This window comes from Rhizobium gallicum bv. gallicum R602sp (assembly GCF_000816845.1).
Classification (GTDB): domain Bacteria; phylum Pseudomonadota; class Alphaproteobacteria; order Rhizobiales; family Rhizobiaceae; genus Rhizobium; species Rhizobium gallicum.
In genome coordinates, this window is the sequence record NZ_CP006877.1 from 1253324 (window position 1) to 1364372 (window position 111049).

General features: G+C 60.8%; 117 protein-coding genes, 1 tRNA gene and 2 pseudogenes (1 of these 120 only partly in view). 49 read left to right on the forward strand and 71 right to left on the reverse strand.

The genetic code is table 11. The annotated features are described in order from the left end of the window. Positions 1-873, forward strand: the 3' portion of a protein-coding gene (locus RGR602_RS06100; RefSeq protein ID WP_039844378.1) for an electron transfer flavoprotein-ubiquinone oxidoreductase. Its footprint begins 792 nt before the window's first position; 873 of the gene's 1665 nt are visible here — the last part of the coding sequence; its start codon lies beyond the left edge, outside the window; it ends in the stop codon at positions 871-873. 52 nt (positions 874-925) lie between these two features. On the opposite strand, the gene RGR602_RS06105 is transcribed toward RGR602_RS06100, so the two are convergent. Further along, positions 926-1831 carry a DMT family transporter gene (locus tag RGR602_RS06105; RefSeq protein WP_039844379.1) on the reverse strand — a complete coding sequence of 302 codons (906 nt, stop codon included), beginning with the start codon at positions 1829-1831 and terminating at the stop codon, positions 926-928. Between the two features lie 145 nt (positions 1832-1976). On the opposite strand from RGR602_RS06105, the gene RGR602_RS06110 reads away from it, so the two are divergent. Beyond that, entirely contained in the window at positions 1977-2450 is a 474-nt protein-coding gene (locus tag RGR602_RS06110) for an Lrp/AsnC family transcriptional regulator (RefSeq protein WP_039844380.1), read from the forward strand. Between the two features lie 279 nt (positions 2451-2729). Here RGR602_RS06110 and mgtE read toward each other — a convergent pair whose 3' ends face one another. Further along, positions 2730-4106, reverse strand: coding sequence for a magnesium transporter (gene mgtE / locus RGR602_RS06115; RefSeq protein ID WP_039844381.1), 1377 nt, complete (start codon positions 4104-4106; stop codon positions 2730-2732). A gap of 267 nt (positions 4107-4373) precedes the next feature. Continuing rightward, complete coding sequence (locus tag RGR602_RS06120; protein ID WP_039844382.1) at positions 4374-5387, reverse strand: zinc-binding alcohol dehydrogenase family protein; 1014 nt, start codon at positions 5385-5387, stop codon at positions 4374-4376. Between the two features lie 104 nt (positions 5388-5491). On the opposite strand from RGR602_RS06120, the gene RGR602_RS06125 reads away from it, so the two are divergent. Continuing rightward, on the forward strand, positions 5492-5884 hold the full coding sequence (locus tag RGR602_RS06125) for a winged helix-turn-helix transcriptional regulator (RefSeq protein WP_039844383.1): 393 nt from the start codon (positions 5492-5494) through the stop codon (positions 5882-5884). On the opposite strand, the gene RGR602_RS06130 is transcribed toward RGR602_RS06125, so the two are convergent. Beyond that, positions 5855-7072 (reverse strand): MFS transporter, encoded by a 1218-nt coding sequence (locus RGR602_RS06130; protein ID WP_039846684.1) that lies wholly within the window; start codon positions 7070-7072, stop codon positions 5855-5857. The two genes, RGR602_RS06125 and RGR602_RS06130, sit on opposite strands and share 30 nt — an antisense overlap. A gap of 314 nt (positions 7073-7386) precedes the next feature. Here RGR602_RS06130 and RGR602_RS06135 point away from each other — a divergent pair, with 314 nt between their 5' ends. Continuing rightward, on the forward strand, positions 7387-8331 hold the full coding sequence (locus RGR602_RS06135) for a diacylglycerol/lipid kinase family protein (RefSeq protein WP_039844384.1): 945 nt from the start codon (positions 7387-7389) through the stop codon (positions 8329-8331). Here RGR602_RS06135 and RGR602_RS06140 read toward each other — a convergent pair. After that, on the reverse strand, positions 8297-9163 hold the full coding sequence (locus tag RGR602_RS06140) for a nickel-binding protein (RefSeq protein ID WP_052451494.1): 867 nt from the start codon (positions 9161-9163) through the stop codon (positions 8297-8299). The genes RGR602_RS06135 and RGR602_RS06140 overlap by 35 nt on opposite strands. Before the next feature lie 95 nt (positions 9164-9258). After that, positions 9259-10644 carry a glutamine synthetase family protein gene (locus tag RGR602_RS06145; RefSeq protein ID WP_407692040.1) on the reverse strand — a complete coding sequence of 462 codons (1386 nt, stop codon included), beginning with the start codon at positions 10642-10644 and terminating at the stop codon, positions 9259-9261. 53 nt (positions 10645-10697) lie between these two features. Here RGR602_RS06145 and RGR602_RS06150 point away from each other — a divergent pair, with 53 nt between their 5' ends. Then, positions 10698-12065, forward strand: coding sequence for an aspartate aminotransferase family protein (locus RGR602_RS06150; protein ID WP_039844385.1), 1368 nt, complete (start codon positions 10698-10700; stop codon positions 12063-12065). On the opposite strand, the gene RGR602_RS06155 is transcribed toward RGR602_RS06150, so the two are convergent. Then, the gene (locus RGR602_RS06155) at positions 12062-13558 is read right to left on the reverse strand and encodes a glycosyltransferase family 39 protein (RefSeq protein WP_407692049.1); all 1497 of its coding nucleotides are present in this window, start codon (positions 13556-13558) and stop codon (positions 12062-12064) included. The genes RGR602_RS06150 and RGR602_RS06155 overlap by 4 nt on opposite strands. Positions 13559-13696: 138 nt before the next feature. Beyond that, on the reverse strand, positions 13697-14710 hold the full coding sequence (locus RGR602_RS06160; RefSeq protein WP_039844386.1) for a glycosyltransferase family 2 protein: 1014 nt from the start codon (positions 14708-14710) through the stop codon (positions 13697-13699). Between the two features lie 74 nt (positions 14711-14784). Between RGR602_RS06160 and RGR602_RS06165 the strand changes: the two genes are divergently transcribed. Beyond that, positions 14785-15747, forward strand: coding sequence for a lysylphosphatidylglycerol synthase domain-containing protein (locus RGR602_RS06165; protein ID WP_039844387.1), 963 nt, complete (start codon positions 14785-14787; stop codon positions 15745-15747). Here RGR602_RS06165 and RGR602_RS06170 read toward each other — a convergent pair. From RGR602_RS06170 to RGR602_RS06185, 4 genes and pseudogenes are all read right to left on the reverse strand, one after another. Beyond that, entirely contained in the window at positions 15715-16959 is a 1245-nt protein-coding gene (locus RGR602_RS06170; RefSeq protein ID WP_039844388.1) for an RNA polymerase sigma factor, read from the reverse strand. The two genes, RGR602_RS06165 and RGR602_RS06170, sit on opposite strands and share 33 nt — an antisense overlap. Positions 16960-16962: 3 nt before the next feature. Next, positions 16963-17324, reverse strand: a pseudogene (locus tag RGR602_RS06175) (YciI family protein). A gap of 4 nt (positions 17325-17328) precedes the next feature. Next, positions 17329-17688 carry a YciI family protein gene (locus RGR602_RS06180; protein WP_039844389.1) on the reverse strand — a complete coding sequence of 120 codons (360 nt, stop codon included), beginning with the start codon at positions 17686-17688 and terminating at the stop codon, positions 17329-17331. Positions 17689-17699: 11 nt separating this feature from the next. Next, positions 17700-18050, reverse strand: a complete 351-nt coding sequence (locus RGR602_RS06185) for a YciI family protein (RefSeq protein ID WP_039846688.1) — start codon at positions 18048-18050, stop codon at positions 17700-17702. Positions 18051-18204: 154 nt separating this feature from the next. Here RGR602_RS06185 and RGR602_RS06190 point away from each other — a divergent pair, with 154 nt between their 5' ends. Further along, a complete protein-coding gene (locus tag RGR602_RS06190; protein ID WP_039844390.1) occupies positions 18205-18423 on the forward strand; it encodes a hypothetical protein in 219 nt (72 codons plus the stop codon). Positions 18424-18429: 6 nt separating this feature from the next. Here RGR602_RS06190 and RGR602_RS06195 read toward each other — a convergent pair whose 3' ends face one another. Both RGR602_RS06195 and RGR602_RS36905 read right to left on the reverse strand, forming a co-directional pair. After that, the gene (locus tag RGR602_RS06195; protein WP_039844391.1) at positions 18430-19935 is read right to left on the reverse strand and encodes an AMP nucleosidase; all 1506 of its coding nucleotides are present in this window, start codon (positions 19933-19935) and stop codon (positions 18430-18432) included. A gap of 65 nt (positions 19936-20000) precedes the next feature. Beyond that, complete coding sequence (locus RGR602_RS36905; protein WP_167363805.1) at positions 20001-20171, reverse strand: hypothetical protein; 171 nt, start codon at positions 20169-20171, stop codon at positions 20001-20003. Between the two features lie 163 nt (positions 20172-20334). Here RGR602_RS36905 and RGR602_RS06200 point away from each other — a divergent pair, with 163 nt between their 5' ends. Then, positions 20335-21036, forward strand: a complete 702-nt coding sequence (locus RGR602_RS06200; protein ID WP_039844392.1) for a glutathione S-transferase family protein — start codon at positions 20335-20337, stop codon at positions 21034-21036. A gap of 466 nt (positions 21037-21502) precedes the next feature. Here the strand turns inward: RGR602_RS06200 and RGR602_RS06205 are convergent, their stop codons facing one another. Beyond that, positions 21503-21841: a DUF2147 domain-containing protein gene (locus RGR602_RS06205; RefSeq protein WP_039846689.1), complete on the reverse strand. Its 339-nt coding sequence runs from the start codon at positions 21839-21841 to the stop codon at positions 21503-21505. A 442-nt stretch (positions 21842-22283) separates the two neighbouring features. Between RGR602_RS06205 and RGR602_RS06210 the strand changes: the two genes are divergently transcribed. Next, positions 22284-22550 carry a sel1 repeat family protein gene (locus tag RGR602_RS06210; RefSeq protein WP_022714612.1) on the forward strand — a complete coding sequence of 89 codons (267 nt, stop codon included), beginning with the start codon at positions 22284-22286 and terminating at the stop codon, positions 22548-22550. A gap of 133 nt (positions 22551-22683) precedes the next feature. On the opposite strand, the gene RGR602_RS06215 is transcribed toward RGR602_RS06210, so the two are convergent. Together RGR602_RS06215 and RGR602_RS06220 are read right to left on the reverse strand one after the other, a co-directional pair. After that, positions 22684-23796 (reverse strand): pyridoxal phosphate-dependent aminotransferase, encoded by a 1113-nt coding sequence (locus RGR602_RS06215; protein ID WP_039846690.1) that lies wholly within the window; start codon positions 23794-23796, stop codon positions 22684-22686. A 93-nt stretch (positions 23797-23889) separates the two neighbouring features. After that, a complete protein-coding gene (locus RGR602_RS06220) occupies positions 23890-24297 on the reverse strand; it encodes a PilZ domain-containing protein (RefSeq protein WP_022714614.1) in 408 nt (135 codons plus the stop codon). 269 nt (positions 24298-24566) lie between these two features. On the opposite strand from RGR602_RS06220, the gene RGR602_RS06225 reads away from it, so the two are divergent. Then, entirely contained in the window at positions 24567-25013 is a 447-nt protein-coding gene (locus RGR602_RS06225) for a baeRF12 domain-containing protein (RefSeq protein ID WP_039844393.1), read from the forward strand. 122 nt (positions 25014-25135) lie between these two features. Then, a complete protein-coding gene (locus tag RGR602_RS35355; protein ID WP_407692041.1) occupies positions 25136-25336 on the forward strand; it encodes a zinc ribbon domain-containing protein in 201 nt (66 codons plus the stop codon). Here RGR602_RS35355 and RGR602_RS06230 read toward each other — a convergent pair. Together RGR602_RS06230 and RGR602_RS06235 are read right to left on the reverse strand one after the other, a co-directional pair. Continuing rightward, on the reverse strand, positions 25333-26199 hold the full coding sequence (locus tag RGR602_RS06230; RefSeq protein ID WP_039844394.1) for a LysR family transcriptional regulator: 867 nt from the start codon (positions 26197-26199) through the stop codon (positions 25333-25335). The two genes, RGR602_RS35355 and RGR602_RS06230, sit on opposite strands and share 4 nt — an antisense overlap. A gap of 276 nt (positions 26200-26475) precedes the next feature. Further along, positions 26476-26826 (reverse strand): hypothetical protein, encoded by a 351-nt coding sequence (locus tag RGR602_RS06235; RefSeq protein WP_039844395.1) that lies wholly within the window; start codon positions 26824-26826, stop codon positions 26476-26478. A 338-nt stretch (positions 26827-27164) separates the two neighbouring features. Between RGR602_RS06235 and RGR602_RS06240 the strand changes: the two genes are divergently transcribed. Continuing rightward, positions 27165-27599, forward strand: a complete 435-nt coding sequence (locus tag RGR602_RS06240) for a glyoxalase superfamily protein (RefSeq protein ID WP_039846691.1) — start codon at positions 27165-27167, stop codon at positions 27597-27599. Between the two features lie 20 nt (positions 27600-27619). Here the strand turns inward: RGR602_RS06240 and RGR602_RS06245 are convergent, their stop codons facing one another. The 8 genes from RGR602_RS06245 to RGR602_RS06280 form a co-directional block, all read right to left on the reverse strand. Further along, positions 27620-27781, reverse strand: a complete 162-nt coding sequence (locus tag RGR602_RS06245; protein ID WP_166677406.1) for a hypothetical protein — start codon at positions 27779-27781, stop codon at positions 27620-27622. Between the two features lie 100 nt (positions 27782-27881). Then, complete coding sequence (locus RGR602_RS06250; protein ID WP_039844397.1) at positions 27882-28712, reverse strand: helix-turn-helix transcriptional regulator; 831 nt, start codon at positions 28710-28712, stop codon at positions 27882-27884. A 62-nt stretch (positions 28713-28774) separates the two neighbouring features. Continuing rightward, positions 28775-28987, reverse strand: coding sequence for a DUF1127 domain-containing protein (locus RGR602_RS06255; protein WP_039844398.1), 213 nt, complete (start codon positions 28985-28987; stop codon positions 28775-28777). Positions 28988-29078: 91 nt separating this feature from the next. Further along, positions 29079-29876, reverse strand: a complete 798-nt coding sequence (gene iolB / locus RGR602_RS06260; protein WP_039844399.1) for a 5-deoxy-glucuronate isomerase — start codon at positions 29874-29876, stop codon at positions 29079-29081. Between the two features lie 51 nt (positions 29877-29927). Further along, positions 29928-30827: a myo-inosose-2 dehydratase gene (gene iolE, locus RGR602_RS06265; protein WP_039844400.1), complete on the reverse strand. Its 900-nt coding sequence runs from the start codon at positions 30825-30827 to the stop codon at positions 29928-29930. A gap of 21 nt (positions 30828-30848) precedes the next feature. After that, a complete protein-coding gene (gene iolD / locus RGR602_RS06270) occupies positions 30849-32693 on the reverse strand; it encodes a 3D-(3,5/4)-trihydroxycyclohexane-1,2-dione acylhydrolase (decyclizing) (RefSeq protein WP_039844401.1) in 1845 nt (614 codons plus the stop codon). A 24-nt stretch (positions 32694-32717) separates the two neighbouring features. Then, positions 32718-34652 carry a bifunctional 5-dehydro-2-deoxygluconokinase/5-dehydro-2-deoxyphosphogluconate aldolase gene (locus tag RGR602_RS06275; protein WP_039844402.1) on the reverse strand — a complete coding sequence of 645 codons (1935 nt, stop codon included), beginning with the start codon at positions 34650-34652 and terminating at the stop codon, positions 32718-32720. A 92-nt stretch (positions 34653-34744) separates the two neighbouring features. Next, positions 34745-35617 carry a MurR/RpiR family transcriptional regulator gene (locus tag RGR602_RS06280; protein WP_039844403.1) on the reverse strand — a complete coding sequence of 291 codons (873 nt, stop codon included), beginning with the start codon at positions 35615-35617 and terminating at the stop codon, positions 34745-34747. 210 nt (positions 35618-35827) lie between these two features. Between RGR602_RS06280 and RGR602_RS06285 the strand changes: the two genes are divergently transcribed. The 4 genes from RGR602_RS06285 to RGR602_RS06300 all read left to right on the forward strand — a co-directional run bounded on the left by RGR602_RS06285 (position 35828) and on the right by RGR602_RS06300 (position 40531). Further along, the gene (locus RGR602_RS06285; RefSeq protein ID WP_039844404.1) at positions 35828-36943 is read left to right on the forward strand and encodes a Gfo/Idh/MocA family protein; all 1116 of its coding nucleotides are present in this window, start codon (positions 35828-35830) and stop codon (positions 36941-36943) included. An 85-nt stretch (positions 36944-37028) separates the two neighbouring features. Then, on the forward strand, positions 37029-38246 hold the full coding sequence (locus RGR602_RS06290) for an NAD(P)/FAD-dependent oxidoreductase (RefSeq protein WP_039844405.1): 1218 nt from the start codon (positions 37029-37031) through the stop codon (positions 38244-38246). Between the two features lie 83 nt (positions 38247-38329). Continuing rightward, positions 38330-38420, forward strand: a tRNA-Ser gene (locus RGR602_RS06295). A 1055-nt stretch (positions 38421-39475) separates the two neighbouring features. Next, positions 39476-40531 carry a porin gene (locus RGR602_RS06300; protein ID WP_039846692.1) on the forward strand — a complete coding sequence of 352 codons (1056 nt, stop codon included), beginning with the start codon at positions 39476-39478 and terminating at the stop codon, positions 40529-40531. A gap of 96 nt (positions 40532-40627) precedes the next feature. Here RGR602_RS06300 and RGR602_RS06305 read toward each other — a convergent pair whose 3' ends face one another. After that, on the reverse strand, positions 40628-41521 hold the full coding sequence (locus RGR602_RS06305; RefSeq protein ID WP_039844406.1) for an alpha/beta fold hydrolase: 894 nt from the start codon (positions 41519-41521) through the stop codon (positions 40628-40630). A gap of 58 nt (positions 41522-41579) precedes the next feature. Beyond that, positions 41580-43655, reverse strand: a complete 2076-nt coding sequence (locus RGR602_RS06310) for a lytic transglycosylase domain-containing protein (RefSeq protein WP_039844407.1) — start codon at positions 43653-43655, stop codon at positions 41580-41582. A 215-nt stretch (positions 43656-43870) separates the two neighbouring features. Here RGR602_RS06310 and dapA point away from each other — a divergent pair, with 215 nt between their 5' ends. From dapA to RGR602_RS06325, 3 genes are all read left to right on the forward strand, one after another. Next, positions 43871-44755, forward strand: a complete 885-nt coding sequence (gene dapA, locus RGR602_RS06315) for a 4-hydroxy-tetrahydrodipicolinate synthase (RefSeq protein WP_039844408.1) — start codon at positions 43871-43873, stop codon at positions 44753-44755. 113 nt (positions 44756-44868) lie between these two features. Continuing rightward, positions 44869-45348, forward strand: coding sequence for an SsrA-binding protein SmpB (gene smpB / locus RGR602_RS06320; protein WP_022714633.1), 480 nt, complete (start codon positions 44869-44871; stop codon positions 45346-45348). A gap of 3 nt (positions 45349-45351) precedes the next feature. Further along, the gene (locus RGR602_RS06325) at positions 45352-45768 is read left to right on the forward strand and encodes a DUF3830 family protein (RefSeq protein WP_039844409.1); all 417 of its coding nucleotides are present in this window, start codon (positions 45352-45354) and stop codon (positions 45766-45768) included. A gap of 3 nt (positions 45769-45771) precedes the next feature. Here RGR602_RS06325 and RGR602_RS06330 read toward each other — a convergent pair whose 3' ends face one another. Further along, positions 45772-46353: a LabA-like NYN domain-containing protein gene (locus RGR602_RS06330; RefSeq protein ID WP_039844410.1), complete on the reverse strand. Its 582-nt coding sequence runs from the start codon at positions 46351-46353 to the stop codon at positions 45772-45774. Positions 46354-46648: 295 nt separating this feature from the next. Here RGR602_RS06330 and rpoZ point away from each other — a divergent pair, with 295 nt between their 5' ends. From rpoZ to RGR602_RS06380, 11 genes are all read left to right on the forward strand, one after another. Beyond that, on the forward strand, positions 46649-47053 hold the full coding sequence (gene rpoZ, locus RGR602_RS06335) for a DNA-directed RNA polymerase subunit omega (RefSeq protein ID WP_039844411.1): 405 nt from the start codon (positions 46649-46651) through the stop codon (positions 47051-47053). A 120-nt stretch (positions 47054-47173) separates the two neighbouring features. After that, positions 47174-49387: a RelA/SpoT family protein gene (locus tag RGR602_RS06340; protein WP_039844412.1), complete on the forward strand. Its 2214-nt coding sequence runs from the start codon at positions 47174-47176 to the stop codon at positions 49385-49387. A 164-nt stretch (positions 49388-49551) separates the two neighbouring features. Continuing rightward, the gene (locus RGR602_RS35365) at positions 49552-49701 is read left to right on the forward strand and encodes a DUF3563 family protein (protein WP_074067150.1); all 150 of its coding nucleotides are present in this window, start codon (positions 49552-49554) and stop codon (positions 49699-49701) included. 145 nt (positions 49702-49846) lie between these two features. Then, positions 49847-50437, forward strand: a complete 591-nt coding sequence (locus RGR602_RS06345) for a DUF2062 domain-containing protein (RefSeq protein WP_039844413.1) — start codon at positions 49847-49849, stop codon at positions 50435-50437. A 25-nt stretch (positions 50438-50462) separates the two neighbouring features. Further along, a complete protein-coding gene (acpS, locus tag RGR602_RS06350) occupies positions 50463-50867 on the forward strand; it encodes a holo-ACP synthase (RefSeq protein ID WP_022714639.1) in 405 nt (134 codons plus the stop codon). 114 nt (positions 50868-50981) lie between these two features. Beyond that, a complete protein-coding gene (gene lepB / locus RGR602_RS06355) occupies positions 50982-51725 on the forward strand; it encodes a signal peptidase I (protein ID WP_039846693.1) in 744 nt (247 codons plus the stop codon). Next, positions 51722-52441, forward strand: a complete 720-nt coding sequence (gene rnc / locus RGR602_RS06360; protein WP_039844414.1) for a ribonuclease III — start codon at positions 51722-51724, stop codon at positions 52439-52441. The genes lepB and rnc overlap by 4 nt, the downstream gene beginning before the upstream one ends. Positions 52442-52448: 7 nt before the next feature. After that, a complete protein-coding gene (gene era / locus RGR602_RS06365) occupies positions 52449-53390 on the forward strand; it encodes a GTPase Era (RefSeq protein WP_039844415.1) in 942 nt (313 codons plus the stop codon). A gap of 288 nt (positions 53391-53678) precedes the next feature. Continuing rightward, on the forward strand, positions 53679-54056 hold the full coding sequence (locus RGR602_RS38120) for a response regulator (protein ID WP_039844416.1): 378 nt from the start codon (positions 53679-53681) through the stop codon (positions 54054-54056). 54 nt (positions 54057-54110) lie between these two features. Then, positions 54111-54884, forward strand: a complete 774-nt coding sequence (recO, locus tag RGR602_RS06375; RefSeq protein ID WP_039844417.1) for a DNA repair protein RecO — start codon at positions 54111-54113, stop codon at positions 54882-54884. 97 nt (positions 54885-54981) lie between these two features. Next, on the forward strand, positions 54982-55977 hold the full coding sequence (locus RGR602_RS06380) for an aldo/keto reductase (protein WP_039846694.1): 996 nt from the start codon (positions 54982-54984) through the stop codon (positions 55975-55977). On the opposite strand, the gene RGR602_RS06385 is transcribed toward RGR602_RS06380, so the two are convergent. From RGR602_RS06385 to RGR602_RS06395, 3 genes are all read right to left on the reverse strand, one after another. Next, positions 55974-56831 carry an MOSC domain-containing protein gene (locus RGR602_RS06385; protein ID WP_039844418.1) on the reverse strand — a complete coding sequence of 286 codons (858 nt, stop codon included), beginning with the start codon at positions 56829-56831 and terminating at the stop codon, positions 55974-55976. The genes RGR602_RS06380 and RGR602_RS06385 overlap by 4 nt on opposite strands. A gap of 9 nt (positions 56832-56840) precedes the next feature. Continuing rightward, complete coding sequence (locus tag RGR602_RS06390) at positions 56841-57485, reverse strand: HD domain-containing protein (RefSeq protein WP_039844419.1); 645 nt, start codon at positions 57483-57485, stop codon at positions 56841-56843. A 73-nt stretch (positions 57486-57558) separates the two neighbouring features. Continuing rightward, positions 57559-59352, reverse strand: coding sequence for an EAL domain-containing protein (locus tag RGR602_RS06395; RefSeq protein ID WP_039844420.1), 1794 nt, complete (start codon positions 59350-59352; stop codon positions 57559-57561). 421 nt (positions 59353-59773) lie between these two features. On the opposite strand from RGR602_RS06395, the gene RGR602_RS06400 reads away from it, so the two are divergent. Next, positions 59774-60103, forward strand: a complete 330-nt coding sequence (locus RGR602_RS06400) for a hypothetical protein (RefSeq protein WP_039844421.1) — start codon at positions 59774-59776, stop codon at positions 60101-60103. 127 nt (positions 60104-60230) lie between these two features. Next, complete coding sequence (locus RGR602_RS06405) at positions 60231-60746, forward strand: superoxide dismutase family protein (protein WP_039846695.1); 516 nt, start codon at positions 60231-60233, stop codon at positions 60744-60746. Between the two features lie 27 nt (positions 60747-60773). Here RGR602_RS06405 and RGR602_RS06410 read toward each other — a convergent pair whose 3' ends face one another. From RGR602_RS06410 to RGR602_RS06450, 9 genes are all read right to left on the reverse strand, one after another. Continuing rightward, positions 60774-61349: a hypothetical protein gene (locus RGR602_RS06410; protein ID WP_039844422.1), complete on the reverse strand. Its 576-nt coding sequence runs from the start codon at positions 61347-61349 to the stop codon at positions 60774-60776. Between the two features lie 66 nt (positions 61350-61415). Further along, the gene (locus tag RGR602_RS06415) at positions 61416-62318 is read right to left on the reverse strand and encodes a mechanosensitive ion channel family protein (RefSeq protein WP_039844423.1); all 903 of its coding nucleotides are present in this window, start codon (positions 62316-62318) and stop codon (positions 61416-61418) included. A 32-nt stretch (positions 62319-62350) separates the two neighbouring features. Beyond that, positions 62351-62881: a tyrosine phosphatase family protein gene (locus RGR602_RS06420; protein WP_039844424.1), complete on the reverse strand. Its 531-nt coding sequence runs from the start codon at positions 62879-62881 to the stop codon at positions 62351-62353. Continuing rightward, a complete protein-coding gene (locus RGR602_RS06425) occupies positions 62878-63453 on the reverse strand; it encodes a YfbR-like 5'-deoxynucleotidase (RefSeq protein ID WP_052451634.1) in 576 nt (191 codons plus the stop codon). Before RGR602_RS06425 ends, RGR602_RS06420 begins: the two co-directional genes overlap by 4 nt. 26 nt (positions 63454-63479) lie before the next feature. After that, positions 63480-64319, reverse strand: coding sequence for a CAF17-like 4Fe-4S cluster assembly/insertion protein YgfZ (ygfZ, locus tag RGR602_RS06430; RefSeq protein WP_039844426.1), 840 nt, complete (start codon positions 64317-64319; stop codon positions 63480-63482). Positions 64320-64399: 80 nt separating this feature from the next. Then, positions 64400-65149 carry a hypothetical protein gene (locus RGR602_RS06435; protein WP_039844427.1) on the reverse strand — a complete coding sequence of 250 codons (750 nt, stop codon included), beginning with the start codon at positions 65147-65149 and terminating at the stop codon, positions 64400-64402. Between the two features lie 11 nt (positions 65150-65160). Next, a complete protein-coding gene (locus tag RGR602_RS06440; protein WP_027507415.1) occupies positions 65161-65418 on the reverse strand; it encodes a hypothetical protein in 258 nt (85 codons plus the stop codon). A gap of 100 nt (positions 65419-65518) precedes the next feature. Further along, the gene (locus tag RGR602_RS06445; RefSeq protein ID WP_039844428.1) at positions 65519-65950 is read right to left on the reverse strand and encodes a TIGR02301 family protein; all 432 of its coding nucleotides are present in this window, start codon (positions 65948-65950) and stop codon (positions 65519-65521) included. Positions 65951-66010: 60 nt separating this feature from the next. After that, entirely contained in the window at positions 66011-66427 is a 417-nt protein-coding gene (locus RGR602_RS06450) for an NUDIX hydrolase (RefSeq protein ID WP_039844429.1), read from the reverse strand. An 82-nt stretch (positions 66428-66509) separates the two neighbouring features. Here RGR602_RS06450 and RGR602_RS06455 point away from each other — a divergent pair, with 82 nt between their 5' ends. From RGR602_RS06455 to RGR602_RS39180, 3 genes are all read left to right on the forward strand, one after another. Further along, on the forward strand, positions 66510-66830 hold the full coding sequence (locus RGR602_RS06455) for a YnfA family protein (protein WP_039846696.1): 321 nt from the start codon (positions 66510-66512) through the stop codon (positions 66828-66830). Between the two features lie 44 nt (positions 66831-66874). Continuing rightward, positions 66875-67636, forward strand: coding sequence for an SOS response-associated peptidase (locus RGR602_RS06460; protein ID WP_039844430.1), 762 nt, complete (start codon positions 66875-66877; stop codon positions 67634-67636). A 129-nt stretch (positions 67637-67765) separates the two neighbouring features. Next, entirely contained in the window at positions 67766-67891 is a 126-nt protein-coding gene (locus RGR602_RS39180) for a hypothetical protein (protein ID WP_267285092.1), read from the forward strand. Here the strand turns inward: RGR602_RS39180 and RGR602_RS36915 are convergent. The 5 genes from RGR602_RS36915 to RGR602_RS06485 all read right to left on the reverse strand — a co-directional run bounded on the left by RGR602_RS36915 (position 67888) and on the right by RGR602_RS06485 (position 73999). After that, positions 67888-68031 (reverse strand): hypothetical protein, encoded by a 144-nt coding sequence (locus tag RGR602_RS36915; RefSeq protein WP_022714660.1) that lies wholly within the window; start codon positions 68029-68031, stop codon positions 67888-67890. The two genes, RGR602_RS39180 and RGR602_RS36915, sit on opposite strands and share 4 nt — an antisense overlap. A gap of 168 nt (positions 68032-68199) precedes the next feature. Next, positions 68200-69045, reverse strand: coding sequence for a CDP-diacylglycerol--serine O-phosphatidyltransferase (gene pssA, locus RGR602_RS06470; RefSeq protein WP_039844432.1), 846 nt, complete (start codon positions 69043-69045; stop codon positions 68200-68202). 17 nt (positions 69046-69062) lie between these two features. Then, complete coding sequence (locus RGR602_RS06475; RefSeq protein WP_022714662.1) at positions 69063-69761, reverse strand: phosphatidylserine decarboxylase; 699 nt, start codon at positions 69759-69761, stop codon at positions 69063-69065. A 140-nt stretch (positions 69762-69901) separates the two neighbouring features. Continuing rightward, positions 69902-71779: an ABCB family ABC transporter ATP-binding protein/permease gene (locus RGR602_RS06480; protein ID WP_039844433.1), complete on the reverse strand. Its 1878-nt coding sequence runs from the start codon at positions 71777-71779 to the stop codon at positions 69902-69904. Between the two features lie 213 nt (positions 71780-71992). Next, positions 71993-73999 carry a LysM peptidoglycan-binding domain-containing protein gene (locus RGR602_RS06485; RefSeq protein ID WP_039844434.1) on the reverse strand — a complete coding sequence of 669 codons (2007 nt, stop codon included), beginning with the start codon at positions 73997-73999 and terminating at the stop codon, positions 71993-71995. Positions 74000-74154: 155 nt separating this feature from the next. Here RGR602_RS06485 and RGR602_RS06490 point away from each other — a divergent pair, with 155 nt between their 5' ends. Further along, positions 74155-74778 (forward strand): LOG family protein, encoded by a 624-nt coding sequence (locus tag RGR602_RS06490; RefSeq protein WP_063855986.1) that lies wholly within the window; start codon positions 74155-74157, stop codon positions 74776-74778. A 9-nt stretch (positions 74779-74787) separates the two neighbouring features. Here RGR602_RS06490 and rarD read toward each other — a convergent pair whose 3' ends face one another. Further along, on the reverse strand, positions 74788-75702 hold the full coding sequence (gene rarD, locus RGR602_RS06495; protein WP_039844436.1) for an EamA family transporter RarD: 915 nt from the start codon (positions 75700-75702) through the stop codon (positions 74788-74790). Positions 75703-75813: 111 nt separating this feature from the next. Between rarD and RGR602_RS06500 the strand changes: the two genes are divergently transcribed. Further along, entirely contained in the window at positions 75814-76686 is an 873-nt protein-coding gene (locus RGR602_RS06500) for a protein-L-isoaspartate O-methyltransferase family protein (RefSeq protein WP_039844437.1), read from the forward strand. A gap of 3 nt (positions 76687-76689) precedes the next feature. Here RGR602_RS06500 and cimA read toward each other — a convergent pair whose 3' ends face one another. From cimA to cysS, 6 genes are all read right to left on the reverse strand, one after another. Next, positions 76690-78306, reverse strand: coding sequence for a citramalate synthase (cimA, locus tag RGR602_RS06505; RefSeq protein WP_039844438.1), 1617 nt, complete (start codon positions 78304-78306; stop codon positions 76690-76692). 221 nt (positions 78307-78527) lie between these two features. Then, entirely contained in the window at positions 78528-79484 is a 957-nt protein-coding gene (gene pip, locus RGR602_RS06510) for a prolyl aminopeptidase (protein ID WP_039846697.1), read from the reverse strand. Further along, positions 79481-79957 carry a GFA family protein gene (locus RGR602_RS06515; protein ID WP_039844439.1) on the reverse strand — a complete coding sequence of 159 codons (477 nt, stop codon included), beginning with the start codon at positions 79955-79957 and terminating at the stop codon, positions 79481-79483. Before RGR602_RS06515 ends, pip begins: the two co-directional genes overlap by 4 nt. Next, positions 79954-80460, reverse strand: a complete 507-nt coding sequence (locus tag RGR602_RS06520; RefSeq protein ID WP_052451496.1) for a GFA family protein — start codon at positions 80458-80460, stop codon at positions 79954-79956. The genes RGR602_RS06515 and RGR602_RS06520 overlap by 4 nt, the downstream gene beginning before the upstream one ends. Beyond that, a complete protein-coding gene (locus RGR602_RS06525) occupies positions 80439-80912 on the reverse strand; it encodes a GFA family protein (protein WP_039844441.1) in 474 nt (157 codons plus the stop codon). The genes RGR602_RS06520 and RGR602_RS06525 overlap by 22 nt, the downstream gene beginning before the upstream one ends. A gap of 205 nt (positions 80913-81117) precedes the next feature. Continuing rightward, on the reverse strand, positions 81118-82509 hold the full coding sequence (gene cysS, locus RGR602_RS06530; protein WP_039844442.1) for a cysteine--tRNA ligase: 1392 nt from the start codon (positions 82507-82509) through the stop codon (positions 81118-81120). Here cysS and RGR602_RS36920 point away from each other — a divergent pair. Together RGR602_RS36920 and RGR602_RS06535 are read left to right on the forward strand one after the other, a co-directional pair. Beyond that, positions 82508-82735, forward strand: a complete 228-nt coding sequence (locus RGR602_RS36920; RefSeq protein ID WP_133939424.1) for a hypothetical protein — start codon at positions 82508-82510, stop codon at positions 82733-82735. The two genes, cysS and RGR602_RS36920, sit on opposite strands and share 2 nt — an antisense overlap. Before the next feature lie 65 nt (positions 82736-82800). Then, positions 82801-83550, forward strand: coding sequence for a glycoside hydrolase family 25 protein (locus tag RGR602_RS06535; protein ID WP_039844443.1), 750 nt, complete (start codon positions 82801-82803; stop codon positions 83548-83550). 3 nt (positions 83551-83553) lie between these two features. Here the strand turns inward: RGR602_RS06535 and RGR602_RS06540 are convergent, their stop codons facing one another. The 4 genes from RGR602_RS06540 to radA form a co-directional block, all read right to left on the reverse strand. Continuing rightward, positions 83554-84294 carry an SDR family NAD(P)-dependent oxidoreductase gene (locus RGR602_RS06540; RefSeq protein ID WP_039846698.1) on the reverse strand — a complete coding sequence of 247 codons (741 nt, stop codon included), beginning with the start codon at positions 84292-84294 and terminating at the stop codon, positions 83554-83556. 91 nt (positions 84295-84385) lie between these two features. Next, entirely contained in the window at positions 84386-85876 is a 1491-nt protein-coding gene (gene purF, locus RGR602_RS06545; protein WP_039844444.1) for an amidophosphoribosyltransferase, read from the reverse strand. A 173-nt stretch (positions 85877-86049) separates the two neighbouring features. Next, positions 86050-86688 carry a CvpA family protein gene (locus RGR602_RS06550; RefSeq protein ID WP_039844445.1) on the reverse strand — a complete coding sequence of 213 codons (639 nt, stop codon included), beginning with the start codon at positions 86686-86688 and terminating at the stop codon, positions 86050-86052. A gap of 97 nt (positions 86689-86785) precedes the next feature. Further along, complete coding sequence (gene radA, locus RGR602_RS06555; protein WP_039844446.1) at positions 86786-88189, reverse strand: DNA repair protein RadA; 1404 nt, start codon at positions 88187-88189, stop codon at positions 86786-86788. A 141-nt stretch (positions 88190-88330) separates the two neighbouring features. On the opposite strand from radA, the gene RGR602_RS06560 reads away from it, so the two are divergent. Then, positions 88331-88966 (forward strand): LysE family translocator, encoded by a 636-nt coding sequence (locus RGR602_RS06560; protein WP_039844447.1) that lies wholly within the window; start codon positions 88331-88333, stop codon positions 88964-88966. Positions 88967-88974: 8 nt separating this feature from the next. On the opposite strand, the gene alr is transcribed toward RGR602_RS06560, so the two are convergent. Together alr and RGR602_RS06570 are read right to left on the reverse strand one after the other, a co-directional pair. Then, complete coding sequence (gene alr, locus RGR602_RS06565) at positions 88975-90135, reverse strand: alanine racemase (RefSeq protein WP_039844448.1); 1161 nt, start codon at positions 90133-90135, stop codon at positions 88975-88977. Between the two features lie 105 nt (positions 90136-90240). After that, positions 90241-91737: a replicative DNA helicase gene (locus tag RGR602_RS06570; RefSeq protein WP_039846699.1), complete on the reverse strand. Its 1497-nt coding sequence runs from the start codon at positions 91735-91737 to the stop codon at positions 90241-90243. A 316-nt stretch (positions 91738-92053) separates the two neighbouring features. On the opposite strand from RGR602_RS06570, the gene RGR602_RS06575 reads away from it, so the two are divergent. Continuing rightward, positions 92054-92497 carry a MarR family winged helix-turn-helix transcriptional regulator gene (locus tag RGR602_RS06575; protein ID WP_039844449.1) on the forward strand — a complete coding sequence of 148 codons (444 nt, stop codon included), beginning with the start codon at positions 92054-92056 and terminating at the stop codon, positions 92495-92497. A 77-nt stretch (positions 92498-92574) separates the two neighbouring features. Here the strand turns inward: RGR602_RS06575 and rplI are convergent, their stop codons facing one another. From rplI to rpsF, 4 genes are all read right to left on the reverse strand, one after another. Further along, entirely contained in the window at positions 92575-93153 is a 579-nt protein-coding gene (gene rplI / locus RGR602_RS06580; protein ID WP_039844450.1) for a 50S ribosomal protein L9, read from the reverse strand. A 21-nt stretch (positions 93154-93174) separates the two neighbouring features. Continuing rightward, complete coding sequence (locus tag RGR602_RS06585; RefSeq protein WP_407692050.1) at positions 93175-94149, reverse strand: DUF2232 domain-containing protein; 975 nt, start codon at positions 94147-94149, stop codon at positions 93175-93177. Positions 94150-94311: 162 nt separating this feature from the next. Further along, positions 94312-94560, reverse strand: coding sequence for a 30S ribosomal protein S18 (gene rpsR, locus RGR602_RS06590; RefSeq protein WP_004680498.1), 249 nt, complete (start codon positions 94558-94560; stop codon positions 94312-94314). Positions 94561-94573: 13 nt separating this feature from the next. Beyond that, positions 94574-95035 (reverse strand): 30S ribosomal protein S6, encoded by a 462-nt coding sequence (gene rpsF / locus RGR602_RS06595; protein WP_039844451.1) that lies wholly within the window; start codon positions 95033-95035, stop codon positions 94574-94576. 332 nt (positions 95036-95367) lie between these two features. Here rpsF and RGR602_RS38125 point away from each other — a divergent pair. Next, positions 95368-95612, forward strand: a pseudogene (locus tag RGR602_RS38125) (plasmid stabilization protein); the annotation flags it as partial. Between the two features lie 62 nt (positions 95613-95674). Here the strand turns inward: RGR602_RS38125 and RGR602_RS06605 are convergent. Further along, positions 95675-96718, reverse strand: coding sequence for an aldo/keto reductase (locus tag RGR602_RS06605; RefSeq protein ID WP_039844453.1), 1044 nt, complete (start codon positions 96716-96718; stop codon positions 95675-95677). A 200-nt stretch (positions 96719-96918) separates the two neighbouring features. Here RGR602_RS06605 and fabD point away from each other — a divergent pair, with 200 nt between their 5' ends. The 7 genes from fabD (at position 96919) to gmk (ending at position 103410) form a co-directional block, all read left to right on the forward strand. Continuing rightward, positions 96919-97863: an ACP S-malonyltransferase gene (gene fabD, locus RGR602_RS06610; RefSeq protein ID WP_039844454.1), complete on the forward strand. Its 945-nt coding sequence runs from the start codon at positions 96919-96921 to the stop codon at positions 97861-97863. 30 nt (positions 97864-97893) lie between these two features. Next, positions 97894-98631 (forward strand): 3-oxoacyl-[acyl-carrier-protein] reductase, encoded by a 738-nt coding sequence (gene fabG / locus RGR602_RS06615; RefSeq protein WP_039844455.1) that lies wholly within the window; start codon positions 97894-97896, stop codon positions 98629-98631. A gap of 286 nt (positions 98632-98917) precedes the next feature. Next, positions 98918-99154, forward strand: coding sequence for an acyl carrier protein (locus tag RGR602_RS06620; protein WP_022714691.1), 237 nt, complete (start codon positions 98918-98920; stop codon positions 99152-99154). Between the two features lie 88 nt (positions 99155-99242). Next, complete coding sequence (gene fabF, locus RGR602_RS06625) at positions 99243-100505, forward strand: beta-ketoacyl-ACP synthase II (RefSeq protein WP_039844456.1); 1263 nt, start codon at positions 99243-99245, stop codon at positions 100503-100505. 116 nt (positions 100506-100621) lie between these two features. Further along, a complete protein-coding gene (mltG, locus tag RGR602_RS06630) occupies positions 100622-101842 on the forward strand; it encodes an endolytic transglycosylase MltG (RefSeq protein WP_039846701.1) in 1221 nt (406 codons plus the stop codon). A 14-nt stretch (positions 101843-101856) separates the two neighbouring features. Next, positions 101857-102744, forward strand: coding sequence for a YicC/YloC family endoribonuclease (locus RGR602_RS06635; RefSeq protein WP_039844457.1), 888 nt, complete (start codon positions 101857-101859; stop codon positions 102742-102744). A gap of 3 nt (positions 102745-102747) precedes the next feature. Next, a complete protein-coding gene (gene gmk, locus RGR602_RS06640) occupies positions 102748-103410 on the forward strand; it encodes a guanylate kinase (RefSeq protein ID WP_039844458.1) in 663 nt (220 codons plus the stop codon). On the opposite strand, the gene rsmA is transcribed toward gmk, so the two are convergent. From rsmA to RGR602_RS06670, 6 genes are all read right to left on the reverse strand, one after another. After that, on the reverse strand, positions 103407-104234 hold the full coding sequence (rsmA, locus tag RGR602_RS06645; RefSeq protein ID WP_039844459.1) for a 16S rRNA (adenine(1518)-N(6)/adenine(1519)-N(6))-dimethyltransferase RsmA: 828 nt from the start codon (positions 104232-104234) through the stop codon (positions 103407-103409). The two genes, gmk and rsmA, sit on opposite strands and share 4 nt — an antisense overlap. Further along, positions 104234-105256, reverse strand: coding sequence for a 4-hydroxythreonine-4-phosphate dehydrogenase PdxA (gene pdxA, locus RGR602_RS06650; protein WP_039844460.1), 1023 nt, complete (start codon positions 105254-105256; stop codon positions 104234-104236). The genes rsmA and pdxA overlap by 1 nt, the downstream gene beginning before the upstream one ends. Positions 105257-105261: 5 nt before the next feature. Further along, positions 105262-106212 carry a SurA N-terminal domain-containing protein gene (locus tag RGR602_RS06655; RefSeq protein WP_039844461.1) on the reverse strand — a complete coding sequence of 317 codons (951 nt, stop codon included), beginning with the start codon at positions 106210-106212 and terminating at the stop codon, positions 105262-105264. 176 nt (positions 106213-106388) lie between these two features. Next, a complete protein-coding gene (locus RGR602_RS06660; RefSeq protein WP_039844462.1) occupies positions 106389-108755 on the reverse strand; it encodes an LPS-assembly protein LptD in 2367 nt (788 codons plus the stop codon). After that, positions 108755-109843, reverse strand: a complete 1089-nt coding sequence (lptG, locus tag RGR602_RS06665) for an LPS export ABC transporter permease LptG (RefSeq protein WP_039844463.1) — start codon at positions 109841-109843, stop codon at positions 108755-108757. The genes RGR602_RS06660 and lptG overlap by 1 nt, the downstream gene beginning before the upstream one ends. After that, positions 109840-111018, reverse strand: coding sequence for an LptF/LptG family permease (locus RGR602_RS06670; protein WP_039844464.1), 1179 nt, complete (start codon positions 111016-111018; stop codon positions 109840-109842). The genes lptG and RGR602_RS06670 overlap by 4 nt, the downstream gene beginning before the upstream one ends. Positions 111019-111049 lie beyond the last annotated feature (31 nt).

Here is a 111049-nt window from a genome sequence, read left to right on the forward strand (position 1 = left end):
TTCGTCGTGCATCTCAACTACAAGAACCCCTATCTCCATCCGTTCGAGGAGTTCCAGCGCTTCAAGACGCATCCGGCGATCCGCGCCACCTTCGAGGGTGGCAAGCGGCTCTCTTACGGTGCCCGTGCCATCACCGAGGGCGGCTACCAGTCGGTGCCGAAGCTTTCCTTTCCCGGCGGCGCGCTGATCGGCTGTTCGGCGGGCTTCGTCAATGTGCCGCGCATCAAGGGCAGCCACAATGCCGTGCTGTCGGGCATGCTGGCGGCCGACAAGATCGCCGAAGCGATCGCTTCGGGCCGCGCCAACGACGAAGTCGTCGAAATCGAAAACGACTGGCGCAAGAGTGATATCGGCAAGGACTTGAAGAAGGTCCGCAACGTCAAGCCGCTCTGGTCGAAGTTCGGCACGGCCGTCGGCGTGGCGCTCGGCGGTCTCGACATGTGGACCAACACGCTGTTCGGCTTCTCCTTCTTCGGCACCCTCGGCCATGGCAAGACCGATGCCCAGTCGCTGGAGCCGGCCGCCCAGCACACAAAGATCGACTATCCGAAGCCGGATGGCGTCTTGACCTTCGATCGTCTGTCCTCGGTGTTCCTGTCGAACACCAATCACGAGGAAGACCAGCCGGTCCATCTACAAGTCAAGGACATGGCGTTGCAGAAATCGTCCGAGCACGACATCTATGCCGGACCGTCGGCGCGCTACTGTCCGGCCGGCGTCTATGAATGGGTGGAGAAGGACGGCAAGGACACCTTCGTCATCAACGCCCAGAACTGCGTCCACTGCAAGACCTGCGACATCAAGGACCCCAACCAGAACATCAACTGGGTCCCGCCCCAGGGCGGCGAGGGGCCGGTCTATCCGAATATGTGAGGTCAACACAAGGAGCCCGGCAAACGCTGGGCTCCTCTGTGTCGGGGCTCATTCAGCGGTGACGGACGGCAATGCCCGTCGACAATGCCACGCCGATCCCTGTGATGACAGCGGCTGCGATTTCCGCCAGGCCGATTTCCTCGCCCAGCAGGAATCCGCCGCCAAGCGTTGCCAACACCGGCGTGATCGCCGTAAAGGCAGCCGCCTGCGTGCCGCCCAGCGTTCTGACGGCGGTGCCGTAGGCAACCATGGCGACAAGGCCGGACAGGATGCCCTGGCTTACGAGCTGCAGTCCGAGATCTCCAGCGCTTGCCCGGGTCAGCGAGGTGCCGAAGCCGGCGGCAAGCGCTGCAATGATCAGGAACGACCAGATGGCGATCAGTGCGCTCGCCTGGACGGCGGTGAGCCCGCTGCGGCGGAAGGCGTGCGTATAGCTTGCCCAAAGGACGGCGCCGGCCGGCAAAAGCACGAAGCTCGTCCATGGCAGCGATGCATCCGAAAGGCTCTGCACAAGCAGGATCAGCACGCCGCAGACGATCGCGGCGAGGCCGAGCTTGCGGGTAATATCCGGCCGCTCCCCGAAGATGAATATGCCGATGAGTGCCGTCGCAAGCGGCATTGAGCCGCCGAGCAGGATGCCCGACGAACCTGCCGGGGTCGCATGGATGGCAAGTGTGGTGACGAGAAAGAAGACAGCGCCTGCGCCGGACACCATCAATGCCAGCAGATGCAGCGCAACGCCCTTCGGCAGCAGGCCGGTCTTGAGCCAAACGGGCGAAAGGGCAAGCGCAGGAATGCCGTAGCGGATCAGTCCGATATCGATCGAGCCGAGCGGCGTTGCTGCGCTGTGGCGGGTCGCAAGAAGCCACGTCGCCCAGATGAGCACCGTGACGGTTGCGCCCGCGTAACCGGCGATGAGGGATGGGGATTTCTGGTTGGCGATGCTGAAGCTGGTCATCGGTCTATCCTTTCTTGTCATTCGGTGTGCTGTCCGACCAAGAAAAAGATAGGCCCGATGGTCAGGGCATGTCCTTGCTATCTGTAGCGCCAAAAACATGCTAGTAGCAATAATCTGCCAACAGTAAGGGCTGAAATTGGAAAATATGCCAAATCTTGATAAATTCGATCTGGCCATCCTCGAATGCCTGCAGGAGGATGCACGCGCCACCAACGTCGAAATCGCCGAAAAGGTAAACCTCTCGCCGTCGCCCTGCCTGCGGCGGATCCGCAACCTGGAAAAAGCAGGTGTGATCCGCGGCTACCGCGCCGATATCGACCGAAAGGAAGTGGGGCTGGGGCTGACGGTCTTCGTCGAGTTCAAAGTGGCCCATCACAGCCGTGAGAATTCGCAATCCCAGCAGGCGGCCCTCCTTGCGATCCCGGAGATCGTTTCCTGTTTCCTGATTTCTGGAAGCGCGGATTTTCTGGCAGAGGTCGTGGTGGAGGATCTTGCTGCCTACGAGCGGCTTCTCACCGATACCTTGCTGACGCTGCCGAACGTCAGCGATATCCGCTCGAACTTTGCAATCCGCAGCATGAAGACCCACGGGCCTTTGAAGCTGCCCAGGGGGAGGTAGATCTGCACGCTCGCCAAGTCAGCCGGTGAGGCAGACGGAGGCAACATGTGAGCGAGCCTTGGTGGTGCCGAGAGCTCACCGTGGATTTTCTGTCCTTGTGACAGGAATCCAGCCATGGGGCTCCGCCCGTGACCCTTTGCATGGCGCTGCTGGATCCGACACGGCAACGTTGTGCATGCCGCTCGTCTCCTTGCTCGCTCCTTCGTCGCTCAACCCTTACCCGCTCTGAGGACGAGCCACCCAGTCCCCTTCTTTGCCAGAAGAAGGAAAATAGCCTGCCTAAAGCAACGTCCCGCTAAGGATGAGCAGGGCCACGGAGAAGTAGATCACCAGGCCGGTCACGTCGACCAGCGTCGCGACGAACGGTGCCGACGCGCTGGCGGGGTCCAGGCGAAGCCTTTGCAGCAGGAACGGCAGCATCGAGCCGCAGAGCGAGCCGAAGGTGACGATGCCGATCAGCGCGGCGAAGACGGTGAGGCCGACGAGCAGCCAATGCTCGCCGTAGTCGTAGAGGCCGATTTTCTGCCACAGCACGATGCGGCCGAAGCCGACGAGCCCGAGGATGGTGCCAAGCACGACACCGGTCGGCAACTCGTGCAAGAGCACGCGCCACCAATCCGAAAGCTTGAGCTCGCCGAGCGCCAGGGCACGAATGATGAGCGACGTCGCCTGCGATCCGGAATTGCCGCCCGAGCTCATGATGAGAGGGACGAAGAGCGTCAGCACGATCGCCTTCTCCAACTCCCCTTCGAAATACTGCATGGCGCTTGCCGTCAGCATCTCGCCGAGGAAAAGGGCCGAAAGCCAGCCGGCCCGTTTGCGGATCATGCCGAAAAAGCCGATCTTCATGTAAGGCTTGCCGAGGGCTTCCATACCGCCGAACTTCTGGGCGTCCTCGGTCGTATCCGCGATCATCGTGTCGATAACGTCATCGACGGTGACGATGCCGAGCATGTGGCCGTCGTCGCTGACGACCGGCAGCGCCAGCAGATTATGCTTGCGGATCAGCCGGGCGACGTCCTCCTGCGTCATCAGCGGATCGCAGCGAACGAGGCCGCCCTTGTGCGCGACGGAGAAAACCGAAGCCTGCGGTTCGCCGGTGATGAGGCGGCGCAGTGTCACGACATTGGTCAGCCGCTGCGTTGCCGCGTCGAGGACGTAGATCGCATAGACCGTCTCGCGCGAGCGCTCGACCTGGCGAACATGGTCGAGCGTCTCGGCAACGGTCCAGGCGTCCGGCACGCTGACGAACTCAGTCGTCATGATGCTGCCGGCCGTGCGCGGCGGATAGCCCATCAGGTGCTTGACGGCGAGCGCTGTCGTGCGGTCGAGCTTTGTAAAGAGGATCGCGCGGGAATCCTCGTCCAATTCATGGAAGAGATCGGCGACACGATCGTTTGCGGTGGCGTTGAGCAGCCGCGCGGCATGCTCGACCGGCATCTCGGCGAGGATTGCGGCAGCGTTGTGCAGCTCCGGCCTGGCGAGAATGCGGACGGCCTTCTGCTGCGGAAGCGTGGTGAGGACGGCCGCTGCCTCCGGGATGTCGAGTATGTTGAGACGCTCGACGCGCTCTGCGGTGGTGACCGCTCCGAGGCTGTCGTGGGTGAAGAAACGGGCAGCATGGCCTGCCCGCAGGGGGAAGCGATTGATGTTCACTGGCTCGCCTTTCCGTCGATCCGCCGCAGCGTCCGGCGGGCGAGCCCGACAGGAGTCGGTCAGCGCACGGCGGCCGCGTACGGCAAGGGCAATCGACTGCTACTGTCGCTTGGCATCGGGTTGGCTCCGTTGATTTTCCGCGGAAAAGGGCTGTCATCCGCGTGCCGTAAGACCTGCTCCTCCGATCGAGAAAAGTCAAGCGGCGTTGGTTTGTGAGTACAATGGCGCACACGGGGTGCGGCAATATGCGTGGATTATCGATGCTGGTCAGAAGCCGGCGAGTACTGCCTTGCCCTTCATCCTGCCGCTCTCGACCATCGAATGCGCCTTCTTCATATTGGCGGCATTGATCGCACCGACGATTTCGCTGAGTGTCGTGCGGATATTGCCGGCATCGACAAGCTCCGACACCTTGTTGAGGAGGTTATGCTGCTCGATCATATCGGGCGTCGAAAAGAGCGGCCGTGTGAACATCAGCTCCCAATGCACCGAAACGGCCTTGCGCTTGAAGGGCACGACGTCGAGGGACTTCGGATCGTCGATCAGCGCGAAACGGCCCTGCGGTGCGATCGCCTCGACGATGTCGGGGATGTGGCTGTCGGTGTTGGTTGTCGAGAAGATGAAGCCGGGAGCCCCGATGCCGAGAGCCGCAACCTGCGGGGCGATCGGCTTCGAGTGATCGACGACGTGGTGCGCGCCAAGTTCCTTCACCCAGACCTGTGTTTCGGGACGGGAGGCGGTTGCGATGACTGTCAGATCGGTCAGCGCCCGGGCGATCTGGATGGCAATCGAGCCGACGCCGCCGGCACCGCCGATGACGAGGAGAGCGCGAGCAGCGCCCGGCACCGCGTCGTGAATCTTCAATCGGTCGAACAGTGCTTCATAGGCGGTGATCGAAGTCAGCGGCAGTGCGGCGGCGGCCGCGAAATCGAGGCTCTTCGGCTTTCGCCCAACGATACGCTCGTCAACGAGATGGAATTCTGCGTTCGAGCCCGGGCGATCGATCGCACCGGCATAGTACACCTCGTCTCCGGGCTTGAAGAGCGTGACATCCGGACCCACGGCCTTGACGATGCCGGCTGCGTCCCAGCCGAGAACCTTCACTTCACCTGCCGGTGGTGCCGAATGTACACGCACTTTCACATCGACCGGATTGACGGAGACGGCCTTGATCTCGACGAGCAGGTCATGTCCGGTCGCCTTGGGAACGGGCAGGTCGACATCGATCAGCGATGTCTCGGCGGAAATGGGCTGCGGGACCTTGTAGGCGACGGCGCGCATGGAAACCTCCACTGTTCGTTGCATGGAGGCTAGATGCGTCTTATGTTCAAAGAGTGCAAGAATGCACAAATTCTGTACATAGTACCAAAAAGGATACTGTAAAAATGTCGTTGCCCCGCGCCAAGCTGACGAAGAATTTCCCCGGCTGTCCGGTCGAGGCGACGCTGAGCTATCTTGATGGAAAATGGAAAGGCGTCATTCTGTTCCACCTCATGGACGGAACGTTGCGCTTCAACGAATTGCGCCGGAAGCTGCCGGCGGTGACACAGCGCATGCTGACCAAGCAGCTGCGGGAACTGGAAGGCTCCGGCCTCGTCTCGCGCACGGTCTATCCAGTCGTGCCGCCGCGTGTGGAATATGCGCTGACGCCGCTTGGCGACACGCTGAAGCCGGTCATCCGCGCACTGGCGGCCTGGGGCGAAGAATATGTCTTCTGCCGCCCGGAAGGCCACGAACTGCGCGATCCTTCATGCGCGCCGGCTGCGCTCCAGGCGTAGCGACGCGGCGTAGACGAAGAGGCCGAACAAGGACAGCACGGCGCCGACATAACCCGTCGCCGCAAAGCCGTAGTTCCAGGCGATCACAAGGCCGCCGAGCCAGGCGCCGAGTGCATTGGCGATGTTGAAGGCAGAGTGGTTCGAGGCGGCGGCAAGCGTTTGCGCATCGGCGGCGACGTCCATCAGCCGGGTTTGCAGCGCAGGACCGGCCGCAAAGCCGCAGCCGACGAGGAACACGCAGATCGCCAGCATAATGGGGCTAGATGCCGTCAGTGAAAACAGCGTCAGCACGACGATGTTGAAGACCAGCGAGCCGCCGATCGTTCCCATGATCGATTTGTCGGCGAGCCATGAGCCGACGATGTTGCCGGCATTCATGCCGACGCCGAAAAGGACCATCATAACGGCAACCATGCTCTCCGGCAGCATCGCGACCTTCACGGTGGTACCGGCGATATAGCTGAACATAGCGAACATGCCGCCATAGCCGACGGCTGCGATGCCGAGCGTCAAGAGCACCTGCGGACGCTTGAAGGCGCCGAGCTCGCGCAGGAAGCTGGCACCGTCCGCGACCTGGTCGCGCGGCACGTAGTACCAGATGAGCGCCACGGTCACGAGGCCGATGACGCCGACGGAGGTGAAGGCTGCGCGCCAGTCGAGCGACTGACCGAAGAAGGTAGCGAGTGGCGTGCCGAGCAGGGTTGCAATCGTCAGACCGAGCATCACCCGGCCGACGGTTCGCGCTCGCTTGTGCACCGGCACCATCGAAGCAGCGACAATCGCCGCGACGCCGAAATAGGCGCCGTGCGGCAGGCCGGTGATGAAGCGCATCACGGTGAAGATCTCGAAGGTTGGGGCCAGTGCGCTCAAGATGTTGCCGACCGCGAAAATGCCCATCAACAGCAGAAGCAGTGAGCGGCGTGTCATCTTGGCGGCGAGGACCGCGATCACCGGTGCGCCGATGACGACCCCGAGCGCATAGGCGCTGATGACGTAACCCGCCTGCGGGGTCGTGACCGAAAACGTGTCCGCCACATTCGGCAGCAGGCCCATGATGGCGAATTCGCCGGTGCCGATCCCGAAGCCGCCGCAGGCGAGCGCCAGCTGCACCAGGGCGATCGCCATCGGCGAAAGGGCTTCGCAAGCCGGAGCGGAATCGATGGAATCGTCTACGGCGATCTGGCTCACGCGAGCTCCTGAGGCATGTCTGCAGGGCAAACCATCCGAATTGCGGGCGCTGAGGCGGAGGTCGGCCGTTTTATGGCGGGAGACGGAGATCAAGAGTCTCCATCATTGAAATCATGGGTGATTGCACCGTCAGCGTCGAGTGCATTTTTCGCAGTGCAGCGTCCTGCTATGCGCATACGCGCATTGCAATATTTGCTCTTGGACGCCTCGCAGTTACGTCGGTCACAGTGCATGCCGCGCTTGAAAACGAAGAGGGTCCAACCATCTTAAGGGGCACTGACTGAGACGCCACGACGCGAGGAACGGCACGCCTGATGAAGCTTGTAGGTTTTTTCAATAAAGACGGTGGTACCTTCCGCACCACCGATATGGAGGCCTACGAAAAGCGGGCAGAGGCGACCTTCCGAGAAGCCGGACATGACTTCGAGGCCATCGTCTTTTCCGGCAAGGAGATCGTTCCCGCGATGGAGCGGGCCGCCCGGCGCGACGATATCGACGGCATCGTCGCGGGCGGCGGTGACGGCACGATTTCGGCAGCGGCCTCGATTGCCTGGAAGAACGGCGTCGCCCTCGGTGTCGTCCCGGCCGGAACCATGAACCTCTTTGCCCGCTCGCTGAAAGTGCCGCTCGATATCTGGCAGGCGCTGGATGTGTTGGCCACCGGCGAGGTCGATCATGTCGACATTGCTAGCGCCAACGGCCGGCCCTTTATCCATCAGTTCTCGGCAGGGCTTCATGCGCGCATGGTGCGATACCGCAACTCCTTCACCTATCGCTCCCGTTTCGGCAAGATGCGCGCCAGCGTCCGCGCAGCCTTCGGCGTAGTGCTCAACCCGCCGGAATTCGAAGTCGAATTCCAGGCGCTCGGCGTGCGCGAGACGCGCCGCGTATCGGCCGTTTCGGTCTCCAACAATCCCTTCGGCGAGAACGCGCTTCTTTACGCCGATAACCTGCGCAGCGGCGAGCTTGGCTTTTACACCGCAAAACCGCTGAAGCCGATCGGCGTCGCCCGTCTTGCCGTCGATATGCTGCGGGGCAAGGTGCGCGAAAATGCCGACGTGATGGTGATGCATCCGGCCGAAGTACATCTGCATTTCCCGAAGCTGAGGGCAAAGGCCAATTGCGTCATGGACGGCGAGCTTTTGCCGCTCGAACGCGACATTGCCATCAAGCTGCATCCCGAAGAGCTGAAGGTGCTGGTCAAGCAGGGCCTTGCCGCGCAGGTCAATGAGGCCGAGCGGCGGGAGCCTGCGGCTTAGCTTGCCTCTTCACGCCAGCATCCGCCCAGTCGCATTGGAATGCCAGCACGGGCTTCGAAAATCCTTTCAATCGCCGCCGCGTCGCATGCGTGAAAAGATCAGCGGTGCCGTACTCCCGAAAAATATTCTCCGACACGAGGATATGATCGCCGGAGGCGGCCGCGCACAGGCGTGCTGCAAGCTGCACAGTGGAGCCGAACAGGTCGTTGCTGTCCTCGACGGGCTCGCCGCAATCCAGTCCGATGCGAACATGAATCGGCTCGGGGTTTCCGCGGTTGTAACGTTTGAATTCCTGCTGGATCGTCCTGGCGCAATCGACTGCTGCGGCCGTCGAGGCGAATGTCGCCATGATGCCGTCGCCGGTATGCTTCACCTCGCGGCCTGAGGAGTGGCTGAGGCATCTGTGCACGATCGAGTCATGCGCCCTGACCAGTTCGGTCGCCATGCGGTCGCCAAGGCGCGACGTCATCGCGGTCGAGCCGACGATGTCGGTGAACAGGATGGCGCGGTGGCCGGAATCCATCTCACCTGAGGCCTGTCCTGGCGCCGGCTCGGGGTCGTGAATTCGGCCAAGAAACGCCTCGACCGCCGACAACGCGACCTCGACAACCTCGCCGGCGACGAAGCCATGGGCTTCACGGTGCACGCATTGAGCGGTTTCCGCGTCTGGCGCGTCCACCAGGCAAAATGCGGTCCCGCGCCGCTGGTCGAACCAGTAGGTGAGGAACTTGACACCGTAGCGGTCCTGAATTTCGAGATCCCTGCGATGGGCCTCGGCAACGTCGGCGGCTGTGGTTCCCGTGAGTTCATGCCGGTCCATGAAGATAGCCATTTGCGCGCTCCTTTCGGAAACCTCCGCTTACAGGACGGTTCATTCTACGACTTGGACACCGCCCGGTCCACCTTTGAGATGGCTGCCGGCAGGCCCTAGACGCGCGGCAGATAGGTCTGGTAGTCGAAGTCCGAGACCGTGCGCAGATAGGTGATGGCTTCCTTGTATTTGGTGTCGCCGTAGAGTTTCTGATAGCGCTCGCCGAAGATATCGGCGATGAAGGGCGATGCGCGAAAGGCTTCCACCGCCGTTAGAAAATCGTGCGTCAGCCGCGCTGTGTTTTCCGGCACATGCGACGGCGTCGTCTCCACGCCGGGGTCGAGATCGTCGTCGAGGCCAAGCAGCATGCCGCCGAGGATGGCGGAAAGCAGCAGGTAAGGATTGGCATCAGCGCCGGCGACGCGATGTTCGATGCGCGCTGCCGGCCCGTACGTATCCGGGATGCGGATCGCCGTGCCGCGATGGCCGGTTCCCCAAGTGAGGTCGATGGGGGCAAAGGAACGCGGCTGGAAGCGGCGGTAGGAATTGGCGAAAGGCGCAAAGATCAGCTGCGCCTCGCGCATCGTGTTCAGCATTCCGGCGCAGGCGGATTTCAGCCGCTTCGGCTCGCCGCCCTTTGCATCGAGTATATTGCGGCCCTGCCTGTCGACGACGCTCGCATGCACATGCAGGCCGGAGCCGGCATGTTCGGAATAGGGCTTGGCCATGCAAGTCGATTTGAGGCCGTGCTTGCGTGCGGCCTGTTCGGCGATGCGCTTCAGGTAAATGCAGTCGTCGGCGGCGGCCAAGGCATCTGGCCGATGCAGCAGGTTGATTTCGAACTGCCCGGGTCCGAACTCGGCCGTCGTCGCCTCCGCAGGCAGGTTCTGCGCCTTGGCATAGGCACGCACCGTCTGCAGGTAATCGTCGAGCGCATCGACGGCGCTCATGTCGTAGAGCTGGAAACCGTTCGGCTCGCCGCGATAGGTGAGGCTTTTCGGCGGCGAGGGACGGCCGGTATCGCGCCAGTCCTGTTCCATCACATAGAATTCGAGTTCCGTCGCGACGACCGGCGTGAGGCCGCGCTCTTCGTAGCGCTTCAGCACCGCTGCGAGGATCGCTCGCGGATCCATGAAGCTCGGGCTGCCGTCGAATTCGTGCATCGTCGCCAGCACCTGCATGGAGCCTTCCGGCGCCGCCCAGGGCATCGGCGCAAGGCTGCGCTCGTCGGCGATGCAATTGCCGTCCGGATCGCCAATCGTCAGCGACAGGCCGGTGATGTCGTCATTATCGTCGCCCCAGATATCGAGCGACTGCGTCGAGCAGGGGAGACGCACCTCGCCTTCCCAGATTTTCTTCTGGGCATCCAGCGGGATCTGCTTGCCGCGCAAATCCCCGTTCATGCCGACCAGCAGGATTTCGATCCTCGGTTCGCCTGTCGCAGCTTTGCCATGGACGATGTCGGCCGTCATGATCTTGAAAATCCCCTCGGACAAGGCCAAGGTCGTAGCTCATTGAGACGGCCCTTTCAATCTCCGCAGGTGTTTTGCGAATCATGTCCGATACTTACCAGCGCTCAAATCTCGCCGCCATCGATGCCGCCCACCATCTGCATCCCTTTTCCGACATGAAGAAGCTGAATGCCGACGGCACGCGCATCATCCAGCGCGGCGAGGGCGTCTACATCTTTGACAACCACGGCAAGAAGTATCTGGATGGTTTTGCCGGGCTCTGGTGCGTCAATATCGGCTACGCCCGCAAGGAAATCACCGATGCCGTCGCGCGGCAGATGAACGAGCTGCCTTACTACAACACCTTCTTCGGCACCACGAGCACGCCGACGACGCTGCTTGCGGAAAAGGTAACAGCGCATGCCGGCCCGCGCTTCAACCATGTCTTCTTCACCGGCTCCGGCTCAGAGGCCAACGATACCTGGTTCCGCATGGCGCGCGTCTATTGGAGTGCGGTCGGCAAGCCTTCGAAGAGGATCGTGATCGCCCGCAAGAACGGCTACCACGGCTCGACGGTTGCCGGTGCCAGCCTCGGCGGCATGAAATATATGCACGAGCAGGGCGACCTGCCGATTCCCGGCATCATTCATATCGGCCAGCCATATTGGTACGGCGAGGGCGGCGACCTCTCGCTCGCCGAATTCGGCCTTAAGGTGGCCCGCGAACTGGAGGCTGCGATCGATGAGCTCGGCGAGGAGAATGTCGCCGCTTTCGTCGCAGAGCCGGTGCAGGGTGCGGCGGGCGTCATCATCCCGCCTAATACCTATTGGCCGGAGATCGACCGCATCTGCAAGGCGCGCAACATCCTGCTCGTTGCCGACGAAGTCATCTGCGGCTTCGGCCGTCTCGGCGAATGGTTCGGTCATCAGCATTTCGGCGTCGAGCCCGACATGGCGCCGATCGCCAAGGGTCTCTCATCGGGCTACCTGCCGATCGGCGGCGTTTTGGTCAGCGCTCGCATCGCTGATGTGCTGATCAACGAGGTCGGCGACTTCAACCACGGCTTCACCTATTCCGGCCATCCGGTCTGCGCTGCCGCGGCGCTGGAGAACCTGCGCATCATCGAGGACGAAAAGCTGGTCGAGCGTGTCCGCGGCGACATCGGTCCTTACTTTGCCAAAGCCTGGGGCGCTCTCGGCGACCATGACCTCGTTGGCGAAGCGGTGAGCATCGGCCTGATGGGCGGCCTGCAGCTCACTGCCGATAAGAAGACGCGCACCCGATTCGAAAAGGCGGACGCGGTCGGAGCGCTCGTCCGCAACCATGCACTCGCGAACGGCCTCGTGCTGCGGGCCACCGGCGACCGCATGCTGGCGTCTCCGCCACTTGTCATCACTCATGATGAGGTGGACGAGATGGCGCGGATCGCGAGGATCGCGCTGGATGCGGCGTGGAAGGAACTGAAAATCTAATCCGCGGGCGCGACCCACGCGTAGCCGAAACGATAGGAATCGCTGTTGCGGGCGTAGTAATACGGAACCTCGATCGTCGAAACCTCGGGCGCGATACTGCCGAGCTCCGGCACCGATCTTAGCCACTCGGCCGCTTTGGCGGGCAGGGCATTGCCTTGTGCAGTGCTCAGCTGCCAGACCACGAGTAGCGGGCGCTCCTTCGAGATCGAGACCGTAGGCTTGAACCCTGGATAGTCCGTCGAAATCACGGTCGCCGGAACAAAGTCCTTCCGCAAATTCCCCGCAAGCAGGCTGCCTTCCGCGAGAATAGCGGCAGGCTCGCCCTGTTGCCGGAGCGCTGCTGCGAGCTGGGCGTAGGGAACGTTCAAACGCTCGTAATCGCCGTTCAAAGTGGCAGCTGCAATGCGTCCGAAGAGAATAGTCGGAACGGCGATCATGATTATCGCAACGACCGGTACGAGGCGGCGCAATGGATTTGAAACCGCAACATTCGATGCCTCGATCTTCAGGCAAAGATAAAGCGGGAAGATGAAGAAGAGCGGCACCAGCCAGCGATCCTTGATATGGGCCGCTCCGCCGAAAATGACGAGAAGCAGGATGCCAAGGATGGAAAAAAGCATAATGCGCTCAAGGAGCTGTGTCCACTGCGACCTGCCGGAGACGGCCGAGAGAAACGGCTTGCCGAACGCGAACGCGAAGACAAGCAACGTGACCGCGCAAAAGCCAATCACTGCCAGAACGAGCAACCCTGAACCCATGGCGACCTGCACGACGTAGCTCGCATTGCCGCCGTCGGTCAGCTTTTTCAGTGTCCGGGCCGTTGCGAAACCGAGATTGTCCTTCAGCCAGAAGAGATGCGGTAGTGCGATGACGAGGGCGGTGATTGCGGTCAAGGCCATGCGCCAGTCGAAGACGCGCTTGCGCATCTGCGGATCGAGCAGTGCCGCCAAGAGCGCCGAAGCGGGCAGAAGGGCGAAATTGTATTTGGACAGCAGGCCGATGCCGATGCCGATGCCGGTCACGAGATATGAGAGCACATCCGGCTTCTTGAGCGATCGGATAAATCCGTAGAGGAAGACGCAGCCGGCGAAAAACACCGCGACCGTATGGGTCAGGTCGCGCTGCATTTCGAATGCGACCTGCGGAAGCGTCAGGAGTCCGAGCGTTGCGACCACCGCCAGCACGCTGTTCTTCAGGATCATCCGTGCCGTCAGGCCGTAAATAACGTAGGATGTGAAGAGCAGCGCATTCTTGACGACGGCAAGCGAAAGCAGCGAGACACCGCTAATCGAAAAGGCGGCATATTGCAGCCAGTTATAGAAAGGCGGCTGCGGGCCATAACCGGCGGCAAGCCATTGCGAGCGGAAGGCCTGCTCGGCTTCGTCGAGCCCGAGTGTCGGCGGCATCGCCACGCGAACGGCGACCTGTATGAGAAAATATGCGGCAAGCACAGCGAAAAACCACCGCATGTCGACGTTGCGGGCCTTGTCCACGTCCACGTTCATTTCATTTCCGTTCAAACCAGACATAGCCAAGCGCAAAGGTGTTGCCGCTCTTGCCGAGGGGGTACGGGAGCGCCAGTGAGCCGATCGCGTCCGGTTCGATGCCGCAGCGAGCTTTCCCGCCGCCTCTCAAACGTCGCTTCCATCGAAAATCTGCCGCACGATGTAATTAGGCGAAGCGTCGTCGCGATAGTAGGTGCGGGCAATCATCTCGGCCAGAATGCCAGTCGTGATCAACTGCACGGACGAGAGCAGCAGCACGACGCCGACCATGAGCATCGGACGGGTACCGATATCGTTGCCCAGAATGAACTTGTCGAAGAACAGGTAAAGCAGGATCAGCGTTGCGAGCGCTCCAAGGCCAAGGCCGAGCGAGCCGAAGAAATGGCCAGGCCGCGCCTTGTAGCGCATGAAGAACATCACCGACAGCAGGTCGAGGATAACGCGGAAGGTTCGCGAGATGCCGTATTTCGACTGGCCGTGCTGGCGAGCATGGTGCGTGACGGCCACTTCGCCGATGCGCGAACTCGGGACGACGCCGGCGACCCAGGCGGGGATGAAGCGGTGCATTTCGCCCATCAGCTTCACCTGCTTGATGATGGAGGCGCGGTAGATCTTCAGGCTGCAGCCATAGTCGTGCAGCTTCACGCCGGTGATGCGGCCGATCAGATAGTTGGCGCACCATGAGGGAATCTTGCGCAGCAGCAGGCCGTCCTTGCGGTTCTTGCGCCAGCCGACCAGGAGATCGAGTTCACGGCGCTCGAGTTCGGAAATCATCGAAGGAATGTCTTTCGGATCATTCTGCAGGTCGCCGTCCATCGTTGCAATCAGCCGGCCTTGCGCCGTGTCGATGCCGGCCTGCATCGCCGCGGTCTGGCCGAAGTTGCGCTGCAACTCCACGATCCTGAGCGCCAGCCCTTCACGCCCCAGATATTTGCGGGCATTGACGAGCGTGGCATCCGTACTGCCGTCATCGATCAGGATAAGCTCCCACCGATGAGGATAGGCGACCATCGCATCGCAGATGCGTTCGACGAGCGGGCCGACGCTTTCTTGCTCGTTGAAGACCGGCACCACAAGCGAAAGTTCGAGCGACTGCGTTAGATCATTTGCGCTTTGCAGCGACTCTGACGTTGTCTGCAACTGTTATTGCTCCTAAAAGGCCGTGACGGCCAGTCGAGCGGCGTTTTGACCGCTGAAGTCAGGAAGCCTAGTACATGAACTCTCCTGTTGGCGCCAGCCGACAATCCTGGTTCGGGCGCAATCGCATGACACTGCTGACGGTCGTAATCGTCGCAGCCTATGCATCTTTCATCGAGTGGTTCTGGGGATGGTCGGCCATCATCGCCCAATGGGCGGCCGTCGGCGTGATGCCGATCCTTGTCGCTCTTGCATTATTGACCAGTACCTATTTCCTGCGGACGTGGCGTATTCTCGATTACTTCCCGCGGGAGACGGCGGGCAGTTTCGGCACGCTTTTCCGGGTGACGCAGGTCCATAACCTGCTCAATATCATGATGCCGTTTCGCACCGGGGAGACGAGCTTTCCGGTTCTCATGCGCGCAGAATTCGGCATTGCGTTGACGCGGGCAACCTCTGCCCTGCTTGTCATGCGTCTCCTCGATCTGCACGCGCTGCTTGCCGCAGCCGGCATCGGATTTGCGGCAGCTTCCCCGAACGCCGTTCCGGCCTGGTTTTTATGGGCCGCATTCCTGTTCTTGCCGATCACCGCTTTCCTGATCCGCAAGCCATTGCTTCGCTTGGGCTTCCGGCTCTTTCCCGCCAAGGCGCAAGGCTTCCTGTCGGAGATCGAAAACGGCCTGCCCGCAAATGCCTCAGCCTTCGCACGGGCCTGGGCCATGACGGCGGTGAACTGGCTGGTGAAGGTCGTCGTGCTCGCCTGGGCGCTCAGCCTCATGGGCGTTTGGCCACTCACGGCGAGCTTCGGCGGCGCGCTCGGCGGCGAGCTTTCGTCGGTTCTGCCGGTCCATGCGCCGGGCGGCGTTGGCACCTATCCCGCCGGCATTACCGCAGGCGCCATTGCCTTGGGCGCACCGGGCGGAAAGGCGGCGCTTGCAGCCCTGGCGCAGGCAAGCATCAACGCACATCTGTTGATCATCGTCTCCGCCTTGACGGGAACAGCAATCTCACTGCCCCTCGGGCGCCGCCGTCAGCTCTGATATCCTCTTGCGCAGGAAAGCCAGCTCGGGCCCCTGCTGACAAAGGGACAGCGCGCGTTCATAGGCGGTGATCGCCTCCGCCGGTCGGCCGAGCTGGCGCAGGAAATCGGCGCGTGCGGCATGGGCAAGGTGATAGGTGCCGAGCTTTCCGGATGCCAGGATGCCGTCGATGATCTCAAGCCCTCTCTGCGGCCCTTCCGACATTGCGATCGCCACTGCGCGATTGAGTTCGACGATCGGCGAGGGCTGCGCCGTAATCAGCAGATCGTAATAGGCAGCGATGCGCGGCCAATCCGTTGCCTGCGGCGTTGCGGCCTTGGCATGTTCGGCGGCGATGGCGGCCTGGACAGTGTAGAGGCCGACCTCGCTAGGTTCCATCGCCCGCTGCAAAAGGTCCAGGCCTTCTTCTATCTTCCTGCGATCCCAGGTCGATCGGTCCTGCTCTGCAAGCAGGGTCAAGCTGCGGTCCTCAGCGCAGCGCGCCAGCCCGCGAGAGTCCTGCAGCAGCATCAGCGCCAGCAGGCCCTCGACATCGGGGTGCGGCAGTAAGTCCGCCACCAGCCGCGCCAGCCGGATCGCCTCGGCCGTCAGGTCCGCCCGTACCACTTCTGTGCCCCAAGAAGCCGAATACCCTTCGTTGAAGACGAGGTAGATGACGTGTAGCACGCGATCGAGGCGCTCCGGCAGTTCGTCGAGGTCCGGAACTTCGTACGGGATGCGGTCGGAACGTATCTTGATCTTTGCCCGCACGATCCGCTGTGCGACGGTCGGGGCCGGAACGAGGAATGCGTGGGCGATTTCCTCGGTCGTCAGGCCGCAGACTTCGCGCAGCGCCATTGCCATCTGCGCGTCGGATGGAATGGCCGGATGGCAGCAGGTGAAGATCAGCCGCAGCATGTCGTCGCCGATAAGCTCCATGTCGCCGATCTCGGTAGCGTCGGCCTCGCCGTATAGGCTGTCCTCGATGTCTTTTAGCGACGCATCGAAGCGCGAACGCCGCCGGATATGGTCGATTGCCTTGTGGCGGCCGGTGGAAACGAGCCATGAAAAAGGATTGCCGGGAACGCCATCGCGTGGCCATGCGCGCGCGGCCGCCGCAAAAGCGTCGTGCAGGGCCTCCTCCGCCCGGTCGAAATCGCCGAGCAGGCGGATGAGAGTTGCCAGCACCCGTCTCGATTGCGACCGGTAGATGTCCTCGATCAGTTTCTCCAAATGCTACTCCGGTAAAGTGAGTATCCGCACCGAACGCAGCTCCACGGCGCGCCGACACGTGCGGAGGGGATGCGTGCGGCAATCTCCTTCGCCGCTGCATCGTCCGGTGCTTGGATCACGTAGAAACCCGCAAGATGCTCCTTGGTTTCGACATAAGGCCCATCGCTCGCCTGCAGTGCATTGTTGCGGACCCGCAGCACGGTTGCTTTCTCCGGCATTTCAAGCGCATCGGAGTGGATCATGATGCCGTTGCGGCGCAGCCCTTCGTCGAAGCTGAAATGCGCTCTGACGCGTTCGCCAGTCTCCCTCGGCGTCAGCGTGCGGTCAACGTCTGCGGAATTGTAGATCAGGCAAAGATAACGCATCGACCTACTCTGCGCCTTTGATGGAATAGGCAGGGCGGATCTCGACAGAGGCATATTTCAGGATCGGGAAGGTCGAAACGATCGATTTCGCTTCATCCATGTCTCTGGCATCGAGCAATACGAAGCCGCCGAGGTGCTCCTTGATTTCTGCGAAAGGACCATCGGTGGCAACCGTCGTGCCCTTGCGGATGTGCAGGGTGACGGCTGACGCCGGCTCGCGCAGCGCAAGCGCAACCTGGAGGAAACCGCGCTCGCGCCAGAGATCGTCACTGACGATGCATTCCTGGGTCAGCGCCTCCCATTCTTCCTGCGGAACCAGCTTGCTTTTTTCGGTATCGAACCAGACCTGGCAAAGAAATTTCATGGCGTGCTTCCTCAGCCGAACGTGTAGACAGGACGGACTTCAATGCTGCCGAGCTTTGCCAGTGGAATGCCGGCTGCGACACGGATCGCATCATTCAGATCGCTGGCCTCGATCAGGATGAAGCCGCCGAGTTGTTCCTTCGTCTCGGCATAGGGGCCATCTGTCACCGACACCTCACCATTGCGGACACGGATGGTGACTGCACTTTTCGGCGATTGTAGAGCCTCGGCGTGGATCATGTGGCCGCTTTCGACGAGGTCCTCATCATAACCGAGCGAATCCCTGTCGAGCTTCTTCCTCTCCTCGTTCCTCATGCGCTCGAGCACGGATGGCTCGAACCACACCTGACACAGATATTTCATCGCTTGCTTCCTGCGGGCTGCCTCTGACTGCATGTTGACGAAGAGACTAGGCTGAATTCGACAGCAAAGAAAAAAATTTTGTTCGCCCGGACTGTCGAAATCAGCGGCGCGCATTCGACAAAGCTCCATCGATAACATTGAAGGAGTGAAGGACATGGGAGTTCTGGAAGTCGCCATTGCAAGCCTCATCTGGGCGCGCCGCACGGAGCAGCCTCGCGATGAGCTTTACGGCACAGATATTGGCCAGTTTCTTGGGCGGATGGTGGTTGCCTTTGCGGTGTTTGCAGCGGTCATCACAGGACTGCAGATTGCGGCCGCACGCCATGACGACCCGCAAATGGTTGCGGATAGCGCGGTGGCAGAAGCGAATTGAAACGGCCTACTGGAAGGCCGTCTCGAAGAAGCTGCGAAGCTTGCGGGAATGCAGTGCCTCCGGCGGCATTGCCGCAAGCTTCTGGATGGCGCGGATGCCGATCTGCAGGTGCTGGTTGACCTGTGTTCGATAGAATGCAGTCGCCATGCCCGGCAGTTTCAGCTCGCCATGCAGCGGCTTGTCGGAAACGCAAAGAAGCGTGCCGTAGGGCACACGGAAGCGGAAGCCGTTGGCCGCGATCGTTGCCGATTCCATGTCGAGCGCGATGGCACGCGCCTGGGAGAGCCGCTTCACAGGGCCGCGCTGGTCGCGTAGTTCCCAGTTGCGGTTGTCGATCGTACCGACGGTGCCGGTGCGCATGATGCGCTTCAGCTCGAAGCCTTCGTAGCCGGTGATTTCGGCGACGGCTGCTTCCAGCGCCACCTGCACTTCGGCAAGCGCGGGGATCGGCACCCAGACCGGTAGGTCGTCGTCGAGAACATGATCCTCGCGCATATAGGCGTGCGCCAGGACATAGTCGCCGAGTCGCTGGCTGTTGCGCAACCCGGCGCAGTGGCCAAGCATCAGCCAGGCATGTGGGCGCAGGACGGCCACGTGGTCGGTGATCGTCTTTGCGTTGGAGGGACCGACGCCGATATTGATCATGGTGATCCCTGCATGGCCCTTTTTCTTCAGGTGATAAGCAGGCATCTGCGGCAAGCGCGGGGCCGTGGCATCGGTTTCCGGCTGGCACGATCCGGCGTGAGTGATGATGTTGCCCGGCTCGACGAAGGCCGTATAACCGTCTTCGCCGCCGCCCTTGGCTATCGTCGCGCGCGCCCAGGCGCAGAACTCGTCCATATAGAACTGGTAATTCGTGAAAAGCACGAAATTCTGGAAGTGCTGCGCGCTCGTTGCTGTGTAGTGGGCAAGGCGGGCGAGCGAATAATCGGTGCGCTGCGCCGTGAAAGCGGCAAGCGGCGAGGGCTCGCCCGGCGGCGGGATATATTCTCCGTTGGCGATCTCGTCGTCGGTCGTATTGAGGTCCGGGGTGTCGAAGAGGTCGCGCATCGGGATGTCGATGAAGGTCGAGGCGGACGCTTCGACATGCGCGCCCTCGCCGAAGGCGAAATGCAAAGGGATCGGTGTCGAGGACTCGGACACGACGATCGGAACGTTATGGCTCCTCATCAAGAGCGCCAGCTGTTCCTTCAGGTAGTGACGGAAAAGCTTCGGCCGGGTGACGGTCGTCGTATAGACGCCCGGGGCCGTCACATGCCCGTAGGAGAGGCGGGAGTCGACATGCCCGAAGCTGGTAGTCTCGATGCTGACCTGAGGGTAGAAGGCGCGGTAGCGCGAGGTAATCGGTGCGCCCTTGGCAAGCTCCGAAAAACTGTCGATCAGGAAGGTGGTATTGCGTTCGTAAAGCGCAGTCAGCGCATCGACGGCCTGCGCTGGATCATCGAAGCTTTGCGGTTCAAAAGCAGGTGGCGAGGAAATATCAAGAGGTAATGGAGAGATTCGTTTGCTCATGGCGCATTATAGATTGCCCTTTTTAACAAGCAAGCGACGCGGCCTTCGGCCGGCGGGAGAATTGTTCAGCGGACGCCGGTGCAGAAGGGGCTGGTCACGTTGAGGCAGGTGTAGTTCGCACCGAAATGCGATTGTGCTCCGCCCCCGCCGCCGCGCACGACCGCTGCCGAAAATGTGATCGCGAAAACCGCCGCGAACAGCGTGATGACGGTGAAGCGTCTTGCAAGAATAAGCACGTCCATGTTCCTCGGGCCGATATGCGTCTTATCGTTGAGATAAGACTTGCCACACGCCGGCTGAACCGGTGCTGAGGTTCCGGTTCATTTGGCGTTCACAATGGTCGACGGCTTGAAGGCGGCGCTTCGCAACTTATGTGTTTAGTCCCGCAAAGGAGATTTCATGACCGCACCGATCGAACTTTATTACTGGCCGACCCCGAACGGCTTTAAGATCAGCATCATGCTCGAGGAACTCGGTGTTCCCTACGAGGTGAAGTACATCAACATCGGCAAGGGCGAGCAGTTCGCGCCCGACTTTCTGAAAATCGCGCCGAACAACCGCATGCCGGCGATCATCGATCCGGACGGTCCGGGCGGGACGCCGATCTCCGTCTTCGAATCCGGCGCCATTCTCCAATATCTCGGCCGCAAATACGGCAAGTTCTATCCACAGGACGAGCGCACGCGCGTGCAGGTGGAAGAATGGCTCTTCTGGCAGGTCGGCGGCCTCGGCCCGATGGCCGGTCAGGCGCACCACTTCCGCAGCTATGCGCCGGAAAAGATCGAATACGGCATCAACCGCTACACGAACGAAGTGAACCGCCTCTACGGCGTGATGAACAGGCGGCTGGAGGGTCGCGGCTACCTCGCCGGCGACTATTCGATCGCCGACATGGCCTGCATCGGCTGGGTGATCCCCTACGAGCGACAGGGACAGAACCTCAATGATTTTCCGAACCTCAAGGCCTGGTTCGAGCGCATGCATCAGCGCCCGGCGGTGGTGCGGGGTATCGAAGTCGGCAAGGAAGAGCGCGAACGCCAGGCGAATCTCGCCGAGGACAAGGAAGCGCAGAAGATTCTCTTTGGGCAGCGCGCCCGCTGAAGGCGGCACCTAAGGGTGTGGCTTGAATGTCGAATTGAAGGCGAGGTCGCTTAAACCACGTTGTTGGGGCGGCCTTCCTTGTTCGCTGAAGGGTCGCTTGGCAATGTTGCAAAAGTCAAAAGCTGCAACGGTTCCTCAACTTGTGAAGCGAATTGATGCCGCCTATCGACACGAAGTTAAAAACCGCTCTTCCCGAAATTGCCGATGATCGGTTTGTTTTTCAAGGAGAGGGCGGTCATCCATGTTGCGCGCGTTGTTCAGTCTGCCTTGGCTACTGAACAACGCTGTGACGGTCTCGCAACACTCCGCAGCCGCATCCTCTGGCATCTTGAGTCATCGATTCTTGCATGCGGGCACGCTAGTGTCCGTCCGGCATTTCTTCGCCCTGACGACCAGGCTCGCGAGACCTCACGAGCGTTGGCCCGATAGGACCGATCCCGTGCAGTAATTTCGGCCGCTATTGATTCTAAAGCCGCGTCCAGGTCTGCGACTTGCACAGTACCTTAAGCACGCAGCCCTTCATCTTCAGCGAATTACCGGACAGGCTTCCCTCGCCGCTGTAGGTCTTGTCGTTTTTAGGGTCGGTGATCTCGCCGTTATAGGTGCCGCCGGTGCCGGCAAGTGTCCCGATCTTCTTGCCCGCGAATTTGCCGGTTTTCAGCGTCACGCAGTAGCTGCCGCCGCAAGAAGCGATTTGGGCGGTTTCGCCCGAGGCGGTCTTCCAGTTGCCGACGATCGGCTCCTCCGCGCAAGCAAGGTTGGCTGAAAGCGCCATTGCGCCGGCGAGAATAAGTGTACGGATCATCCTTTCCTCCCTGATGTCCTGAGCGCGGCGAAAATAACTGACGCGAACGTAAAGGTAAACAGGCCGCAACCTTGCTTTTTCGCTGATTTCCAAGGTGCTTTCTTGCCGAATTGTTTCCGGCTTGCTTTTTGCGGACTGATTTCGTGGTGAACGAAAGGTTGATTTTCAAACGTGAATCTTTCGTAAAATTGTTCGGAAAGTCCTTAATGTGCAGGGACTCCGATGTTTAACGAAAACCCAATTTTACCAAGCGTTTGCACTTTGTTTGTCTCAAATTAATCATGCATTTTAGGCGTTTTTTGAAAGCGTCGCGGCATAGTGGATCCATCAAACGAGCGGGGCAAACCCGCCGGACCGAAGGGACCGAAAGCTGCGATAGACGGCAGGGCCCGGAAGGTAAAACAGGGCAAGTCGATAACAGACTAAAACAGGGATTAAACCGATGGCACGCTTTGAAATGCACAATGCTGAAATGGCCACCATGGGTGGCGACAACAACGCCGATATCTTCTGCGAAATGGGCCTCATGTATGCAACGGGCCGCGGCTGCGACGTTGATCTCGTCGCCGCGCACAAATGGTTGAACATCGCCGCGATCAAGGGCAACGACCGCGCTGCCGAACTTCGCGCCGATGTCGCAGCCACGATGGACAAGATGCAGCTCGCCGCGGCACTGCGCGCTGCCCGTGAGTGGATGACCGTCCACTGAGACCGTCTCCGGCGCGAAGGAACAGTTGAGAGAAATAACAACCTCAAAAGAGGGGACTGGCGGGGCGCCTTGGACGGGGCCGGGAGAACGGAAACCGCGACCGGCAGGAACAAGGCCGGCGCGGTTTTTCCATTTAGTCCAGCAAGCGAAGAACCTCGGGCAGGGCTTCCTCGAAGCGGGCCATATCCCGCTCCGGCCCGACGCTGACGCGGACGCAGCGGTTGAGCGGCGCGACACCCGGCATGCGGATGAAGACGCCGTGCTGCATCAGACCGTCGACGATTGAGCGGGCATGGGTACCGTCGCGTCCGGCGTCGATTGCGACGAAGTTCGTGGCCGACGGCAGCGGCGAAAGCTGGTTGGCGCGGGCGATCGAGGCTATGCGTTCGCGCGCGGCATGGATATTGCCGACGACCTCGGCGAGATAGGCCTGATCCTTGAGCGCGGCAAGTGCCGCCGCCGTCGCCAGCCGGTTCATGCCGAAGTGGTTCCTGATCTTGTCGAAGGCCAGCGCCGTGCCGGGCGTCGAGATGGCATAGCCGACGCGTGCCCCGGCGAGACCATAGGCCTTCGAGAAGGTACGGGTGCGCACGACGTTCGGCAGGCCGATCAGCGCCTCGATCGGGGGAAGTGAGCCGGCAGGGCCGGTTTCGCTGTAGGCCTCGTCGAGCACCAGCAGGCAGGTTTCCGGAAGGGCGCGGGCGAAGGCGACGATCCTGTCGGCATCCCACCAGCTTCCCATAGGATTGTCCGGATTGGCGAAGTAAACGAGCGGGGCGCTTTCGCGCTTCACCGCATCGAGCAGGCCGGAGAGATCCTCGCGGTCGTTGACGTAGGGCACCGTCACCAGCCGTCCGCCGAAGCCTGCGACGTGGAAATTGAAGGTCGGATAGCCGCCGAGTGACGTGACGACCGGCATTTTCGGTTCGATCACCATGCGGACGATCTGGCCGAGGAGTTCGTCGATGCCGCCGCCGATCGCGATATTGGCAGCCGTCACGCCGAGATGGGCAGCCAGCGCCTCGCGGAGATCGAAGTTCTCCGGATCGTTGTATTTCCAGATATCGCCGGCCTGCTCGCGCATCGCGGCAAGCACGGAGGGCGCGGGGCCGAAGCCGTTTTCATTGGCGCCGATGCGGGCCTCGACCTTGAGGCCACGCTGGCGCTCGATGGCCTCGGGGCCGACAAAGGGAACGGTGGAAGGAAGGACGCTGACCAGCGGCGTGAAACGCGAGAAGGCGGACATCGAAATGCAGGTTCCCGGGATGATGAAAAAACGCGCCAACAATAGGCACTGCCATCCTCAAGGCAAGGAAGATTATTCTATCGGGCGCGCAGCTTACGGTCTGCTTTCGATACGCGGTGCGCGATAGGCTTCGATCGCTTCGAGATTGCCGGCCATGAAGTCGGCGCGCACGACGCGCCGAAGCACTTCGGGGTCCAGCGTGTTGATGAAGCGGACACCGATGCGCTCGTTGTTGCGGTGGACCTCCGCGCAGCCGATGCGATAGGCAAGGCCGAGAATATTGAGATAGTAGTGTTTCGGCAGCCCGGCCGCCGACGAGACGACGAAGGTGGCGCCGCCGCGGGAAATATCCAGGATCTCCGCGCTTCGAAGCGAGATGCCGGTCAGGCACGGGCGCACGGCGACGATGCGGGCCGGGCGCCGCACGTTGAACTGTTCCCAGCGTACGTCGTAAACTTCCGATCTGACCGTAGCAAGATGGGTTGCTCGGAGCATGGACATGACGCGGCTCTCCTTGGGCCAAGCTCATCCTGGCCCTGTTGTCGCATAGCGTCACATGAATGTTTTTCGCATTCGTCAAACGGATCGAAATAATTTTAATGAAAGCTAATTTTGTTTTAAGTGCATATGCCTGATTTCATTCGTTCAGGCATCGGATCACCTCTGCGAATCGATTTATCCGTGGACCCTCCGAACTCTTTCAATTACTGTACGTTTTGCCTCTGTCGATGAAGCATTTCGCTTCGATTATCACTTAAGAGGAAACGAAAATGGCTGACATCAAAGTGCCGTGGGAATCATGGGTCGTGGTCTGTGATGGTGCGAAGGCTTTGATCATGCGCAATGCAGGCAATGCGCTTCTCATGAACCTGCAGGTGCATGAAACGCTGAGCCAACCCAGCGAGCCCACCCGCGAACTCGGCACCGATAAGCCAGGACGGGCCCATGCTCCGGACGGCACGAGCGGCAGCGCCATGGAGCAAACAGACTGGCAGGAGCAGGCGGAAGCCGAGTTTCTGAGGCGGATCGCCGCGAAGTTGGATAAGCTGGTCCGTGAAAGGAACGGTAGCCGCATCATCCTGGTTGCGCCGCCCAAGGCGCTCGGTACTTTGAGGCCGAACCTGAGCGCCGAAGCGCAGGCGGCCATCTCCGCGGAAGTCCCCAAGGATTATACTAACATGCCGGTTGATGAGATCGAGCGCCGCCTGGCCGCCTGATCGTATCTCCGCAAGAAGAGCGCGGGCAAAAGGCTCGCGCTTTTTCCGTCTTTGCCCGCCGTGGATACCTGCGCAAGGTCGATCCCCGCCACACCTCGCAGACCTGTTCGGCCTGCGGGCCCGTGGACGGGGAAAGCCGCGAAAGCCAAGCATCTTTCCGCTGTTGCCAATGCCGCTTGCGCGCCCATGCCGACCACAATGCTGCAATCAACATCCTGCGTCGGAACACGGCGTCTATGATCGTGCAGGAAGGGCAGCGGCTCTGCGTTGAAGCGATAACTATCGGCGGAGCTTCCGAAATCTTCAAGCGGGGAAGATGTTAACCACCGCTCTTTCGCCCTGCAAACATATCCCGGTTCTCGCCGAAAAGCGCCGCAAGTCTGTCGATGACCGTGCGTACCTCCGGACGCTGGCGCTCGTCGTCATGCGCCGTGATCCACATGTCATAAGTGAGTGGCTCGATGATCGGTCCGGCGCGCGTCAGGCCAGGCTCCCCATCGCCTATGAAGCATGGCAGCACGCCGCGGCCGGCGCCGCCGCGGATCAGGTGGAAGAGCATATGTGGCGTGTTCGTCCAGCCGGTGATCCAATAGTCCGGCTGCTCGAAGGTCCATTTGTCCGCCGGTGTGATCGCGATGTCGGTGCCCAGCGAAATCCAGTTGCGGTTGTCATCGTCGAAGCTTGCCGCCTGGTAGGCGGCGTGCGCTACCGTCACCGAACGCCGGATCGCGATATTGCCGTTTTCCGGACGGCTGTGCCGGATGGCGATATGCGCTTCGCGATAGGTGAAATCGACGCCCGCGTCGCAGGTCTTGTAGCACATGCGGAACCGGTCTTTCGGCGTCCAGATTCTTGCCAAGTGGTCGGCGATGAAACGCGACGTCCAGCTGTCGGCAGTCGTCGAAACGATCGGCAGGGTCAGCACTTCGCCGCGCCAGTCGGAGATCGACTGCGCGGCCTCCTGCATCAGGCGCACGCGCTCCAGAAGCGCCGTGCCGTCCTTTGCCAGCAGATAGCCGGTTGGCCCACGTGTGAAGAGCGCCCGGCCCGTAGCGCGCTCGAGCGCCAGCATGCGCCGGCCGATCGTCGGCGCGCTGAGGCCGGTCTTTGACGCAGCCGCCGACAGTCCTCCGGCGGTCGCAACGTGGAAGAAGAGTTGAAGATCGTCCCAGTTCGCGTCTTTCATTTTTGAAAACCCCCTTTCTTCCGCAGGCTCTACATTCGGCTGCAGCGAAGGCCTAGTTCAAGTGCTCCAACAGATAGATGGAGAACCTGACAATGCTTCTCAACTGGGCTGTTCTCTGGAACGAGCTGGAGACAAGAAACAGAAGCCGTCGCCGCGATCCCCTGGCAGACCCGCTCGACGGGCCAGAATGGGACGGCCTGCGGTGGCTCCTGCCGTTGATCGTGTGGTTTGCCGCGCGCGACAGTGCCCGCCCTCCCGGCCGGGCCGCAACGTGCGTCACACGTCCGCTTCGAAGCTCAGGCGCAGCACATGGTGCAGGAATTCGGCGTTGATCAGCATGTTGAAGCTGATCGTCACAAGCTCGCCTTCGCGTTTGACGACCGTCGAACCAATCTCGTCGCGGATGCCGAGGATTTCCAGGAAGAAATGGTTCGGAACCTCGAGTGTCGGGCTCACTTCGAGGACGGCGCCGGCGAGATTGATGGTGCGGATCAGGCAGCGGACCTGCGTGCCGGTGCTGAGGTGATGGCCGACGAAAATGATCTTGCCGGGCCGGTCGAGCGAGAAATCCCGATAGGATTTCTCCTGCTCGTTACTGTCGTCGTTGAGGTGCGTCTGAAAGGCCATTTCAGCCTCCACTCGTTGTACGATTGAAAGGTAACGCATGAATGCTGACAGGTACTGAACCGGATCAATAGAATTTGAGCCTTATGCGTAGCTGGACGAAAAAATCTTGATTTCGACAAGGGCGGAAGAACCGGGCGGTCCATTCTGGGGCAATTCTTGACAGAGCAGGCCGCTTCGCCCATATCAAGCACCGGTTCGAGGCGCCGGCCGCTCGCGGATGAAAGTCCATGGTGAAGTCCTTAAAGTTCACGTCGCAGCCAATTTGGTGCATGCTGACTGACGGCAATGCGAGCTCCCCTTTGCAGTCAAAATGGCATGCCATCCGAAAGGCTCAGCACATGACGACCTATCTTACCATCGATGAATTGAAGGCGCAGGCAAAGCGGCTCCGCCAGGCGATGGAACCGCGCGGTACTGCGATTTCGCACAGTGCCGCGCTCGAACTCGTTGCCCAGCAACACGGCGTGCGCGATTGGAATACGCTTTCGGCTCTCGCAACAAAGCCGAACGCCGATCCCATCGCCGCGCTCTCCGTGGGCTCGCACGTGCGCGGCCGCTACCTGAACCAGCCATTTACCGGCAAGGTTCTGGCTCTCGCAGAGACCGGCGGTGGGCTTCACAAGATCACCATCCATTTCGATGAACCGGTGGATGTCGTGACCTTCGAGAGTTTCTCGGCGTTCCGGCAGCGCATCAACGCGCAGATTGACACGAACGGCGTCTCGCCGCGGAAGACATCGAACGGCCAGCCGCATCTGGTACTCGATATCTAGCCGCGGGAGAGGTCCTGACCTTAGTTCTTGGCGGTCGTCGCTGCGGTTGCAGCGGCGTCGGCCTCCTTCAGCGCTGCGGCGCATTCTTCGCAGCAGACCTCGACGGTTTTGCCGCCAAGTTTGACGCTGATAGCCTCGCGACCGAGTTCGCAGTCGCAGGCAGCGCATGTAGTCTTCTTCATCTGATGATCCTCCGGTTGATCGTCCCGCGACCGGGACAGGATCATAAGATCATCAAGGGGCCATCGGCGCTGTCCAAATCTTTAGCGATCGGCCGGCGCATCACCTCAGTCGCGCCAGGCGCTGAAATTCGGCGGGCGTCTGGCCGAAGGCCTGCTTGAAGGAGGCACTGAAGTGGCTGTGGCTCGAGAAGCCCAGATCGAGGCCGAGCGCGGTCAGATCCTCGTATATTCCAAGAAGATCAAGGGCGCGGGCAAGGCGCAGCCGCAGTTGATAGCGATAGAGCGGCGTCGCTTCCACCTGCTGGAAAACCTGGGTGAGGTAGACGGGCGAGACGCCGACTTCGTTGGAGATCTCGGCCAGGGTCCAGCGGCGCGCGAGATCTGAAGAGAGCACAAGCTTTGCCCGGTCGACGAGCTTCTGCCGTCCGGCGCTGGCGCCCGCTGCATGCGAGGTGCGCTCGCCTAGCGAGCGGCGCACGAGTGTCAACGCCAGTGTCTCGGCCTCAAGCGGCTCGGCTGCTTTCCGGTGCAGGCCATGGCGCAACAGCGCAACCAGGGCCTGCGCGCGCGGATCGATCCGGCGGCGCTGGCGGCGGAAGGAGAGGAGTTCGCCTGCCTGCACCTGCTCCTTCGGCGCAAGCTCTGCAAGAACGGATTCGTCGATCGCCAGATCGATGCAGGCATCGCCGCCTTCGACCGGATGACTGATCCGGTAACCCTGGCCGGCATTGAAGAACAGCATCTGGTTGGCTTCGGCCACCGCATCGTTGCAGCCGACATGGCGCATGAAGACGCCGCGATAGGGATAGACGAGGCTTGTCCTGTGGGCGTATTCCTCGCCGCTCTTGTGACGGCACTCCCCACTGCAGACGATGTCACGGATCGTCACGATCTTCGTCTTCAAGAGCAGGGCGGTTGATATCTGCGGCATCGAACCTTCCAGGTCTGATAGGCGGCGATACGGGGTTCGTCCTGGTTGCACGGTATCACACCTCAATAGCGTGAATAGACATGGACGTCGCTTTCGGTCTGGCCGCGCGAAAGACCGATATCCTTGAGCTGGTCGTCTGAAAGCTCGAGCAGGGCGTTGCGGTTGCGCCGTTCGGCCATCCAGCGCTCTGCCGCGATGAGGATTGCAAGCAGCCATGGCCGCGTCTCAGGCGAGGAACGGAACTGCCTCGACGGGATAAAGCTTGGGCCGCGCATGGTGATCCTCCATCCTTTCTGATTGGATGAAGGCAGTGAACCACCTGCGCGGCTTTCGCGCTGTCAGATTATTTAGCGATCGAAGGCGGCGCTACGCCTTTAGCAGCCATTCGTGCTCGCGCGCATTGTGGAACTTCCAGATGCGCTTCGGACCGGCCATCACGTTGAGATAGTAAAGGTCGTAGCCGTGGCAGGCAGCACAGGGGTGGTAGCCCTTCGGTACCAGCGTCACATCGCCGTCTTCCAGCACCATCACCTCGTCCAGCGAGCGGTCGTCGGTGTAGACGCGCTGGAAGCCGAAGCCCTGGGGCGGGTTCAGGCGGTGGTAATAGGTCTCTTCGAGGAAGCTTTCGTTCGGCAGGTCGTCCTGGTCGTGCTTGTGCGGCGGATAGGAAGACGTATGGCCGCCCGGCGTGATGACTTCGACGACCAGCAACGAATGCGCCGAGCTGTCGTCCTCCGGCATGATGTTGTTGACGTAGCGGACATTCGTGCCCTTGCCGCGCGCGAGTGCCGGATGCGTGCCCGGCGGGATGGCCTTCGCCTCGTAGGTGCCGCCACCCGGTGCCGAGCAGACGGCGAGTTCCAGATCGGTCTCGGCCGTCACCGACCAGGTCGATTCCATCGGGATATAAAGCGCATGCGGGCTACCCTCAAAGGGGCTCATGCGCTCGCCGAGCGTACCGAAATCCTTGGTACCGGCCTTCGCCTTGCCCTTGCCGCTCACCCAGACGAGGCAGACCTCGCGGTCGCCGGTCTCGCCGGCTGCAGTTTCGCCCGGCTTCAGCCGGTGGAGGTCGAAGCCCACATAGGTCCAGCCGGCATTCTCCGGCGTGACATGGGTGACGCGGCCGTTCGTGCCGTTCGGCTTGACCTTGAGATTGGGCATGGTCGTTTCTCCTTTTAAGCTGTGGGGGGCGGCCTGGCTCCGGTAGTCAACTCAGCCCTTGTCCAATCCAGCTTCCTTCGCAAGACCCTTCAGCGCCTTCAGCCCCATCGACTGATACTCGAACGGATTGCGCTTGAGCGGGTCCTGCTCGGCTTCGATAACCAGCCAGCCCTCGTAACCGTGGTCGGCGGCGACCCTAAGGACCGGCAGGAAATCGACGCCGCCCTCCTTGTCGCCGGGGACCGTAAAGACGCCGCGACGCACACCTTCGAGGAAGGAGAGCTTGTCACCCTCGACCTGATTGCGGATGGTTGGGCGGACGTTCTTCGCGTGGATATGGCGGACGCGGTGCATGTACTTCTTCGCGACGTCCACGGGATCGCTGCCGCCGAACCAGGCATGTCCCGTGTCGAGCAGCAGCTTCGTTGCCGGGCCGGTATTCTCCATCAGCTTGTCGATCTCGGCGCCTGTCTGCACGACCGTGCCCATATGGTGATGATAGACGAGATCGATCCCCTGATCGGCGCAATATTGCGCGATCGCCTCGATATCGGCGCCGAACTTCTTCCACTGATCGTCGGCGAGAGCCGGCTTGTCGGCGAGAGCCTTGCTGTCGTTGCCGTGGATGGCGTTCGACGTTTCGCAGACGATGCACACCTTGCAATCATTGGCCTTGAGCATGTCGAGATGCGGCTGGATCGCTTGTTTCTCGTCCTCGACACTGTGGTCGAGCAGGTTCAGCGAGTGCCAACCGGATACGAAGACGAGCTTGTGCGCGGCGAGCACTTTCTTCAGTTCGTGGCCGTCGGACGGCATCTTGTGGCCCTTCTCGATGCCGTCGAAGCCGATCTTCTCGCAATCGCTGAGGCAGTCCTCGAGCGTCAAATGCGCGCCGATCGTGCGGTCGTCGTCATTGCTCCAGGCGATGGGGTTGGTCCCGTAGCGGATCATCATTGTCTCCGGATATGTGATTTAGCGTTGATGCTTGCGCGCTTCGACATAGCTCTTGCGCGCCTTGTTGACCTGTTCGCGCGGGCTGACCTCAGGAACGGCGACATCCCACCAGTGACCGCCGGCTTCTGTCGTGATCAGCGGGTCGGTATCGATGACGAAGACCGAGGTACGGTCGTTCTTCTTCGAATCGGCAATCGCCCTCTCCAGTTCGGCAATCGAAGAAACCTTGACCGCGATGGCGCCCATGCTCTCGGCATGCGCCCGGAAGTCGATTTCCGGCATCACCTGGTGGTAGGAGTCCTTCAGCAGGTTGTTGAAGTTCGCACCGCCCGTTTCCATCTGCAGGCGGTTGATGCAGCCGTAGCCGCGGTTGTCGAGCAGGACGACGTTCACCTTGATGCCCATCATCACCGAGGTTGCGAGCTCGGAGTTCAGCATCATATAGGAGCCGTCACCGACGAGAACGAAAACCTCCTTATCGGGGTTGGCCATCTTGGCGCCGAGGCCGCCGGCGACCTCGTAACCCATGCAGGAGAAGCCGTATTCCATGTGGTAGCTGCCGGGGGCTGTTGCTGGCCACAGCTTGTGCATCTCGCCCGGCAGGCCGCCTGCGGCGCAAAGGCCGATCGCCTTATCCAGTTCGATCGAGCGCGTCACCGCGCCGATCACCTGCGCATCAGATGGCAGGGCGGCATTGGTGGAAGCCATCGCCTTGTTGGCAGCATCCGTCCAGACATTCTTTTCCTTCGTCGCCCTTTCGGTGAGTGCCGCCGGTGCCTTCCAGCCACCAAGCCCTTTCGACAGCGCCTTCAGGCCTTCGCGGGCGTCGGCGATCAGCGGCTGACCGTCATGCTTGTAGGCATCGTAGGCGGCGATGTTGAGGCCGAGGATCTTCAGCTTGTCGTTCTTGAACAGCGCCCAGGAGCCGGTCGTGAAGTCCTGGCAGCGGGTGCCGACGGCGATGATGAGATCGGTTTCCTCGGCAATGGCGTTGGCAGCCGAAGTGCCGGTGACGCCGACGGAGCCGAGCGCCAGGGGGTGGCGCTCGTCGATCGAGGATTTGCCGGCCTGGCTGACGACGACGGGAATGCCGTGAGCCTCGACGAAGGCTTCAAGTTCCTGCGTCGCCTGTGAATAGAGCACGCCGCCGCCGGAGATGATCACCGGCTTTTGGGCGGATTTGATCAGCGTGATCGCCGAGGCCAGTTCATCGGCGTCCGGCTGCGGACGGCGTATCGTCCAGACCTTTTCTTCGAAGAGGTTCTCCGGATAGTCGAAGGCTTCCGCCTGGACGTCCTGGCAGAGGGAAAGCGTCACCGGGCCGCAGTCCAGCGGATCGGTCAAGACCTGCATGGCGCGCTTCAGCGCGGTGATGATCTGCTCGGGGCGGGTAATGCGGTCGAAGTAGCGCGAGACCGCGCGAAAGGCGTCGTTGGCCGAAACCGTGCCGTCGCCCCAGTCCTCGATCTGCTGCAGCACCGGATCGGGCGCGCGGTTGGCAAAGACATCGCCGGGCAGGAGGAGCACCGGGATGCGGTTGACATGTGCGACGCCGGCTGCCGTCACCATATTCAATGCGCCCGGGCCGATCGAGGTCGTGCAGGCCATGAACCGCTGGCGGAAGCTTGCCTTTGCATAGGCGATCGCCGCATGCGCCATGCCCTGTTCGTTATGTGCGCGATAGGTCGGCAGTTCGCCGCGCACCTGATAGAGCGCTTCGCCGATGCCGGCGACATTGCCGTGGCCGAAGATCGCCCAGACGCCGCCGAAGATCGGCACCTTCTTGCCGTCGACGACAGTCATCTGCTTCTTCAGGAAATGCGCAACCGCCTGCGCCATCGTCAATCGGATCGTCTTGCCCATCGGGCACCTCCCAAATGCTCTTAATTAATGCAGGCCGCGGGTTTTCAACCAGGCCTCGGTCAGTCGGCGGAAGCGTCCGGCCATGTCGGCGATTGCTTCCTCGTCATTCATGTTGCCGGAGAGCCAGGCGCGCGCCGCATCGGCAAAAATGGTGCGGCCAACGGCAAAGCCTTTTACCGAAGGGGCGGCAAGCGTTGCCTCGAAACCCTTCACGAGCTCTTCGGCCGGCGCCTCCAGCCCGAGCAGCACGATACCGCGGCACCAGGGATCGTTCCTTGCGATCACGGCGTCGATCTTCCTCCAGGCAGCCGTCGAGGCCTGCGGCTCCAGCTTCCACCAGTCCGGCTTGATACCGAGCGCGTAAAGCTCTTCCATCGCCGTCGAGATCGTGTCGTTTGTCAGCGGGCCGTTCTTGCTGGCGATGATTTCCACCAGCAGTTCGCGGCCGACCTTGCGCGCGGCCTCGAAGAGTGTGCGCAGCTTCTCCTGCTGCTTTTTCTTTAGATCGGTCGGATCATCTGGATGATAGAAGCACAGGCACTTGATGCAGTGGTTGAGCGGCCATTCGACAAGCTGCGAGCCGATATCCTGGCTGAACTCGAAGCGCAGTGGCTTCGAACCCGGCAGTTCGACCGGCCGTCCGATCCAAGAGAAATTCCTGCTCGCCGCATCGAAGAAGGCGTCACGGCCGAACCGCTCGTCAATCAGCATGCCGTAGCCGACACGGCCGCCGGCAACGCGCGCGGCCGCTTCGACGGCCAGCCGCTTGAAGGCGACGATCTTCTTGTAGTCGACGCCCAGTTCGTCGCAAACGCTGGTGAGTTGTGACCGATGGTCGATGGCGAGCGCCATCAAAAGCGGAATATCGCCCTTGCGCGTCGACGCCCAGTGAATGTGGTTGATCGCCTCGTCCTTGCGTAGCGCGCGGTGCTCGCTGCCGTTCTTCAGGAAGAAATCGAGCTCCGCCCAGGTCGGATATTCCGGCGAGCAGAGCAGGCGGGAGACGGCAAAGGCGCCGCATGCATTGGCCCAGGTGGCGCAGGTCTTCAGCGGCTCGTCCTTCAGCCAGCCGCGCAGGAAGCCGGACATGAAGGCGTCGCCGGCGCCGAGCACGTTGAAGACCTCGATCGGGAAGCCCTGGCCGATGATGCCTGCTTCCAGATCGTCGGCAATCGGTCCGTCGTAGACGATGCAGCCCATCGCGCCGCGCTTCAGCACGATCGTTGCCGGCGAGAGGCGGCGGATTTCCTTGAGTGCGCCGAGCACGTCATCCGCGCCGGAGGCGATCAGGATTTCCTCCTCGGTGCCGACGATGAGGTCGCAATCCGGCAGCGTCTCCTTCATCTTCGAAGAGACGCGGTCGGACTTCACATAGCGCTCGAAGCCTTCGGCATGGCCGGCAAGCCCCCAGAGATTTGGACGGTAGTCTATGTCGAAGATCACCTTGCGGCCATTCGCTTTGGCGATCCGGATCGCCTTTCGCTGCGCAGCCTCGGTGTTCGGTCGCGAGAAATGTGTGCCGGACACGAGAACGGCGCGTGACGACTGGATGAAGTCCTCGTCGATATCGCCTTCGTCGAGCGCCATGTCGGCGCAGTCCGAGCGATAGAAGATCATCGGCGAAACGCCTTCTGCCTCCACCGCAAGCAGCACGAGCGCCGTCAGCCGTTCGTTGTCTGTCCGGATACCCTTAGTTTCCACACCTTCGCGCGCCGACTGCTCGATGATGAAGCGGCCCATCTGTTCGTTGCCGACGCGGGTGATCAGGCCGGACTTGAGGCCGAGGCGCGCCGTGCCGATAGCGATATTGGCCGGGCAGCCGCCGACGGATTTGGCGAACGAGCCGATGTCCTCCAGCCGCGAACCGATCTGCTGGCCATAGAGATCGACGGAAGAGCGGCCGATGGTGATTACATCAAGAGATGGCTCGGGCTGCAGATCCGGATTCGATTGTGCCATGATGTCCTCCCGCTAGATTCCTGCAGGACATTGCCGCCTGCAGATTTTGAATAATGAAACATTGGTTCCGAGTTTTTGTCAATTCGGAATATTTATTCCATTTTCTCTTTTGCGGTCTTGGGATGGTGCAGTTTGCGCCGACGCTCGGCGATCGCCACCGGCAGCGCCATCACCAGCGCCATGGAGGCGGAAAGCGAGCGGAAGCCGGCAAAGTCGGCTTCGGCAACCTCGAACCAGCAGGCGGCACGGGCCGCAAGCGGTGAGAAAGCCGAATCGGTGATCGCGACGACCGGCACGCCGCGATCGGCCAACCCTTCGGCCTGGCTGAGGCTGTCGGCAGCGTAGGGCGAGAAGCTGGCGGCGATCGCCGCATCCTTTGGCGTTGCGAACTGCACCATCTCCAGATCGACCCCATTCGGCGAAGCGACGATCTGGTGGCGGATGCCAAGTTTCGAAAGGGCATATGTCATATGCGCCGTGAGCGGATAGGAGCGGCGTTTCGCTATAAGATATATGGTGTCCGCCGCCGCCAGGATATCGACGGCCCTGGTGAAGGTCTCCGTCTCGACGGTCGCCGCCATGCGGTTGATGGATTGGGTGGCCGCGGCGATGAACCCTGAAAGCAGATTGGCATCTTCGTCACCTTCGGATTGCTCCAGCGTGGCAAGGCGCTCCTCGTAGCTCAGTGTCCGGTCGCGCAGCCGCTCGCGGAAAATACTCTGGAGATCGGAGAAGCCCTCATAGCCGAGGTGACGGGCGAGCCGCACCAGCGTCGACGGCTGGACGTCCGAAGCTGCCGCAATGCTCGCCGTCGTGCCGAAGGCAATCTCGTCCGGATTGCCGAGCGCAAAGGCGGCGACCTGGGCCAACCGCTTCGGCATGCTTGCCTTGCGCTCGATGATCGTGCTGCGCAGGCTTTCGAAATCGCGGGGCACGCGTACAACTCTCTTGGTGTCGTTATCCATGCAGGCGGCCCACAGAATGAAACAAATATTCCATATTGAAAAGCATAAATGATTTCGCTTTTTGATTCTAACTGTTTTTATTTCCCTTGGAATCACGGATTTTGAACAATATTCGGCATCGCCTGACGCAAATGATGCATCCGTGTCGCCCTTGTCAAAACGGTCCAAATATTCCAAAAATCACCCCGGACATAGTGGAGTGTACGGAAAATGAAACCACTCGGCATCGGTTTGATCGGCACCGGTTATATGGGCAAGTGCCACGCGCTGGCCTGGAATGCGGTGAAGGCTGTGTTCGGTGATGTCGAGCGTCCAAGGCTCGTGCATCTCGCCGAAGCCAACGCAGACCTCGCCAAATCGCGCGCCGCCGAATTCGGCTTCGAAAAGGCGACGTCCGACTGGAAAGCGCTGATTGCCGATCCGCAAGTCGACGTCGTCTCCGTTACCACACCGAACCAGTTCCATGCCGAAATGGCAATCGCGGCGCTTCAGGCCGGAAAACATGTGTGGTGCGAAAAGCCGATGGCTCCAGCCTATGCCGATGCGGAGCACATGCTGAAAGCGGCGAGGGCTTCCGGCAAGGTAGCCGTTCTTGGATACAACTATATCCAGAACCCGGTCATGCGGCACATCAAGACGCTGATCGGTGAGGCTGCGATTGGCGCCGTCAACCACATCCGCGTCGAGATGGATGAGGATTTCATGGCGGATCCGGAGGGCTTTTTCTATTGGAAGAGTGAACTGTCTTCAGGTTACGGCGCGCTTGACGATTTCGCCGTGCATCCGCTTTCGCTGCTCTGGTATCTCTTCGGCCACGTCGAAGCGGTCATTACCGACATGGTGAAACCGTTTGCCGACCGTCCGCTCATGGAGGGCGGTCGCCGTGCGGTCGAGAATCACGATGGCGCAAACGTCCTGATGCGCCTTGGCGGCGGCATCTCCGCCGTACTGATGGCAAACCGTGCCGCCTGGGGCCGCAAGGGCCGTATCGCACTGCAGATTTTTGGATCGAAAGGATCGATCGCCTACGATCAGGAACGCATGAACGAATTCGAGCTCTATCAGGCAGACGACCGCGGCACCGAGCAGGGCTTCCGCAAGATCCTCGCAGCGCCCGCCCACCGGCCGTATGACCGCTTCATTCCCGCGCCTGGCCATGGCCTCGGCTTCAACGACCTGAAGATCATCGAATGCCGCGAGCTGATCCGCGCCATTTCCGGTCAGCCGTCGTCCTTGGTCACGTTCGAAGACGGTCTCAGGATAGAGAGGTCGGTGCATGCCATGGCACAGTCCTTCCACGAGCGCCGCTGGATCGAGATCGGCTGACGGGCAATATCGCTTCCTGTTGACGGCGCCAAGGGCGGGGGCTACGTCTCGCCTCTATAATAACGCTGCTTCTGGGAGTGGGATCGTGACGGACAGACTGGTAATCATCGGTGCGGGGCAGGCGGGCTTCGCGATGGCCGCAAAGCTGCGCGCGCTGCACGACACCCGCCCAATCACCATTATCGGCGCCGAGGACGTTCTGCCCTACCAGCGGCCGCCGCTTTCGAAGAAATACCTGCTCGGCGAGATGACCTTCGACCGCCTGCTGTTCCGCCCCGAGCACTGGTATCCGGACAATAATGTCGAAATCCGCCTCGCGACCTGGGTCGAGCAGATCGACCGCGACAAGAAACAGGTCGCGCTGCAGGACGGCTCGATCCTTGACTACGGCACGTTGGCGCTGACCACGGGTTCGGCGCCGCGCAGGCTGCCTGCAGCCGTCGGCGGCGACCTCGACGGCGTCTATGTCGCCCGCGACAAGCGCGATGCGGACCTTCTCGCCGACGAGATGCGGCCCGGCCGGCGCGTCCTTATTATAGGCGGCGGTTATATCGGTCTCGAAGCGGCAGCCGTTGCGCGCTATCGCGGCCTCGAAGTGACCGTCATCGAAATGGCCGACCGCATTCTCCAGCGCGTTGCCGCCAAGGAAACGGCCGATATCATCCGCGCGATCCACGAAAGCCATGATGTCGTGATCCGCGAAAAGACCGGGCTTAAGCGTCTCGTCGGCAGGGATGGGCATGTTTGCGGCGCTGAGCTCTCTGACGGCTCGGTAATCGAGATCGATTTCGCCATCGTCGGCATCGGCGTCGTGCCGAACGACCAACTGGCCAAGGAAGCCGGTCTTGACGTTGCGAACGGCATCCTCGTCAACGAATTCGCCCGAACCTCGGACACGTCGATCTTTGCCGCCGGCGATTGCGCCGTGCAGCCCTGGCAGGATGGGCGGATAAGACTCGAATCGGTGCAGAACGCCGTCGACCAGGCTGAAGCCGCCGCTGCGGTCATCGTCGGCGGTGACGCGCCCTATGACCCGAAGCCGTGGTTCTGGTCCGATCAGTATGACGTGAAGCTGCAGATCGCCGGCTTCAACCTCGGCTACGACGAAACCCTTTTGCGCCGCGGCGCCCGCGAAGGCGCGCATTCCGTCTGGTACTTCAGGAACGGCCAGTTCATCGCCGTCGACGCGATCAATGACGCAAAGGCCTATGTGACGGGCAAGAAGCTGCTGGAAACAGGAATCAATCCCGACAAGGCCGTGCTGGCAGACGCCGCCGCCGATCTCAAGCAGTTGCTGGCTTAAGATCACAGCATTGTTTTCTTCCCGGGTGGAAGCCGAAAAAGCGCTTGCTTCACCTGCCGAATGACTCTATCAGGGCTCCCACCGGAGAGGTGGCCGAGTGGTCGAAGGCGCTCCCCTGCTAAGGGAGTATACGTCAAAAGCGTATCGAGGGTTCGAATCCCTTCCTCTCCGCCACGAAACTTTTGTCCGACCCGGAGACATAGGTAACGATCTTACCTAAGTGTAGTGCATCCCGATTTTTGGCACAGAAATTGGTAGCAGCTCTCCGTTAGGAGGACTGATGAGCACGGAATTCGGCGCGAAGCCGATGCGTCTTGAACCTCAGCCCCTGCATTCGCCAGCCCCGTTCCACGGGTCCGGAGCACATGTGGCGTCACATTGTCCCCCAGCTTTGCTCGGCACGAACCGCGCGAAAAGCCTTGTATGGTTTGATCACCTTGGCGCCGTAGTCGTTGATGACATGCAGCGCGGGCATCGGCTTGTAAATCTTCTTGTCCGCCCCCGCGTCAGTAGCGCAGGAAGGTCACAAGTCGGGGAGGGATTGCTCCCGGTGGCTTGCAGACGCGCTCCCTAAGCCTTCCGGTAGAAAATACCCGCGTCAAGTTTGACCCTGCCGTGGGATGTTTGGCATCCATTGCCGCCTGACCATCGCCGACAATCGCGTTCCGCTCTAAACTCAGCCAGTCTCTTAGGTCGGAGGAAAATCACAAAACGGGTTTGATCTGCTCTCGGCCGATACGCATCCCGGTAAAATCGAATCCCCCGCGCCAGAATCGCCTGAAGAGAATCAATTCTCATCCGGAAGTGATTCCTGCGGTGAAGCATCGTCAATTCGGATGCCCCCTCATCCACGGTCGCATTGCGGGGCGGTCATAAAAGCCGCCGAATCTGGCTGGAAATTGGTATCAATGCGGCACAGGATGCGTCGTGCCATACATGTGAGGCGATGCTAAACCCCTGCAAAACCGGCAGTTTCTTAACAAAGCATAAAGAAATGCGGCGGCGCCTGCCCAACTTGTGGCCTTTCAGCAACAGGACGGCGGTAAGGCTGATGCAAATACCACAAACGAGTAAGTTGGTGATTGCGTGACAGGCGCGGTCTTGTATTTTCAACCTCGGAAGCGAGGGCGGTTGATCGTCCGACTTCTTGAAACATGGGGATGGGGCAGGGAACGCTGCTCAAGGCGAAAAATCCCAGACCCGATCGAAACTTTGAATTGGAGGTCACTATGAACATCAAGAGCCTTCTTCTCGGCTCCGCTGCTGCTCTCGCAGTAGTTTCCGGTGCTCAGGCCGCTGACGCTATCGTCGCTGCTGAGCCGGAACCGGTTGAATACGTTCGCGTCTGCGACGCCTACGGCACCGGCTACTTCTACATCCCGGGCACGGAAACCTGCCTTAAGATCGAAGGTTACATCCGCTTCCAGACCGACTTCACGTTCGGCGACCTCGCTGACAACGGCGGCGGCGAAGACTGGTCGGCTCGTACCCGCGGTCAGGTTGCCTTCACGGCGAAGAGCGACACTGAATACGGTCCGCTCACCGGCGTTATCGTTTATCAGGCAAACTTCCGCCCGAACGGTGTTGCCAACAGCCAGGATGATCAGAACGACACGGTTATCGATGAAGCCTACATCGATATCGCCGGCTTCCGCGTTGGTAAGTTCGTCAACTGGTGGGATGCTGACTTCTCCGGTGAAACCGAAGTTATCAACAACAACACCAACTTCAACGCGATCCGCTACCAGTACGACTCTGGCGACTTCTACGCCGGTATTGCTGTTGAAGAGCTGACCCGTACGGGTCTGGGTCAAGACAACGGTGGCAACAACGTCGGTATCGACGCTGCTGTCGGCGGCAAGTTCGGCGCCATCAGCTGGGAACTTCTCGGCGGCTACGACCTCGACCGCGCCGATGGTGCTGTCCGTGGCATCATCTACGCAGACATCGGTCCGGGCACCTTCGGTCTCGCCGGTGTATATGCGAGCGGCCCGAGCGACTACTATGACAACGGCGAATGGGCTATTGCTGCTCAGTACGCTGTCAAGGCAACTGACAAGTTCACCATCACCCCGGCTGTTCAGTACACCGACAACATCGACATCGACGCAGACGAAGATTTCGACGGTGGCAGCGAATGGCGCGCTGGCGTCACGCTCGACTACGAAATCGTCGAGAACCTGACGACGAAGGTGACGGTTAACTACATCAGCCAGGACCACGACAATGGCGATGAAGACGAAGACGGCGTAACGGGCTTCTTCCGCCTGCAGCGTTCGTTCTAATCTGATCTGACTTCGGTCAAATCGGGAAGCCCGGCTTTCGAGCCGGGCTTTTTGTTTTGCGGGTGTCTGCTTCCGATGGCCCTGAGACGGATGCCATTAGAGGTCGCGGAGAAAGCGACGGATTTCCTCCGCCACATCATCGAGATGCAGCAGCGGCGCATGTCCCTGACATCTTGCTGTGAACTGCCGTGCTGCCGGATGCCGCCGCAGCATCTCTTCGACCGTTGCCTTTGACAGCAGTTTTGAAGTCTCGCCGCGGATAACCAGCAGCGGTATCGCCGCCATTGCGTCGAACGGCGTCCAAAGATCCGGCAGCGGCTTGCTGAAATCGGCAGCGATCACGGCTTCGGCGATGGCCGGATCGATATCCGTGACCAATCCATCATCGGTTTCGCGATAGATTGCGTAGGCCATTCCGCGCCAATCGCCGGCGGAAAGAGCGGAAAATTCCGCCTCGTGCAGTTCGCGAAGCAATCCGGCCGCATCGTCCCAGTCACGAGGCTTTCGCGGATTTGCGAGATAAGCTTGAATATGCCGAAGCCCTTCCAGTTCGAGCACCGGGCCGACATCGTTGAGCACCACGGATGCCAGCAGTTCGGGCTTCATCTCGGCGATGAGATGCAGAATCAGTCCGCCACGTGACGTTCCGATGAAGACGGCTTGGGTGATGCCGAAGGCGGCGCAGGCGCTCAGAACGTCGTTTGCTTCCACGCCGAGATTGTAATTCTGCTTGTTATCGTCCCACGCCGAGCGGCCGCGTCCGCGATAGTCGAGCGCGATCACGCGTCTGGGACGCTCCGGGTCCTTCGAGAGGATCAGCGCAAGCTGATGAAAGTCGCGGGAATTGCGTGTCAGGCCGGGAAGGCAGATGACCGGTGGGCAGACGGATGCCGACCGATTCCCGGCTCCATAGTCGCGGGCATAGAGCTTGAGCCCGTCGGCTGACAGGTATGTCTTTTCCTCGAAGCCTTCTGCGGTGCTTGAAAACATTGCGATTTCCCAGTTGCGCTCAGGAAATCTAACCTGCTTCAGCCTCAAAGCAAATCGATCAGGATGAAGACCGCCCGCCGATCAGGTCGCGCTCGATATCCGGCGACTGCCCGAGCCGCGCCTTATAGACCTCGTAATTCTCCATCACGCGCTGGACATAGTTGCGCGTTTCTGGAAAGGGGATGCGCTCAATCCAGTCGACGATTTCATTGATGGATTTGCCGCGCGGGTCGCCGTAGCGGCTGATCCATTCGGGCACGCGCTTCGGCCCGGCATTATAAGCGATAAAGGTCAAGATGTAGGAGCCGCCGAAGGCGTCGATCTGTTCGCCGAGATAATGCGCGCCGAGCGTGGCGTTGTAGCCGGCGTCCGCTGTCAGCTTGTCGGCTGAATAGGTGATGTTGTGGCGCTTGGCGACTGCCTTGGCGGTCCCGGGCAAAAGTTGCAGAAGGCCACGGGCGTTTGCGGACGAGACGGCGGCGGGGTTGAAAGCGCTTTCCTGCCTTGCAATGGCATAGGCGAGCGCCTTGCCCGAGCCGGAGATATTCGCGTTCGCGGGAATGACGCCGACAGGGAAGGCGAGCGCTGCGACATCGATCCCGCGCGCATACGCGATCTTGCCGACCTGCAGCGACAGGTGATGGTTGCCGGAGCCTTCCGCCTGCGCCGCCAGGATGGCAAGTTCGCCGGCACTTTGAAGCTGCTCGGCGAGCGCCAGGTAAAGGCTTGCCGCACGCCAGCCATGACCTGCGGCCTCAAGGCGCGAAATCGCCTGAACGGCTTCGCGGGACTGGAGGCGCTGCCGGTCTTCTTTTGTGGGCGACGGATAGGACACGTTGAGCGTCTTGCGACCCAGCCGCTCAGCTGCGAGCTGACCGTAGAAAGTGCTCGGGAAGTTTGCTGCTTTTGCGTAGAAATCGCTGGATTTGCCCGCCCCGCCGGCTTCTGCGGCACGGCCCAGCCAATACCAGGCCCGCGAAACGGAAATCGGACCGTTCGAAACCTGAAGAATCTTGCGGAAATGCGTCTCGGCCGTCGCCGGATCCTGCAGTCCGCGCAACGCGTACCAACCGGCGTGGAATTCGGCTTCGACAATATCTGCCGCGTTCGTCGCGACGTGGTTGGCGACGACGCGGTAGGCGGCCCTGAACTGGCCCTGGTCGACGAGGCCGCGGCTGACGATGCGCTGCTCGTTCCACCATTCGCCGGAATTCAACAGTTCATCGCGCGCCGAAGGCATTTGCGCCAGAAGCTTGGCGGCTTCGGCATATTTGTCCTGCTTGCGCAGGTACTCGATGCGGGCAAACAGATAGCCCGGGTCATTCGACCATTTGCCATCGACAGCATAAAGGAGCGTGCCGGCATTGGCCGCCTTGCTCGCGACCGCCGACCATGCCTCGTAGAGGGACTGCGCCTGGCCCATGTCGCCGAAGCGCTTGGCCTGCGCGGTCCGGCCGCGATACATCAGATATTCCATGCGTGCCTTGTGGTCGGCGGGGCCGAGCAGTGCTGAGAACTCCGCCAGGATCTTGTCTTCGGTCTCCTTGTCGAGTGCTTCGCTGCGCCAGACCTTGCGGATATGTTTCGCGGCCTGTGTTTGTCTGCCGGCAGAGACCAGCGCTCGCGAGAGGATCATCGCGCCTGGGGTCGTTTCCGGTGCGGTGTCGCCGAAAGCCGCAAGGATTGCAGCCGGGTCCGGATTTTCGTCGTAGAGTGCGCGCTCGGAATAAGCGCGCAGCTTGGTAAGTCCCGGCCACCCTTTGAGTTCCTGTGCCGCGCCTGCGATCTCGTAGGAGGGCACGCCCTTGATGCCGGAAACGGCAATCGCCCATGTCAGAATATGCCGGTCGAGGGTGCCCTTGGCCATACCGTTGCGGATCGAGATGGCCTGCTGCGCATTCTTGCCGGAAAGCGCGTCTAATCCGGCCTTCAGGTTTCCGCTGACGGGCGCGACGGTCGTGTTGCGCGGGATGGCGCCGGTCATGATCGATTCAGGCAGCGAGGTTTGCGGCACGAAGCCGATCGGCCCTACCTCGGGTACCGGAGCGCCCGTGTCAGGCAGCGGCGAGGCGGCGCTGCTCCACGCGGCGGCCGCAAGGCCGAGGGTGGAGAGGATCAACACAGCTTTTTTCATCCGGGATACTCGTCAGGAAAATATGCCTCGAGTTTCGCAACAGGCCTCTTAATGAAACCTTACCGAAACCGGTAAAATTCGTTCACATTTGATGTCGGAATTTGCCCTAAACCGATCCATGCGCGCTTGTCGCGGCGATTTCGCCGCTTTATGGTGCGCAACCTATATTCAAGGAATGCGGCTGAAGCGTGGATATCGGCCGTGAGGAGTTGCGCATGTTTAAGGGATCCATTCCCGCTCTCGTCACCCCCTTCACTGATGCCGGACTGGTGGATGAAGCCTCCTTCGCTTCCCATGTCGATTGGCAGATCAGGGAAGGCAGCAGTGGTCTCGTTCCGGTCGGCACGACCGGCGAGTCTCCGACGCTGTCGCATGGCGAGCACAAACGGGTCGTGGAAATCTGCATCGAAGCGGCGGCCAGGCGCGTGCCGGTCATGGCGGGTGCCGGCTCGAACAATACGCGCGAGGCGATCGAGCTTGCCCAGCATGCCGAAAAGGCGGGCGCCGAAGCCGTGCTCGTCGTCACGCCTTATTACAACAAGCCGACCCAGAAGGGCCTGATCGCGCACTTCTCGGCCATCGCCGAGGCTGTCAGGCTGCCGATCTATATCTACAATATCCCCGGCCGCTCGGTGGTCGACATGACGCCGGAAACGATGGGCGCGCTTGCCAAGGCGCATTCGAACATCGTCGGCGTCAAGGATGCCACCGGCAAGATCGAGCGCGTTTCCGAACAGCGCATTACCTGCGGCAAGGATTTCCGCCAGCTCTCGGGCGAGGATGCAACGGCACTTGGCTTCAACGCCCATGGCGGTGTTGGCTGCATTTCGGTAACTGCGAATGTCGCGCCGCGTCTTTGCGCAGAATTCCAGGCGGCAACGCTTGCCGGCGATTACAATAAGGCGCTCGAATATCAGGACCGCCTGATGCCGCTGCACAAGGCGATCTTCCTGGAGCCGGGCCTCTGCGGCGCGAAATACGGCCTCTCTAGGCTCGAACGCATGAGCCGCAACGTGCGCTCGCCGCTGATCTCCATGCTGGAGCCGACGACAGAAGCGGCAATCGATGCCGCGATGCGTCACGCCGGTCTGCTGAACTGAGCGAAGCTGGAAGACGGGTTGCGTCCGTCTTCACAAGTTTCGGCTGTTCCCCTACATAAGGGCAGGAAATGAGGGCGCGCGGTTTTGCGCGTCCGCAAGGATTGGAATGAGTCATGGCCCCCAAAGGCAGCCAGCGTATCGTGAAGAAGGTCGTGGCCGAAAACCGCAAGGCCCGCTTCAACTACGAAATCATCGATACATATGAAGCCGGGCTCGTTCTGATGGGCACCGAAGTCAAGTCCTTGCGCGAAGGCAAGGCCAATATCGCTGAATCCTACGCTTCGGATGAAGGCGGCGAGATCTGGCTGATTAATTCCTACCTGCCGGAATATCTGCAGGCCAACCGCTTCAACCACGAGCCGCGCCGCCGCCGCAAGCTGCTGCTTTCGAGCCGCGAGATCAACAGATTGCGTGCGGGCATCAACCGCGAAGGCATGACGTTGATCCCGTTGAAAATCTATTTCAATGATCGCGGCCGGGCGAAGATGGAACTGGCGCTCGCCAAGGGCAAGAAGCTGCACGACAAGCGCGAGTCCGAGAAGGAGCGCGATTGGAACAGGCAGAAGAGCCGCCTGCTGAAGGACAATGGCTAAGCGATGCGAAGACTGAAGATTTCGGTGGCGTCGCAAGTCTTCGTGGCGAAGCTGGAGGTAGAAAAGGCGCCGAAAACCTGCACGGCGTTCACGTCGCTGCTGCCCTTTCGAAATCAGACTATCCATTCGCGATGGAGCGGGGAGGCGATCTGGGTGCCGCTCGGCGATTATCAGTTCGGCGTCGATTTCGAAAATCACACCTGCCATCCGTCGCGTGGCGACATCCTGCTTTATCCGGGCGGGCACAGCGAGACAGAGCTGCTCTTTGCCTATGGCAGCTCGTCATTTGCGAGCAAGATGGGCGCTCTTGCCGGCAATCATTTCCTCACGATCGTCGAGGGCTGCGAACAACTAGATGACATGGGAAAACTGGTGCTCTGGAAAGGCGCCCAGCCGATCTTGTTTGAGGCTTTGGATTGAGAACTACTCCTCGAAGTCGCTCGCCGGGGCGATCTCGACGGGCTTCTGCGGGCGTTCGGACGGGTCGCGGCCGATCTCGCTTTTCAGCGACAGCAGATCGATGAAGTGATCCGCTTGGCGGCGCAGGTCGTCGGCGATCATGGGCGGCTGCGTCGCCATCGTGGAGATGATCGACACCTTGCGGCCCCTGCGCTGAAGGGCTTCCACCAGGGTGGTAAAATCGCCGTCGCCGGAAAAGATGACAAGGTGGTCGACGGTTTCGGATTGCTCCATGGCGTCGATCGCCAGTTCGATATCCATGTTGCCCTTGATCTTCCGGCGGCCCATGGAGTCGGTGAATTCCTTGGCAGGCTTGGTGACGACCTTGTATCCGTTGTAATCGAGCCAGTCGATCAGCGGGCGGATGGAGGAATATTCCTGATCCTCGATCAGCGCGGTGTAATAGTAGGCGCGCAGCAGGTAACCGCGTTTCTGGAACGCTTTCAACAGCTTGCGATAATCGATATCAAAGCCGAGGCTCTTGGATGCAGCGTAGAGGTTGGCGCCGTCTATGAAGAGTGCAATTTTTTCGCGTGGGTCGAACATCGCATGCCAATCCAATTAGAGTAATCCAAATCTTCTTCGGTCAAAATTCCATAAAAACAATGGCTTAGTTAACGAAGAAAGAATAATTCTTAATTTATGAATTATTCATATAAAGGAGATTTAGGGCACGATTCGGCATATTCCAAGCAACTAACGGTGGAATTGTCACATTCACTCGAAAATTTTAGCAAGGCGACCCATAAACGGCGGGGCGGTGCATGAAAAACTTGAATTCGTCGGCTTTTAATTGTATCGGGCGTTCTAATCCCGAAATCACGACCGTAAAGGACAGGCAATGGCCCGTGTCACAGTTGAAGATTGCATCGACAAAGTTGAGAACCGCTTCGAGCTGGTTCTGCTTGCCAGCCACCGCGCGCGGCTGATTTCCCAGGGTGCCTTGATCACCATCGATCGCGACAACGACAAGAACCCCGTCGTGGCGCTGCGCGAAATCGCCGATGAAACGCTGTCTCCCGACGATCTGAAGGAAGACCTCATCCACTCGCTGCAGAAGCACGTCGAAGTCGACGAGCCAGAGCCCGACCCGGCAAGCCTCATTGCCGCTGGTGGCGTGGCGGCTGCGGAAGGCGAAGAGCAGGACGATCAGCCCGAGACGATCACTTTCGACCAGATGTCGGAAGAAGAGCTTCTGGCCGGCATCGAAGGTCTCGTGCCTCCGGAAAAGAGCGACGACTACTGATACGTCGCGAGACGATTACCAATCGTCAATCTTGCGCCTTTATTGCTAAGGCATATTATTGCCAGTGCGTGCGCCAATCGGTGATTGGCGCGCTTTTGTTTTTATTGGAGTAGTTCCGGGATGATGCGGCAGTACGAGCTCGTGGAGCGGGTGCAGAAATACAAGCCCGACGCCAATGAAGCTCTGCTGAACAAGGCCTATGTCTATGCCATGCAGAAGCATGGACAGCAGAAGCGTGCCAGTGGTGATCCCTATATCTCCCATCCGCTCGAAGTCGCCGCGATTTTGACGGACATGCATCTCGACGAGTCGACCATTGCCGTCGCTCTGCTGCATGATACGATCGAGGATACGACGGCGACACGCGCCGAAATCGACGAGCTCTTCGGCGAAGATATCGGCCGGCTGGTCGAAGGCTTGACGAAGATCAAGAAACTCGATCTCGTCACCAAAAAGGCCAAGCAGGCGGAAAACCTGCGCAAGCTGCTGCTTGCGATCTCCGACGATGTCCGCGTGCTGCTCGTCAAGCTGGCCGACCGCCTGCACAATATGCGCACGCTCGACCATATGTCGGCTGACAAGCGTGCCCGTATCTCCGAGGAGACGATGGAGATCTATGCGCCGCTTGCGGGTCGCATGGGTATGCAGGACATGCGCGATGAACTGGAGGAGCTTTCCTTCCGCCATATCAACCCGGAGGCTTACGAAACCGTCACGAAGCGTCTGCAGGAACTCTCGCAGCGTAACGAAGGCCTGGTCAAGAAGATCGAAACGGAACTGCGCGATCTGCTGGTGGCCAACGGCTTGACGACGGCTAAGGTCAAGGGGCGCCAGAAGAAGCCCTACTCGGTTTTCCGCAAGATGCAATCGAAGTCGCTTTCCTTCGAGCAGCTTTCGGATGTCTATGGCTTCCGTATCCTCGTCGAGGACGTTCCAGCCTGCTATCGCGCGCTCGGCATCGTTCATATGCGCTGGCGCGTCGTGCCTGGCCGCTTCAAGGACTACATCTCAACGCCAAAGCAGAACGACTACCGTTCGCTGCACACGACGATCGTCGGCCCCTCCAGCCAGCGCATCGAACTGCAGATACGCACCAAGCGCATGCATGAGATCGCCGAATACGGCATCGCCGCGCACGCCCTTTACAAGGACGGCGCGACCAATGCCGAGGGCGACATTCTCTCGCGCGAGTCCAATGCCTATTCATGGCTCCGCCACACGATCGAGGCGCTGGCCGAAGGCGATAGCCCCGAGGAGTTCCTCGAACACACCAAGCTTGAGCTGTTCCAGGACCAGGTCTTCTGCTTCACGCCGAAGGGCAAACTGATCGCCTTGCCGCGCGGCGCAACGCCGATCGACTTTGCTTATGCCGTTCACACCAATATCGGCGACACGACGGTTGGCGCCAAGATCAACGGCCGCATCATGCCGCTGGTGACAAGACTTGCAAACGGCGACGAGGTCGAGATCATCCGCTCCGGCGTGCAGGTGCCGCCAGCTGCGTGGGAGGAGATCGTCGTGACCGGCAAGGCGCGTGCTGCAATCCGCCGTGCCACGCGCCTGGCGATTCGCAAGCAATATGCCGGCCTCGGGCACCGCATCCTGGAGCGCACCTTCGAGCGGGCGGGGAAGATATTTTCCCGGGACGCGATGAAGCCGGCGCTGCACCGCCTCGGCCAGAAGGATGTCGAGGACGCGATCGCCGCCGTCGGCCGGGGCGAGATGTCGTCGCTCGATGTCCTGCGCGCTGTCTATCCTGACCATCAGGACGAGCGTGTCACCGTCAAGCCAAGTGGCGATGACGGCTGGTTCAATGTCCGCAGCGCCTCTGGCATGATCTTCAAGGTTCCAGACAAGGCCAAGACGGAGGCGGAGACGGATGCCGATATGGGCCCGATCCGCGGCATTTCCGGCAATATCGCCGTTCAGTTCGCACCTGCAGGCGCCGTGCCCGGCGATCGCATCGTAGGCATCATGGAGAAGGGGAAGGGCATCACCATCTACCCGATCCAGTCGTCCGCGCTGCAACGTTTCGATGATCAGCCCGATCGCTGGATCGATGTGCGCTGGGACCTGGACGAGGCCAACAAATCGCGCTTCATGGCGCGCGTGCTCATCAACGCATTGAACGAGCCGGGCACGCTGGCCAAGGTGGCGCAATCCGTTGCAGGCCTTGACGTGAATATCCGTTCCTTAAACACGGTGCGCGTCGCGGCCGACTTCACCGAAATGGCGGTCGATGTCGAAGTATGGGATCTTCGCCAGCTCAACCAGCTGCTCGCGCAACTGAAGGATCTGGATTGCATTGCGACGGTGCGACGCCTCTACGACTGAGACGTCTGCACATATTATGATCGTTTTGTTGCAGAATTCGCGTACCGAAAAGGCAAGGCATGCACGCTTTGCATGGCTGTGCCTATATTAGAGCGTTGGTAATTGTGCACTGCAGCACCTATCTTCCGTTCATCAGAGAATGAACCAAAGAAAGAACCAACGCTATGTTTACTCCCATCAAGAAAATCGCCCGCGCTCTTCGCGTTCCAAGCGTACAGGAACGTGAAATGGCATACCTCAACGGTTCGTATGACCGTATTGATCTTGAATACCGTCAGCGTCAGGTTGACCGGGGCCTGTTCCGTAGCCGTTGATTGCGGGTCTACACTTCCAGCTATGCAAAAGGGCGCCATGCATGACGCGCGCCCTTCGGTGAAGAGCTTCGGCGGCGGGTGAGGCGAGCCGCGAGACTTTTGACCGCTCTTGTCATGGCGACCTGCGCTGCTCTAAATAGCCGCCATGCTGTTTCGCCGCAGAAAACCTGCAGGACTTCGTGAAAGGACGCGAGAGTTGTTCTGGCCCCGCAAGGGCTTTTTGCGTCCGCTGCGCTATGTGAAGATGCGCATCCTACGCCTGACGGCTTCGCCGCACGCCGTGGCAATGGGCGTTGCAGCCGGCGTCTTCGTATCCTGGACCCCGTTCATCGGCGTGCATTTCATCATGGCCTTCGTGCTTGCCTATTTCCTCTCCGGAAACATGGTTGCGGCAGCGCTCGGCACGGCGGCCTTCGGCAATCCCCTCACATATCCCTTCATCTGGGCGGCGACCTGGGAAATCGGTCATCTGCTGCTCATGCGCGAAGATGCGATGAGCGGGCAGTCCGTCGATCTGATGGAGCTTTTTCACAAGCTCCGTTTCACCGAGCTCTGGAAGCCGGTGCTCGAGCCCATGCTGATCGGCGCCATTCCTCCGGCCGCCATCAGCTCCGTTGTGCTTTATATCCTGACGTTCTACACCGTGAAGGGTTTTCAGGTCCGCCGCCGCGCGAAACTGATGGAGCGGGCGCGCCTTCACCTTGCCCGTCCCACGCAGGATATTCCGACTGTATGATTTCGTTTCGACAGAGAGGCATCGCATGATCATCGGCATTGGCAGCGATCTCATCGACATCCGCCGTGTCGAAAAGTCGCTTGAGCGCTTCGGCGAGCGCTTCACCCACCGTTGCTTCACCGAGATCGAGCGGGCGCGCTCCGACCGCCGCGCCAACCGCGCCGAATCCTATGCGAAGCGTTTTGCCGCCAAGGAAGCCTGTTCGAAGGCGCTCGGCACGGGCATGGCGCAGGGCGTTTTCTGGAAGGATCTGGGTGTCGTCAATCTGCCGAGCGGCAAGCCGACGATGCAACTGACCGGCGGCGCCGCTGTCGTGCTTCAGTCCATGCTGCCTGCCGGGCACAGGGCGATGGTGCATTTGACGATAACCGATGATTATCCGCTTGCTCAGGCATTCGTGATCATCGAAGCCCTGCCGGAAAGCGCGTGAGGAGCGGCGTGTGGTCGCTTTTAATGTTCGCGGCATTGCCGCCACCTGCCGAAGCCGCTAGAGAGAAGCAAACAGAGAATGCGCCGCTGCGGCGCCTTTAAGGAACAAGACTGCGTGTCCGAAAAAGCCGATACTAAGCCGAACGCCCTTTGGGAAAATATTAAAGTCATTATTCAGGCATTGTTGCTGGCGATGGTGATCCGGACGGTCTTCTTCCAGCCGTTCACGATACCATCCGGCTCGATGATGCCGACCCTGCTCGTCGGCGACTACATCTTCGTCAACAAATTCGCTTACGGCTATTCGAAATACTCGCTGCCTTTTTCGCCGAACCTTTTCAGCGGCCGCATCTTCGGCTCCGAGCCGAATCGCGGCGATATCGTCGTCTTCCGCTTTCCGCCGAACCCGGACATCGACTACATCAAGCGCGTCGTCGGTCTGCCTGGCGACCATATCCAGGTGACGGATGGCGTGCTCCATATCAATGGCAAGCCGGTTCCGAAGGTGGCCGACGGCGCCTTTACCTCGGATTACAAGCTCGATCCGGGCGAAGACGTGCCGGTGTTCCGCGAAACGCTTGACGATGGCAAGACCTACGACACGCTGGACCAGTCGCCCGTTTCGCGCGGCGACAACACCCAGGATTTCGTCGTGCCGGAAGGCCATTACTTCATGATGGGCGACAACCGCGACAATTCTCTCGACAGCCGTTTTGACGTCGGCTTCGTTCCGGCGGAAAACCTCGTCGGCCGCGCCAGCGTCATCTTCTTCTCGCTCGGCAACGACACGTCGTTCCGCGAAATCTGGAAATGGCCGGCCAACATGCGGTGGGACCGCCTCTTCAAGGTTGTTGAATGAGCAAAGTGCAGACGCTTTCGGCGGCGGACCGGACGAGGCTTGAAGCCTTGATCGGCCACGAATTCGCCGGGAAGGAGCGCCTGGACCGGGCTTTGACCCATGCGAGCGCCCGCACGCAGAAGGGCGCCAATTACGAACGTCTGGAGTTCCTGGGCGACCGTGTGCTGGGCCTCTGCATCGCCGAACTGCTTTTTCGCACTTTCGGGACGGCCGGGGAGGGCGAGCTGTCGGTGCGCCTGAACCAGCTGGTCAGCGCCGAGACTTGCGCGGAAGTGGCCGACGAACTGGGTCTGCACCTTTTTGTCCGCACAGGCGCCGACGTCAAGAAGCTCACCGGCAAGCGCATGATGAACGTTCGCGCCGATGTAGTCGAAAGCCTGATCGCGGCACTCTATCTCGACGGCGGTCTTGAGGTCGCCCGCCGCTTCATCCTTAAATATTGGGAACAGCGGGCGACCCGCGCCGACGGCGCAAAGCGGGACGCCAAGACCGAACTGCAGGAGTGGGCGCACGCGAAATTCGGCGTCACACCGCAATATCGGGTTGAAGAACGCACCGGGCCGGATCATGATCCGCGCTTCACGGTGACGGTGGAAGTGGTCGGCGTGGAGCCGGAAACGGGAGTCGAGCGCTCGAAGCGTGCGGCCGAACAGGTCGCCGCAGCAAAGATGCTGGAACGCGAAGGCATTTGGCAGAAAGCCTCTGCCGGAAATTGACGGGACAATGACGGAAGAAAACGATATGGCGCATGAAGTCGCCGCTGAAACCAATGGCGAAACGCATTCCGGCTTCGTCGCCCTGATCGGCCCGACCAATGCCGGAAAATCGACCCTGGTAAACCGCCTTGTCGGTGCCAAGGTGTCGATCGTCAGCCACAAGGTGCAGACGACGCGCGCCATTGTCCGCGGCATCGCGATCCATGGCAATGCGCAGATTGTCTTCATGGATACGCCCGGCATCTTCAAGCCGCGCCGCAGACTGGACCGCGCCATGGTCACGTCGGCCTGGGGCGGGGCCAAGGATGCCGATCTCATCATGCTGCTGATCGACAGCGAGCGCGGCCTGCGCGGCGACGCGGAGGCGATCCTGGAAGGGCTCAAGGAGGTGCGACAGCCCAAGATACTCCTGCTCAACAAGATCGACCGCGTCAAGCGCGAAGACTTGCTGGCGCTGGCCGCTGCCGCGAACGAGAAGATCGCCTTCGAGCAGACCTTCATGATCTCGGCGGAGAACGGCTCCGGTTGCGACGACGTCATGGATTATCTGGCCAAGACCCTGCCCGAAGGCCCGTGGTACTATCCGGAAGATCAGATTTCCGATCTGCCGATGCGCCAGCTCGCCGCCGAGATCACCCGCGAAAAGCTCTTCCTGCGTCTGCACCAGGAGCTTCCCTATTCCTCTCACGTCGAAACGGAAAAATGGGAAGAGCGCAAGGACGGCTCGGTGCGTATCGAGCAGGTGATCTACGTCGAGCGCGACAGCCAGAAGAAGATCACGCTTGGCAAGGGTGGCGAGACGATCAAGGCGATCTCCTCGGCATCCCGAAAGGAAATCGCCGAAATCCTCGAGCAGCCGGTGCACCTGTTCCTCTTCGTCAAGGTTCGGGAGAACTGGGGCGATGACCCGGAGCGGTTCCGGGAAATGGGGCTCGACTTTCCGCGTTGACCGATTGAGAAAGACCGGCTCGAATGGCTTGGCGATATCAGGCGGCCGCTCATAAAATTTCTGCGGCCATGTCTTTTTTGAATGCAAATCGGTCAAACAGAAAATAAGGTCGGTGATGCCACTTTTCCTCCGATTTTGCTTCTTATCGACAGAATCAGAAAAGCGGCTCACTCAGGTCGCATGGCCTATGGCCCGCTAACCGGGCATAAGGGGGGTACCAGAGGTAGAGATGCGGGTTAAGCAGACGGTGTGCGCCGTAAACGGCGTTCAGCGAAGGGCGCGGAGATCATGAACGCAAGCCGTGTTCTGGTCCTTGAAGACAGTCTCATCATTGCGATGGAAGCGGAAGATATGCTCCGCGCCGTCGGCGTGGAGGCCATCGATATCGCAAGCGGCCTCGATCAGGCGATGGATGCCGTGAAGTCGAAAAGCTATGATTTCGCGCTGCTCGACGTCAATCTCGGCGAGGCGATGAGCTTCGGCTTTGCCCGGCATTTGAATGAGACGGGCATCCCTTTCGGCTTTGTCAGCGGCTATTCCGATACGCGAGACTTCCCGCCGGACCTCCAGGATGTGCCGCTTCTCGTAAAGCCCTTCGACGAAGGTGCGATGCGCGAATTCCTCGAGAAGCTCTTTCCGACTGCCGAACTGGATCCGGCTTCATGACATAGGGCTGTGCTTGCTTTAGGATCATTTCCGCAAGCTTGAGGTTCGTTCGCCATGCAGTGGCAGGATCATGCAATCATTCTTGGCGTCAAACGCCACGGCGAGACCAGCGTCATTGCCGAGGTGATGACGCGTGCTCGGGGCCGTCATCTCGGGCTGGTGCGTTCCGGCCGTTCGCGCGCGATGCAGCCGGTGCTGCAGCCCGGCAACGAGGTGGATGTGATCTGGCGCGCGCGCCTCGACGAGCATCTCGGCGAATTCCGCGTGGAGCCGCTGCGGCTGCGTGCAGCGCAGCTCATGGAAACAGCCACCGCCGTCTATGGGGTGCAGGCGATGGGCGCTCTTTTGCGGCTTTTGCCGGAACGCGACCCACATCCGCATCTTTACGATGCGCTCGAAGTCATTCTCGACAATCTCCACAATCCGGCGGATGCCGGTGAACTTTTCGTCCGCTTCGAACTCGCCGTCCTCAACGACCTCGGCTTCGGCCTTGACCTTGCCGAATGCGCCGCAACGGGCGCGCGGACCGATCTTGCCTATGTCTCGCCGAAATCCGGCCGGGCGGTCAGCCGGTCAGCCGGCGCCCCCTGGGCGGACAAGATGTTCGTACTTCCGGGCTTTCTCCGCGCCGACGGCAATGATGCCGCAGACTTCGACAGTCTGAGCGCGGCCTTTCGCCTGACGGGCTTTTTCTTGCATCGCCACGTCTACGAGCCGCGCGGGATCGAAGCGACTGCAGCCCGCGACGGCTTCATTCAGGCAGCCCTGAAGGCACTCAATTCGTCTCTCAGGGCTGTTCCTCCAGCGCCGGACGAGCTCTCGGCCTGAGGGTGGTTTTTCACTGCTGAAAAACATGCTGCGGAATTGGAGGTTTATCCGTTCCGGCGTCCTGCCTATGTCTGCTCATATTGCTCTGGAGGATTTCATGCTGACGAAGACAGATAATGCGACAACGATCACGCTCTGGAATGGCCGCGAAATCCCGAGGCTCGGCATGGGCTGCTGGGCGATCGGCGGGCCGTTCTTCGCAGGCGAGGTGCCACTCGGCTGGGGGGAGGTCGACGACGACGAGTCGATCGAGGCCATTCATCGCGCCGTCGACCTCGGCATCCGCTTTTTCGACACGGCTTCGAACTATGGCGCCGGGCATTCGGAAGAGGTCGTTGGTCGCGCGATCGGCAATCGCGACGATATCGTTATTGCCACGAAATTCGGTTTTGCCACCGACGAGAAAACGAAGCAGGCAACGGGCGCCTTTGCCGATCCGGCCTTCATCCGCCAATCGGCGGAAACGTCGCTGCGCCGGCTGAAGCGCGAGCGGCTCGATCTCCTGCAGTTCCACCTGAACGATTTCCCGCTGGAAGCGTCGGACGAAGTTTTCGATGTACTCGAAGCACTCAAGGCAGAGGGTAAGATCGACGCCTTCGGTTGGAGCACGGACTTCCCGGATCGCGCCGCCCGCCACGCAGGTTGCAAGGGCTTCGTATCCATACAGCACACGATGAATGTCTTTGAGCCGGTGCCGGCCATGATCGATGTGGTCGAGAAGAACGGCCTGCTGTCGATCAACCGCGGACCGCTGGCGATGGGGCTACTGAGCGGCAAGTTCACGCCGCAGAAGACAGTCGGGGCCAAGGATGTCCGGGCCACGAGCCTCGACTGGATGGTTTATTTCAAGGATGGGCGCATCGCGCCGGAATTCGCAGCCCGCCTGGAAGCCGTTCGCGACCTGCTGACCACCGGCGGCCGCACGCTGACACAAGGCGCTCTTGCGTGGTTATGGGCACGCTCGCCGCGTACGCTGCCTATTCCCGGTTTTCGCACGGTCGCCCAGGTTGAGGAAAACGCCGGCGCTTTGGAAAAGGGACCGCTGGCCCGGGATATGATGGCACGGATCGATGCGGCGCTAGCTGGCCGTTAACCCGCCGCGCGCATCTTGAAAGGCCAGCCTTCAGGCCGTTCCTCGATGATGGTGACGGCATCGCCGATGGCGATCCGGCCGGTGCCGCGCGGTACGGCATTCCAGCCGAAAATCACGCCGCGCACGCGGCGGTCTGCCGACATGCGGATGCGGCCCATGGCGGGCATCGGGTTTGGCACCTCGCGCGAGCCCGTCATTTGGTCCTGTGTTGTCATGATGCAGCGTGCGCAGGGTTTCACGAGATCGAAACGGATGCCGCCGATCTCGATTGCCGCCCAGCGGTCCTCCAGCCAGGCTTCGTCCGTATCGATAACAATGTTTGGCCGGAAGCGCTCCATGCCGACGCTGCCCTCTGCATGCAAGGCGAGGTTGGCGTTGAGCGCTTTCAGCGAGCCGGTCGTCGTCACCAGGATCTGATAGCCGTCCGCGAACGTCATGGGGGTCTCAGCGCCTGCCCATTCGGGGTTGGCGATGCGCTGCGCCTGGTTATCGAAGAAGACCAGCTTCACGTCCCGTCCGAGCCATTCGGAAAGCCGAGCATTGCTTTCGTCGTCGGCGACTGCGGCATTCACCAGGGATTTCCAGACGACGACATCCGTGCGGCGGTCCGGCTGCGGCGGCGGGACGGCGATATCCGGCTTCCCCGTCATCACCAGCCGGAAAGCCTCCGTCTCGGGCTGGATTTCGATCCGCGCGAGTGCCGGCAATTCGCGTTGCGTGATGAAATGACCGTCAGGATCCGTCACCATCGCGCGCCGATCGCCGGGAAGGCCGAAGGAGTCTACCGCCGAAAAAGGCAAGGCGATGGCGCGGGCGCTCTTGAGCGGATAGATAAAAAGATCGCTTACGCGCATTTCGTTCTCCTAAATCTCGTCCATGAATGCCGTGAGGAAGTCGCGCAGACGCTTGTCGCGTTCGGCGGCAAGGGCGCGACCCGCCACCGTCTGAAATCCGTCGGCAAGTTTGAACAGCTTTGTCTGAAAATGGTCAATGGCAAAGCGCCGATCGTCGAGGGGGCGACGTTCGGCAGCCGGATCGAAGGGATCATAAAGGCCCGACGCCATGCGGCCGCCGATATAAAAACAGCGCGCCGCGCCCACCATGCCGATTGCGTCGAGGCGGTCGGCGTCTTGCAATATTCGCGCTTCCAGGGTTTCTGGCGTGATATTGGCAGAAAAACTGTGGGTGGTGATCGCATGCGCAACGGCCGCGATCTCATCTGTCGCCCAGCCCAGTTTCTTCAGGATGCCGGATGCCTTCTCTGCGGCGAGTGCCGAAGCTTTGGAGCGCAAAGGTGAGCTCTTTTCGACCGCGACGCAGTCATGGAGCAGAACGGCGGCGGCTAGGATCCGACCGTTTCCGCCCTCTGTTGCGTGTATCCGCATCGCATTGCGGAACACGCGCAGGATATGGGCAAGGTCATGCGACCCGTCATCGCCCTCCGTGGCGTAGGGAGTGAGTTTGGCCGCGAGACTTTCAAAAGGAGAAAAGGCCTTGGCTTCGAACATGCCTGTCACCGGATTTTTTAGGAGTGCTCGGACTTTCGCATAAAGCTTCCGGACACGAGTCGCAATGAAGCTCTCAGCTCGCCTTCGCCATGGATCCAGAGCGTGATGCTAAAAGCAGCCTCGCGACGTCAGCGGCAGGTGCTGGCGGGCTGATGTAGTAGCCTTGAATCTCGTCGCATTCCTCGCTTTCGAGCAGGCTCTTTTGTTCGGCCGTCTCGACGCCCTCGACGGTGACGCGCATGCCGAGCGCGTCGCCGAGCAGGATGATTGCGTGCATGATGGCATAGGCTTCCTTGTTTTCGGCGATTCCGCAGACGAACGATTTGTCGATCTTGATCTTGTCGAAGGGAAAGCTGCTCAGGTAGCTCAGCGACGAATAACCGGTTCCGAAATCATCCATGGAAATGCGGATGCCGCGCTCCTTTAAGGCATGAAGAATCGGCAGCGTATCGTCGAGATTTTCCATCAGCACGCTTTCGGTGATCTCCAGTTCCAGCCGCGCCGGGGATATCGCAGCCTCCGCAATCGCCTCATCGACATCGGCCAGCAGATTGCTGCTGGTGAACTGGATCGCCGAGACGTTGACGGCGATCTTGATGCCTTCCGGCCAGCATGCGGCCTCGCGGCACGCCTTCCTCAGGACCCAGCGCCCGATATCGACGACGAGGCCGACCTCCTCGGCAAGTGGGATGAACTCCATCGGCGGCACGCGGCCGCGCGTTGGATGGTTCCAGCGTACAAGGGCTTCGAAACCGCAAATGCGCTGCTGACGCAGGTCGTAGAGCGGCTGGTAATGCAGTTCGAATTCGTCGCTGTGCAATGCCAGCCGAAGGTCGGCTTCGAGCGCGTGGCGGGCCTGGATGCGGGATGCCATCTCGCTTGTGAAGAAGCGTTCGTGCTTGCGTCCATCCGCCTTGGCCCGCGAGAGCGCGACACCAGCGTTGCGGAGCAATATGTCGGTCTCGGCACCATCTTCGGGCGCGAGTGCAATTCCCATCGAGACGCTGAGCTCGATCTGCTTGTCGCCGCGAAAGAAGGGCTTGGAAAGCTCGCTGCGGATCTGGGCGGCAAGCGCCGTGACATTCCGCGGCTGCTGCCTTCCACGTTGAAGAACCGCGAATTCATCGGAGCCGAGGCGGGCCAGCATATTCTCGCTGCTAGCCGATGCACGGATGCGTTCGGCAACCTGGCGAAGGATGGTGTCGCCGGTCGAAACGCCCATCGTATCGTTGATGGATTTGAAGCGGTCGAGGTTCAGGTGCACGAGCGCGATCTGCTCGTTTGGCGCGCGCTCGGAAAGTGCGGCATCGACCTGCTCGCGAAAACGGATGCGGTTCGGCAGGCCGGTCAGCGGATCGTGATGCGCGAGGTGGGCGATCCGCTCGGCGGCCTTCCGCTCTTCGGTGATGTCTGAATGGATCGCGATATTGCTGCCATCCGGTAAGACGGTCACAACACTGAAGATAACGCGGCCGTCGTCCATCAGCCATTCGCGCCGGCGGATTTTACCTAGGCCGGGCGGCATTGCAGACGCCTCCTTGGAGCGGCAAGCGGATCGAACCGTCTTCCTCTCTTTGCCGGGGATCCTGATGCTGAGAGCCCGCACAGAAATTCCAGGGACTGCCTGATCGGCGGAGAAACCGAAGAGCTGGCGGAACCGGTCGTTGCAGAGGATCAGGCGCTGTGCCGAATCGAAGACGCTGAGACCGAGCGGCAGGTTATCGAGCACGAGGGCGAAAAGGGCATGGTTGCGGCCATGGCTTCGATAGGTCTCGATGACCAGCGCCATCAGGCGCTTCGCATCGACTGAACCGTCGTTGTTTACGGCTTGGGTGCATTGCTGCCAAAAGAGCGTTTCAGCATCCATGAGGGCAATTATCCTGCATGTAGGCCGCTGCGAATTACTGCTGATCCCCATAGCTCAAATCCGAGCAGGAAACGCCGCGCTTCGCACCGGGCATGCAAAGGCCTTTCTGAAAATCTTTAAAATATTCGACTTAAACAATACCGGAAACGACCGGCTCTGCTGCGGCAACCCGTTGCAATCATTATCTGTGGACCGAATTAACAATCGGTTGCCTGCGAAGTATGTGAGACTATGCCACGTGCACGCCTAGGATGCAAGGCGGCAAGCTTCGTGTAAAAGCTTTGTCAACCTTGATTAATGAGAAGTTAACAACTTATTGACCCGACTCGCAAATCAGTTTATCCACCGAGTCAGTTTTGATTTCCCCCATCGTATTGCGTACAGACATCACCGGAAAAAAAGGCGGTGAACGGAGGTTTGTATGACTCATGTTTCATCTGTTTCAGAAACGTCTTATGCCTATTTGGCGACCCTATCGCGGCTGGACGCGAATGGTGACGGGGTATTGAGCCGCGGGGAGCGTGCAGCTGATGAAAAGCCCGGCATTTTCAAGCGGTTCAGTGAAGACGATACAGGACGCCAGCCGCGCTCCACAGCTGGCGACAATGTTCTCTCGCTGATGATCGAACTCGGCGATAGCGGCGCCGGGAGCGTTGAATCGAATTCTCAGGATGCAGCAGGCGAGAGCGATCACGCCGCCGAACTCTACCGCAATACATACGGCCAGTACGACCTCGACATCGCGTCATGAGGTTGCCTTCAGCAATCGATGAAGCCGGCCTCGAATGGCCGGCTTTTTGTTTGCCTGATCTCAACAGGAACACCTTCCTCCATGAGGCGTTGGGAACAATAAGCTCTCAAAAATGGAAGGAATCCGGATGGCAAGGATAGTCACACTCGCGGCATTCGCCGTTGCCGCTACGGCTTCGATGGCATTCGCGCAGGATAAGCAGACAGCGGTTGCAAATTTTGTCGGCGAGAACGGCAAGGAGAACGGCCGTGCGACGCTGACGGCTGCGGCCAGCGGCGGCGTACTGATCGAACTCGAGGTCTCCGGTCTTCCGTCAAACCGATGGGTAGGGTTCCATGTCCACGACGTCGGCAAATGCGACCCGGCCACCCATCATGAATCGGCAGGCAAGCATTTCAATCCGACGGAGGCCGAGCACGGCATCCTGACAGCCAAGGGTCCGCATGCCGGTGATATGCCGAATCAATTTGTCGATCAACACGGCGTGCTGCGCGCCCAGGTCTTCAACAGCATGGTGACGCTTGACGGCAAGGAGGACGGCGTTCGCGGCCGTGCGCTGATGATCCACGCAAATTCGGATGACTATCGCAGTCAGCCCGCGGGCGATGCAGGTGCAAGGCTCGCTTGCGGCGTTATCGAATGAAGGATGTCGAGGCGAGCCGTCGTCTTCTCAACTGTAGTAGAAGCGCTCGGCGTACCAGTCCGTCGAAGCCATCGGCTTTTCCTGCGCGACCCAGCGGGCGATATCGCTTTCTTCCAGCAAATCCGCCGTCACCTGATCTTCTACGCCGACAAAGATAAGATTGGTATTTTCCCTAAGGCGCGGGTCGAGCGTAAAGCCCATCCGGCTGTCATTGGCGCTGTGAAGCAGGTCCATCCGGACATAGAAGAATTCCGGATGGTAGCTCATCTCGCCTGCCTCGTTGAAGGCGTGCGCGACATCGATGACCGACTTCGCGGGACCATTATAGGCCGTAATTGCCTCGTTAAGCCCGAAGGTCGCCCCGTAAAGCGCGGCGGAGCGGGCGGGAATGATGGTGATTTCGCCGTTCGTCAGATCGATCTGCTGACCAGAAAAACCGCTGACCTGACCGTCGAGCGCGCCTCGGAAGAAATAGGAGAAGCGCCCGCGCGTCAGATAGATCGCCTGCCAGCGAAACCGGACATATTCCTCCGAAGGCCCCATAAGGTCCTTCAGGGTTTGCAGGCACTGCAAAAACGTATCGCGGTAGTTCGGCAGCGGCATCGGTCAATCTCCTTGGGAGGTTAACCGATGGAGAGTCAAAACGTTCCGTGCCGGAGTGCTGGTTGCCTACCGGCGGCTTTTTCGTTCCGGCATCGCAGGCTCTCCGGCTGTCATTTCGGCATCGGCGACCGCCGTCGGCCCGGACTTCGCTTCGGCACCGTATAGGGGAATGAGATGCCCGGCCTGATCGATGGCGAGCTTGGCACGCTTGATCATGTCGCGGCTCACGCCCCACCAGTCCCCGGTCTTGGCCCAATAGCGCAGCGTGAGACCGATCGTTGGCCCGCTCATGCTGTCGATGAAGACTGCAGGGGCTGGCGTTTTCAGGATGCGCGGGTCGGCCTTGGCAAAGCCCAGCAATCGCTCCATGGCGGCATCGGCATCGTCTTCATAGGCGAGGCTTATCTTCAACTCGTTCTGACGCGTCGGTTCCCGACTGTAGTTGGTGATCGGCGTGTTCCAGAGGATCGAATTCGGAGCGAGCCGATAGAGCCCGTCAAAGGTTTTGAACTCGGTGGCGAAGAGACCGATCTCGCGAACGGTGCCCGAGACGCTGCTCGTCTCGATATATTCCCCCACCCGGAAGGGGCGCAAGATGAGCAGCATGATACCCGCCGCGATATTCTGCAGCGTTCCCTGCAGCGCCAGGCCGATCGCCAGGCCCGCAGCGCCAAGAGCAGCGATGATCGACGCAGTCTGAACGCCGAATTGGGCGAGAACCGTGACAAAAACGAGGATTAGCAGAGCATAGCGCAAGACATTCGTGAAGAAACGCGCCAGCGTTTCGTCAATGCCACGCACCCGCGACATGCCTTCATAGGCCCAACGGCTCAGGAAGCTCGCCATGACCCAGCCGGCGATCAGAAGGATAATCGCTCCGAGGATCGAGAACGAGTATTGCACGGCAAGCGCGCTTGCCTCGTTGAGCGCGGTGCGGGTTGCCGCGATGACGTCCGTTGCCTGCTCCATGCCAAGGCTAGATGGGGCAGGCGGCAGAAGCGTCAACCGTCAAATTCTGTCGTCACCGGGAACACGAAAGGCGCATTGCCATCGGCATCAGCACCGCGTCCGATGGCGCGGACGGCATCCACCAGACGGCCTTTTCGTTGGAGCAGCACATCGCCGATTTCGACTATGCGGGCATTGGGCGTCGCACAGGGCGAGGCGCTGCGCAGGCGCTTTGCCAGCGCCATCTCGTCCTGGTCCGGCGCGAGCGAAAGCGCGGCGATCAGGGCGGCGGCGGGGGAGCGGGAAACTCCCATCCAGCAATGGATTAGCAGAGGCGAGCGCTGATCCCAGGCGGCTGCAAAATCGATCAGCTGGCGCACATGTGCCTCCTCAGGTGCGACGAGATTTCCTGTTCCCTTGAAGGCGATGTCGTTCATGTACAGGAGCAGGTGGCGGTCGGCGGCAATCACGCCGGGCCGGTGGAACGCCTGTTCCTTTGCCATCAGGCTGATCATTTCCCGCGCGCCGTGGCGCACGGCCATTTCGGCGATCAAGAAAAGCGGCGAGACGACGATCCTCGTCATGGTTTCGCCCTGCTCCGCATCGTCTCGATCGCCTCGAAGCGCTCGCAGAAGAGCCGCTGGGCCTCCAGCGCCGGAAGCGGCTCGATCAACAGCATGTCCTTGCTGATGCCGCGCGGCTGGCCGAAGAATTTCCGGGCTTCGACAGGCGTGAAACCGGCCAGGCAGGTCGCCTCGAAATAGGCCGCAATCGTGTCGGCCTTCTTGATTTTATCCTTGAGTTCCCGTGACGGGTGCGGCGGCAGGCCGAAGCGCAGGTGAACCGCCGCCTCGAGACGCTTCTCCACGGCCTTATAGCCGCCGCCGACGACTGACTTGAACGGCGAGATCATGTCGCCGATCACATATTCCGGGGCATCGTGCAGCAGCGCCATCATGCAATCGTCGGGCGTCGCATGATTGAACCGCCGGAAAATGTCCTCGACGACGAGGCAGTGCTGGGCGACGGAGAAGGCATGGTTTCCGCAGGTCTGGCCGTTCCAACGCGCGACACGCGCCAGCCCATGGGCGATATCGCTGAGTTCGACATCGAGCGGCGAGGGGTCGAGCAAATCCAGGCGTCGGCCAGACAGCATGCGCTGCCATGCGCGCGGCTCCTTGCTCACGCGCTCGCCTCGTCGGCGTTGGCAGGGAAGGTAAGGCCGGACCAGGGCGGCAGCCTTAGCGATACGGTCGTCTCTCCCGCCAGCAGTGGAATGCCGCTTGCGATGGCTTCGCCGACGCGATCGATGCGCACGATCGCAAGCCCATTTTTGCCGACGACGGTGCCCAGAGCGCCGACCGGCTTTCCCGCAGCGGTGATCTCGGTCCCCGTGGCGGGCAGATAGGCATCGGCGCTGACTGATACGACACGCCGGCGCGCGGTGCCGCGATGCTGCATGCGCGAAACCACCTCCTGACCGACATAGCATCCCTTTTTGAAGGAAAGACCACCGTTCAGATCCAGCAGAACGTCATGCGGAAACGCGTCCTGGAGGGCGAAATCCGCACCGGAAATCGCAACGCCGTTTGCAGCGCGCAGAGCATCATAAAACTTGGCATCCGCCGTGCCGTGATTGCCGCGGCAGCGCAGAAGCACCTCCCCGGCCTTCGCAAAGCGGCTGTCGGCCACGCCTTCCGCGGCCTCTTCGTCCCAGGATACGGTAACGCCTTGCTCTTCGACCGGTTCAAGTGTCACAGCGGCGCGCAGCTTGTACATGGCCAGCCGCTTCAAGAGTGCATCCCGCTGGCCGACGTCCGTCTCGATGATGAAATCGGCGCCGTCGCGCCAGATCATGAAGTCGAACAGGATCTTGCCCTGCGGCGTCAGCAGCGCGCCCGGCCGGGCTTCGCCTGCGGCAAGTGAGACGATGTTGGTCGTAATGAGATTGTGCAGAAAGGCTTCGGCGTCGGCCCCGCTGACGCGGAGAAGCGCGCGATCCTTCAGAAAGACGGCTGGCATGGCGGAACCTGTCGCGTTCGTTATCGCTCAGAAGTAAGTCTTCCGTGCGCTGGCTGCAAGCGGGATTGAAAGGGGCAAGCTCAGTCGCCGGCCGTGAAGAACTTCCATTTGCCGGCGGGCGTAATGCCGAGACGGTAGAAATTGTAGCCGCCAAATTCCTGCATGTCGGAAAGGTCGCCCGCAGTGACGATGCGCAACAGTTCCACGCGTTCGGGCGGAGTCAGAGCCTTCAAATCCTTCTCGGCGAAATAAGGCCAGACATACATCTCGTCCGGCGTGCCTGCGCCGACATGCACAAAACCGGTCGAGATCACGTCGAGCATGATTGCAAGGATCTCGTCGCCGTCGGGGTCGCCCGATAGGTCTTTCAGCGTGCCGATAGGGTCGTCCGTGGGTTCGCCCACTGATACTTGCGTCTGTTCGGCACCGCTGCCGAAGAGTGGCCGCAGGCGCTCCAGGTCGCCGGATGCTGCGGCTTCTACGATCTGCTCGCGCATGCGGCGCACCGGCTCCGGCACCTTGCTGATGTCGTAGATTACTTCGACAGGCTTCGAATCGTCACTCGCGCCGGGCGTCTTGTCACTACCTTGGCTGCTGTCCTTGCTGACGAGGGGATCCGGCATCGGCACGCCCGGAGACGTTGAAGACGGTGTCTGGGACTGTCCGGAATTTTGCTGATCGGCCGCCTGCGGATCGGCTTGGCCCGGAATCTTCTGGAGTTCAGAAAGAGCATTTGCCGAAGGAGCCGCCAGAATGCCGGCGCTGAGACAAATAGCGAGCAGGAGCGGCGCGATCGAAAGCCGCGGTTCGGTGTCCTTACCGGTACGCATGGGACTCTCTATTATTGCAGGGTGCGGTTCGGTGAAAATTCGCCACCCAGCATACGTTCGCGCAACGAATCAAGCAGCGCCTCTGCACCCTTTTCGCCATGGCGGCGGATCGTTTCGCGCAGCGCTTGAACGATTGCCGTGTCGGCAATAATCTCTGGCTCGATACCGTCAGCCATACCGTCGGCCCAGGCTTCGTTGTGGTACTCCAGAGCCGCCTGCATCTTTTCGTGGACGATCATGTCGTCGATGTCATTGAGGCTTGGTTCCATCATCTCTTCCTCAAATTGCATGCCTTACTGCCTGGTTAACAACTCTATCAGCCTTTTCCCAAAACGACACGTGCGCGAGTGAAAACAGGTTAATTTATCCCTAATTTCCAAAGCGCGAGGTAATTTCTGTGGCGAGTGTTGCACCTTCGTTACGGTAGCGCTCTTCTGCCACGATGGCTGATGGAGTGCAATCGTTGTAGACCGAAGCAAAAGCGCGGTAGCCGCGGTTGAACGCCGCCGTCAGCCTTTCCTTCCGCTGCGGTTCGTCTTTCGTCTCCGAATCCAGCAGCTTTTGCATGTCGCTTCGCCATTCGCTGCCGCCCGGCGCCTTGCAGAGCGTGCGCAGATAGTGGACCGAGCCGATCACCTCCGCCAGCCGCGAGAGCTTGTCGTCATAAGGCACGACAACGGGCGCTGCCGGCACGGCTTCGGGAACCGCCGGCGGCGCCTTGTCCTGGGCCCATGCCGCAGCCGCTATTGCCGAACCGGCGCAGACAACGACAGGCAGAAAAACGCGTCGAACGGGAATCATATTGTTAGATGATACCTGCGCCGTGACCGGAACAAGGCAGGCTGATGACTATCCACGCCGTTATTGCTGTACGGAGAGCCGTTCGGCACATTCAAGCACCGACTGCGGCACCGGCAAGCGGCGGATTTGCTCGACGGTGTACCAGCCGAGAGCGGCTGCGTCGTCCGCCGCCACCGCCACCGCGTCCGCGTCAGCCTCCACGGTGAAGACCGAAAGGAGAAAGTGGCTGCTGACGCTGCCGTCGGCGGCATGGGCCGTCAGGTCGTAGATCGCAAAGAGCTGCGGACTATAGGCGCGGATGCCGGTCTCTTCCTCAAATTCGCGCAGCGCCGTTTGATCAGGCGCCTCGCCGTCCTCCGCCCGGCCGCCGGGAAAGGCATACATATCCGCAGACGGCGGCTTGCTGCGGAGCACGAGGAGAAAGCGGCCGTCGCGCTCGAGGATCGCTGACGACGCTGCTCTTGGTTTTGAAGTCATGACCTGCCGTCTCTACACTCAGCCGGGGATTTGCGTATTCTCGTGTTGGATATTCAATCGCCGATTCGAAGGGAAGGGGCACCTGATCTATATCATCTACGCGTTTGCCGCACTCTTTGAAATCGCGGGCTGCTTTGCCTTCTGGGCCTGGTTGAGGCTGGGCAAACCGATTGGCTGGCTCGCGCCGGGCATGGTCTCGCTTGCCCTCTTCGCCTGGCTTCTAACGCTGGTGCCGAGCGAGGCGGCCGGGCGCACCTTCGCGGCCTATGGTGGCATTTATGTCGTCGCATCGCTTGTCTGGCTGTGGCTTGCGGAAAACCGTGTTCCGGACCGTTGGGATATCGGCGGGGCGGCCGTCTGCCTTGCCGGGACGGCGATCATTCTCTTCGGGCCGCGCAGCTAGGGCTGTGCCTTGACGGTTGCCAAACAGGGTGCAAAGACAAATTCATGTGCGGACGCTATGCCTTGACGCTGACCCCGGAGGAGTTGAAGGAGATACTTGGGCTGCTGGAGCTCGGGGCCTTTCCCGCGCGCTACAATATTGCGCCGACGCAGCCGATCCTCGTCGTCGTTTCCGGCCAAGCGCAGGAGCGCGGCAGCAATCTTCCGGATCGCCGCGCCGTGCTGGTGCGCTGGGGGTTGACGCCGTCCTGGGTAAAGGATCCGAAGGAATTTCCGCTGCTCATCAATGCGCGGGCCGAAACCGCAATCGGCAAGGCATCCTTCCGCGCCGCGATGCGCCATCGCCGTGTGCTCGTCCCGGCTTCCGGCTTTTACGAGTGGCATCGCCCCTCGAAAGAAAGAAACGAGAAACCCCAGGCTTATTGGATCAGGCCCCGCCGCGGCGGCGTGGTTGCCTTCGCCGGCCTGATGGAGACCTGGTCGTCGGCCGACGGCTCGGAAGTCGATACGGGCGCGATCCTGACCACGGCCGCCAACGCCTCCATCGCAACGATCCATGACCGCATGCCGGTCGTCATCAAGCCGGAGGATTTCGCCCGCTGGCTCGACTGCAAGAGCCAGGAACCGCGCGACGTCGCCGATCTGATGCAGCCGACGGACGAGGATTTCTTCGAAGCGATCCCCGTCGCAGACAAGGTCAACAAGGTCGCCAACATGGGAGCCGACCTGCAGACGCCCTTGGTGGTCGAGACGCCGCAGAAACCGCCCGGCAAGAAAGCTGGCGACGGCCAGCTCAGCTTATTTTAAAATCCCATGTCATTCAGGATTTTCCTAAAACCCAACGCTTCGATCGAGGCGGCCTTTCGGGTTTGGGGCTGGACAGGATCGCAGACGGCCCCGCCGTCGCGTCGTTCCTCTGATTTTTTGGCCTGGAATATGGCGCGCCTGCTGCAGCCGGTATTCGTAAAACTCGCCGCGCGGCGGGTTTTCGATGTCGTCATTGGTATCGTCATGAGCTTGCTGGCGATCAGCCTGCTCGTTCGCTTCTTGCGTCCGGCTTAGGCGATCTTCTTGACGAGAGCCGGCTTGCTCTTCAGCATCAGCGCGGCGGCCAGAACGGCCTTGAGGCCGAGCGGGCGGTAATGTGTGCTCAGATCCGGCTTTGCCGCTTGTTCCGCCTGGTCTGTTTTTTTCGAGGTCACGATACTCTCCTTACACGCTTCCCTAGACTTTTTATTTGTTCTGCTCTTTTGTCGCCAAAAACGACAAAATAGAGGCATGGCTTATCAGGAATTGTGTACGCAATGCACATTGCGCGAGGCTTGGTGCGAAGCCTCGCGTTCGTCGGGACCTACCGGGCGTGTGCGAAATCAGATGTGGCGGCCGATATCGTCGTCGCCGTCACCCGGTTCTTCGATCGTGAGCGTGCCGTACTTCAATCGCCACCTACGTGCTCCGAAGGGCAGCGACAGCAGATAGACGATGACGGTGAACACCATGACTTCCCAGGTAAAGCTCATCAGGAGAGCGACATAGAGCACGACGCCGAGCATCAGCGGCAGCACCAGATCGCGCCGCAAGCGGCTGCCTTCGGACTTGCCGGACCAGACGGGCAGGCGGCTGATGAGCAGGAAAGCGATCAGAACCGTATAGGCCGACGAGATATAGGCGAAGGTGCGGTCTTCGGTGAGGCCGAGGAAGCCGAGATAGACGGGCAGCAGCACCAGCATGGCACCGGCGGGCGCAGGCACGCCGACGAAATATTCGGATTGCCAGGGCGCGCGGTTTTCCCGTTCCGCCATGACGTTGAAGCGGGCGAGGCGGAGGCCTGCGGCGATCGCATAGATCAGTGCGGCGATCCAGCCGATGGAGCGCGCGCTGTCCAGCGCGAAGACATAGACGACGAGAGCGGGCGCGACACCGAAATTGACGATGTCGGCGAGCGAATCCATCTGCGCGCCGAACTTGGAGGTTGCCTTCATCAGGCGGGCGATGCGCCCGTCGATGCCGTCGAGAAAGGCGGCCAGCAGCACCATTATCACCGCCAGCTCGTAGCGGCTCTCGAAAGCCAGGCGGATGCCGGTGAGGCCCGCGCAGATCGCCAGAATCGTGATCAGATTGGGAACGACGAGGCGCAGCGGAATTTCGCGGAGCCGCGGACCGCGCGCCGCATCGTTCGGGCCGTTCGGTTCGAAGGGCGGAAAAGGCGTCTCCATAGCACGCTCCATTCGTTCTAGCTGCGGCGGCTGATGACGGGTCCCTTGGGGGAGCCGAATTCAGCGAGTACCGTTTCGCCGGCAATCGCCGTCTGGCCGAGCGAAACACGTGCTGCCGCGCCGGCCGGCAGGAAGACGTCGAGCCTGGAGCCGAAACGGATAAGGCCGAAACGCTCGCCGGCATCCAGCGGCTCGTTGTTATTGGCCCAGCACAGAATACGGCGGGCGACGAGGCCGGCGATCTGCACGACGCCGATCTGGCCGTGGACGGTCTCGATCACCAGCCCGTTGCGCTCATTGTCTTCGCTGGCCTTGTCGAGCTCGGCATTCACGAAGCTGCCAGACCGGTAGTTGATGCTCACGACGCGGCCGCGCATCGGCGCGCGGTTTACATGGCAGTTGAAGACGTTCATGAAGACCGAGATGCGCAGCATCGGCTCGTTGCCTAGGTTCAGCTCGGCGGGCGGCGTCACCATCTGGATCGAAGAGACCTTGCCGTCGGCCGGCGAGATCACCAGGTCATCATCCTGCGGCGTCATGCGCTCGGGATCGCGGAAGAAGTAGGCGCACCAGAGGGTCAGTACGAGGCCGACCCAAAAGAGCGGCTCGAATATCCAGCCAAGGATCAGCGAAGCTACGAAGAACGCGGCGACGAATACATAGCCTTCCTTGTGCACCGGAACGATGGTGTTTCGAACGGTATTGAGCAAGCTCATCGACGCTGGTCTCCTCGCGCTTTTTCGTTTTCGCTGGTTATAGAAAAAGTCCTGCGGGAGCAATGCCGTGCCGCTCGCGCCCGATCTTATGGCATGGTTCTAAACAGCAAAACGACAGAGCGGCCCTTTGGTTCGAATGCTCAGCTTGCCGGCGCGAGACGGGCAACAATGCCCAGGTCGTCGCTTTCGCGCACTTGCTTCAGATGTTCCTCCGCCTGCGTTGCTTCGCGCTGGCGGTTCCACATCGAGGCATAGAGGCCGTTTTTCTCGAGCAGCGCCGCATGCGTTCCGCGCTCGGCGATCTCGCCGCTTTTCAAGACGATAATCTCATCCGCGCCGATGACCGTCGACAGGCGGTGGGCGATGACGAGTGTCGTGCGGTTCTTCGAAACCACGTCGAGGGCCGCCTGGATTTCCCGCTCCGTCGTCGTGTCTAGCGCCGAGGTCGCCTCGTCAAGGATCAGGATCGGCGGCGCCTTGAGGATCGTGCGGGCGATGGCGACGCGCTGTTTCTCGCCGCCTGAAAGCTTCAATCCGCGCTCGCCGACCTTGGTTTCGAAGCCCTCCGGCAGCAATTCGATGAAATGCGCGATCTGTGCAATTTCCGCCGCCGTCTTCACCTCGGCATCACCGGCCGACGGGCGGCCATAGCGGATATTGTAGGCGACTGTGTCATTGAAGAGCACGGTATCTTGCGGAACCATGCCGATCGCCGAGCGAAGGCTCTTTTGCGTGACATGGCGGACATCCTGGCCGTCGACTGTGATCGCGCCGCTCTGGATGTCGTAGAAACGGTAGAGCAGGCGCGAAAGCGTCGATTTGCCGGCGCCGGACGGGCCGACGACCGCGACGGTCTTGCCGGCCGGGACTTCGAAGGAAATTCCCCTAAGGATCGGCCGCACGGGATCATAGGAGAAATGCACGTCCTTGAAGCTGATCGCGCCCTGACCGATCTTGAGCGGGGCGGCGTCCGGCGCATCGGTTACCTCGGGGGTCACGTCGAGCAGGTCGAACATCTGCTCTATATCCGTAAGCCCCTGGCGGATTTCGCGATAGACGAAGCCGATGAAGTTCAGCGGCACTGAAAGCTGCAGCAGCATGGAATTGACAAAGACAAAGTCGCCGATGGTCTGCTCGCCGCGCTGGACGGCAAAGGCTGAAAGCAAAAGCATGACTGTCGTGCCGAGGCCGAAGATGACGCCCTGGCCGAAATTCAGCCAGCCGAGCGAGGTCCAGACATCGGTCGCTGCCTTCTCGTAGCGTTCCATCGACCTGTCGAAGCGTCTGGCCTCCATCTCCTCGTTGCCGAAGTATTTGACGGTCTCGAAGTTGAGGAGGGAATCGATCGCCTTGGTGTTGGCGTCGGTATCGCTGTCGTTCATCGTCCGGCGGATGGCGATGCGCCAGTCCGACGCGCGGATCGTGAACCAGATATAGGCCCAGACGGTGAAGGCGGTCACTGCGAGATAGGAAAAACCGTAGCCCCACCAGAAGATCACGGCGGTCAGCAGGAATTCGATGACGGTCGGAACCGAGTTCAGGATCGTGAAGCGCACGATCGTCTCGATGCCCTTCGTGCCGCGCTCGATGATCCGCGACAAGCCGCCGGTCTTGCGCTCCAGATGGAAGCGCAGCGAGAGTTCGTGGATGTGCACGAAAGTCCGGTAGGCGAGCTGGCGCACCGCATATTGGCCGACGCTTGCAAAGAGTGCGTCGCGCAGTTGATTGAGGCCAAGCTGGATCAGGCGGGTGACGTTGTAGGCAATGACCAGTACGGTCGCGCCGACGAGGAGCGGCGGCAGGGTTCCGGCGAGATCCACGCGGCCGTTCAGGGCATCGGTCGACCATTTGAAGAAATAGGGAACGAGCAGCAGCACAAACTTGGACACGAGCAGGAAGACCGTTGCCCAAACGACGCGCATCTTAAGGTCCGTCCGGCCGGAAGGCCACATGTAGGGCCAAAGATTGAAGAGCGTCCGCAGGAGGTTGGATTCCGAAACCGTCTTGCCGTTTGCCATGCCTATCTCCAGCCCGGTCGGGCTCGGCCGCGGATGCGGCGTTTCGATACGGCAAAAGTGCAAAAAGCGGAGATGCCCGATTGAGCCCCCGCAGACAGGATCGCCGTCTCCGCCACATAGGGTGCGCGACACTCGAATGCAACATGTGAAGAAGCCGGGGAAGACAAAGGCCGGGCGCTATATCGGCCCGGCCTTTCCATCACCTGATTCGGCTTAGAGGTGGTCGCCGGAAAGGCGCTTGCGATGAAGCTCTTCAGCGTTCGGCAGGGCTTCCTTCGGCAGGCCGAAAATCTGTCCGGGCAGGATGCGGTCCGGATTGTTGATCTGGGTTTCGTTCGCCATGTAGATCGTCGTGTAGCGGACGCCGAGGCCATAGACGCGGCGCGAAATCTGCCACAGCGTGTCGCCGCGGCGGATGATGACGGCGGTGTTGTTCGCCGTTAGCGGCGCCTGCTCGATCGTCTTCGGCTGGCTCGGGTCGGCCGCGGCTTCGTTTGAAGCCGGCACGCCGGCTACCTTTGGCGCGGGCGTGGCAGTTAGACCATCAATCGCCGTCCCAAGCTTGCCGAGCGCGTCGCCGACGGACTTTGTATCCTTCGGCAGTGCCAGGAGTATGGCGAGTGCGCTTGAGGCCGACTGCGAGGCTGCGCCTGCCGTCTGCTTGAAGGCAGGCGCAGCCTCTGCTGCCGGACGGAATTCGGCGATCGAGCGAAGCGCGAATTCGGTTGCCGAACGCGCTGCCGCGAGCTGCTCGCCGCCGGGAAGCTTGCCGTCGGCAAAAAGGCCCTTCAGCAACCCAAACGCCTTACCCGCATCGGCTCTCAGCTTGCTGAGTTCACCTTCATCGAGGGGAACCATCGCGGCAGCAGCGTCGTTTGCGGGCGGGTTGCCGGGCTGGGCCGCTACGGTGACCTGGTCGCCTGCCGGGCGGGTGAAGTTGACGGAGGCGCGAATGAGCACCTTGCCGCTGCCGTCGACGACATCGACGCGGATCTTGTGGTCGCCGACCGAAAGGTCCATCACGCCGTCGATGACGAAATGGCCGTCGGCGCCTGCTGTTGCCTTGCCGATCAAGGCGTCGTCCGCATAGGCGATCACGTTGGCGTTCGGCTTTGCGGTGCCAGCAACGAAGATCTTCTTGCCCTCGATTTCAACTGCATTGACCATCACCTCGGCCGGTGCCGAGACTGCATCGCTTGCGCCTGCCGGTGCACCCGGAACTGCCGGTGCGGTATTGGCGATCTCGGGCGAGCCGGCTGGCAGGCCCGGCTGAGCGGAAGCCTGTTCGTCTGCTGCGGGCTGAGCAGCCGGCGTGGCGGCCGTCGGCGCCGTGATGATGCGGCTCGCTGCGCCTGGCTTGGAAACCATGGCGAGCAGTTCGGTGCCGCTGCCGTCCTTCGGCACGGAAACGGTTGCGACCTCTTCGGAAGTCAGGCTCTTGCCGTCCTTGCCGGTCGTCTTGAGCACGAGCTGGTGGTCGCCGGGCGGCAGCGGGTTGTCGAGGACGGCGGCAAAATCGCCGGTCGGGCCGACATTCGTCGTAGTGACGACCTTGTCTCCGTCCATGATTTCGAGCTTGCTGTTGGGCGTGGCCGAACCGGCGATGACGGTGGACCCGTCCGGCTCTACACGCAGAACGTCGAAAGCCGGGAGCTTCGATCCGAAGTTCGCATCGGTCGCCGGTGGGGCCGACGCAGGCTGGCTTCCCTTTGCGCCGGACAGCTCGGCCTCGGCCTTGGCTATGGCGGCAAGTGCGTCGGCGATGTTTTCCGGCAGGGCCTGGACGATTGCCAGCGCCTTTGCCGCGCCGTCCTTGGCTTTCGTGGCGGCGGCCGCCGTCGCCGGATCGGTGCCTTCGGGGATTGCGAAGTCGGCGAGCGCCTTCAGCGAGCCCGCCGCCTTCGTCTTGGCGGCATCGAATGCTTCGCTCGTCGGACCCTTGCCGTCTGCAAAGAGCGCCTTAAGTTGCGTGAGAGACTGACCTGCATCGGCCGAAAGATGGCCGAGCTTCTCGGTCGTAGCCGCCGCGTCGGCAGCCGCGTTCCGCGCGCTCTTGCCGGCTTCTTCAACCGTGTTCTTGACCTCGGAGCCTGCTTGATTGATGGCATCGCCGATTTTCGACGTGTCTTCGCCGATCCGGGGCATGACCACGAAGACCATCAGAAGGATCGCAACTGCAAGCACTGCGAAAGCCAGCAAGCCGGCACGATTTCTCATCATTCACTCTCCCCAGACGGCAAATGTGCCGTAGTACTAAAAATTGCTAGCGATTCCCGTTGCTTTTCACAAGCATTCAAAGCAATGAGGCAGGCTCAACGCGCAGCTTTTCTGTCATTTTTCTTGACTGTGCAGGCATGGAATAGTTGTTTTCCCATATGAGCGATCAATCCCATTCAATTCAGTCCATCTGTGTCTACTGCGGGTCGAGGCCCGGACGGGATACAGCATACATGGCTGCCGGACGCGCGCTCGGCAAAGAAATCGCCGAATACGGCCTGCGGCTCGTCTATGGCGGCGGCACCAAAGGCATCATGGGTGCTGTTGCGAGCGGCGTGCTTTCCAATGGGGGGCAGGTGACCGGCATCATCCCCGAATTCCTGATCGACATGGAGGCGACGCGCCATTCCCTCGGCCAGCTCAACGAGCTCATTGTAACGCCGGACATGCATGCGCGCAAACACCTGATGTTCGAGCGTTCCGACGCCTTCGTGGCGCTGCCGGGCGGGATCGGTACGCTGGAGGAAATCGTCGAGATCATGACCTGGGCGCAGCTTGCCCGTCACGAAAAACCGATGGTCTTCGCCAACATCAAGGGCTTCTGGGATCCGATGATGGAACTGATGAAGCACATGACGGATGAGGGTTTCGTGCACACCGCCCATCGGGTGCAGCCGCTCGTCATCGACGACGTCTCCGGCATCATTCCAGCCATCATGGCGCAGGCAGCGGAACTCGCTGCCGACCGTGAGGGCGAGGATGCCGTGATTTCGAAGATGTGAGGTGGGCGCTCAGCGCCCGCGCGTTGCGTTCAGCATCGACCACGTGTACAGCACGAGGCCTGCCCAGATGAGCGGGAAGGCGATCATGCGCGCTGTATCCAGCGGTTCGTGGAAGACGAAGATCGCGATCAGGAAGATCATCGTCGGCGCGATGTACTGCATGATGCCGATCGTCGAGAGCTTCAGAAGCTTTGCGCCGTTGGCGTAGATCATCAGCGGTGCGGCAGTGACGATACCGCAGCCGAAGAGCAGTGCTGTATCGCTGAAGCCGGTCTGAACGAAGTGTCCTTCGCCACTGAAGAACTCCAGATAGACGATGTAGAGGACGGCCGGAACGCTGAGAATCAGGACCTCGAGCAGGAAGCCCTGGTTGGGGCCGAGCGGCAAAGTCTTGCGGAAGTAGGCATAGAAGGCCCAGCTGAAGGCGAGGGTCAGCGCCACCCACGGAAGCCCGCCGCCGTCGACGGCGAGAACGACAACGGCAATGGCCGCCAGGCCGATTGCGATGATCTGAGCCGGGCGCAGCTTCTCCTTGAGCAGCACCGAGCCCATGAAGATGCTGATCAGCGGGTTGATGAAATAGCCCATGGCGGCATCGAGCGAATGTCCAGCGCCGATCGCCCAGACATAGGTACCCCAGTTGACGGTGATGAGTGCCGCCGTCAGCGAAGCCATTGCGAGCATGCGCGGCGAGCGCAGCGCGTCGCGGATTTCCTGCGTACGTCCGAGCGCGAGCAGCACGAGGCCGGCAATCGGAAGAGACCAGACAACGCGATGCGCAATCACCTCGGCCGGCGAAATATGCGCCAGCGCCTTCATGTAAATCGGCAGGAATCCCCACAGAAGATAAGCAGTCAGCGCAAAGGCGAAGCCGCGCGCACTATCTTCGTTTTTGATGGCAGGAGGGCTTGCGTCGGCAGACATCAGGTGTTTCCAGCTTTGTTCTTCTTCTGATCTCGATTAGCTTAAGCGCCGTGAATAGACCAATTCATTTCGGTGAATGGATTATCAGCGGATTTGAGGCGGAGGACTTGCATGGCTTTCGAGGATGAGCCGCCATACCGGCAGGTTTATGCCCGCCAGATACTGGCGAAGGCAGGTGTTGCGAAGAACGACAGGCTACTTGCAGCCCTTGCCAAAGTGCCGCGTGAAAAATTCGTCGGTCCGCCGCCCTGGGTCTACAACGACTTCCGCCATTATCGGGAGATGGCTTCCACTGATCCGGTCGTACTTTATCAGGACTTGTTGATCGGTCTTAATACCAGGCGTGGGGTCAACAACGGCATGCCCTCCCTTCACGCGTCCGCCCTGAATACGCTTGGAATTCGGGAGGGCGAGACGGTTGCCCATCTGGGTGCCGGGACCGGCTACTACACTGCGATCATTGCCGGACTCGTCGGCTCCTCTGGCAAGGTCGTCGCCGTCGAATACGACGAAGCGCTGGCCGAAAAGGCGCGGGAAAACCTTTCCGGTTATCCCAATGTCGAGGTAGTGCAGGGCGATGCGGCCGATTGGCCGAAGGAAGACGCCGACGTCGTATACGCCAATTTCGCTCTCGACCATCCGCCTGCCGCCTGGATCGAAAACCTGGGCGTCAGTGGGCGGCTGTTGTTTCCGCTCGGGATCCCGGCGGTCGAAAATGGCAGGGCGAGCGGCTTCACCCGTTCGGCAGGCTTCCTGCTGATAGACCGGCGCGCCAGAGGTTTTGGCGCCCGCTTCATTCAGCCGGTCTCCTTCGTCTGGGCGGAGGGTCAAGAACCGCCGCCCGCCGGTCGCCACGAGGGTCTGGCGGAAGCCTTCCGCAGCCGCCGGCTGTTCCAGGTTCGCAGTTTCCGCTGGCGGACTGCGGCCCAAGGCGTAGAGTGCTACGGCGAGGAGGACTGGGGGCTTTGTTTCGAGGAGCCGTGATCTTCACTCCGCCGCGATCTTGCCCGCCAGCTGACGGTTCTTCATCAGTTTGTAGATCACCGAATCCATCAGCGCCTGGAACGAGGCGTCGATGATGTTTTCCGACACGCCCACCGTCCACCAGCGAAGGCCGTCGCTGTCGGTGGATTCGATCAGCACGCGCGTGATGGCTTCGGTGCCGCCATTGAGGATACGCACCTTGAAGTCGGCGAGAACCAGGTCGTCTATTTCGTGCTGATAATTGCCGAAATCCTTGCGCAGCGCCAGGTCGAGCGCGTTGACCGGGCCGTCGCCTTCCGCCACCGACATGATTGTGTGGCCGTCGATCACCATCTTCACGACGGCTTCCGAGACGATCTTCACCCGCCCGTGCGAGTCGAAGCGGCGCTCGACCATCACGCGGAAGCCTTCGATCGAAAAGAATTCCGGGATGGTGCCAAGCGTGCGGCGGGCCAAGAGCTCGAAGCTCGCATCCGCTCCCTCATAGGCGTAGCCGGAAGCTTCGCGCTCCTTGACGATGGAAATCAGCCGGTCGAGCTTCGGATCGTCCTTGGCGACTTCGATGCCCCGGCGTTTCAGAGCATTGATGAAGTTCGCCTTGCCGCCCTGGTCGGAAACCATGACCTTGCGGTAATTGCCGACGCTTTCCGGCGGCACATGCTCGTAGGTGCGCGGATCCTTGAGCAGAGCGGAGGCATGGATGCCCGCCTTGGTGGCGAAGGCCGAAGCGCCGACATAGGGCAGTTGATGATCTGGCGAGCGGTTCAGAAGCTCGTCGAAGGCATGGGAAAGGCCGGTAAGGTTCACCAGCCGCTCCGCATCGATGGTGGTTTCGAAGCGGGTGCTGTAGGTGTCCTTCAGGGCCAGCGTCGGGATCAGCGTCACCAGGTTGGCATTGCCGCAACGCTCGCCGATGCCGTTGAGCGTCCCTTGGATCTGGCGCACGCCTGCCTCGACGGCGGCAAGCGAATTGGCGACTGCCTGGCCCGTATCATTATGCGCATGGATGCCGAGACAGCGACCGGGAACGCCTGCGGCAATCACCGCCTCGACGATGGCGTGGATCTCGGGCGGTTGCGCGCCGCCATTGGTGTCGCAGAGCACGACCCAGCGAGCACCCGCTTCATGCGCGGTCTTCGCGCAGGCGAGCGCATAGGCGGGATTGGCCTTGTATCCATCGAAGAAATGCTCGCAATCGACGATCACCTCCTTGCCGGCGGCGACGGCCGACTTCACGCTCTCGCCGATGCATGCGAGGTTTTCCTCGTTGGTGCATGCGAGCGCGACCTCGACGTGATAGTCCCAGCTCTTTGCGACGAAACAGATCGCGTCGCTCTTTGCCTGCAACAGCGCTGCGAGGCCCGGATCGTTGGAGGCTGAAACGCCCGGCCGCTTCGTCATGCCGAAGGCGACGAATGCTGCCTGGCTGGTGCGCCTCTCTGCGAAGAAGGCGGTGTCCGTCGGATTCGCGCCTGGATATCCGCCCTCGATATAATCGAGGCCGAACTCGTCCAGCATGGTCGCAATCGCAATCTTGTCCTCGACCGAGAAGTCTATCCCGGGCGTCTGCTGCCCGTCGCGGAGCGTCGTGTCGAAGAGGTAGATTTTCTCTCTGGTCACCGAGGTGCCTCCGAAGCATTTGATGTTATCCCGTGCGCCTCACCCCCCTCTGCCGGCAGAGCCGACATCTCCCCCACAAGGGGGGAGATTGGGAAAATGCGGCAGCTCTCGCCCACTGCATCGATGGTTGCACGAGTGGGTGCGGACAGCCGATCTCCTCTCTTGTGAGGGAGATGCCCGCCACGGCAGAGGGGGATATCCACGACGCGCATCACGTGCCCTTATTTCCCCGCAAACTTGTCGGTTGCCCGGATCAGCTGATCCAGGATGCCGGGTTCGGAAAATGCATGGCCCGCACCTTCGATCAGGTGGAATTCGGCCTTCGGCCAGGCCTTGTGCAGCGCCCAGGCGAAGCGGGCGGGGCAGGGCATGTCGTAGCGACCATGCACGATGACGCCCGCAATATCCTTGAGCTTGTGCGCCTCGCGGATCAGTTGGCCTTCTTCCAGCCAGCCGGCATTGACGAAGAAATGGTTCTCGATGCGGGCGAAGGCATAGGCGAACGCGGCCTCCTCGAACTTGCCGCTGGTCGACGGCTCGGGCAGCAGCGTGATCGTCTCGCCTTCCCAGATGCTCCAAGCATGCGCGGCTTTAAGCGCGATTGCCTTGTCGTCGCTCGTCAGGCGGCGGTGATAGGCCTGCATCATCTCGTGCCGCTCTTCGGGCGGAATGGGAGCAATGAAGCGTTCCCACTTGTCGGGGAACATTTCCGAAGCGCCGAACTGATAGTACCAGTCGAGTTCCGCTTTCGTGAGCGTATAAATGCCGCGCACGATGAGTTCGGAGACCCGCTCGGGATGCTTTTCGGCATAGGCAAGCGCCAGCGTCGATCCCCAGGAGCCGCCGAAGATCTGCCATTTCTCGGCCCCAGCCATATCGCGCAGGCGCTCGATGTCGGCAACGAGATGCCACGTCGTGTTGGCGTTCAGGTCCGCATGCGGCGTGGATTTACCGCAGCCGCGCTGGTCGAACAGCGTCACGTCGTAGAGCGCCGGGTCGAAGAGGCGGCGATGCACGGGCGAAATGCCGCCGCCTGGGCCGCCGTGCAGGAAAACGGCGGGTTTGGTGCCCGGCGTTCCGCAGCGTTCCCAGTAGATCACATGGCCGTCGCCGACATCGAGATGGCCCGAAGCATAGGGTTCGATTTCTGGATAGAGGGTACGCAGCACTTCGGTCATATCTTCAAGCCTTTCGCCGGCCATACCTCGGTATCGTGGTCGGGATGCTGGAAGGAGATGATCTGCTCCTGCCGGGCATAGTAATCGGGGTCCCGGTGAACCGGTGTGTCGAAGATCGTTTCGACCCAGGGCAGACGCGAGTCGTAATTCACTTGGATCTGCGGCGCGAGATCGCTGCGGTCGTCGAAGGTGCCGATCGCAAGCTCCAGCCCGCCGGGATGCCGGTAGGTCATCGGCGTGCCGCAACTGCTGCAGAAACCACGGTCGATATTGACCGAGGACCGGAAATAGCTCGGCTCGCCGCGCGTCCACTCCACGCCCTCTTCCGGCGCAGTAATGAGCGCCGAAAAGAAGCCGCCGAACTGCTTCTGGCACATGCGGCAATGGCAGATAGACGGACGCCCCAGCTTGCCGCTGATACGAAAGCGTATCGCGCCGCATTGGCACCCGCCTGTTCTGATGGGTTCGCTCATGTCTGTACTCCGGATGGCCAGTGGTTCGTATCGTGATCGGGATGCTGATGATTGCTGGCTGCGATCGCGTCTTCGCGCTCGGTGCTCCCGGCGGCGGGCTCTACCGGCAGGGTGTCCAGCGCGTGAAAAAAGCTCATCTTGCGACCGGTATTCGATTGCATCACCGGCCTGACCGCATCGGGATCGTCCAGCGAGCCGAGCGTAATGTTGACGGACTCGGCACGAGGTATGTCGTAAAAGAGTGGCGTGCCGCAATCGCCGCAGAAGCCGCGGTGCACGAGATCGGAAGAGCGAAACCACTTCGGTTTTCCGCGCGTCAACGCAAAATCCGTTCGCATCACCGCTCCGAGCGGCAGGAAATAGTTGCCCGCCGCCTTCTGGCACATGCGGCAATGGCAGATATGCGGATAGCCGAGTTCGCCCGCCGCGCGATAGCGCACTGCGCCGCATTGGCATCCGCCGCTATGGCTTTTCCCCGCCGTCACTTGCGCTCCTCCGGCCATTCTGTCGTGTCGTGATCTGGATGCTGATTGGAGACGATCTCACTGATGAATGCGGCCGTCTCGACGTCGTCCTCCGTCCGTATGCCGGGAAGCTCATGCAGTTTGTCCGTGAACGGCAGCTTGCCTTCGATGCCATACTGGATCGTCGGCGGCAGAAGAGCCGGATCATCGAACGCGCCCGCTGCAATCGCCATCCCATCCGGCGCCTCATAGGTCAGCGGTGTGCCGCAATCGCCGCAGAAGCCGCGCTCGGCAAAATTGGAGGAACGGAATGTCTTCCGCTCGCCGCGCGTCCACTCGAAATCAGCCCCGCGCACGGAAACCAGCGGCGCATAATAGCCGCCGAACGCTTTCTGGCACATGCGGCAATGGCAGATCGACGAATGCGAAAGCTCGCCTTCCACCCGGAATCGGATCGCACCGCACTGGCAGCCGCCGGTGTAGACAGTCATCGACACTTCCTCCCGTTTGGCATGGGTGAAAAAATCCCTCCCCACACGGCGAAGGTCTGGTTCGCGCCGCCGCGGGCATTCTCAGCGACAATCTCGTCGGCTGCTGCATGCTCGACAGGGGTGTTGTTGCGAAGCGGCATGGCGCAGTAGCCCCTCCCGTTTCTGGGGAGCGGTTGGGGAGAGGCATTTTTCGATAGGGCTGAACTCACCGCTTCACCTCCCAGGTCGTCACGCGCTCGCCAGTGACGGCATCTTTGCCGTCTTTGAGCTGGATGCCCTCGGCAAGCAGCGTCTCGCGGATCTTGTCGGCCTCAGTGAAGTTTTTTGCCTTCAAGAGTTCAAGGCGGGCGCGCACCCGCCTGTCGATCTCGCCGGCGACCGCCTCATCCACTTCCGTTTCCTTCGGTTCCACGCCGAGAAGGGCAGCGCTCGCCGCGAAGGCGGCGGCGTTGCCGGACTGCGCCAGAGCATGAAGCGCCTGAACGGCGGCGACGGTGTTCAGGTCGTCGGCAAGCGCGTTCAGTACTGCCTCGTCCGGCGACGCGTCGCCGGCATCCGCCGCTGGCCACTTCGCCAGCAGGCGTTCGGCCTCTTCTAGCCGCTTGATCGAAAAATCGATCGGCTCGCGGTAATGCGTCATCAGCATCGCAAGCCGCAAAACTTCGCCCGGCCACTTCCGACCGCCGAATTTTTCGGTGTGCAGCAGCTCGTAGATGGTGACGAAGTTGCCCTCGGATTTCGACATCTTGCGGCCCTCGACCTGCAGGAAGCCGTTGTGCATCCAGACATTCGACATCGCATCCGTGCCGTGGGCGCAACGGGATTGGGCGATCTCGTTTTCGTGGTGCGGGAAGATCAGGTCCAACCCGCCGCCGTGAATATCGAAGACCTCGCCGAGATAGCGCTGGCTCATCGCCGAGCATTCGATATGCCAGCCCGGACGGCCGCGGCCCCAGGGGCTTTCCCAGCCGGGCTCGTTATGGCTCGAAAGCTTCCAGAGAACGAAGTCGCCGGGGTTCTTCTTGTGCGCATCGACGGCGACGCGCGCGCCGGCCTGTTGCTCATCGAGATTGCGCTTCGAAAGCGCGCCGTAATCCGCCATGGATTTCGTGTCGAACAGCACTTCGCCCTCCGCCTGATAGGCGTGGCCCTTGGCAATCAGCTTTTCGATGATCTCGATCATCTGCGCGATGTTTTCGGTCGCGCGCGGCTGGATGGTCGGATCAAGGCAGCCGAGAGCCGTGGCATCTTCGAGATACTGCGTCTCGGTTTTTTCGGTGACCAGGCGGATCGCCTCGTTCAGCGGCAAGCCGGGGTGGTCGCGCAGAGCCCGCAGGTTGATCTTGTCGTCGACGTCGGTGATATTGCGCGCATAGGTGACGTGCTCGGCGCCATAGACGTGCCTGAGCAGCCGGAACAGCACGTCGAAAATGATGGCGGGCCGCGCATTGCCGATATGGGCGTAGTCATAAACCGTCGGGCCGCAGACGTACATGCGGACGTTGAGCGGATCGATGGGCTTGAAGACCGTCTCTTCGCGCGTCAGCGTATTGTATAGCTTGATTTCCGGCTTCTTCTGTTCCGGCTGGCCGGCCATGTCTATTCTCCCAAAATGCAATGATCCGAAAAATGCCGCGGCCGGCGGGCCGGGGCGTTTCTCATCTTTGGGTATTTGGGAGACGAAAACGGCCAGGCCAGCGAGCGCGCTAGCGAATAATCTTCCGGCAGATAATGCAGGTAACCGTTTTCATGGCGGGTTTTATGGCGCGGGAACGATGTTTGGTCAAGTGGTGCGGCAAGTGCAGGGCTGGGATGGCGAATAATTCGCCATCTTTCCGGCGCAAGCCTTTGCTGCCAAAGGCGGAAGCGGTGGAGCGAGAGAGCATCAGTGAAGAAAGCTGTTCAACGAGCCGTCGTCGGTGCGGCGATTCTAGCGGTCGCATCCGCTTCTTATTTGGCTTACGATTTCGGCATGGTCCGCTTCAATCATCCGTCCATCAAGGACTATCCGATCCAGGGCATCGACGTTAGCCACCATCAAGGCGACATCGACTGGAAGAAGCTCGCCGCTCAACTGAATGTCCGCTTCGCCATCATGAAGGCGACAGAGGGCGGGGATCATAAGGACAGACGATTTGCCCGGAACTGGCAGGCCGCAAAAGAGGCCGGCATCGTGCGCGGGGCATATCACTTCTTCACCTTTTGCCGTCCGGGCCGTGAGCAGGCGCAAAACGTAATGGCGACTGTTCCCAAAGAGCAGGGCACGCTGCCCATCGCGATCGATCTCGAATTTGTCGGCAACTGCGACAAAGTTCCGACGGTCGAGCAGCTGACCGCCGAGGTCAACGCCTTCCTGGCCGAGATCAAGAGCGCATATCCGGAAAAGCCGATATTCTACGTCACGCAGGAATTCTTCGACCGATATCTGAAAGGCAACGAATCCAGCTTCCCGGATCATTATCTCTGGCTGCGCAGCCTATTCAAAGAACCAGAGCAGGAAAAATGCGGCCGCTGGTCGATATGGCAGTTTGCCGACAACGGCAAAATCGATGGCATCGAGGGGCCGGTTGACCTCAACGCGCTCTGCCCCACGGAAACGGGGCTTGCGGCGCTGTTTGCTGAAACAGCCGGCCGGTAGCCCTTATTCCGGCAGCCGGTAATCTACAAGCCTGTTTTCGCGGACGATGAAGAGCTTGCCTGTCTCGGTTACATCCGGGCCGACGAGCGGCAGGATCGCCTTGGCGACTTCGGAAGGATGCGGCAGCGTCGCGGGATTTTCGCCGGGCACGGCCTGGGCGCGCATGGCGGTGCGGGTGGCGCCGGGATCGACGCTGGTGATGCGAAGAGCCGTCGACCGGCTCTCGCCGGCCCAGGTGCGCGCGAGCGCCTCGACCGCGGCTTTCGACGCGGAGTAGGGCCCCCAGAAAGGCCGGCATTTGTGAGCGGCAGCCGACGAGATGATCACGGCGCGGCCGGCGTGCGAGCGCGCAAGCAGCGGATCGACGGAGCGGATCAGCCGCCAGGTGGCCGTGACGTTGATGTTCATCACTTTCTCGAAGGTCTTTGCCTCGATATGGCCGATCGGCGAGATGACGCCGAGCACGCCGGCATTGGCAACGAGGATGTCGAGCTTGCCCCAGCGCTCGAAAATCGAGGCGCCGAGCGCATCGATGGCGTTCATATCCGCAAGATCGAAGGGCACGAGTGTGGCGCTGCCGCCGGCAGCCTTGATCGCGTCGTCAAGCTCCTCGAGGCCGCCGACCGTGCGGGCGCAGGCGATCACGTGGGCTCCGGCCTTTGCCAGTTCCAGCGCCGTGAAGTAGCCGATGCCCCGCGATGCACCGGTGACGAGTGCGATGCGGTCTTTGAGGTCGATGGTCATGATCGTGTCGTCCGTGTCGGTTGCGCGCAAACGCATCCCACCCTGATGAGGGGAAGAGGAGGCGCCGGCGTTCATTCAGGTTTGAAGTCCCTTAGCCGTTGCTGGCCATCACGGCGAGCTTGCGCACGTTGCTCGTGCTTTCCTTGTCGAGCAGGCGTGTCGGGTAGTCGCCGGTGAAATAGTGGTCGGTGAACTGCGGATTGTCGTTGTTGCGATCTTCCCCGCCGACCGCACGATAAAGCCCGTCGATCGAGAGGAATTCGAGCGAATCCGCGCCGATGTAATCGCACATCGCCTTCAGGCTGTTGTACTGGTTGGCAAGCAGCTTGTCGGCGTCCGGCGTATCGATGCCGTAGAAGTCCGGGAAATAGATCATCGGGCTTGCGACGCGGATATGGACTTCCTTCGCGCCTGCGTCGCGGATCATCTGGACGATCTTCAGCGATGTGGTGCCGCGCACGATCGAATCGTCGACGAGGACGACGCGCTTGCCTTGGATCATCGCCCGGTTGGCCGAATGCTTCAGTTTGACGCCGAAGGCGCGGATCTGCTGTGTCGGCTCGATGAAGGTACGGCCGACATAGTGGTTGCGGATGATGCCGTATTCGAAAGGAATGCCGCTCTGCTGAGCGTAACCGAGCGCTGCCGGCGTACCGCCGTCCGGAACCGGCACGACGACATCGGCATCGACCGGGGCTTCCTTGGCGAGATTGATGCCCATGTTCTTGCGGGCGACATAGATGCTGCGGCCGCCGACGACGGAATCAGGGCGAGCGAAGTAAACAAATTCAAAGAGGCAGAGACGCTCCGGCTTCGGCGCTTCGGGCTTGCGCGCGTCGATGGTGATCGAGCCGTCCGGCTGGATTTCGCAGATGACGACTTCGCCGTTTTCGACGTCACGGATGTATTTGGCGCCGATGATGTCGAGCGCACAGGTCTCCGAACAGAAGATAGGCTTGCCGTCGAGCTCGCCCATGACGAGCGGACGGATGCCGATCGGGTCGCGAGCGGCGATCAGCTTCGTGCGGGTCATGGCCAGCATCGAATAACCGCCTTCCATCTGGCGGATCGCATCGATGAAGCGGTCGGAGGAGGAGGCCTGTTTGGAGCGGGCGATCAGGTGGAGGACGACTTCGGTATCCGAGGTCGACTGACAGATCGCGCCGTCGGCGATCAGTTGACGGCGAAGCGTCAGGCCGTTGGTGAAGTTGCCGTTATGGGCGACAGCGATGCCGCCGACTTCCAGTTCGGCAAAGAGCGGCTGGACGTTGCGGAGCGCCACTTCGCCCGTCGTCGAATAGCGCGTGTGGCCGATGGAGATGAAGCCTGGCAGCTTCGCGAGCGTTGCAGGATCGGTATAGTGGTCGCCGACGAGCCCCATGCGCTTTTCGGTATGGAACTGGCGGCCGTCGAAGGTGACGATACCGGCCGCTTCCTGTCCACGGTGCTGGAGAGCGTGAAGCCCCAGAGCCGTCAGCGTTGCTGCATCGGGATGGCCGAGAATGCCGAAGACGCCGCATTCCTCGTGGAGTGTATCTCCATCGAGTTCGTCGTTGATCGTGGAGGAATGGGACTGGTTCATTGATGCGGGCCTTTGCTCTCACAAGAATGGATCGGCTTTTCCATAGCATGATGCCGGATTCAGGCATTTTAAACGGCGGGGGCCCGGCAGAGCAAATGCCCGGCCGGACCCTTATGTCACGTCCCGCTCAAATGGCAATTGCCACGCGGCAGGTCAAGCTGTTGAACACTGTGTCAATTCGACTGCGGCTGCGCGCCGCCCGACGGGGCTGCGCCACCTGCAGGCGCTGTATCATCCGCCGGGGCCTGTTCGCCGGCCGGTGCATTGCTGCCTTGCGTGCCTTCGGCCGGCGGCTGAACCTTCTCGAGCACGCTGGCTTTCACCATCTGTGCGAATTCTTCAGGCAGGACCGATTGCAGCTTTACGACCATCGAGTCAAGGAACGGCTTGGACTTGGCGTTGTTCACCCAAGAGGGCCGGTGATCGGCATCGACGAGCCAGTTCCAGAAGGCCACTGCCACGACCAGAAGCAGTATGCCGCGTGCCGCGCCGAAGAGGAAGCCCAAAGTGCGGTCGAGCGCGCCGATCCGGCTGTCGATGATGAAATCGGCAATCTTCATGGTGATGAACGAGATGACGATCAGCGCAATCAGGAACACGACGGCGGCGGAGCCGACGATCGCGATGCGGTCATCATCGGTGTACCTCTTCGCGTAAGGCACGAGGTACGGATAGAGGTAGTAGGCAGCGGCAGCCGAGCCGCCCCAGCTTGCGATTGACAGCACCTCGCGCGAAAAGCCGCGGACCATCGCCAGGACGGCGGAGAATAGGACGACGCCGATGACAATACCGTCGAAAATCGTGATGGGCATATAAATTCAACTCCAGGACCGCCGCGTGGGTGATACGGTTCGGTCGGGCCTCATTCGTGTGAATCCTATATCATCACCGTTCATGGCAATGAAAGGATCAAACCTCGTCTTCCACACGTCGTAGCGCACCTTTGGATCCGGCAATGCGCACGACCAGATCCGGCAGGCTGTCGATCTCGCTCCAGCGTCCGCCCGAACCCTTCGGCAAATCGACGGATGCTGACGGAAGCAGCGCTGCAGAAAATCCCAGCTTCTCGGCTTCTTTGAGGCGCTGAGGGGTTTGCGCAACCGGACGGACGGCCCCCGACAGGCTGACTTCGCCGAAATAGACGCAATCAGCCGGGAGAGCAATACCGGCAAGCGAGGAAACCAATGCGGATGCGACGGCGAGATCAGCCGCCGGCTCGCTGATACGATAGCCGCCGGCGACATTCAAATAGACGTCATGCTGGCCGAGCCGAACGCCGCAATGGGCCTCGAGCACCGCAAGGATCATCGAAAGTCTGGCGGAATCCCAGCCGACCACGGCGCGGCGCGGCGTTCCGAGCGATGTCGGCGCTACCAGCGCCTGCACTTCGACGAGGATCGGGCGCGTTCCCTCCATGCCGGCAAAGACCGCCGCTCCCGGCGACTTTTCATTGCGCTCGCCGAGGAAAAGTTCAGATGGATTGCCGACCTCGCGCAGGCCGCCGTCGGACATTTCGAAGACGCCGATTTCGTCGGTCGGCCCGAAGCGGTTCTTGACCGTGCGCAGGATGCGGTAGTGATGGCCGCGGTCACCTTCGAAGTAGAGCACGGCGTCGACCATGTGTTCCACCACCCGCGGACCGGCGATCTGGCCGTCCTTGGTGACGTGGCCGACGAGAACCATGGCCGCTCCCGTCTGCTTGGCGAAGCGGATCATCGACTGCACGCCGGTGCGCACCTGCGTGACCGTTCCGGGCGCCGATTCCGCCAGTTCGCTCCAGAGCGTCTGGATCGAGTCGATGATGACGAGGTCCGGCCGCTTGCCGTCGGCGAGGGTCGCGAGGATATCCTCGACATTGGTCTCCGCGGCAAGCATCACGTCAGTATCGGCCGCGCGCAGGCGCTGGGCTCGCAGCCGCACCTGCGCCACGGCCTCTTCGCCCGAGACGTAGATGATCTTGTGGCCGCGGCGCGAAAGCGCTGCCGCTGCCTGCATCAGCAGCGTCGACTTGCCAATGCCGGGATCGCCGCCGACGAGCACCGCCGAGCCGCGCACGAAACCGCCGCCGAGCGCCCGGTCCAGTTCCGAGATGCCGGTATGGATGCGCGGCGCTTCTTCGATCTCGCCGGAAAGCGCCGTCAGCGTCACCGGGCGGCCCTTCTTCGGCGTCCTTGCCGGTCCGCCGCCAATCCCGCCCATAGGATCTTCTTCGACGATGGTGTTCCACTCGCCGCAGTTTTCGCATTTGCCCGCCCAGCGGTTGTGGATCGTGCCGCAGCTCTGGCAGATGAATTGTGTCCTGGCCTTGGCCATCAATGATGCTTTCGTCCATGAGCGACGGCGCGCCCGAATCAGGTTTGCCCTAGATAATGGCCTGCGGGACCGATCAAAACTAATGATTTTCCCATCAGGCGCCCAGGTGGCAGCATGGAAGGATCATCTGAGGGATCGCCAATGCTCGATTATTCGCTCGCCCACTGGATCGCCTTCTTCACCGCCGCCGTGCTTCTGAACCTGTCGCCGGGTCCGGATATGGCTTTTATCCTCGGCCATACGATCAAGAGCGGTACGCGTGCCGGCTTTTCGGCTGTCTTCGGCATCTGGACCGGCGCATGCCTGCACGCGCTTCTCGCAGCCTTCGGCCTTTCGGCGGTACTTGCCGCCTCTGCCGTTGCCTTCTCGGCAGTGAAGTGGATCGGCGCGATCTATCTCGTCTGGCTCGGCATCCAGGCCCTGCGGTCGAGCGGCGAAGGCGGCTTCGTCAAGGCGACAGGCGAAAGGCCGGGCTCAGGACGGATCTACCGGCAAGGCGTGCTCGTTTCGCTGCTCAACCCGAAGGTTGCGATCTTCTTTCTCGCCTTCCTGCCGCAGTTCGTCGTCGAAGGCGCCGGGCCTGCCTGGCTACAGCTTTGCGTGCACGGTGGGCTGATTATCGTCGTGGCCGCCTTCATAGAGCCGCCGCTGATCCTGGCTGGAGGGCGGCTTGCCGATCTGATCAAACGCAACAGGAGGGTCGGCCTCTGGCTCGATCGCGGGCTTGGCACGCTGTTCGTTGCCCTCGGCGTGCGGCTCGCTTTGACAAGCCGCTGAGCCGGACCTCATTCTTCGCTGACGTATTTTCGCTCATACCGCAACCCGACGCCTGCCAGCATCTCGTAGCCGATCGTGCCTGCCGCCCGTGCCGCATCGTCAACGGGGATGTTCCTGCCGAAGAGCTCGATGTAATCGCCGGCACGAATGAGGTTTTCCGGTAGGTCGGTCACATCGAAGATGGAAAGGTCCATGGTGATGCGCCCGGCGACCGGCACGGTGTAGCCCTCAAAGAAGCCTTGGCCGCCCTGCGGCACGGCTTGGCGAAGCGGGATGCCGCCGCTCGACTGGCTGCGCATGTAGCCGTCGGCATAACCGGCGGAAACGACGGCGAGGCGGCTATCGCGGTCAAGCCTCAGCGTCCGGCCGTAACTCACGGATTCGCCAGCGCGCACGGTGCGGACCTGGATCACGCGGGCCTGCGCGGTCGCAACCGGCCGCATGGGGTTCGCCATGCCGCTCACCGCTTCGCCGCCGTAGATGGCAATGCCGGGGCGCGTCAGGTCGAAATGATAATCCTCGCCGAGAAAGATGCCGCCGGATGCTGCGAGGCTTGATTCGATACCTTCATATGCGGCGCTAACCTTGCGGAATGATTCGAGCTGCTGCTTGTTCATCTGCGATGAAGGATCGTCGCCGCAGGCGAGATGGCTCATGACCAGAACCGGGGCGAAGCTGGCCGGGCGGGAGACGTCATCAGCCAGCGCAAGCGCTTCGTCGATATGAAGGCCGAGCCGGTTGAAGCCGGTATCGACATGCAGCGCGCAAGGGTAATCGCCATACTCCGATAGCACCGCCATCCAAAAGGCGAGCTGCTCCTCGGAGGAGATGACCGGCACGAGGTCGTTTTCAAAGAAGCGTCGTTCAGTGCCTGGCCAGATGCCGGCGAGCACGAAGATGCGCGCATCGGGCGCGTAGAGGCGCAGCGTCACGCCTTCATCGACCGTTGCGACGAAGAAGTCGCGGGCGCCCGCGATGTAGAGCGCTTCCCCAGCGTCCTCGATGCCCATGCCATAGGCGTCGGCCTTCACCACCGCGGATGCGCGCGCCCTTTTGGAGCGCCGTGCCATGTCCCGCCAGTTTTCCGTCAGCGCAGTCAGGTCGACAATCAGCCGCATGCCGGCGGAAGCAAACCTGTCTTCTTCGGAGGCGGCGGAAATTTCAGTCATGAATCCACATAAAAAAATGGCCGGAGATGAGTCTCCGGCCAGTCTAAAGGTCAATTTGGTCAATAGGAAGTCCACGGCCGCACTGCAGCAGGAAACCGGAACGGCTCAGTGTTCCTCGTACTGGATGAAGGACGGGTCGGCGAGGTCGGCAAAGCGCGTGAACTCCGCCTGGAAGGCAAGTTTTACTGTGCCGGTCGGGCCGTGACGCTGCTTAGCGATGATGACGTCCGCCGTGCCCTTCACCTTGTCGAACAGCCCTTCCCACTCCGCATATTTCGGATCGGCCGGATCGCGGGGTTCCATGTTCTTGACGTAATATTCCTCGCGGAACACGAAGAGCACGACGTCGGCGTCCTGCTCGATCGAGCCCGATTCACGCAGGTCGGAGAGCTGCGGGCGCTTGTCGTCGCGGCTTTCGACCTGACGCGAAAGCTGTGAGAGCGCGATGATCGGAACGTTCAGTTCCTTGCCGAGGGCTTTCAGGCCGGTGGTGATCTGGGTGATTTCCTGGACGCGGTTCTCGTTCGACTTACCCGAGCCGGTCATCAGCTGCACGTAGTCGACAACCAGCACGTCGAGGCCGCGCTGGCGCTTGAGCCGCCGGGCGCGGGCGGCAAGCTGGGCGATGGAGATGCCGCCGGTCTGGTCGATGTAAAGCGGCACCTTCTGCATCATCATCGAGCAGGCGACGAGTTTTTCGAAGTCCGCGTCGTTGATGTCGCCGCGGCGGATTTTCGAGGAGGAGACTTCCGTCTGCTCGGAGATGATGCGGGTGGCGAGCTGTTCCGACGACATTTCGAGCGAGTAGAAGCCGACGACGCCACCGTTCTTCGCCTTCATGCTGCCGTCGGATTGGACTTCGCCCTCATAGGCGGCGGCGATATTGTAGGCGATATTGGTTGCAAGCGAGGTCTTGCCCATGCCCGGGCGTCCGGCAAGGATAATCAAGTCGGAGCGCTGCAGTCCGCCCATCTTCGAATCGAGCGAATGGATGCCGGTCGAAATGCCCGAGAGGCCGCCGTCGCGCTCCTTGGCGACTGCCGCCATGTCGATCGCCAGCGCCACGGCGTCGTTGAAGGCCTGGAAGCCGCCGTCATAGCGGCCGTTTTCGGCAAGCTCGAAGAGGCGGCGTTCGGTATCTTCGATCTGCGTCTGCGGCGGCATGTCGAGCGGTGCGTCATAGGCGATGTTGACCATGTCCTCGCCGATGGTGATCAGCGCCCGGCGCAGCGCCAGATCGTAGATCGCGCGCCCGTAGTCCTCGGCGTTGATGATTGTCACGGCTTCGCGGGCAAGGCGCGCGAGATATTCGGAGACCGTCATGTCGCCGACCTTCTCGTCGGCCTTCAGGAAGGTCTTGATCGTCACCGGATTGGCGATCTTGCCCATACGGATGATGTCGCCCGCGACCTCGAAAATCTTGCGGTGGAGCGGTTCATAGAGATGGATCGGCTTTAGGAAGTCGGACACCCGGTAATAGGCGTCGTTGTTCATGAGGATGGCACCCAGAAGCGCCTGCTCGGCTTCGATGTTGTTGGGTGCTTCGCGGTAGTGCTGCTCTGCTGGAGCAACGGCGGCAATCTTTCGCGCGGCGTCGTTCATCTTGATCCGTTCTGTCTTTTCCGTTCCCGGATTTGAAGGCTCGCCAAGGCAAATGCAAGTGCAGCTCAGCAACAGCCTTGGGCCTGTCGTGAAATCCGCAACGCTTTGCACATTGTTCGACTTCTCCACAGCGCTGATGGCCGCCAGGGAGAAAATATTGCCGATGTCACCTTGAGGACACGGCATAAAAACCGCGACTCATTCCAACCGAGAACATTTTAGCCTGAATGCCTTGAGCGTGGCACTTGAAAAGACCTCTGAAGTCGATTAGACAGAGGAAATATAATTAGTGCGCTAACTAAATAATGGGGAATCTATGGGGAATATGCTTCTCAGGCGGGAACTCATTGAGGACATCGCTGCGTTTACCCGAAAATTGAGAGCGACGTTCGATTCCCTAGTGCGTGAGAGAAACATGACACTGCCGCGCGCGCGAGTCTTTTTTACGCTCAACAAGAAGGACGGCATCAATCAGCGAGAACTGGCCGAACGGCTGGAACTCGAAACGCCGACGCTGGTCCGGATCCTGGACGCGATGGAGGCGCAAGGCTTCCTTGAACGCCGTGTCGCCGGTTCCGATCGCCGCGCCAAGGAGATCTACATGACGGATGCGGGAAGGGCCGTCGCCGGCGAGGTCGAGGATCTTGCCGCAGACGTGCGCGCCCGGGTCGTCGCCGGCATTTCCGAAAGTGACTTGAGGACGACGCTGAGCGTCATCCGCGCCATGCAGGCAAACCTGCTCGCAGTTCGCGGGCAATGACAACCGCGGCCAATTGACAAACGCAAGAAGCCCGGCCTGGAGCCGGGCTTCTGCTTTGTGAAGTAAACGTGCGAAGCTTATGCTTCGTCTTCGGCGTTGCCGTCGGCATCCGGATCGAAGAAGTCTTCCGCACGAAGGGCGTCTTCATCAACGCCGTAGATCGCGTCGACGGAGGTGAGCGTCTCGCCCTTTGCCTGTCGCTCGGCTTCGTCGGCGGAGCGGGCAACGTTGAGATTGACGTGGATTTCGACTTCGGCGTGAAGCTGCAGTTCGACCTTGTGGATACCGATCGCCTTGATCGGCGTGTTCAGGTGAACCTGGTTGCGGCCGATGTTGAAGCCTTCGGCGGCCAGGATTTCAACGACGTCGCGGGCAGCAACCGAGCCGTAGAGCTGGCCGGTTTCACCGGCAGAGCGAACGACGATGAAGGACTTGCCGTTAAGGACGTCGGCGACCTTCTGGGCCTCCGACTTGCGCTCGAGGTTGCGGGCTTCGAGCGTTGCGCGTTCGGATTCGAAACGGGCCTTGTTGGCGGCGTTGGCGCGCAGTGCCTTGCCGAGCGGCAGGAGGTAGTTGCGTGCAAAGCCGTCGCGAACCTTGACGGTTTCGCCCATCTGGCCGAGCTTGGAGATGCGCTCGAGAAGAATGACTTCCATCTTTGTTTTCCTTTCGTGTCTCTAGGTTTTCTTGTCTGTGGATTGAGGGGCATCGGCATTCTTGTTCGGGGTCAGGGCAATCGCCTTGCGCGTATCGGACAGACCGACGACAAGAATGAAAAACGCTGGCAGCATCAGAACGATCGATGCCAGGTAGCAGAGGACGAGCGCCGGCAGGCGCCAGTCCTTGCCGCGCGTGCGGAAATGCAGCGCGGCGAAGCCGGAAAGCAGGAAGCCGGCGCCAAAGGTGCCGACGACAGTTGCTCCGATCATCGCCGGAACGCCGCCGAAGAAGGTGGCGGCAAGACCAGCGAGGAAGACGAAGATCGCGTTGCGGTTCATGCGCAGCGCGGACGGAATGTCCTCGCGCGGGCGAAGCGCGCGGCCGGACGCATTCACGATGCGTGCCGCGATATAGTAGGCCGCAAACAGCATCAGCACCCACATCGCGCCCTGAATGGCGGGCAGCATCAGGAGCAGCAGCGACTTGGTCTGCGCGGTGGCCGTGTCATTGAATGTGAAATCCGGCTGTTGCTGCGCAAAGGAACCGAAAAGTGCATCGACCATCTGGCCGATAAGTTCCGGGCCATAGCCGATCATGTAGCCGGTCACGATGACGGCGAGCGTCACCAGGCCGCAGAGATGCAGCAGGATGTCGGAGAGCGGATACCAGGCCGTCAGGTGTTCCGGGCCGCCGAGCTCGGCGGCGGGGCGCGCAAGGTTTGCCAGGTGGCTGATCCAGCCGGCGGGAATCAGCGTCACCAGCGTCATCATCAGCGCGAAAGTCGGAGAGCCGGCCGCAGCACCGAAGGCGGCAGCGGTGAAAACGGCAGAGATTGCCGCGGCATTGCCCCAGCCGAGGCCCACGAGAAGGATGGGCAGGGCGGAAGCGGCGTAGAGCAGGGCGCTGAACGACAACTGGGCGCTCGCGCCGAGCGCGAGGAGCGCGGCGGTCAATCCGGCGAGCGCGCCGGTCAGCAGCCTCTTGAAGTTCATTTTGGTCACGTCGCTGTCCTGCTTCATCAAGCAGTTAGAGGATGTATCCTGAATCAAATTCAGAAAAACCCGCCTCAACATGGGTTTTCAGGATTCCGATCCGCGCCCACCGCGGAAGGGATGCGACCCCCTGGTTTGGGACCAGAGGGCCGCGATAGCAAATTAAGCTACGACGTACGGCAGCAGGCCGAGGAAGCGGGCGCGCTTGATCGCCTGGGCGAGTTCGCGCTGCTTCTTCTGCGAAACAGCCGTGATGCGGGACGGAACGATCTTGCCGCGCTCGGAAATGTAACGCTGCAGAAGACGGACGTCCTTGTAGTCGATCCGCGGAGCATTCGCGCCCGAGAACGGGCAGGTCTTGCGGCGGCGGTGGAACGGGCGGCGGACCGGAGCGGAGGAAGCTTCAGACATATCTCAAATCTCCTTATACGCGGTCTTCGCGCGGACGGCGCGGACGGTCTTCACGGTCGCCGAAGCCACCTTCGCGCGGCGGGCGCGGGCCACGGTCGAAACCGCCTTCGCGCGGGCCACGGGCGCCGTCACGCGGGCCGCGGTCGTCGCGGTCGCGCTTCTGCATCATGGCAGACGGGCCTTCTTCGTGCTTTTCGACAGCAAGGGTCATGTAACGCAACACATCTTCGCTGATGCGCATCTGGCGTTCCATTTCTTGGACGGCAGCTGGCGGTGCATCGATGTCCATCAGGGCGTAGTGAGCCTTGCGGTTCTTCTTGATGCGGTAGGTGAGGGACTTAAGACCCCAGTTTTCGATGCGCCCGACTTTGCCGCCGTTAGCTTCGATCACGCCCTTGTACTGTTCTACGAGGGCATCGACCTGCTGAGCGGAAATATCCTGCCGGGCAAGGAATACATGTTCATAAAGAGCCATGACAGCTTTGCCTTTCTTGCGTTGGTTCAACCCGATATTCGGCGGCTAAGCCTCAACGACTGCTCCTGATTGGGCTGAACCCAGGCAAGAAAGCGTTTCCGAGACGGTCGAGAGCGGAGACACGGGAGGCTGGAACGCTTCCGTTCCGAACGATTTCCAAAGAAACCGGCCCTCCGTTCAGCCACCAGCCAGAAGACCGGGTTTGCGAACAGGGGCGCTTATACGGATTTTTCGGCGAAAGGCAAGCGTTCGGATACAATTAGACAGGGCCATCTTGCCGTTACAGTCATCTTGAGGGCAAATTCTTCTACGTCAGAAAGGAGTTTTCCACGGCTAAACCTCGGCTTTTTGCTCGCAGTGCCAGGCCCATAATCTTTTCCACGGGCTTGCGCACCGTGAAAACCGTTCTGTCGCCGATATAGTCGTGAGCGCTTTCGAATTCGATGAGATCCGACAGGCCAGCCCGGAACCCGGCCCGGCTTTCTATAAGCGCCTGGCCGAAAGGCATGCGACAGGCACCGATCTGGAAGCGTTCATCAAGGAAGGACGCAGTCTTCACAAGGGGATAGACCTTTAATTCTCCGCAGCCGCAGGAAGCAGATGTTCCGGGCTTGGTTTATGCGAAGTCAGCAGCGCTCGTCACAGCGGCATCGGATATTGCCTGTGGACCTTTTCGATCTCGGAGAGGACGTCGCTCGGGAGTTTCACCTCGACCGCGCTCAGATCGATCTTCAGCTGCTCCATCGTCGTTGCGCCGATGATGACAGAGGTCATGAAGCGGCGGGTGAGGCAGAAGGCAAGCGCCATGGCTGCCGGATCAAGTCCGTGCCTCGCTGCAATCTCGACAAAGGCCCTGGTGGGCGCTTCCTGCAGCGGCTGCAACCGGCCGCCGAGATCGCCGTTAATCGTAGCGCGCGATCCTTCCGGCCTGACGCCATCCAGATATTTTCCGGTCAGCAGGCCAGCCGCAAGCGGTGAATAGGCGAGCAGGCCGACATCCTCGTGATGCGACAGTTCCGCCATATCCAGGTCGAAGTGGCGGTAGAGCAGGCTGTATTCGTTCTGGATGCTGGCGATGCGTGGAAGGCCCTTCTGCTCGGAGAGCGTCAGGTATTTCTGCGTGCCCCATGCAGTTTCATTGGACAGGCCGACGGCGCGCACCTTGCCTTCCCTCACGAGCATATCCATCGTCTCGAGGATATCGGTGATGTTGGCGACAGCCTTTGCCCGATCCTGCTTGAAGGGGTCGTAATGCCAGTTCTGCCGGAAGTGGAAATGCCCACGGCTCGGCCAATGGATTTGGTAGAGATCGATGTAATCGGTCTGCAGCCGCTTGAGGCTCGCTTCGACGGCAAGCTTGATATTCTTGGCGTCGGCACCTTCCCCGCCCCGGATATAGGAGCGTCCAGGCCCCGCGACCTTTGTCGCCAGCACGATGTCGTTGCGCTTGCCGGTCGTTGCGAACCAGCTGCCGATATAGTCCTCGGTGCGCCCCTGTGTTTCCGCCGAAACGGGAGTTGTCGGGTAAAGCTCGGCGGTATCGAAGAAGTTGACGCCTTTCTCGACGGCGTAATCCATCTGTTCGTGCGCTTCGGTTTCGGTGTTCTGCGTGCCCCACGTCATGGTGCCGAGGCAGATTTGCGAAACGGAAATATCGGTGCGGCCTAATCTATTAAACTTCATGGGAACCTTGAAAACGGAAGAGCGGAGCTAGCCGGGGAGGGCGGCGCAAATTTAGGCGCGAATTGACCAGGCGCAAGGAAAAAATCGCGGCTTTTCGCGCCTGCGAAGGCTCTGGAGACCCTGGCAGCGCTATTGACTCTGCCCGCAAGAACGTCAATTGGAGGCGAAATAGTCCAAATTGACATAATAAGGGACATTAGATGACCGTCGCTTTCACATTTCCCGGCCAGGGAAGCCAGGCCGTGGGCATGGGCAAGGAACTCGCGGAAAATTTTTCCGAGGCCCGTTCCGTCTTCGAAGAGGTTGACGATGCGCTCGGCGAAAAGCTTTCAACGATCATGTTCGAAGGGCCGGAAGATACGCTGACGCTGACGGCCAATGCCCAGCCGGCGCTGATGGCGGTATCGCTTGCGGTGGTCCGTGTCCTTCAGGCAAAGGGTCTCGACCCCAAGTCGAAGGTGTCCTACGTTGCCGGTCATTCGCTCGGCGAATATTCCGCACTCTGCGCCGCCGGCACTTTCTCACTCGCCGAAACCGCGCGTCTACTGCGTATTCGCGGCAACGCCATGCAGGCTGCCGTTCCGGTCGGCGTTGGCGCCATGGCGGCGATCATCGGGCTGGAACATGCCGATGTCGTGGCCGTTTGCGAAGCTGCGTCGGCCGCTGGTGCGTGCCAGATCGCCAACGATAACGGCGGCGGCCAGATCGTCATCTCCGGCGAAAAGTCCGCAGTCGAAAAAGGCGCGGCACTGGCAACCGAGAAGGGAGCCAAGCGTGCGATCCTTCTACCGGTTTCCGCTCCCTTCCACTCCTCACTGATGGCGCCGGCTGCCGAGGCGATGCGCGAAGCGCTCGCGGGCGTTTCAAAGTCCAACCCGGTCGTGCCACTGATCGCCAACGTTCGCGCCGCGCCGGTGACAGACGCCGATGAGATAGCCAGGCTTCTCGTCGAGCAGGTCACGGGCCAGGTCCGCTGGCGCGAAACGGTGGAATGGTTTGCCGCAAACAATGTCACGACGCTTTATGAACTCGGCTCTGGTAAGGTGCTGACCGGCCTTGCGCGCCGCATCGACAAGACGGTGAACGGCATTGCCGTCAATACGCCCGCCGATATCGACGCGGCCGTCGCCGCCCTCATGGCCTGATTGGTTTCACCAGATATAAGGAACGCATCCATGCTCGATCTTTCCGGCCGCAAGGCGCTCGTCACCGGTGCATCTGGCGGCATCGGCGAGGAAATCGCCCGCATTCTCCACAAACAGGGCGCCGTCGTCGGCCTTCACGGCACGCGCGTCGAAAAGCTCGAAGCGCTGGCAAACGAGCTTGGCGACCGCGTCAAGATATTCCCGGCAAACCTCTCCGACCGTGACGAGGTCAAGGCACTCGGCGTCAAGGCCGAGGCCGAGCTCGAGGGTGTCGATATTCTGGTGAACAACGCAGGCATCACCAAGGACGGCCTCTTCGTCCGGATGAGCGACGAGGACTGGGATAACGTCATCGAGGTCAACCTGACAGCGATGTTCCGCCTGACGCGCGAGCTGACGCATCCGATGATGCGCCGTCGCTACGGCCGCATCATCAACATCACCTCGGTGGTCGGTGTCACCGGCAACCCGGGTCAAGCGAACTACTGCGCCTCCAAGGCCGGCATGATCGGCTTCACCAAGTCGCTCGCCCAGGAGATCGCGACCCGCAACGTGACCGTCAATTGCGTCGCGCCGGGCTTCATCGAATCGGCCATGACCGGCAAGCTGAACGACAAGCAGAAGGAAGCGATCATGGGCGCAATCCCGATGAAACGCATGGGCACGGGTGGCGAAGTGGCGTCCGCCGTTGCCTATCTCGCCTCCTCCGAAGCCGCCTACATGACGGGTCAGACGCTGCACGTAAACGGCGGCATGGCCATGATCTGAAACAGAAACTGGCCCTGTTTGCGTTTTTCGGCGGAATAGCGTGTTGAGCAATGGAACAGGGTTGATTTTCAGGCTTTGCGGCAGACATAAACCGTGTTAAGCGGGCCATGACTGTCACAGTCGTTCCGGGAAACAAGGCGGACCGGCGGGCGTTTTGCCAGCGGGGAACATCTTAGAGAGCCGGGCTAACGAGTTTGCTGAAAGTGCCGAAAAGGCGCCGAAGGCTGAACCAGGGTAGGGATGCCGGAAGGCATTCTCATCAGGATATAAGGTCGAGGAAACCGACATGAGCGATATCGCAGAACGCGTAAAGAAAATTGTTATTGATCATCTTGGCGTCGATGCCGAGAAGGTTGTCGAGAGCGCCAGCTTTATCGACGATCTGGGCGCTGACTCGCTCGACACGGTCGAACTGGTCATGGCCTTCGAAGAAGAATTCGGCGTAGAAATTCCAGACGACGCAGCAGACTCGATCCTCACGGTCGGCGACGCAGTAAAGTTCATTGAAAAGGCCCAGGCTTAATCCTGTGTGATTTTCAAAGGGCGGGCCATGAGTCCGCCCTTTTTGTTTGTGCATTGCTTTAGCAAAAGAACAGGCGGGGAAGCTGTCGATGAGACGGGTCGTCATCACAGGTACCGGTATGGTATCACCCTTGGGATGCGGAACTGAAGTGACGTGGTCGCGGTTGCTCGCCGGCCGCAGCGGCGCCCGCCTTGTCACCGAATTCGAGGTGGACGATCTCCCTGCCAAGATTGCCTGCCGCATTCCGGTTGGTGATGGTACAGAGGGCACCTTCAACCAGGATGACTGGATGGAGCCGAAGGAACAACGCAAGGTCGATCCCTTCATCATCTACGGCATGGCCGCTGCCGACATGGCGCTGAATGACGCCGGCTGGCATCCAGAGAACGACGAGGACCAGATCGCGACCGGCGTGCTGATCGGCTCCGGCATCGGCGGCATCGAGGGTATCGTCGAGGCGGGTTACACGCTTCGCGATAAGGGCCCGCGCCGCATCTCGCCCTTCTTCATTCCCGGCCGCCTGATCAACCTCGTATCCGGCCAGGTCTCGATCCGCCACAAGCTTAGGGGGCCGAACCACTCGGTCGTCACCGCCTGCTCGACTGGCGCGCACGCCATCGGTGATGCTGCCCGTATGATCGCGCTCGGCGATGCCGATGTCATGGTCGCGGGCGGGACGGAATCGCCGGTCAGCCGCATCTCGCTTGCGGGCTTTGCTGCCTGCAAGGCGCTTTCCACGCAGCATAACGACGATCCTGAGAAAGCATCGCGTCCCTACGATCGCGACCGCGACGGCTTCGTCATGGGCGAAGGTGCCGGTATCATCGTTCTCGAAGAGCTGGAACATGCCAAGGCGCGTGGCGCGAAGATCTACGCCGAAATCGTCGGCTATGGCCTCTCGGGCGACGCCTACCACATCACTGCGCCGGCGGAAGACGGTGACGGGGCGCAGCGCTGCATGGCCATGGCGCTGAAGCGCGCCGGACTGACGGCTGCAGATGTCGATTATATCAATGCGCATGGCACGTCGACCATGGCCGATACGATCGAGCTTGGCGCCGTCGAGCGTCTGGTCGGCAATGCGGCATCGAAGATTTCGATGTCTTCGACCAAGTCGGCGACCGGCCATCTGCTGGGCGCAGCCGGGGCCATCGAGGCGATCTTCGCGACGCTTGCGATCCGCGACAATGTCGCTCCGCCGACGCTCAACCTCGATAATCCCGAGCGCGAAACGGCGATCGATCTTGTCCCGCACAAGGCTCGTCAGCGAGAAATCAATGTTGCGCTCTCGAATTCCTTCGGATTCGGCGGTACGAATGCATCGCTGGTGCTGCGCCGCTATACTGCCTGAAGGCGGTTTTTGACAGGACGGAGGACGGGCAAGTACCTTTCGCGAGGGTGGCCTACCTGTTTTTTGCCGTATTGCTTCTTAAAACAGCGGACAGGGCCAAGTTTAGAGGATTGCCGGTGAGCGATACGAATCAGAGCAACGACGCGGCGGGCCACAACGGCCATCCGGCGCAGAACGGGCCGATCATTCCGAAGTCGCCCAATGAAGCGCTGCGCCCGGAACGCGTTCCGGAGCCGCCGAAGCGCTCGAAGAAGGCGCGCAGCCAGGTCGTCATCTTCCTGAACTTCCTGATGACGATGGTCGTGCTTGCCTGCGCCGCCGGCATCTTCGCCTTTTACTACGCGATCTCCAGTTACCAGGACCCCGGTCCGTTGGAGACGAACACCAATTTCATCGTGCGCAACGGCGCGGGCCTTTCGGAAATCGCCACCAATCTTGAGCGCAACAACATCGTCTCCGACGCCCGCATCTTCCGCTATCTCACGGCGACATACCTGAACGAGGGGGAGAGCCTGAAGGCCGGCGAATACGAGATCAAGGCGAAGGCTTCCATGAACGACATCATGGAACTGCTGAAGTCCGGTAAATCGATCCTCTATTCGATCTCCTTCCCGGAGGGCCTGACGGTGCGCCAGATGTTCAACCGCATGAGCGGGGATACCGTCCTCGAAGGCGAGCTGCCGACGGCGCTGCCGCCCGAAGGCAGCCTGCGTCCCGATACCTACAAGTTCTCCCGCGGCACGAAACGCTCCGAGATCATCGACCAGATGGCTGCAGAGCAGAAAAAGCTCGTCGACCAGATCTGGGAGAAACGCGATCCTTCGGTCTCGCTGAAATCCAAGGAAGAGTTCGTCGTACTTGCTTCGATCGTCGAGAAGGAGACTGGCATTCCCGACGAGCGCGCGCATGTCGCATCCGTTTTCCTCAACCGGCTCGCCAAAGGCATGCGGCTTCAATCCGATCCGACGATCATCTACGGCCTCTTCGGTGGTGACGGCAAGCCTGCCGACCGGCCGATCTACCTGTCGGACCTGAAGAAGGAAACGCCGTACAACACTTACATGATCAAGGGCCTGCCGCCGACGCCAATCGCAAATCCCGGCCGTGATGCCCTGGAAGCAGCGGCCAATCCCTGGAAGACGGCGGACCTCTATTTCGTTGCCGACGGCACCGGCGGCCACGTTTTTGCGGCGACGCTCGAAGAGCACAATGCCAACGTCAAGCGCTGGCGCAAGCTCGAAGCTGACAAGGGCGCCGATCCGAATATCGTGGTTGACGGCCAGCCGGAGGCCCAGGCCGAGCCGGCGGCTCAGCAGAAGAAAAAGAAGACGAACTGATTTCGGAGGCTCGGATGGCTTTGCAGTCCATGACCGGTTTTGCGCGGCGCGAGGGAACGAGCGGGCGCTGGCGCTGGGCTTGGGAACTGCGGTCGGTAAACGGCAAGGGGCTCGACCTGCGCCTTCGCCTGCCGCCGGGCCTTGAGCGCATGGAAACAGATGTTCGCCGCATTATGGGCGAACAGTTCAGCCGCGGCAACATGCAGGCCAACCTCTCGGTTTCGGCAGCCGAAAACCGCTTCGAAACGGTTCTCAATCAGGACGCTCTGGCCAATGTGCTTGCAATGCGTGACCAGCTTGCAGGCGTCATCGATCCGGCGCCTCTGACCCTCGATACGCTGCTTTCGATCCGCGGTCTCGTCGAGTTTCGCGAGACGCAGGACAGCGAAGAAGAAATCGCCGCCCGCGATGCGGACGTCACCAAGGGCCTGCTGGCTGCACTTGCTGACCTCAAGCTCATGCGGGAACAGGAGGGGGCTGCTCTGTCTCGCGTGCTGCTCAATCATGTCTCGACGATCGAGGACCTGACGCACGTGATCGAACGCGACCCGTCGCGCACGCCGCAGGAGATTTCCGCGCGCGTCAAGGCGCAGGTTGCCTTGCTGATGGACGGAGCGGGCGCGCTCGACCGCGACAGGCTGCATGCGGAGGCGGCTCTGCTTGCGACGAAGGCCGATCTGCGCGAGGAAATCGACCGGCTGAAGGCGCATGTCGCGGCCGCACGGGATCTGTTGGACCGCGGCGGCCCGGTCGGCCGCAAGCTCGATTTCCTTGCACAGGAATTTAACCGCGAATCGAATACCATCTGTTCGAAGTCGAATGCCTCGGCGGTCACTGCCGCGGGCATCGAACTGAAAGTCGTCATCGACCAGTTCCGCGAACAGGTCCAGAATCTGGAGTAGGACATGAAGCCGGCGAAAGCCTCGCCCGTTCCGATCGCTCGCCGCGGTCTGATGCTCGTCATCTCGTCGCCTTCGGGCGCGGGAAAGTCGACGATTGCGCGGACGCTGCTTGCCCAGGATAGCCAGATCGGCCTCTCCGTCAGCGTGACGACCCGCCAGCGGCGCCCAAGCGAGGTCGAGGGCATTCACTACCACTTCAAGAGCATCCGCGAATTCGAGCGACTGCGCGATTCCGATGCGCTGTTGGAATGGGCTGAAGTGCACGGCAATTTCTACGGCACGCCGCGCGAACCGGTGGAAGCAGCGATGGCCGAAGGCCGCGATATGCTTTTCGACATCGATTGGCAAGGCGCCCAGCAGCTGCAGGAGAAGATGTCGGCAGATGTCGTATCCATCTTCGTTCTGCCGCCGACGATGACCGAATTGCAATCACGGCTTCACCGCCGCGCGGAAGATTCGGAAGAGGTCATCGCCCAGCGGCTTGCCAATTCGCGCGCCGAAATCGCCCATTGGCGGGAATATGACTATGTCATCGTCAACGACGATCTCGATACTGCCTTCGACGCCGTGCAGGCGATCGTGAAGGCCGAGCGCCTGCGCCGCGACCGGCGGCACGGCATCTACGATTTCGTCACCAAACTGCTGGAAGAGACGCCGGTTCTTTAAAGCGAATTCGCGAGCAGGCAGAATTCCCCGACGGATAGTGTTTCGGCGCGGCGCTGCGGGTCTATACCCACCTTGTTGAGCAGGCTCTCGCCGCCGAGCGGCTTGAGGCTCTGGCGAAGCATCTTGCGCCGCTGACCGAAGGCCGCATGTGTTACTCTTTCAAGATTGGCGACGGCGCAGGGGATGGGGTTTGCCTTCGGCGTCAGATGCACCACCGTCGATGTCACCTTCGGAGGCGGCGTGAAGGCTTGCGGCGATACGTCGAAAGCCATGCGGGCATCGGCGCGCCAGCCGCAGAGTACGCCGAGGCGGCCATAGTGGTCGTCATCCTGTTCAGCGACTATGCGCTCGCCGACTTCTTTCTGGAACATCAGCGTCAAGGATTCCCAAAACGGCGGCCACTCTTTTGGCAGCAGCCAATTTACCAGCAGTTGCGTGCCGACATTGTACGGAAGGTTGGCGATGATCTTGACGGGTCCCCCAGGCGCCAGCGCCTCGAAATCGGTCTTCAGCGCATCGCCGCCGATGACCTCGAGCCTGCCAGGATAATGAGCGGATATTTCCGCCAGTGCTGGCAGGCAGCGCGGATCACGCTCGACGGCAATCACCTTCTTCGCGCCCAGCGCCAGGATGGCGCGCGTCAGCCCGCCGGGTCCAGGTCCCACTTCAAAGACGGTGCAGCCTTCAAGCGATCCTGCCGTGCGGGCAACCTTTTGCGTCAGGTTGAGGTCGAGAAGGAAGTTTTGCCCGAGTGCCTTGCGCGCGTCGAGGCCGTGACGCTGGATCACGTCGCGAAGCGGCGGCAGACCATCGAGCGCAGCCATCAGCGGTGTTCCGCGGGACGACTGAGATGGGCTGCAAGCTTGAGGGCGGCAATCAGGCTATTTTCGCGCGCGATGCCCTTGCCGGCAATGCCAAAGGCTGTGCCATGATCCGGCGATGTCCGCACGAAAGGCAGGCCGAGCGTCACATTGACGGAATCGTCGAAGCCGAGCGCCTTGACCGGGATCAGGGCCTGATCATGATACATGCAGACCGCGACATCATACCGGGCGCGAGCCTCGTCGTGGAACATGGTATCGGCGGGCAGGGGGCCGATCGCGTCGATGCCCTCGGAGCGCAGAAGCTGTATGGCGGGATGAATGATGTCTTCGTCCTCGCGCCCCATCGTTCCGTTTTCGCCGGCATGCGGATTGAGACCGGCGACGGCAAGGCGTGGCCTTTCGATGCCGAAGCGGCGCCTGAGATCGGAATGCGCGATACGGCAGGTCTCTGCGATCAATTCACCGCTCAAAGCCTGCGGCACGTCCTTGATCGGGATGTGAATGGTAACTGGTATCGCCCGCAACTTCGGTCCGGCAAGCATCATCACCGGCCTGACCGGATTGCCGGTCGCGCGGCTCGCGAGATCAGCAAGGAATTCGGTGTGCCCCGGAAACTTGAAGCCGGCCTCGTAAAGAACAGCTTTGGCGATGGGATTGGTGACGACTCCCGCTGCCTCGCCCTTGACGACGAGCGATACGGCCGTTTCGATCGCAGCGATCGTACCCGTTGCAGTCGCGACATGCGGCTCGCCGGCAGCCACCTCGACGCCCGCAGGAACAGGCAGGACGGGGAGAGCACCGGCAAAGACATCCGCGGCCGTTGCGGCGTTCGCTTCGGCTATCACGACGGAAAGATCGAGCTGCCGTGCTCTTGCCGCCAGCACATCAGGATCGCCGATCAGAAAGAAGGCCGGCAGGCCGAGCTCACGCCGCCTCAGCCAGGCCATCAGGGTTATGTCCGGGCCGATGCCGGCCGGATCGCCTTGCGTCAGCGCAAGGGGGCGCGAAAACGGAGTAGCCACGGCGGTCAGCGATAGATGATCTGCGCCTTCTTGCGCAGCTCTTCGAGATATTTGGTAGCGTTTTCGTTTTCCGGGGCGCTCTTGCCAGCCTTGGCCTTGTCGAGATCCTCCTGGCGGAACACGATCTCAGCGGCGGTGTCGTCGGATACCTCGCGCTGGCTGCAGATTGCAAGATATTCCACGCCCTTTTCTGTCACGCGGGTCGCCGTGGTATTTCCCTTGGCCTGCTCGATCAGCGGCTTCCACTCGGCCGGAAGTTCCGGTGCCAGCACGCGGCCGAGTTCGCGGACTGATACGTCACGCATCGTTGCTGCAAAGACCTTTGCCTGTTCGCAGCCTGGAAATTTCGAACGGGAGGCTTCGGCCTCGCTCTTGCGTTTGCCCGTTATGCCTTTCTTCGATTGCGGCACCACGAATATGATCTGCTGAAGCATATATTCGGTCGTGACCGGCTTCTGCTTATTGTTTTCCATCATGCGGCTGACAAGGTCGCTGCTCGACATGCGGGCGCTCGACCCGTAGCGCGCATTGACGACGCGCGGCCAGCTCATTTGCACGGCAATATACTGCTTGAAATGATCGGCACCGACCCCGGCCTGAGTGAGAATTTGCGTAAGCTGCTCGGTGGAGAGCTTGTTTCCCGACGCAAAACGCACAAAGGACGCATCGACTTCTTCCTTGGAGACGGACATGCGCACGCGCGAGATTTCCTGACGTTTCAGGGTCTCCTCGACGAGCGATTCTTCCGCCGTCTTCGCATCGGCCTTCTGATGTTGGAGACGAAGGAATGCCTGGCGCCTTGCGACATCGCCCGTGGTCAGTGCCACCCCGTTGACGACGGCCTTGACTTCGCTGGCTGCAAATGCGGAACCGCTTTGTGGCTGAACAAGCGCAGCGAGCACGCAGAACGCAGCGCCGGCAAATAGAGTCGTAACAGTCTTTCTCGCGCCAATCATGTGTCGATCCTTCCCATAGACGCTGCGGCAGCAAGTGCGCGTGAACACAGCTTTACCGAGGTCGGAGCCGCCCCCAAGCGACATTCCTATGCCTCATAACCTTAATTGACGGCAATGTCCTGCATAGTGTTGCGGCGAAAGAAAGGCTCGCTTTATTTCGCCGTCCAATATCGCAATCAATTATTGTAGATATTCTTTTCGATATCGTCAGAATATCCGACGTTGACATCGCCGAGGGTGCGGAACGTAAGTCTGGCGCCAATGCTCCAGTCGCTTGCCGACTCGTCGCTTGTATCGCGTTTTGAAGTATAGGCGATCGTGAAGATCGTGCATTCGTCTTCATACGAGAGGCCGAGAGTCTTCCTGCTGACGACGTCGTTGTTGAGATCCCACGCAATGCCGCCGAAGACGGACCAGTAGTCCCTGAACTTGACCGTTGCCTTGGTCTGGATTTCATCACCGTCTTCGGCGGAGCCGTAATCCGGCTGAGATGAAATATGGGTGTAAAGAAGCTGGCTCTGGAATGTATCGGTCTGGAATCCGGCCGTCAGATCGCCGCGGCGAAATGAGAGATCCTTCTCGTCCAGACGGTACGAGGCGGCGAGGGAAAGGCCCTGCGGCGTCTCGATGCCGCCCAGCCCGACATAGTCGGAACGGTCGGTCTCAAGACCCGAATTCGCTCCCGCATTCACGAGATCGTCCGTGGCGAAGGAGTTCTGGCCAGCAAGATGATAGGACTGGCCGAAAATGCCGTGAAGTTTGTAGCCGTTGTCGAAGGTGCCGGTGTACTGGAAGCCGATATTGGCACGCGTGCCGCCCTCGATGCGATCGTAACCCGAGAACTTGTCGCGCTCGAAGAGCGACGTCGCGTCGAAGACGAAGCTCTGCGCGTCCTCGTTGGGCAGGGCGCCCGCCAGAGACTCATCGGGACGGGCGTAGATTTGGGCAATCGGCTCAAGGACATGCGTGCTGTTGGCCGTCGTCATCAGAATCGGGTAGCGCGCTTCCAGGCCGGCGGTAATCATCCCGCGCGTTGCGCCATCACCGTTTTCGAAGTCGCCGTTGTATACGGACGTCCCGCTGATGGAGTTGGGATCGTCCACATTCAGCGCCAGTGCGTCGCCGCGCGCGGCGAGCAGAGGCGTAATGAGTACGCCCTGCGGCGTCACGAAAGTTCGCTTCCACTCGAGTTCGCCGGTCAGACGCGATGTCTGCCCCTTCAGTGAGAAGCGATCATCACCTGCCGGATTGTCGAAGAAACTGTCATGGGTGCGCGAAATATTCGTGAAGTTGACGTCGAGCGACAATTCGCCACCGGCCAGCGGCTGCGGAGCCACAGCATGATAGTCTATCACCGGATAGACGATCGCCTGCTGCTTTTCTTCCTCGCTATGCGGATCGGAGTCCTGAACGTCAAAGTAGAACGATCTGATGTCGAAGTAATTCCGCTTGCCGAGGCCGGTCAGGTAGACTTGGTTGACATGGGTTGTCTCGTTGAACCCTTTGAGTTCGTAGGTACGCGAGAAGTTATTATCGCTCTGCACCATGACATCCCAGCCGAATGCCCAGCGGGGATTGATCTTGAACTCTGCCTTGGATCCGATCATTCCGCGGTCATCGGCCTCGTGGTCGCTTGTGCCCTCGGTGAAGCTCTCTGGGTGCATCTGGTTGATGCCCGCTACGCGCAGGGTATGCGTGCCGTTCTCGAAACGCTGCCGGAACTCAGCGTCGAGCAGGAAGCCCTGATTCGTGTAGCCGGTGCCGCTGACCGTCAGGTCCATGCTGGGCGAGAAGACGTAGTAGTAGGGAACGGTAACCCCGAATCCGAGGTTCTCCGATGTACTGAAACTCGGAAACAGAAAGCCGGACTTCCGCTTGACCGTCTGGTCCGGGACCTCGATCCAGGGGAGGAAGGCGATCGGATGGCCGAGCAATTCGAAGCGTGCCTTCTCCAGCCGGATAGTATGTTTTTCGCCGTTCTGAATGACCCGCTCGGCCTTGACTTGCCAAAAAGGCGGTCGTTCCGGCCGTTCGGCGCAGGGAAGGCATGCGGTGTAGACGCCCTTGTTGAGGATCATCAAGTTATCGTTGACGCGCTCACCGCTTTCGGCCGCGATGCGTGTGTTGTCCGTGGTCTCGATACGCAACGCATTGACGAAGCCTTCGGCGAAGTCGTCGGTCACATCGAGCTTGTCGGAATACATGCGGTTTCCGTCGGGGCTGATCAGCTCGATATTGCCGACCGCCATCATGCGGCCCGTCTTCTGGTTGTATTCCACGCGCTGGGCCACCATTTTGTAGCCCGCATAGTTGATCTGGACGCCCCCGACTGCGGAGACGATCTGCTGGTCCCTGTTGTAGACGAGCTCGTTGGCCGAAAGCATCATTTTCGCTTCGGGATCGATCTTCGGCTGCAGCTTCTGCAACGTCGAATTCTCCTGCGCGAACACCGCAGGAATGCTTCCAGAATAGCCAAGCAGAGTCGCCCCTGCGAGCAGGGCAACCAACTGTTTACTAAAAGTCTTGCGGTCGCCTGCCGCCACTAGCCGTCCTCCTGATGAAGCAGAATCGTTGCGCCCAGAGCCAGCGCGACGACGACCGGAATCCACGCCGCCACGAAAGGCGGTACGACTCCGCTGCTTCCAAATGCTTTTACAAGCACGTTGACGACATAAAGCACGAAGCCCGAAAGGATTCCACCCAGAATCACCGACCTCGACTGGTTGAACCGGCTAAATTTTAAAGACACTGTTGCAGCAATGAGAGTCATCGCGACAAGCAGCAGTGGTTGAGACAGCAATGAGTGAAATTGCGTCTCCAGCGCCTTCGTCGGAACACCGAAGGATTTTGCAATTGCTATTCGATTGGAAAGATCAAAAAAAGCAATGGTTTCAGGCGATGTCAGGCGCTCCTGGACGAAGTCCTGTTTCAAATTGGTGCGAAGCTGGACCGTATCCTTGCGGACTGCGATTTCGCCCGGCCGGCGCTCGGTAACGTTCTTAAGGAGCCAGTAACCATCTTCCAATTTTGCGGAAGCTGCATCCTGGCGCAGAATCACGCGGCCATCCGAATCGAAGTGGATCAAAACGGCATCGATCAGCAGTGTTCCGTTCTGCTGAATCGTACGAGCGCCGATGATGACGTCGTCCTTTCCGCTGATCTGGCGCAGCCAGGGAACCTGCGGCTTACTGCTTGTGGCCTTCTCCTGGCCGCGCCAATCGGTCTCCACCAGTGCGGCCTGACGCTGGCCCCAGGCCGCGAGCGGATTGATGACCGCCATCGTCAGGATGCCGAGCAGGAAGGCGCCGGCGATGAAGGGCGACATGAACTGCCATACCGATATACCGGCTGCGCGTGCCACCACGAGTTCATACTTGCGGTTCAACCCGATCAGCACCGTCATTCCGACAAAGAGCGCAATGAACGGAACGGTCTGTTGGATGATGAGCGGCAGTCGGACGGCCGTCATCAACAGGCCGCCGGCAACGGTATAGCCCGGAAGCCCGGACATTCGGCCTGCCGTCTCGCTGAAATCGATAAGAAAGACAATCGAGATGATTCCAAGGAAGAACCAGATCGTTATCGCAAGATAGCGGCGGAAGAAGTAGCGTCCCAAGGTGCCGAAGATCATGCGCTGCCTCCGGGCGTCTTTCCGACCGCAGAAGGCAGTCGCCGTTCGATTCTGTGCCAGATGCCGGCGGCACGTTCGCCCACGGCGGCCGGAATCGAAAGGCGCTTGTGCAGATTGAGGAAGCCGCTCGCCGCGACGCCGGCCACGACCGGAATCGCATAGAGCACGCCGATGTAAAACGGATTGGTGTCGATCTGATTCGCGGCGTAGAACGACGCCCAGCGCAACGCAAAGGAAAAGGTCAAAGCCGTGACCATCGGGTGCAGGCGCGCCTCGCGATGCGAACGCGCGTCACCGGCGATCGCCAGCGAAATCAGCGCCAAAACGAAAGGCAGAACCCAGTCCGTCAGCCGTCTGTGAAGTTCGGCGCGGTATGATTGCGGCCTGGCGATGTAATCTTTGTCGGCCGGATCCGGATTGAGCAGGAAGCCCAGGTCGCGGTCGCTTGCGCGGAGCGTCGCCTGTCCGCGGTTCTGCGTCAGATCGGAGAGATCGAAAGAATAGGAGTCGAATTTGATAATCGAGACGTTGCCGTCGCGGGCTTTGCGCTGAACCTCGCCGTCGCGCATGATGAGCGAGGTTCCCGTATCATCGACGGCGCCTTCGCGCGCATAATAGATCATGTCGAAGGCAGGATCGCGCTCGTCGACGACGAACAGGCCCCTCAACACGCGGCCGGCCAGCCGCTCCGAAATCTGCACATAGAGACCCTCATCGATCCTGCGGAAGTTCTTTTCTTCGATGACGGTGGACAGAAGATCGGCATAGGCCGCCGCAATCATCTGGCGCGCACCGGTCTTTGCCTTCGGCTCGACGACGTTGTCGACGAAGAAGGAGAACGCGCTAATGACAGCCGCAAGCAGCAGGATTGGCCGGATGATGATGTTCCGCTTGGCACCGGCCGCATCGATAACGGTCAGCTCCGAATCGTTGTTCATCGTTGTCAGCGTCTGCGTGACACCGATCACAAGGGCGAAGGGCAAGACGACAGGAATAATCGACGGCAGGATCAGCGTCGCAAGCTTGGCGAACGAGCCGATAGACTGACCGCTATCGGTGACCAGGTTGATGCGCTGCAGGACCTGGGTCGTCCATATGATCGCGAGCACCGGCAGCAGCGCTACGAGAAACATCTGGCCGACGCGCCGCAATATGTAGATTTCAAGTAGTTTCATGCCTGCCCTTGAACGCACCTGCGAAGCGGAA

Coding starts and splice junctions, on each gene's coding strand:
- rpsF (WP_039844451.1), bottom strand. CDS start 95,035: ATGGCTCTTTATGAACATGTATTCCTTGCCCGGCAGGATATTTCCGCT.
- RGR602_RS06285 (WP_039844404.1), top strand. CDS start 35,828: ATGAAACCACTCGGCATCGGTTTGATCGGCACCGGTTATATGGGCAAG.
- RGR602_RS06245 (WP_166677406.1), bottom strand. CDS start 27,781: ATGAAGAAGACTACATGCGCTGCCTGCGACTGCGAACTCGGTCGCGAG.
- RGR602_RS06310 (WP_039844407.1), bottom strand. CDS start 43,655: ATGAAAAAAGCTGTGTTGATCCTCTCCACCCTCGGCCTTGCGGCCGCC.
- RGR602_RS06120 (WP_039844382.1), bottom strand. CDS start 5,387: ATGCGCGCCGTCGCCTACAAGGTCCCGCAGCCCATTTCCGCCGAGACA.
- era (WP_039844415.1), top strand. CDS start 52,449: ATGACGGAAGAAAACGATATGGCGCATGAAGTCGCCGCTGAAACCAAT.
- gmk (WP_039844458.1), top strand. CDS start 102,748: ATGAAGCCGGCGAAAGCCTCGCCCGTTCCGATCGCTCGCCGCGGTCTG.
- RGR602_RS06425 (WP_052451634.1), bottom strand. CDS start 63,453: ATGCTGTCTGGCCGACGCCTGGATTTGCTCGACCCCTCGCCGCTCGAT.
- RGR602_RS06205 (WP_039846689.1), bottom strand. CDS start 21,841: ATGATCCGTACACTTATTCTCGCCGGCGCAATGGCGCTTTCAGCCAAC.
- RGR602_RS36920 (WP_133939424.1), top strand. CDS start 82,508: ATGTCTATTCTCCCAAAATGCAATGATCCGAAAAATGCCGCGGCCGGC.
- RGR602_RS06140 (WP_052451494.1), bottom strand. CDS start 9,163: ATGGCTATCTTCATGGACCGGCATGAACTCACGGGAACCACAGCCGCC.
- RGR602_RS06635 (WP_039844457.1), top strand. CDS start 101,857: ATGGCTTTGCAGTCCATGACCGGTTTTGCGCGGCGCGAGGGAACGAGC.
- RGR602_RS06550 (WP_039844445.1), bottom strand. CDS start 86,688: ATGCCCATCACGATTTTCGACGGTATTGTCATCGGCGTCGTCCTATTC.
- RGR602_RS06230 (WP_039844394.1), bottom strand. CDS start 26,199: ATGAAAGACGCGAACTGGGACGATCTTCAACTCTTCTTCCACGTTGCG.
- RGR602_RS06585 (WP_407692050.1), bottom strand. CDS start 94,149: ATGAACTTCAAGAGGCTGCTGACCGGCGCGCTCGCCGGATTGACCGCC.
- RGR602_RS06300 (WP_039846692.1), top strand. CDS start 39,476: ATGAACATCAAGAGCCTTCTTCTCGGCTCCGCTGCTGCTCTCGCAGTA.
- RGR602_RS06325 (WP_039844409.1), top strand. CDS start 45,352: ATGCGAAGACTGAAGATTTCGGTGGCGTCGCAAGTCTTCGTGGCGAAG.
- RGR602_RS06435 (WP_039844427.1), bottom strand. CDS start 65,149: ATGCGTACCGGTAAGGACACCGAACCGCGGCTTTCGATCGCGCCGCTC.
- RGR602_RS06235 (WP_039844395.1), bottom strand. CDS start 26,826: ATGGCCTTTCAGACGCACCTCAACGACGACAGTAACGAGCAGGAGAAA.
- rarD (WP_039844436.1), bottom strand. CDS start 75,702: ATGTCTGCCGACGCAAGCCCTCCTGCCATCAAAAACGAAGATAGTGCG.
- ygfZ (WP_039844426.1), bottom strand. CDS start 64,319: ATGCCAGCCGTCTTTCTGAAGGATCGCGCGCTTCTCCGCGTCAGCGGG.
- RGR602_RS06515 (WP_039844439.1), bottom strand. CDS start 79,957: ATGAGCGAACCCATCAGAACAGGCGGGTGCCAATGCGGCGCGATACGC.
- RGR602_RS06225 (WP_039844393.1), top strand. CDS start 24,567: ATGGCTGACATCAAAGTGCCGTGGGAATCATGGGTCGTGGTCTGTGAT.
- RGR602_RS06520 (WP_052451496.1), bottom strand. CDS start 80,460: ATGGCCGGAGGAGCGCAAGTGACGGCGGGGAAAAGCCATAGCGGCGGA.
- rplI (WP_039844450.1), bottom strand. CDS start 93,153: ATGGAAGTCATTCTTCTCGAGCGCATCTCCAAGCTCGGCCAGATGGGC.
- RGR602_RS06475 (WP_022714662.1), bottom strand. CDS start 69,761: ATGAGCTTGCTCAATACCGTTCGAAACACCATCGTTCCGGTGCACAAG.
- RGR602_RS06390 (WP_039844419.1), bottom strand. CDS start 57,485: ATGTTCGAAGCCAAGGCCTTTTCTCCTTTTGAAAGTCTCGCGGCCAAA.
- RGR602_RS06240 (WP_039846691.1), top strand. CDS start 27,165: ATGACGACCTATCTTACCATCGATGAATTGAAGGCGCAGGCAAAGCGG.
- RGR602_RS06280 (WP_039844403.1), bottom strand. CDS start 35,617: ATGGATAACGACACCAAGAGAGTTGTACGCGTGCCCCGCGATTTCGAA.
- RGR602_RS06560 (WP_039844447.1), top strand. CDS start 88,331: ATGCTCGATTATTCGCTCGCCCACTGGATCGCCTTCTTCACCGCCGCC.
- RGR602_RS39180 (WP_267285092.1), top strand. CDS start 67,766: ATGGCGCGCCTGCTGCAGCCGGTATTCGTAAAACTCGCCGCGCGGCGG.
- rnc (WP_039844414.1), top strand. CDS start 51,722: ATGAGCAAAGTGCAGACGCTTTCGGCGGCGGACCGGACGAGGCTTGAA.
- RGR602_RS38120 (WP_039844416.1), top strand. CDS start 53,679: ATGAACGCAAGCCGTGTTCTGGTCCTTGAAGACAGTCTCATCATTGCG.
- RGR602_RS06220 (WP_022714614.1), bottom strand. CDS start 24,297: ATGTCCATGCTCCGAGCAACCCATCTTGCTACGGTCAGATCGGAAGTT.
- lptG (WP_039844463.1), bottom strand. CDS start 109,843: ATGATCTTCGGCACCTTGGGACGCTACTTCTTCCGCCGCTATCTTGCG.
- RGR602_RS06485 (WP_039844434.1), bottom strand. CDS start 73,999: ATGATGAGAAATCGTGCCGGCTTGCTGGCTTTCGCAGTGCTTGCAGTT.
- RGR602_RS06185 (WP_039846688.1), bottom strand. CDS start 18,050: ATGAAATATCTGTGTCAGGTGTGGTTCGAGCCATCCGTGCTCGAGCGC.
- pip (WP_039846697.1), bottom strand. CDS start 79,484: ATGACCGAAGTGCTGCGTACCCTCTATCCAGAAATCGAACCCTATGCT.
- RGR602_RS06400 (WP_039844421.1), top strand. CDS start 59,774: ATGACTCATGTTTCATCTGTTTCAGAAACGTCTTATGCCTATTTGGCG.
- RGR602_RS06180 (WP_039844389.1), bottom strand. CDS start 17,688: ATGAAATTTCTTTGCCAGGTCTGGTTCGATACCGAAAAAAGCAAGCTG.
- RGR602_RS06250 (WP_039844397.1), bottom strand. CDS start 28,712: ATGCCGCAGATATCAACCGCCCTGCTCTTGAAGACGAAGATCGTGACG.
- RGR602_RS06215 (WP_039846690.1), bottom strand. CDS start 23,796: ATGTCCGCCTTCTCGCGTTTCACGCCGCTGGTCAGCGTCCTTCCTTCC.
- RGR602_RS06500 (WP_039844437.1), top strand. CDS start 75,814: ATGGCTTTCGAGGATGAGCCGCCATACCGGCAGGTTTATGCCCGCCAG.
- RGR602_RS06210 (WP_022714612.1), top strand. CDS start 22,284: ATGGCACGCTTTGAAATGCACAATGCTGAAATGGCCACCATGGGTGGC.
- RGR602_RS06605 (WP_039844453.1), bottom strand. CDS start 96,718: ATGAAGTTTAATAGATTAGGCCGCACCGATATTTCCGTTTCGCAAATC.
- RGR602_RS06345 (WP_039844413.1), top strand. CDS start 49,847: ATGCTGTTTCGCCGCAGAAAACCTGCAGGACTTCGTGAAAGGACGCGA.
- rsmA (WP_039844459.1), bottom strand. CDS start 104,234: ATGGCTGCGCTCGATGGTCTGCCGCCGCTTCGCGACGTGATCCAGCGT.
- RGR602_RS06410 (WP_039844422.1), bottom strand. CDS start 61,349: ATGCCGCTGCCGAACTACCGCGATACGTTTTTGCAGTGCCTGCAAACC.
- RGR602_RS06340 (WP_039844412.1), top strand. CDS start 47,174: ATGATGCGGCAGTACGAGCTCGTGGAGCGGGTGCAGAAATACAAGCCC.
- RGR602_RS06395 (WP_039844420.1), bottom strand. CDS start 59,352: ATGGATGCTGAAACGCTCTTTTGGCAGCAATGCACCCAAGCCGTAAAC.
- RGR602_RS06450 (WP_039844429.1), bottom strand. CDS start 66,427: ATGACTTCAAAACCAAGAGCAGCGTCGTCAGCGATCCTCGAGCGCGAC.
- rpoZ (WP_039844411.1), top strand. CDS start 46,649: ATGGCCCGTGTCACAGTTGAAGATTGCATCGACAAAGTTGAGAACCGC.
- rpsR (WP_004680498.1), bottom strand. CDS start 94,560: ATGTCTGAAGCTTCCTCCGCTCCGGTCCGCCGCCCGTTCCACCGCCGC.
- RGR602_RS06440 (WP_027507415.1), bottom strand. CDS start 65,418: ATGGAACCAAGCCTCAATGACATCGACGACATGATCGTCCACGAAAAG.
- dapA (WP_039844408.1), top strand. CDS start 43,871: ATGTTTAAGGGATCCATTCCCGCTCTCGTCACCCCCTTCACTGATGCC.
- RGR602_RS06540 (WP_039846698.1), bottom strand. CDS start 84,294: ATGACCATCGACCTCAAAGACCGCATCGCACTCGTCACCGGTGCATCG.
- alr (WP_039844448.1), bottom strand. CDS start 90,135: ATGACTGAAATTTCCGCCGCCTCCGAAGAAGACAGGTTTGCTTCCGCC.
- RGR602_RS06330 (WP_039844410.1), bottom strand. CDS start 46,353: ATGTTCGACCCACGCGAAAAAATTGCACTCTTCATAGACGGCGCCAAC.
- RGR602_RS06670 (WP_039844464.1), bottom strand. CDS start 111,018: ATGAAACTACTTGAAATCTACATATTGCGGCGCGTCGGCCAGATGTTT.
- RGR602_RS06110 (WP_039844380.1), top strand. CDS start 1,977: ATGCCAAATCTTGATAAATTCGATCTGGCCATCCTCGAATGCCTGCAG.
- RGR602_RS06490 (WP_063855986.1), top strand. CDS start 74,155: ATGAGCGATCAATCCCATTCAATTCAGTCCATCTGTGTCTACTGCGGG.
- RGR602_RS06415 (WP_039844423.1), bottom strand. CDS start 62,318: ATGGAGCAGGCAACGGACGTCATCGCGGCAACCCGCACCGCGCTCAAC.
- RGR602_RS06655 (WP_039844461.1), bottom strand. CDS start 106,212: ATGATTGGCGCGAGAAAGACTGTTACGACTCTATTTGCCGGCGCTGCG.
- iolE (WP_039844400.1), bottom strand. CDS start 30,827: ATGATCCGCTACGGGACCAACCCCATCGCCTGGAGCAATGACGACGAC.
- recO (WP_039844417.1), top strand. CDS start 54,111: ATGCAGTGGCAGGATCATGCAATCATTCTTGGCGTCAAACGCCACGGC.
- RGR602_RS06405 (WP_039846695.1), top strand. CDS start 60,231: ATGGCAAGGATAGTCACACTCGCGGCATTCGCCGTTGCCGCTACGGCT.
- acpS (WP_022714639.1), top strand. CDS start 50,463: ATGATCATCGGCATTGGCAGCGATCTCATCGACATCCGCCGTGTCGAA.
- RGR602_RS06150 (WP_039844385.1), top strand. CDS start 10,698: ATGTCCGATACTTACCAGCGCTCAAATCTCGCCGCCATCGATGCCGCC.
- RGR602_RS06525 (WP_039844441.1), bottom strand. CDS start 80,912: ATGACTGTCTACACCGGCGGCTGCCAGTGCGGTGCGATCCGATTCCGG.
- RGR602_RS06255 (WP_039844398.1), bottom strand. CDS start 28,987: ATGCGCGGCCCAAGCTTTATCCCGTCGAGGCAGTTCCGTTCCTCGCCT.
- RGR602_RS06200 (WP_039844392.1), top strand. CDS start 20,335: ATGACCGCACCGATCGAACTTTATTACTGGCCGACCCCGAACGGCTTT.
- RGR602_RS35365 (WP_074067150.1), top strand. CDS start 49,552: ATGTTTACTCCCATCAAGAAAATCGCCCGCGCTCTTCGCGTTCCAAGC.
- fabF (WP_039844456.1), top strand. CDS start 99,243: ATGAGACGGGTCGTCATCACAGGTACCGGTATGGTATCACCCTTGGGA.
- fabD (WP_039844454.1), top strand. CDS start 96,919: ATGACCGTCGCTTTCACATTTCCCGGCCAGGGAAGCCAGGCCGTGGGC.
- RGR602_RS06105 (WP_039844379.1), bottom strand. CDS start 1,831: ATGACCAGCTTCAGCATCGCCAACCAGAAATCCCCATCCCTCATCGCC.
- RGR602_RS06380 (WP_039846694.1), top strand. CDS start 54,982: ATGCTGACGAAGACAGATAATGCGACAACGATCACGCTCTGGAATGGC.
- fabG (WP_039844455.1), top strand. CDS start 97,894: ATGCTCGATCTTTCCGGCCGCAAGGCGCTCGTCACCGGTGCATCTGGC.
- RGR602_RS06275 (WP_039844402.1), bottom strand. CDS start 34,652: ATGGCACAATCGAATCCGGATCTGCAGCCCGAGCCATCTCTTGATGTA.
- RGR602_RS06570 (WP_039846699.1), bottom strand. CDS start 91,737: ATGAACGACGCCGCGCGAAAGATTGCCGCCGTTGCTCCAGCAGAGCAG.
- RGR602_RS06620 (WP_022714691.1), top strand. CDS start 98,918: ATGAGCGATATCGCAGAACGCGTAAAGAAAATTGTTATTGATCATCTT.
- purF (WP_039844444.1), bottom strand. CDS start 85,876: ATGAACCAGTCCCATTCCTCCACGATCAACGACGAACTCGATGGAGAT.
- smpB (WP_022714633.1), top strand. CDS start 44,869: ATGGCCCCCAAAGGCAGCCAGCGTATCGTGAAGAAGGTCGTGGCCGAA.
- RGR602_RS06385 (WP_039844418.1), bottom strand. CDS start 56,831: ATGCGCGTAAGCGATCTTTTTATCTATCCGCTCAAGAGCGCCCGCGCC.
- iolB (WP_039844399.1), bottom strand. CDS start 29,876: ATGCCCAATCTCAAGGTCAAGCCGAACGGCACGAACGGCCGCGTCACC.
- RGR602_RS06305 (WP_039844406.1), bottom strand. CDS start 41,521: ATGTTTTCAAGCACCGCAGAAGGCTTCGAGGAAAAGACATACCTGTCA.
- RGR602_RS06125 (WP_039844383.1), top strand. CDS start 5,492: ATGTCGTTGCCCCGCGCCAAGCTGACGAAGAATTTCCCCGGCTGTCCG.
- RGR602_RS06420 (WP_039844424.1), bottom strand. CDS start 62,881: ATGACGAGGATCGTCGTCTCGCCGCTTTTCTTGATCGCCGAAATGGCC.
- RGR602_RS06195 (WP_039844391.1), bottom strand. CDS start 19,935: ATGAGCAAACGAATCTCTCCATTACCTCTTGATATTTCCTCGCCACCT.
- RGR602_RS06460 (WP_039844430.1), top strand. CDS start 66,875: ATGTGCGGACGCTATGCCTTGACGCTGACCCCGGAGGAGTTGAAGGAG.
- radA (WP_039844446.1), bottom strand. CDS start 88,189: ATGGCCAAGGCCAGGACACAATTCATCTGCCAGAGCTGCGGCACGATC.
- RGR602_RS06165 (WP_039844387.1), top strand. CDS start 14,785: ATGAACTCTCCTGTTGGCGCCAGCCGACAATCCTGGTTCGGGCGCAAT.
- RGR602_RS06575 (WP_039844449.1), top strand. CDS start 92,054: ATGGGGAATATGCTTCTCAGGCGGGAACTCATTGAGGACATCGCTGCG.
- pssA (WP_039844432.1), bottom strand. CDS start 69,045: ATGGAGACGCCTTTTCCGCCCTTCGAACCGAACGGCCCGAACGATGCG.
- RGR602_RS06135 (WP_039844384.1), top strand. CDS start 7,387: ATGAAGCTTGTAGGTTTTTTCAATAAAGACGGTGGTACCTTCCGCACC.
- RGR602_RS06480 (WP_039844433.1), bottom strand. CDS start 71,779: ATGGCAAACGGCAAGACGGTTTCGGAATCCAACCTCCTGCGGACGCTC.
- RGR602_RS06445 (WP_039844428.1), bottom strand. CDS start 65,950: ATGATTCCCGTTCGACGCGTTTTTCTGCCTGTCGTTGTCTGCGCCGGT.
- cysS (WP_039844442.1), bottom strand. CDS start 82,509: ATGGCCGGCCAGCCGGAACAGAAGAAGCCGGAAATCAAGCTATACAAT.
- RGR602_RS06190 (WP_039844390.1), top strand. CDS start 18,205: ATGGGAGTTCTGGAAGTCGCCATTGCAAGCCTCATCTGGGCGCGCCGC.
- iolD (WP_039844401.1), bottom strand. CDS start 32,693: ATGGGCAAGACGATCCGATTGACGATGGCGCAGGCGGTTGCGCATTTC.